This window comes from Leptothoe sp. ISB3NOV94-8A (assembly GCF_043421595.1).
GTDB lineage: Bacteria > Cyanobacteriota > Cyanobacteriia > Phormidesmidales > Phormidesmidaceae > Leptothoe > Leptothoe turfae.
In genome coordinates this window covers 1-115,343 of record NZ_JAXSQW010000003.1, presented here as the reverse complement: position 1 = coordinate 115,343, position 115,343 = coordinate 1, and the positions used below count along the sequence as shown (strand labels likewise).

The following is a 115,343-nucleotide window of genomic DNA, read 5'->3' as shown; positions in this document are numbered from 1 at the left end:
GGCCCTGGGCGATGTTCTGCCAAAAGGCATTGAGGTCAGGGGCCTTGGGAAATTGCCCGGCCATGCCGATGATGGCGATGCCTGCCCTTGGCTGAGGGGTGACTACAGGGGGTTTGGGCGGTGGTTTGGGCAGGGGGTCAGGGGCCTGAGTCGTGACTGGTGTTTCGGCCTGCGGCAGCAATGGAGCCTGCGGCGTCTCAGGCGACGGGGCCTGGGTGATCCGGGCCATAAATTCCGCAAACTGGCGCAGGGTGGGGTGACTATAGATCTCGACCGCCGTTATTTTGACCCCATAGCGCTGGTTGATCTTGCGCACCCAGGTAACACCGCTAATGGAATCCAGCCCCATATCCACAAATGGTGTTTCAGGGTTCACTCGCTCGGGCTTGATCAACAGTTCCTCAGCCAGGGTGATCTGCAAAGTTTTGAGAATGGCATTCACGACGTCTGAATCTGCTGCCGTAGCCACCGGCGTAATTATTACCGGCAGCGGTGCTTCGGCTGGCGGCGCTGGTTCTCCACCGTCCTGGTCAACGGTCCTGGCCAGGACCAGATCGGCAAATTTGTTCAGCGTAAAGTGGTTATACACCTCGGCTGCCAGCAGGCTAAGACCGTAATGTTGATTGACCCGGCGGACCCAGGTCACCCCGGTGATGGAATCCAGACCCAGATCGACAAATGCCCCATGGCTATCCACCCGTTCCAACTTGAGTTGCAATTCATCGGCGAGGGTACGGCGCAGAAACTCGAGGACCTGGTCACGGCGATGGTGGGTAGATGCCGCTGATGACACCGCTGTTTTCTCTGCGCTGGGTGCCACCGCCATGCCCGAGTTGTAGTATTTGCGAATCCGCTCCTGCACTTCTTGATTGCCGACAAAGGTTTTGTCGTGCATGGCCAATTCCTGGGCATAGTTCGGCTCCAGCAGGGTGCGCAGCAGACGGGACCGTTCGGCCTTACGCCTGACTAGCTCATGTCGGGATTGTCGCGCCAGTTCACCGGCCCGTTGTAGGGCCTGCCCAAGCACCTGAGCCCGTGGCAGGACGACATCCATGTTAATTCCCCGAGACCGCAGCTCGTGGCCCTTATATTCCCTAGCTGTGAACAGAATCTCCCGACCTAAATCCCAGCCAAACCGGTCCGGAAAAATCAACGTGGCCCCCGCTCCTGGCGTGAATCCGTACTGCATGTAGGGGCTGAAATAAAGGCTCTCTTCACTGAAGATGGCCTGATCGCAAAACATGCCCAGCGCCCACCCAGGACCGATGCCATGGCCCTGCATGGCCGCGATTACCGGAATCTCGCACTCCAGGGGAAGACTAAAAATTTTGTCGTCGGTGAACCGGGCGGTCCCCCCCTGGATCGATAACAGGGTTTCTTGGGTGCCACCGCAGGCAAAGTAGCTGTCGTATCCGGTTAACACCAGCACCTTGTAACGCGGATTGTCGCGTACCAGGGCAAAGACTTCATTGATACCGGCGATAAAGGCTTTGGAAAACGTATTGCGGCTGTTGCGATCGCACAAAGTCACCAACAGGACGCCCCCTCCATAGGCCTCGGCACGGACAACGTCAGATTGCAACAACAATGGTGCCGATCTGCCCAGATCCTCCAGCAGAATTGAATTTGCCCCAGCAATTCCGCCAACGGCTGCCTGGGGCACCGCCGCCCGAGAGATTAACATTTGAGCCAGATGCCGTCTCAATTGCACCAAAGATTCCTTAGGTGCCTGGGCCAGTTCCGATGCCAGGCTGGCGGCATGGGCGTTGACGCGATCTGCCGAAACCACTGGCAACAGCAGGCCCATCGCTTTCAATTGGATGCCCGTGAACGAGCGCTGGTCGCTCCAGAGCCCATCCCCTTTGGGGCCAAATCGCTCCTGCAAGAAAGCCTGCTCTCGCTGAGACAGTCGCCACTCCCCAGGGGGTTGAAACTGAAATTCAGCCCCCTCTGCGCACACCATAAAATCGCACAGGCTCACCAATAGACAACCGGCTCCGCGACAACGACCTTTAACAGCGGCAATGATTGGCAGCTCGAACTCCGTAAGCAGCTGGAATAAATCTGGTCCCCTCCGGTCCTTCGGCCCAGCGAACCCCGAGTCTGCCGACAGAATTACGACCCTGGCATCGGTCTGGGAAGCAACCATTTCGAGACTTTGGGCCAAACTGGCCCACGATGGCGTCGCATCACCCACCACGATGCGATAGACGCCATCGCCGTCCTGGTGCCATGGGAAGAACCCACGGGAATGGACCTCAGCAGATGAGGAGAGCTGCGCCTCTCGCGGTTGTGCAAAGCTCTCCAACGGCGTCAGTCGATGCTGACCCATGGTGGTCGCAGCGGGTTGAAAACGAGATGCGGTCGGTAGCTCCAGCGAAATCCCATGGGATGGCACCTGGCCATGGTTTAAAGAAGACTTTTCAGAGGTCTGTTCTTGCCCCTGGTGAGACGTTTCAGGTAACCAGTAACGATCCTTTTCAAACGGATACCCCGGCAGCCCATGGAGCCGCCGCCGCCGCCCTGCTACATGTAAAGCACTCCAGTCTATAACGGACCCACCCACCCAGGCTGCAGCAATTTCATCAAATTGTTGTCTGCCAAACCATTCCCGAATCGTTGTCTCACCTGGTGTTTGGTCTGAATGTTGTCCCCCTTGCATCACCCCAACAAAACAGCCCGGAGTCGCCGGATTGCGCAAAAAGTCTGCTATGCGCTGCCGTAATTCCCCATGATCGTCAGCCACAATGGCCAGTCGATGGGCCATCGATTCCCGGCCAGTTTGTAGGGTAAAGGCCAAATCTTGAAACTGATCGGGGTTGAGAGTCTGGCCATCAGATAAATAATCTCGCCAGGACTCCATCAAAGTTTGCAACCGTTCAGCACTTTTTGCCGAGAACACAAAGAGCGCCGCCGCCTCAACCGTCGTCGGTTGAGGCGGCACTGACAGTTCTGCCACCGGACCCTCCACAACCATATGCACATTGGTCCCGCTGAACCCAAACGAACTCAGCACACCGATACGACGACCTTGGGCATTGGGTTCCCAGTCCCGTAATTGGGTATTTACAAAGAAGGGGCTTTGGTCGAAAGCAATGTGCTGGTTCGGCTTCGAAAAGTTGATACTGGGTGGAATCTGACCATGGTGAATGGACAGCAGCAGCTTAATTAACCCGCAGACACCAGAGGCATGGACACAGTGACCGATGTTGCTTTTCACTGAACCAATGGCACAGCACTGTTGTTGATCGGTGAACTGCCGAAAGGCATCGGTTAATGCTTTGATCTCCACCGGATCCCCCAGTTTGGTACCAGTGCCGTGGGCTTCCACATAGCCAATGTCCGCAGGGTCAATCCCTAGCTTCCGATACACCGTTTGGATCAATTGGGTCTGAGACAAACTGCTGGGGGCTGTAATGCCGTTGGTGCGACCGTCCTGGTTCATGCCCGAACCCTTAACCACACCATAGACATGGTCGCCATCCCGAATGGCATCCGCCAGCCGTTTCAACACCACCACCCCAGCCGACTCGCCAGGGACAAAACCATCGGCCCCATCATCAAAAACCTTACATTTCCCATCCACGGAAAGCATCCCGGCCTTGCTGCACAGAATGTGAAAGTCAGGCATCACATGGATAGAAACACCGCCTGCCAACGCTAGCGACACGTCGCCTTTACGCAAACTGTCACAGGCTAAGTGAACAGCGGTGAGCGATGAGGATGACGCCGTGTCCACGGTCAAAGCCGGCCCCTTGAGATTCATAAAATAGGCGATTCGCGCCGCCAGAATAGAGGCGTCATTGCCCATAAAAGCAGACGCATCCAGAGGTAATCCTGCCTTTCTCAGGTAGGCCTGATAATCACCCGCATCGGCACCGACAAAGACGCCCCAATTGCTGCTGCCCTCAAGACTCCGAACCGCATATCCGGCATCCTCTAGAGCATGCCAGCTTTCCTCTAGAAACACCCGCTGCTGGGGGTCCATTTGCCGCGCTTCGCGGCCCGAAATGCCAAAAAATGTGGCATCGAAGCAGTCAATCTCTTCTAGAAAACCGCCGTACCTGCCGTAGGTCTTATCAGACTTGGTCGGATCTGGATCGTAGTAGTCATTAATATCCCAGCGAGTGGTGGGAACCTCGGTGATACAAGTTTCACCGTTACGCAGCATCTGCCAGAAAGCACGAACGTCTCGCCCCCCCGGGAAGCGTCCGGCCATGCCAATGACGGCAATTGACTGGGTGTCCTGTTTGTCCGCTGAACTCTCTCTTTGGTGACCTCCAGAATCCATCGATGCCCCCGATGGGGAAACAGTTAGGGGCTTAGTGGGCTCAGCCTTGGCTGACTCAGCCGCTCGCAAACGTTCAACCACCTCGGGGTAATCGTGATAAATGTAGGCGCTCAAATCCCTGACACAGACATAGTCGAACAGCGTCGTAGGAGGCAGCACAATCTCAAAGGTTTGATTGAGCGTCACCACCAACTTGATGTTGGCCATGGAGTCAACACCGTATTCGGAAAATGGCTTGACGCGGTCAATGGCGACGGCTGGTGAGTCTAAACAACTCCTCACGCTCGCTGTCACCATGTCCTCAATGCGCTGCAAAGCTGCATCGGTATCGCCGCCGCCGGGTTTAATGTTGGGGATAATGGGGTTGGGAGTAACGGGCAAACTCTCATCAGGTTCAAGGAAGCCGCCATGCTCCGCCAGACGCTGCATAAAGGCCGCAGGTGATGCCCCCGTGGCAGGCATCACCGCCGTGACGGATGCCTCCATATCGTCCGGGACCTGCTCGGGCGGGACAAACTGCAAACGAGACAATTCGGAGGCAGAAAACGAGAAGACTTCAACATTGTTCTCTGAGCGCCGCAGGGGATTGCCCAGTTCTTGCAAAAACTGTTCAGCAGGGTGATTCTTGGGCGTTCGGATAAAGGCCACTTCCACAGTCCCAAGGTCCCGTTTTTCTGCCTCCCTACCCAGGGCTGCCATCATGGCATATTCCACGCCCCTGCCTAGCACACGACAGCTCAATAGAAAGGCATCGATTTTAAGACAATCTGCGATCGCACGAAAAACCATCAGGCCACACAGGCCATAGTCACCAAACCGATCCGCAACCTTAACGGCCAAACTCCCCACCGTGCTTTCTTCACTCAGCTGGCGGAGTTCTGTGGCGGAGTAGTGACGCTTGGCAAAATTGAACTGATTGGTTCTCTGGGTCAACTGTGCCATGCGGGCCAAGTCGTCAGGGCACGGCTCCGTTATGCGAATGTCCAGTTCAAGACTCTCAATGAATTCCGCGAAACTGGACACCTGCCGACGAAAGTCTTCGCGCCTTGCCTGTTGTTTGTAAAGTTCTGTCCTATGGCCGTCTTCTATGGTTTTGCGGGCATGATCAAAGGCCCAGACGTGATTAAGAAATGAAGGAATGTCCTTTTCAGCAGCGGGGCATTGCAGCGTCAACACCTGGGGACAATGGGCTCGCACCTCAGCACATTCGATCGGACTGTCATCGAGAAAAACAAAGCTCTCCAGCCCCAGACCCAGGGACTCGGACAGACTCTTCAGGTTGTCGGATTTGGGTTGCCAGTTGATGCGACAGGCAACAAAATCATCCCATTTCAGGCGCATATCGTCCCGTGTTTCAAAAACACGGCGGACATCCGCCAAATCATTCTTACTGACCAGGCACAGCAGCATACCCTGCTGCTTTTGGGCCAACATAAACGTTTGTAATATTTGAAAATCGTTGTTAACAACAATATCTGAGGCACCCGTTTCACCGACGATTCCCGACCAGAGAGTGTTGTCACAATCGAGGGCAATTACCTTGTACGGTTCGCGCTGTCTACAATGAAGACGACGGACTATGTTCGAGGCCAGTCCAGTGAAGAACCGAGGGGTGTAGGGAATGTGCCCCATAGCATCGCGCACAGGATCGTGGTAATCTCCCCAGTCATAAACCGACGCCTGGTCAGTCATCGATATCACATCAATCCCATCCTCGTGGGACAATGTCTCCCGTAGCCAGGCCTCCGTTGTTTGCAGAAACTCGTTGGATAGCGTTGCTAAGGCCTTGACTGACGGCGGACATACCACCACCAGATGGGGCAACGACCGGCTGGCAGCAGCTCGCTTGAGCAGAGACACCCAATCTTCGAGATTTCTCTGGATGCCTATTTCTAGCGCCGATCGTCTGGCGAACATAGCTGACCGGGTACGTTTTCCATAGATATTACAGAGCAGGGACCCTTTCAACAGATCTTCTTCGACAGTTGAAATCTCGAAACCTTTTTCACGCAAGAGAGCCGTAACCCGCTGTGACAATTTCCAGTTCTCTTGGTCGTGAACCTCAACTACAATCTGCCGGATCTTTGGCCAATCATCAGGTGCAATGCTGCTGAGAATATCCCATTCACATTTTTCAGCATCGATCTTCAGCAGGCCAATTTCCTCGATCTGATATTCTGTGATCAGACTCGACAGCGATCTCAACTGACATTGATACGTCTCTTTCTGAAGCCTGGCATCGACCATACCGTCGAGGTGCTCTCCCAGGGTCTCCATGTCCGTCGCCTCGAACCGTTGGGAATACTCATTGATAATTGCCTGACGCAGAGCATGGCCATCTTCTTGATCGTCGGCGTGAAATCCTGAAAACACCGATGATTTTGGATAAAACACAAACGGCGCTTCTCGATCGTCATCCGCAACGCCAACAGGCAGAGCTGTGGCCCCAGGTGCATGCAGGAATAAATTTTGTTCGAGAATTTGGAAACAGATAGGCGAAGGTTCACAGGCAAAAATACGAGCACCCTTACAATGTTGGGCAACAAACATCGAAAACATACCGATGTTGGCACCAATATCGAAAACCACATCACCTTCCTCCAGAACAATCCCGTTCTTCAGATAGGTTTGTTCAACAAAGATCTCGTGGTATAGATACCGAGTTTCGTATGGATTCAGATTGGCAATCGTCATCCCATTGGGGAGTTGATAGCATTCATCACCAGTTGGCAATGAATTGTTATCTCCAGCATCGGGAGAGACACCAGCCTCTGAAACACTGGCTTGAAAGTCTTCAAGTCGAATTACTAGAAAATTGGCACCGGAACGATTTTGGGAGAGCAAACTGCGGGGATTCAGAAACTCTTGATAAATCTGGTTGTACGGAGCGAACTCCACCCGTGTATCCCAGTCTAATTGTCGACTCAGATCCATCAGCGGCGCTTCGAGCGGTTCTGCCGTGAAGGTGGATGCTACAGCCCAAAGGCGAGATGCGATCGCCATCTCACCATTTTGCTCATTATCACTTTGATGGTGGCTGCCCCCTGCCTTACCAGTTTTCTGAGGGGAAAATGCCCGGATACAAAGATCTTGCATTTCACCTAAAAGTTTGCCACCCTCACTCACTAACTGGACGTCAAAGGAAAAATGACTGTCGTTATGGCCTTCTGTTTTAAGCGTTGCCAGACAAAAACACTGGTTGCCAGGAGCCTCGTGAACCAATATTTCTCCGAGGGAAAATGGGACACACACCGCTACAGTGGGATGTATCTGACGCACCAAAAGCAGGACGCACTGAATCGCCGCATCCAGAAGACCGGGAAAACAATCAGGGTGACCCACTACAGCTGTGGGACGCACCAGATGACCCACAGCAGCACATTCACTAAAATAAAAGGATTCAATGCAGCGAAACGGTTCTCCATAGGCAATGCCATTGTCTTCAAATGTTTGGTAAACGGCGCTTGCGTCCAACTGGTTGGGGAGTTCACCCACTAAAGCCTCCACGTCAATCGTCTCAGACGTCTGGATTTCAATCGACTCCCTAACACCTAGAGAACCTGAGGCATGGGTGATTAATTGTTGCTCTCCACCAGACAAGATGCGATAGTCAAACCCCTGCGGAGTCCTATCAAGCTCAAGTTCAACGGCAAGCTCACGTTGATAGACACTCAAAGGAGCAAGCCAAAACGCATTACTAACCTTCCATGGAAACATCCCTAATTGACCGGGATCTAAAACATGGGACATCGACTCAAAGATCATATCGAAATAACCCACCGCCGGTAAAATTGGACGGGTTAACACGACATGATTCATCAGCAAAGGATGGTCGGATTTTAGAACAGCTATTTTTTTATCCCGCATAAATACTCCGGGGATTTTCCTAGGTTCTCACCAGCAAATAACACCTATATAGGCAATAGCGACTCGACAATCTCCTGGAACCAGCAATCTCTTGTCTAATATTTTCAACAGACTAAATTCAGTGTAGCAAGCTACAGTCCATGAAACAGATTTTATATAGAAATAAAATGAATTAACAGACAGCAACTCTTCAGGAAAACCGTTACATTAAACACAAGTTGGAACATATTAATTCATGATGTAATGAAGGAGAGTTTGCAAGGTATCTCCCGGTCCAATTTCTTTAAACGTTGGGTTGGGTTGCCTGAGTAAATATTGCATTGATTCAACCCAACGAACAGGCGAAGTGACTTGTTTGGCCAGGAGTTCAGCAATTCCTCCGTTCGGGTAGGGTGATGCTTCCACATTGGAGATCACCGGTATGTTAGGTCGGTTGAATTGAAAGCTTTTCAGGAATGCTTCAAACTGCCTGCGGGCTGATTCCATAAAGCGTGAATGGAAGGCACCGCTAACTGGCAGGGGCAAGAACAACTTGGCCCCTGCCTCCTCAAATGAAGATTGGATATCATTAATAACCGACATAGACCCTGAAATGACGGTTTGTTTTGGTGAATTCAGATTAGCGATGCTCACGTCAGGGCTGCCATAGAGCAGCATCACATCGCGTATCTGGTCTCTGGTTAAGCCAATAATTGCGGCCATTCCACCTCCCGTGGCCTGGGCCATCAGTTCGCCTCGTTTTTGGACCAGCCTGAGGCCTGAAACAAAGTCAAAAGCCCCGGAAGCAAAGAGCGCATTGTACTCTCCAAGACTGTGGCCAGCCACAAAATCAGGAACTCGCCCAGTCTCTTGTTTAATGCTCAGGTAGGTCATCGCATTGACCGTGTAAAGTGCAGGCTGGGTATATTCAGTTTGGTTGAGCTTGTTGTCAGGATTATCAAGACACAGGGTTTTGATGGAATAACCGAGCGTTTCATCCGCAGCTCTTGTAATATCTGGAAATTTCTCAAACAGCCCGTCACCCATTCCTGGCACTTGAGTTCCCTGGCCAGGAAAAACATAAATCAAACTATTAGCGTTCATGTTCGTCGTCAAACTCCCTGATGATGCCGATAACACTTATCGACATGGACCACAAATATGTAACGAACCACAAATAATTACAGGAACAAGCTGGATTATAGCGTGATTATCCGAGCTCGCAATAATTATAGATGTTCTTTTTTTGCTTTGAACACTCCGGAGAAACCAGTGTATTCACGAATATCTTGAAATCAGTATATTTACGAATGTATTTCTTTTTAGTCTTTGAATGATCCGAAGAAATCCGTATATTTACGAGTTATCAGCAATCAACAATGTCAGTAGTTTCCCTTATAGGGCAGACTCCAATCGCTCCAGATTTACCTGGGCCTGTTGAAAGGGTGTCAGGATCGGGGAGATTTTAGAGTGGGAGTCGGGCGTCAGAAGGTACTTCAAAAACGTTGCCAAAGTGCCCGATGGCCCCAGATCCACAAAATGATAATCGCCATCGGCTTCAAGTCGCCGGATAGTCTTTTCAAAAAATACCGGGCGTCTCAGTATATTCCACAAGAAATCCTCAGGTAAGATATCCAGGATTTCTGTATAAGCAAGAGATACCAGTGGAATTGTCAGGGATTGAGGATATTTTCGATGACCTTGAGCCTTGTAGTACATTTCAATTGCATCCATGGCAGGCGAGTGAAACGCGACGGTAACCGGTAGGCGCTGGTGTGTGATTTCACTTGCCCGGAGGTGGGCCTGAACACGATCTATGGATTGCTTGAGTCCAGACAGGACAAAATGGTTGCGAAAATTATGAGCTGAGATCGCCATGTCCTGATAAACAGGGGAAGAATCTACGATATCTGGCGATGCCATAACGGCGAGCATGCCACCCGGTGGTGTACATCGTTTCAACAGGTCCGCCTGCTCGACAACTGATTCCAAGGCAGCCGCAAATGGCAAGACACCAAATACAGAGAGTGCCACCCATTCACCCAGGCTATAACCCAGCATCAGATCCGGTTTCATTCCTTGACTTAAGAGGGTTTGGGCCAAACTATATTGGATACATAGGAGCGCTGGATGCGTGTGGTGGAGATTATCGAACGGTGCAGATTTAGATACATTAGCCCTGGGGTAGATGATCTCCAAAATCGAAAACCCCAGGAGACGTTCACAGTGAGCATCACAAGCCTGCATCCTGTCTCGGAATACAGGATTTGCTTTGTAGAGATCACGCCCCATGTCGAAATATTGGGAGCCTTGCCCTGAAAACATCCAAATAACCTTACTCATGGTACATTAATACTCTCATAACTTTAGTTATCAAGGTTTATTGAAAAATTTGATCAGTCCTAACCTCAAATCCGAGACCTTTTGAGCCCCTTTCGGTTAGACCTTGTTCTTAGACCTTGTTCACAACTCTTACACCTTTCTCGAAGTTTATCGACTAACATTGATTGTAAATTAAGGTGAACTACGTCCAAGTTGAACCCCATAGGTTCTTCTCGGTTAAAACAACCGTTCTGGGCGTGGGCAAGGTTTATTTAGCGTTTTCACACACTTCTACCTATGGCGCTCAGAACAAAGTCAGAAATATTCGATGTAGTTACAGGTAACTTGCGGGAAATTCTTCCAGAGTTAGACTCTGTGGAAATTGATCCACAACAAAGTATGAAAGACCTGGGGGCAAATTCCATTGACCGGGCTGATGTCGTCGTCCAATCGATGGAGACGTTGGAAGTCAAATTTCCTTTGAACGAACTCGCAGGGGTAAAGAGTATCCAAGGATTAGTGGATTTTCTGCACAGCAGGATGCATACAGAGTAGATTCAGGTGTTAAGAGACGTTGTCGTCACAGGTATCGGCATCATTACATCCATCGGTGGTGACAGGGATGCCTTTACTCGGGCCTTGCAAGCAGGTGTCTGCGGAATCACCGCAGATGTCGGCGACGGATTGGGCGTCGCCGGGCGGATATCTCCATGGGATTTTAAAGAGAGACTCGCGGCTCTCAAGTTGCCACCATCACTTTACTCCCGTGCCCGAAGAGCCGGGCATCGAGTTCCGCTTGCTGCCCAACTGTCACTCCTAACCGCCCTTGAAGCGAGCATTCATGCCTTTGGTCCAGCTGAAGATATGCCCCTGGAGTCAGCCAATCTCATCGTTGCGGGAAACAATATTTCGCCAGGATACCAATACCAGATATGTGAGAAATTCTCGCAAACGTTGGACTTTATGCCTGCGAGTTACGCCCTGCACTTCCTGGATACAGATCATGTGGGCATTTTGAGCGAGGTCTTGGGAATTAAGGGGGAGGGCTGCACTGTGGGAGGGGCCTCAGCCAGTGGCAACATGGGAGTTCTACAGGCCTGGCGGCAGATCAGATACGGTATTGCCAATATCTGTTTGGTCGTCGGGGCCATGACGGACCTTTCTCCCATGGAACTGCAAGCCTTCCGTAATGCAGGAGCCTTGGGAGGCAATCGATTTAAAACTAACCCCGAGCAAGCATGTCGCCCATTTGATCGAGATCGCGAGGGGTTTATCTACGGTCAGGGTAGTGCTTGTTTAATACTTGAATCCGCTGATTGCGCCAAAACCCGTGGGGCAGAGATCCTAGGCCACATAGCCGGTGCAGCGACCTGTCTAGATGCCCATCGCCTCAGTCATCCCAGCGTTGAAGGAGAAGCTCGAGCCATGGGATTGGCCCTTGAGCAAGCTAACACATCACCTGAAGCAGTGGACTACGTTAATACCCATGGGACAAGTTCTCTGATTGGGGATGAGACCGAGGCAAAAGCTCTGAAAGATGTGTTCGGAAAGCATATAAACAGTGTCGGAATTAATGCTACAAAGGGATTGATCGGCCATTGCCTTCATGCAGCGGGAGTTGTAGAAGCGGCGGCGACACTGGTGCAAATGAATCAACAGTTTCTGCACCCAAACTTAAACCTGAGGCATCCCATTGCTTCTGCTTACGGGTTTGTAGGAACAACAACCCAGGCAGCCGATATCGAAGTGGGCATAAGCAACTCCTTTGGATTTGGGGGAATCAACACATCGCTTGTGATTCGACGTAGCCGCTAACGACCCTGCCCATTGATCCGTGGGCAGGCATGAGTTGAACAGCAACTTGCAAGAGTCTGTGGTAACATTCAACTCACGCAAATGGGCCTTCATTGTCTTTGTCTTTTTTCCCAAGGAGAATCCAATGGCAACCATAAATGCGTCAGGTTATAACAACGGGACCTATAGCTTTGAACAGCAGATATTTTGTCTATCATGGGCCACTGTTCTCAGCTTTGGCTTCAGAGGTGGTGCCTCTGAGATTGCGAGTCAGACAAAAGCATTGCTGATCAACGTATTACAAGACGAAGAGATCCAAAAATTGATCGGGGTTTGGAACCTGGTCTGGGGGCCAGGAATTTTCAGCGCTCCGATTGTGTCAGACAAAGCGGACAACACTATGTTTATTGTTGCTCCAGAAACAGATCCTACTCAAGCAGTTGTTGCGATCGCTGGCACGAGTGGCTTAGTAGACTGGGTGTTTGAAAACTTTAACGTTAAAGAAACTGTGCCATGGCCCTATGGCCATTCATCGACGAATCCACAAATTTCCAAGGGCATCAACTTTGGGTTGGACAAGCTGACCGACATGGAAAGTGTTGACTCAACAACCAGCTCTTCTATCACGGCCCAGCAGTATTTGGCTAGTCAATCATTTACAAAGGTCATGGTGACCGGACACAGCCTTGGCGGAGCTTTGTCCCCCTGCTATGCCCTCTATTTGGATGAAACCCGTTCCCAATGGGACAGCATCGGCTCTGCAATCATCAGCTGTTTGCCCACGGCTGGCCAAACCCCAGGGGATATTAACTTTTCCCAATACTACGACAGTAAGCTGCTAGCGACGACCACTAAAATATGGAACTTGTTAGACATCGTGCCCCATGCCTTCAATACGGAGAGGTTAGGCGAAATTCCTGACCTGTACGAACCGGATCTTTCTTCTACTGATGGCATAAAATCGCTAGTTTGCCAGCTTCAACAAGTTACAGAGAGCCTAAACTATCTAAATGTCGCTCCTGATGCGGAAGGATTTCCATCACAGGTCGTTGACCTTGCTGACTTTACAGATAAATACAAACCCATTGTTGAAGCCATTGAGGAAACCATCGAAACACTTAAGCAGGCAGGGACTGCTTTCGGGGATAATGAAGCCAATGGCAACGTTGAGGGGTTTATCCAGTTTATTATTCAGGCCCTAATCCAGCATACAGCCGTCTACACTAATAAATTTGATGTTGGAGATTTCCTCGACATCATGCTTCAATATCAAAAGAAAAAAATATCCCCTCAACGTTTGACTCTTTTATCCAAACCTGTAGAGGGTGACACCCGTTTAAGCAAGATTTTTAGTCAGCTATCAACTTAACGTGGAAAATTTAGTGGTTAATCCACAAGCCGATTCTTTTAGATCTTGGTCAACGGCCTCAGCCCAAAATTAACCAGTTGAAGGAGAACCCAATGGCAACCACAGATGCGTCGGCTTACAACAACGGAACCTATAGTTTTGAGCAACAGATATTTTCCCTATCGTGGTCCACTATTCTCAGCTTTAACTTCAAAGGTGAAGCCTCTGAAATTGCCAGCCAGACAAAAGAGTCGCTGGTAAATGTATTAGAGGACAAAGAGATCCAAAAGTTGATCGGTGTTTGGAACCTGGTCTGGGGACCAGGAATTTATGCCGATTCGTTTGTGGGGGAAGAAAAATCACTCAACATGATGTTTATTGCCATTCCAGAAGGTGATCCTGAGCAGGCGGTGGTTGCGATCGCTGGCACCAATGGTAGTTCCTTGATGGACTGGATCATTGAAGACTTCAACGTCAAGGAAACCGTGCCATGGCCCTATGGTCCTTCGCAAACAGAGGCACAAATTTCCAAAGGCACCTACTTTGGGTTAGACAAACTAGTTAACCTTGAAAGTGTTGACCCAACAAGCAACACTTCAATCACGGCCCAACAATATTTATCTACCAGACCATTCAAAAATATTATGGTGACTGGACATAGCCTTGGCGGAGCCTTGTCACCCTGTTATTCTCTTTATTTAGATGAAACCCGTTCCCAATGGGATCTATCGGAATCTACAATCATCAGCTGTTTGCCCACGGCTGGCCCCACCCCTGGTGATCGTAACTTCTCCAAATATTACGACAATAGACTACTGGAAACGACCAATCGGCAATGGAATCTGATGGACATTGTTCCCCATGCTTTCAATACAGAGCTGTTAGCCCAAGTCCCCGACCTGTATGAACCAGATCTCTCTGCCAGTGTGGGCATCAAGCTGTTAGTTCGTTGGATTCAACGAGATACCAAGAGCCTGGACTATCTCAATGTCGCTCCTCAGGCAGCAGGTTTTTCATCCCAGTATTACAGCTTGTCTGACTTTATAAGTAATGATAAATATAAAGCCATCGTGGAAGACATTGAGGAGGCCATTCAAACATTTGAGGAAGAACTAAAACCATTTGAGACCCCTAGCTTTGGTATCGGTAGTATCCTTGAGTTTCTCATTCAGGCCTTAATCCAGCATACGATCGGGTACATCGCCTATTTTGACATTGGCGCCTTTTCCCAACTCCTGACTCCAGCATCTAAACAGTCCTCAGCTTTGGTATCTAAACCTGAAGATGGGAGTGGCCGCTTGCGGAAGTCGCTTGAGTTATTAACGAAAAAACCAATTCTTCTCGATCTCGTTCAGCCCACCAGGCGCAAACTTGACGAATTGCAAGCAGGAGAAGGCCCACTTTGGGATGCGCTCCTGGCGAAAGTTGACCAAATGAATCAAGACAAGCCCAACCAGGGCGCTCAGCCCGTAATCTTTTTGGTTGAAGATCAGACGAGTACCCCCTCTAGTGATCATTGTTGGTCTGGTGGTAGCTCAGGGCGTTGATCGGTGGGTAGTCCAACTGATTTCTATGAAAAGTCCTCAAGATAATGGGATCACGGCCCAGCAATATTTAGCCAGCAGCTCATCCAAAAATAGCAAGGAGAACTCAATGGCAACCACAGATGCGTCAGCTTACAACAATGGAACCTATAGTTTCGAGCAACAGATATTTTCTCTATCGTGGTCCACTATTCTCAGCTTTGGCTTCAAAGGTGAAGCCTCTGAAATTGCTAGCCAGACAAAAGAGTTGCTGGTAAATGTATTAGAGGACAAAGAGATTCAAAAGTTGATCGGTATTTGGAACTTGGTCTGGGGACCGGGGGTGTATGCTGGTTCGCTTTTATCTGCTATTGTGCCAGACAAATCGCTCAACTCTATGTTTATTGTTGTTCCAGAAAGCGATCCTGAGCAGGCGGTGGTTGCGATCGCTGGCACCAATGGTAGTTCCTTGATGGACTGGATCTTTGAAGACTTTAACGTCAAGGAAACCGTGCCATGGCCCTATGGTCCTTCGCAAACAGAGGCACAAATTTCCAAAGGCACCTACTTTGGGTTAGACAAACTAGTTAACCTTGAAAGTGTTGACCCAACAAGCAACACTTCAATCACGGCCCAACAATATTTATCTACCAGACCATTCAAAAATATTATGGTGACTGGACATAGCCTTGGCGGAGCCTTGTCACCCTGTTATTCTCTTTATTTAGATGAAACCCGTTCCCAATGGGATCTATCGGAATCTACAATCATCAGCTGTTTGCCCACGGCTGGCCCCACCCCTGGTGATCGTAACTTCTCCAAATATTACGACAATAGACTACTGGAAACGACCAATCGGCAATGGAATCTGATGGACATTGTTCCCCATGCTTTCAATACAGAGCTGTTAGCCCAAGTCCCCGACCTGTATGAACCGGATCTCTCTGCCAGTGTGGACATCAAGCTGTTGGTTCGCCAGATTCAACGAGATACCAAGAGCCTGAATTATCTCAATGTCGCTCCCCATGCAGAGGACTTTCCATCCCAGTATTATCAGCCGGATGTCTTGATAAAGCATACTAAATCCAAAGTCGCTGAAGACATTTGGGAGTTCATCCAAATGTTGAATGCATCTGAGAAGACACTAGAACAAGACGGGGTTCCTACTTTAGATATTGGTAGTACCCTTAAATTTCTCATTCAGGCCTTAATCCAACATACGATCGGGTACATCGCCCATTTTAATATTGACGATTTCTCCAAACGACTGACGCCAGCATCCAAGCAATCCTCAGTGCTTGTATCTAAACCTGAAGATGGAAGTGGCCGTTTGAGGAAGTTGCTTGAGTTGTTAACGAAAAGACCAATTCTTCTCGATCTCGTTCAGCCCACCAGGCAGAAACTTGACGAATTGCAAGCAGGAGAAGGTCCACTTTGGGATGCGATCCTGACGAAAGTGGACCAGATAAATCAAGACAAGCCCAACCAGGGCGCTCAGCCCGTAATCTTTTTGGTTGAAGATCAGACGAAGCCCCCCTCTAGTGATCATTGTTGGTCTGGTGGTAGCTCAGGGCGTTAATCGGTGGCCCAACTGAGGTGATACCTGCAAGCGTTAGCCTTCCATACCTGCCTTTATACGGCTAGTGATAGTTTGAGAAATGAGTTTCTTTTCTCCCGCATGATCCAAGCATGGGCTCCGTGCCAGATCAAATGCCCACCTAAACGAATATTCGGAAGGTAAGCTTCAGAGATGCATCTGTATGCCCATTCTGCATGGGCGAATGGAACTATGGGATCTGCTCGATCGTGCAAAATTAAGGTGGGACAAGCAATGGTATCTAGTGCAACACTCTCATCGCCAACCATCATGGCTAAGTCATTCAGATAACCAGCTGGCTTGGCAGCACAATCGACTCCCATGGCTGACATTGCCGTTATAATTGTTAGGACATCAGGATCTTGCTGAATGTCGTAAAATCGGGTTCCACTTAAACTTTCGATGCATGACATTGGGTTTAATTGTACGTGTTGCCAATATTGTCTGTTATGCCAGCTCAACAGTGGTTCGAAGATGCTGTGTCGAAACAGGCATAGCAACTGACCAAGGCCGTTGGGTAACCACATGCCGTTGTCCCATCGATGGGATTGGGCACATTGTAGAACCAGGGCAGCAGTGTAGTCTGGATAACGACAGGCGAACTGTGCCGCAGGCATACCACCACCAGATGTGCCGATAACCGCGACGCGATCGACGTTGAGATGATCCAACAGATGGGCCGCTAAGTCAGCGCAAAAAGTAGCTGAACCGCGACGCCCCAATGTTGTCCCATAGTAGCCCGGTCGATTTGGAGTAATTAAACGATAGCCAGCATCCAGCAATGATTGTTCAAATAGAGCCACAACACCGTTGCCACATCCGGTACCGTGGAAGTAAAGGATCGGGGGGCCGGTGCCAATGTCACAATATTCAATGGTGCCGATTGCTGATTCAAATTGTTGTTGAGGAATCATGGTCATTACTCTTGCCAAATAACGCTTGAGGTCAGCGACAAATCCGCCTATATGGGAAAAAACAAATGACAACTACCGATACTTCAGGGTACAACAACGGAACCTATAGTTTCGAACAGCAGATATTTTGTATCTCGTGGTCAACTATCCTTAGCTTCAACTATACAGGAGAGGCAGCTGCGATAGCTAAACAAACAAAAGCCATGTTGACCAAGGTATTACAGGACGAAGAGATCCAAACGTTAATCGGGGTTTGGCATTTGGTCTGGGGACCGGGTGTGTCTGTCGGTTCGTGGGCTGGGCCAGGCAGAGCGGTCAATACGATGTTCATTATTGTGCCACAAACAGATCCCAGCCAGGCAGTTATTGCGATCGCAGGAACCAATGGTAAATCCTTAATGAACTGGGTTCTCCAAGACTTTAACGTCAGAGAAACCGTACCATGGCCCTATGGCAAAAAATCCAATGTGGCGTCTATTGCATGTTACCTTGGTCCTCATTGGTGTGGGCCCCAGAGGGAACCACGCATTTCTAAAGGAATCTCCCTGGGGTTAAAAAATCTGGTCTCCATTAAAAGTCCTCAAGATCATGGGACCACGGCCCAGCAATATCTAGCTAGCAGGCCATTCAAAAATATCATGGTCACCGGACATAGTTTAGGGGGTGCCTTGTCACCCTGCTACTCCCTCTATTTAGAGGATACTCGCTCCGAATGGGACACAGACGGCTCTACATCGATTAGCTGTTTACCGACAGCCGGCCAAACTCAAGGTGACACTAACTTCTCCAAATATTATGACAGCAAGCTGTTGGCTACAACCAATAGACAATGGAACTCGATGGATATGGTTCCCCATGCTTTCAACAGCGAAATGCTCGACAAAATTCCCAAACTATACAAACAGTGCGATTTGCAATCTACTCCGCTTGTAGATCTACTCGTTTTCTTACTTAAACAATCCACAAGGAAGAATAACTATCTAAACGTCGCTCCCAACACAAAAGGGTTTGAATCAACCTGTTACGATTATGATATTAATAATATGAGAAGTCAGTACCCAGCCACCTCTGACGAAATTGACCAAGTCGTCAATGAACTAAAGAAGGATCTAGACCTATCGGAGACCAATAAAAATCATACTAATACCATTAATTTTCTCACTGAAGCCTTAATACAGCACTCAATCGGTTATATCGAATATTTTGATATCGGAGATTTTGCCCAACGCATGGATGCAATCTCCCAGCGAACTGTGACTGTTATGTCCAGACCCACAGAGGCGGGTGTTCGCATCCAAACAGTCCTCGCGTCATTAAACACAACCCCCATCCTGATGATGGAGCTTGGTCAACGGTCTAAGGACAAAATCGACGATTTAAAGGAAGGTGAAGGTCCGCTTTTAGACGAGATCCTAGAAAGAGTTCATCAGTGGAACGATGGCACACCGATGGAGAACTCTCAGCCCCTAATTTTCCTGATTGAAGAAGGATGGTAGTCCACAAAATATTGCACCACCCCCGACAGAGCCGGGGGAGATAATGCCTACTTTTGTGTTGATTTTAGTTGAAACGTCAAAACCTGAAAATACTCAGAAGCCTTTCTAAAAAGGACTTCGAATCCGACGATGGTTCTGGCACCTGTCCTGTCCGAAGCATTTGTAATCCACGGTCTGTATATTGGATCGTACTTTCAAAGCCAAAAGATTCACAATAGCCCACACCGTCAGGCAAATTTGGATCAGAACTATAATACGTGACCGGTAGCTCACTAAACATCGACCAATCATTGATATTGATTGCACCATCCCCCGCCCAGGCACTCGCGAATCCATCCAGCAACGGCTGCGAATTATCCCCCAGGATCAAGTACTTCCAAGTTGTGGGCATAATGGCACTGGGTCGATCCGGGCCAGGCTGACTGGCCACGGTCGGATTGACGTGAAAATCCCCCAACATGATGGACGACCCTTGGGGTGTACTCGCTGTGGGAAACGATGTCACCTTCCATTTTCCATCATCGATTGTTGCATAGACACCAAACGGTGGAACAAGGTTGATAGAAAAATTGTTGATATTCACACCCGCAAAGATGGCGGCATCTTTGTTGTCAAAATTAAACCACTGCCAGGCCCAGCCAACAAAGGGTCTCGGATCTTCAAGGTAAGGGATAGGATTAACGGCACCGTCCGCATTTTCAAGGCTAGTTGGCATGGCTTGATGCACTATGGTTCCGGTTCCAGCAGTAATCTGATAGCGCTTGCCTTCCACCATTAACGAACCCGAAATCTTCAATTGCGGCCAGTTGACCTGGAAGCCCGTCGGGCCAGCGGGTCCCTGCAAGAAAAATGCGGTCTCCGGTTGAAGTTCTTCAAGACAATCTACCATGAGGTCAAACGTTAAATTCTCTCCATCGTTGACCTGGGCCTGCAAAGGTAGAACATTCTCAGTGCCACTAAAAGAATCAGGGCCAACAGAAAAAATAAATGGCTCACCTGTCTTGCTGTACTCCAGTTTTCCACCGACAATCGGCCATTCTAAAAGACGACTACGACGGACTTTTTTTCCCTCCAGACTCTTCTCACATTCGAAGACCAGGTCTTCCCCAGCTCTAGAACTCTGTTCTGGGCCACCCTTTACTGAACTTTTCGCATAGGTACTTGCCAAAAACGGCATTTTCTTTTTCTTTTTCGGCGGAGCTAACACTGCAGTGGCCATCACCGACCCCACCAACGTATCCCCATCAGACCAACCCGCACTCTTTTGTGCGCTCAGACCGACCATGCGATTCTTTTGCATCCACATCGCTATGCCGATCTTTTGAGGGCGACCGTCGGGATCTGTCGTATCCAGATTGGCCGCTAAAATATAAAACTCCATGCCTCCAATGTCTGGGTGAATATGATGATCTGCCGGAAATTCCATCTGGTAACCAGATGGAATAGCTTGCATGTCGAAACATGACCCTCGCTGAAGGAAGGACGTAATGACGGATGCGATATCTGCCGGATAACTTGTCTTATCAAGATTCTCTGCTGCCTGCCTCATGACAGAAAAATGGGGAATCTTTAGCGGCATATCCGTGCACGGATTGGTGATGGTCGCGACCTGGTTACTAACCGAATCTAAGTAACTAGGGATTACCTCGTGCGGACGTTTCTTATTTAGACTCATAATAGGACTTTTCCTATGAAATTGATGAGTGCATGAGATTGAATAGGATAGGGCAGAACAGTTAATCCAAGTTTCGCTATACCAATACGATTGATTGCTATGTGGAAAAAGTTTTTTAGCTTAGATAAGTAAGAGAAAACGTGGTTAAACAGTTTAAATCTGCTCTACTTAAGCTTACCTTACTTAACTACTGAGCGCAAAGTTAATGTTGCATTTTTGTCGTTTTTTTAAGCTACCAATGAAGGTATTTTAGAGTTTTTCCCTGCCCTATTTTATCAGCCCATAATTTAGACAACAGTAGAGCAGGCATACTCTTAGATAAAACAACCCCTTGTTGTTTTTGGAAAGCCATCCGAACGATCCATTCGCTATCGCAATGTCAGTCTCGGGAGGTGAGTAATGACTCTGGGAACAGAGACGACATTGAAAAACGAGAAATTGACGACGACGCATTTATTGTTTAACCCCCATCTGGAGAGAGTCTAATATCCAACAGTTTTATCACTAGCCATCGTGAACTCACGCTTTATGAAATTTCCTTTGACAGTGCTTCAATCTGTGCAGGATTTTTCACCGGAAGAACGAGCTTTATTGACTGATCAAATCCTTAAATCACCTCGAATGAGTAGATATGGAATTTCAGGATCTGGTGAGAAGTATGTGACCTGAACGCATTGTCAGTCAAACTCGTCTTGGCAATTACCTACCTGATACTCCACAGGAACCTCGCGAATTTTTCTTAGTTAAAAATCGTGGTTTTCGTCAAGTGATATTTTGTAATCGACTATGCTAATGTCCAACGTTCAGATGCCGATGTAATAATTTTAGACGTCGCGATCGCACTCCCTAACTACGCCATAATATAATCAGCCAGCCACCCCAAAAATTATGATTGCCGTACCCCCGCCCCAAAAAATGACCACCGCCGCCTACCTGGACTGGGAACCCCAGCAGGAACTGCGCTACGAATTTGTCAACGGCAGCGTCTATGCAATGGCCGGGGGCTCCTTACCCCACAACGACATCGCCATCAACCTGCTTACCAAACTACGACCCTACACTCGCGAACAAGGTTGCCGCATCAACATGGCCGATGCAAAAGTCAACATCACCCCACAGATTTATCGCTATCCAGATTTAGCCATCAGCTGCGACGAACGCGACAAAACCGCATTGGATGCCCTGCGGTACCCAAAACTTGTTATCGAGGTCCTGTCGCCCGGCACAGAAACCTTAGATCGCAGCGAAAAGTTCAGAGAATATCGCAGTTTGCCCAGTTTAGAAGAATATGTCCTGATCAGCTCCACCCAGATTGAGGTGGAAATTTATCGGCGAGGAGAAGGGCGACTATGGCTATATACCACATACCAGGCTGAGGATATCATCACCCTAGAGAGTGTTGGGTTTGAGTGTCCAATTGAGTTACTGTATGAGCAGGTAATTTTGGAAACTAACGCAGGGGAGGAAGAAGAAAGGGGGTAAGGGAGAAAATTGGTATCTTTTTAGCAAAGGAAACACAGCAATACATCCTTACCCCCGTAAACAGTCCACCAAGACAATAGTCAAATACCCAAACACAACTGCAACCGCCGTATCTTCTGCCGCACCTCCGGCAACGGTTCCGGTTCAGCCTCCACCGCCGAACAATACCTCGCATAGGCACACTGCCCACACTGCTCCCCACATCTAGGCTGCCAATCTTCCTCATCCAACAACCGCAACGCCAGATCACCAATCACCGCTTCCACCTGACGCCGATGCTCATCGGTCACCCCATAGGTCACTCGCTCCCCCGTCCGCAAAAACAACAAACTCAGCCGCCGCAACAACTTGCCATAACGCTGCTCTAACGCCAAACTATACAAACCCAACTGCAAATCCACCGTATCAGCCTCAGGTACCCTCGGGTTCTTCGCCGACTTATAATCAATCAGCTCCAACCCATCGTCTAAACTATCCAATCGGTCATAACGCCCCGTCAGCTTAAACTCCAAACCATTCACTTGGGTCAACCCCTGAATTCTGCCCTCCGTTGCCAAGGGACGCTGCATCACCCCCAACGGCACAATCTCAGTCTCAAAATACCGCCACAGAATCTGCCACCCCGCTTCCACCTGGGCCGCCGTCAACGCACTAATCTGATGCTCCCAGCAATACCGTAGCCACCCCTCTGACGGTAACGGCTCCTGATAATGCCAATCCTGGTATAGCTGCGCCAGGGCACCATGCAAGGCCTTACCCAAAACCGCCGCGCCAAACATCGACGGCTGTTTCAAACCGTACTCATAGCGAAAATAATAGGCCCTGGGACACTGGGCATAGGACTTGAGTTTGGTTGCCGAGAGAAGATATGCCATAGCCAGCATTTTACTACTGACAGCCAACTACAGCACAGGGCTTTATCAAGTTGTCATCAGGGAATGGAAAGGTTTCTAGAGACTCCTGTCCATGGGTCATACCGATCATCACTACCATAACAACAAGACTGTTGAACTTTTCAATCTACAAAGTCTTTCTGTAGAGTTGATAGCGTCTCTGTATAAGGCACTGGCCATGGGGACAATTGCTTCTGGTGGAGTTCGCGTCCTCAACTATGACACTATCAGTAGTCTGGCCACTTCAGAGATGGCCAGACTACAGGTTAATAAACCTTAACCTATGAATTTCCCAGTCAGAAATGGTGGAATCTCAAACACTTAATTACGTGTTTTAAGTGGCAACAGGATGAGTGTCTCGAAAAACGACAAGCACTGACAAAGCAGGCATATTTTTAATCGATGAGATCGCACCAGATCTTGAAATCAGTGGTAATGTTAAAAAATCATTGGCTTTCAACTAGAATATCTCGGTCTTTGGGACTTTTTGATTGCAGCATTTTTGTAGCTTTACCTTGTATACTACATGGCCGTTGCATCAAGGTTTTGCAGCGTTAGCTATAGTTACCGGTCTCAGATTTCAGCTCAAACCTGAACAGGTTTCCCATGGCCAGATATTCGTAAATAAGAATTAATACCCTAAATCACGACAGTCATCGAGGAACTGCCGTTATGTATCCCTCTAGATCGAAGATATCCCTGGATGTTAAGTTCCCATGGCTTATTATCTTGGTCGGCATTCTATTTACCCTCAGTCTGCAAAAATATACCCAAGGGGGTGTATTTTTTAGTGGTGATGGTGGCCTTAAAGCCTTGCTGTCTCAACAACTGGCTGCAGGAAATTGGCATTTTGATTTACGCTTATCGGCCCCAGGCTGGGTTGTTGAATTATGGAAACAAGGGCTGTATCCCTTCACGCCTCCCTATGTCTATGAACGATTTGATAATTATTTCATTACCTTTCCTTTTCCCTTTCCAGCACTGACATCTATTTTTTACAGTGTTCTAGGCTACTGGGGGCTGTATGTTGTTCCTTTACTAGCCCTATGGCTAATCTGGCTAAGGTTCTTTCAGATTGGACAACAACTAAAGTGGAGAGCAGATGTGGTTGCGATCTCACTCAGTATCCTCATTTTTGCCTCTCCCTTAACCTTGTATGGAGCCATGTACTGGGAGCATACCCTAGCCGTAAGTTTAGCCTTTTGGGGAATCACCATACTGCTAGGGCCAAAGGGTGCTACAACCTCCAATATTCAGGTATTTTTATCCGGTAGCCTGATCGGTCTTTCCATTTGGTTTCGCTCTGAATTTATATGTTTGGCCGCCATTGTAGTGGGACTTACACTTTGGCAATGGGTGAGTCCAAAAATGTTGTCTTGGCTACCAATACTCCAGGGTAAAGGCCGCTTGTTTATAAGTGGCCTTTTGTTGAGTATGTTGGTCTTTTTTGGGCTTAATCAAACGATTTATGGCCATTTTCTAGGTATTCATGCCCTTCAGGTGGTCGAAGAATCTTCCATTCGTCAGCAACTGTCCCAAGCCATGGCTAATTATCAACAGTTGCTCAATGCGTTAATCAAATACTTCCCATTTACCCTATGGGTACTGACGATTGCCGTTTTAACCAGATTTAGCAAGCCTCGATACTTTCGTTATCAGATCATCACAATATGGTTAATTCTTCTACTATTTACTCTGGTTGTTCCTCTGATTATTCCGCCTGGGGCTGGTGGCAAACAGTGGGGCGCTCGTTTCTACCTAATCCTGGTGCCACTACTTACCCTGATTGGCGGCACCTATCTCAATCAAGTGCTCACTTGCTTGAGGGGCTGGCGATATTATTTAACAATTAGTAGCCTAACTATCGTATTTTTAGCAGGTGCTTATCTCAACGTTTACAACGGTACCGTCGCCAACTATGGAGATCGCGCCACGGCCTCTGTTTCTCTCAGTCGCAACTATGGGCCGATCGCACCGGCGATTACTGCTATTACTGAGCATTCCAGCCCTTACATTGCTATGTCCCATCAGTTTGTCGCTCAGCAACTTTGGGTAGCAACCCCTGAAAAAACTTTTTTTCTGACTGAATCAACATCCGACGTTCGACAGTTGGCAGATGGTCTGTATGAACAGGGATATAGCCAATTTTTATATATCTGCTACCCCCATCGCCCTTGTCCTACCCCTGAAGAACCCGCTGAAAATTTAGTAATTCTCTCAAAGAAAATGTCGTTACAGCTTAAATTCTCTTCGTTAGGGACATTTGGAAAGTACCCTGTGTACGATGTCATGATCTCAAAACTTTGAGAAAGCCACCAGGCTTTATGGGGGTTTCCCATCTTTTTGAGGTTGCTGGATAAATGCTGAAAGCTATGTCCTCATTGAATTTAAGATCCTAAATATTTTAGAGTTATGCTCTTTTTGTAGCGTACTACTCACTCACTACAATGGTTTACTTCAGTGGATACACTTAGACAATAAAGAACTTTATATTAGAAAAAACTGTATGTTTTTTCTGTGAAGAGCTTTCAGGCCTCTGGTCTCTTTCCCTAAGGTTCGTGCGATTATGACACCAGTATTTTCTCGCAGCAACCAACGGTATAAGGTCTTACATTCTTGCCTTCAGTCACTCAGGCTCTAGGTGCAGAACATTCAGGTTGCCCCTAATCTGCATAGTCGATTCTAAACTTCGCACCGCTATCTTTTTGTTGATAGCTTTTCCAGCTTTTTAAGTGCGATCTCCCTAAGTATCATTTGTGATCAAATTCTTATTTGGAGCTCTGCTACATTGCCATGTTTCAGCTCTCTGTATCCCCAAAGCTCACGACCCTGATTGATCTGTTACGCTATCGAGCTGATAGGCAACCTGATCAGCTGGCCTATCAGTTTCTTGAAGATGGTAAGACTGAAGCCGCTTGCTACACCTATCAACAACTTGATCAACAGGCTCGGGCAATTGCCGCCTGTCTCCAACAGGCTAAAGGAGAGCGAGCATTGTTGCTCTATCCCCAGGGAGTTGAGGTCGTTGCCGCTTTCTGTGGCTGTCTATATGCTGGGGTGATTGCTATTCCGGTTCCTCCTCCAGACGCTGGGCGTATGAAGCGAGCACTGCCTCGTCTACTGGAGATTGTGAAGGATGCTGATGCTAGTTTAGTGTTGAGTACTCAACGCATCATCGATCTTCTGAAGAATAATAAGGATGTAGTATCTCCTCAGTTTGAACAGATGACCTGGTTCAACACCGAGCAGGTAGATTTACATTTGGCGGAGCAATGGCAAGATCCCCAGGTAGATCAACAGGCGTTGGCTTATCTACAGTACACCTCAGGTTCGACATCGGTGCCTAAAGGGGTCATGCTGAGCCACAAAAACTTAATGCACCATTCTGCCTATTTGCAACGGGCCTGTGGGTATACGCCCGAGGGGGCAACAGTTACCTGGATGCCCTATTTCCATGACTATGGCTTGGTGGAAGGATTAATCCAACCCCTGTATACTGGGGTGCCTTGCTATGTGATGTCACCCCTGGCGTTTGTAAAGCGACCTCAGCGTTGGCTGGAAGCCATTTCTAAATATCGAGCTACCCACAGCCAGGCCCCTAACTTTGCCTATGACCAGTGTGTCCGTCGGGTGAAGCCCGCCAAGCGAGAGGGGTTAGATCTGAGCTGTTGGAAAGCAGCAGGTAATGCGGCAGAACCCATTAACCCTCGCATCATGGGTGAGTTTTTGGATGCCTATGCCCCCCATGGTTTTCGATGGACAACATTTGCCCCAGCCTACGGTTTAGCAGAGGCTACTCTCCTGGTCTCTAGTAAACGGGTGGGGACAGAGCCGGTGATTTTGTCGCTGAATGCCACTGCTTTGGAGCAGGGGGTTGTCGCTCCTGTCCAGGAAGATGCTCTACTGAGAGATATTGTGAGTTGCGGTCAATTAGTCTGCGAGACTGAGGTTGTCATTGCTAACCCAGATACGTTAACTCGATGTGCTCATGACGAGGTGGGAGAGATCTGGGTGGCTGATTCGGGTGTTGCTGGCGGCTATTGGCAACGGATTGATGCCACCGCAGAAACATTTGGAGCAAGACTCAAGGATACACCTCAGGTTGGCCCCTACCTGCGCACAGGAGATTTAGGCTTTATGCGGGCCGGGGAGCTTTATATCACCGGACGTATTAAGGATCTGATTATTATTCGCGGTGCCAACCATTATCCTCAAGATATTGAGTGGACGGTGCAGCAGCTACATCCGGCTCTTCGTCCGAACTATGGCGCAGCCTTTTCCATCATTGATGAAGGAGAAGAAAAGCTGGTAGTGGTGCAAGAAGTGGAGCGCCAGCATCAGTTAACCATGACAGCGGACGACATTTTGACAGATATTCGGCAGGCTATTGCCGAAGCCCATGAATTACAGGTGAGTGCGATCGCACTCGTCAAATCCGGCAATGTTCTGAAGACGTCCAGTGGCAAAATCCAACGGCGGGCCTGCCGCGATCACTTTTTAGTCGGTACCCTAGAGGTCATTGCCGACTGGAGTGAGCATCCTCAGCTGACGGCCAGGATGAGGAGCTTTAAAAATGATGCTGACGCCCTGGAAAACCAGGTACAGATGGCATCTTCTTGATGGTTGTGGGTGCTACAGAATCAAGTTGTTCTATTTTATGACGATCAGGCCTTATTGCCTAGATTAAGTTCTCAATCCTAGCGACAGTTCTATGAAATCTCTTAAGCAATACTGGGTGGCGGAAGCCCTGGAGCGCTCCCTAGGCAACCCCTTTATTCCAGAGAACCCTCTCTCTTTTCAGCACATGGCCACCCTTGATGAACAAGAGGTCTTCCCTGAGGCTGAAATTAAGGGGCTCTATGACTGGGGATTACAACACTATTACATTCCCACTGACTGCGGTGGCAAATTTACCTCTTTTGAGGAATTTGTTGCATTTGTGCGGGTGCTCTCTCGTCGCGATCTGAATACTGCGATCGCATTTACCACCATGTTTTGGTCTTTCCTCACCTGGATGGCAGGTACGGAAACACAAAAACAACAGCTGGCTCGGTTTATGCAAGATGATTACGGCACCATGTGCCTGGCCTATTCTGAACGGGAGCACGGCAGTGATCTAGTCGGTGGCAGTTTAGTGGGAGAAAAAGTGCCTGGCGGCTATCGCCTCACGGGTGAGAAATGGCCCATTAACCGGGCAACTCGATCGGAAATCACCTTTGTGCTGGCCCGCACTGACAAAGCCGGAGGTAATCGAGGGCTGTCCCTGTTTATGCTAGACAAACGGGCACTTGATCCCACCAGTTTTGGCAACAACCCTAAAATCAAAACCCACGGTATTCGTGGAGCCGACATGAGCGGTATTTATTTTGAAGACTGTTTTGTCCCTGATGAAATGCTTTTAGGAAAAGAGGGGCAAGGATTAGAGCTAGCCCTAAAAGGATTTCAGATTACTCGGGCCTTGTGTGCAGCATTTTCCCAGGGTTCCGCTGATACTTGTCTGCGCACCACCCTCAATTTTGCCCTGAATCGTCAGCTCTACGGCAAGACCGTCTGGGATATGCCTCACCCCCGCCGTGTGTTGGTTAATGGATTCCTTGATATCCTGGCCTGTGACTGTGTCAATATTGCGGCGGCGCGAGGATTTCACGTTGCTCCCCGGCAGTTTAGCGTCTGGTCGGCGGTGGACAAGTATTTTGTGCCCGTCACCCTAGAAAAAATGCAACAGGATATTTCAGTTGTCCTGGGTGCAAGGTTCTATATGCGCGATGAGCACGACTATGGTGTTTTCCAAAAAATGTTGCGCGATAGTTCCATAATCAGTGTGTTTGATGGCAGCTCAGTCGTTAATCTCCATGCCTTGATCCTACAGCGACGGCAGCTAGCCAAAGCTCGCAGTCGGCGTAAACCCAAGGATTTAGTCGCTCTCCAAGCACGTTTACGCAACAGCTTTAATCTAACGACAGAGCTCCCTACCTTCGATCCCAGCCAGCTCGATCTGATCGCTCGGGGCACCGATGATGTGCCCCAGGGATTAGAATCCGCCCTGGCTACCCTGGAGGCCCTCGGCAACCCCCTAGATATAGATAAAAATGTCCTGGACTGTCTCAAGCAGCAGTACCAACAATTTCTGCAAGTCTTGGATGAACAGGATGAAGCCATTGTTGATGGTGCTTTTGAACATGGTCACGATCAGTCCTTTGAAGCCTTTGAAGAGGCCAAGCGATACTGTTATATTCATGCTGCAACGACTTGCCTGCACATGTGGCTGCACAATCGCAGCCAGCTGGGAGATTTCTTTGCTCAAGGGAAATGGCTGGTGCTGTGCGCAGATCGATTGTTAGCCCAGCTCACCCCTGAGCAGCCAGCCATACCGTTGGCTTACTACGAAACCGTAGCGGAGGAACTGTTACGGCTCCATGGGGCTGACAAAATGTTGTCAATTGTGCCATTCCAATTGGCACCTAGGACAAGTTCTGTTAACGCTTCTGCTCCGATCAAATCCCCTGCTCCCATTTTGCAGGTTTAGATCTGAAAGGGTTTCTCATGTTCAAACTAGTTAAAGCTGTTGCCGTTTAGTTTACTCTCGTTAAGACCGTTGACCTTACATTAACTGAAACCTATGACATCTTCTACTACTCAAAACCCAACGGTTATCTCTCCGATTGAAGCTATTCAGACCTGGCTGGTTCAACAGCTAGCTGATGTGCTTTCCTTAGAGCCAACGACGGTAGACGTCACCCAACCTCTGACTCGCTATGGATTAGATTCCATCGATGCTGTGACCCTAGTTGCCGATTTAGAGGACTGGCTTGACCTGGAGCTACCGTCTACATTGTTTTGGGATTATCCCACCATTGCCAAAGCCTCTACCTACTTAGTCAATGAATTTGAGGTCTCGATAGATCCCAAGGATCTGTAGGGCAAATGCTACTAAGGAGACACCGTTTTGAATTTCTCTGAGTTTTCCTTTTGGTGGATTTTGCTGCTGTTCTGTGTCCCGTTTTTTACGGTGCGCTTGATTGGACAGGTTTTTAACCTTTGGCGTGGCGTTTTTGACACGGTGGGGATTGCGGCTCTATCGCTACTGCTGTTTTTCAATGCCAGTGCCACCAGCTTTGTTGTCTTTCTGATCCAAATCCTGTTTAACTATTGGATGGTACGGTGGATGATCACCCGCCCACCCCAACAGGAACGACTCATTGCCACGTTGCTGATTATTTTTGACATAGGTGTACTGGTCTATTTTAAGTATTTAACCTTTTTTGTTGAGGATATTTTAGGATTGGCGGTTGTGGTGCCGGGAAATTGGCGATCGCAATTTCCACTGCCGGTCTTTGAAGGAATTCCACCTGGGGTTTCATTTTACACCTTTCAGATGGTGGCGTTTGTGGTGGATTCCCTCAAGGCCCGCCGTAAAAAGCCGATTGAGTTCATGGACTATGTGAACTTTGTTGCCTTTTTCCCTCAAATTGTGGCGGGTCCGATTGAGCGACGGTCGGCCCTATTACCGCAAATTTCTAGTTTTAGATTTAAGTTCACAGCCGATAACTGGGACTGGGGGCTGCGGTGGTTGTCCCTGGGCTTGTTTATGAAATTTGTCCTCGCCGATAACATTGCACCCTACATTGATCTGCAAGAGGCGGGGAATGCTTGGCTGGTTTGGTTTTATGCCTTTTTGTTCACGCTGCGAATTTATTTTGATTTTGCCGGCTACAGCTTTATGGCCGTGGGCATTGCCCGGGTGTTGGGGGTGCGTCTAACTGTAAATTTTCTAGCCCCCTATACCTCTCAGAGCATCAACGAGTTTTGGCGACGCTGGCATGTTTCCCTAAGTACCTGGTTTCGTGACTATGTGTTTTTACCGCTCATGGGGTCTCGAAAAGCCTGGGCTCCTGCTTTTCTGTTTGCGACGTTCACCCTCTCGGGATTCTGGCACGGGGCATCTTGGAACTTTATTCTCTGGGGCGCTTATCACGGTGCTCTCCTCTTGCTCCTGCGCTATGCTGGTCGACCCTTTCAGAGAGTTGTTAACAAGTATGTCAAACGACCTCAAATTATGTCGTGGGCATTAACCTTTGGCTCAGTGGTGCTGGGCTGTTTGTTCTTTATGGAGTTGAATACGGCTCGGCTCGTCACTAAGTTGACCACATTGATCACACCCTGGGCGTATTCGTTAGCGAATCTCGGCAGCGCATTTAGTCAGTTCAGCCTGAATGAAGCCATGGCGCTGGGGCTGATTTTGTTGTTAGCTGCAGGTTTTTTACTGGTAGAGCATATTGCAGTTTGGCAAGAACGGTCTTTAGAATATGAGCTTTTTTTGGTGCCCTGGGTTTCTAAAGCCTTATTAGTGCTAACGATTCTCTTTGCTGCCAATATTCCATCTGAATTTATTTATTTTGAGTTTTAGAGCCTAGCGGCTATACAGGGGGGGATCAGTCAGATGCAAGAGTCACTCAAGTTGTTACGCTGGGCTGCGATCGCAAGTTTAGCTTGGGGTGCTGGCAGCCTGTATAACGTTTACGGCGGTGGTGAAACCAGCTGGCTGCGGTCTATGTATCAGCGCAAAATCGCCCTGGCGCAAACTCTTGAATCTCCTAAGTTGATTGTCACCGGGGGGTCAGGAGCCCACTACACGATCAATGCTGAGGTGCTGGAGGCAGATCTGGGGCTACCGGTGATCAATATGGGCATTGATGGTCCAGTGGGGTTGAACCTGATCTTGCCCAGTGTTTTACCCCAGGTAGAACCGGGTGACACTGTTCTGTTAATCCCGGAATATCTGTTGTTAAACCATGAAAATGGTCTAGGTGAACGCTCTGGAGCCTTTGCCCTGGCAACGGGGCAGCCGTTAACCGGCAATATTCCACCAAAACAGTTGGCACAAAATGTGCTGATGTTGGGGGTGCCTTCACTGCGGGCAGTGGTGAAGTCTTCTATAGATTTGGCCACCTTGGGGCGAGTGACGGGTTACTACGATGATCCCCTCACCGACCAAGGAGATCCAACCATCACCAAGGCGCGCACTGGGGAATGGTGGCAGATGAAAATCAAACAGCCTGCCACACCCTATGCCCTTGACCGTATTGCTGAGTTTCGTCAGGAGGTGGAGGCCAAAGGCGCTACGTTGTTGTTGGCACTACCCTGGGTCTACGCCGATGCCAGCGATTTAGAAACACAGAAAAATGTTGAGGCCACGGTAGATACATTATCAAACATTGCTCCTGTGGTGTATGACTCTGAAACATTGAACATTCAGTCCGATCCTAATCTGTTTGCCGATACCCATTATCACCTGATGCCTGAGGCGCGGAGGTTGCGATCGCAAACCCTAGCCCAACAACTTCAACCGCTACTAGCTAACCAATAGGTCTGGCTAATAAAGCCAACAAAATTGAACCTATGAATCCACCTCAAAACTTGCTTACTCCTTAAACAGTCTCTTTATCCTCCTTGCCCCTGTAGTTCCATGGCCGACACTGTTCCCCGCCTCGGATTTCTAGAAAAGCGCTATGGCCTAGATTTAAGGTCTTTGGCATTGTTACGCATTGGTCTGGCTTTAGTCATCCTGGCGGATCTGTTGACTCGTCTGGGTGATTTAGTCGCCCACTATACCGATGCGGGAGTGTTACCCAGGCAGGCAGCCGCCGAAATCTTACCCGATGGGTACTGGTCGCTTCACCTGATCAGTGGTCAAGCCTGGGTACAGGCCCTAATATTTCTGGTGGCGGTGATCTTGGCCCTGGCTCTGTTGGTGGGGTACAAAACGCGTTTAGCGACCATTGCCTCCTGGGCACTGATTGTCTCTCTCCATAATCGCAATCCAGCCCTGATCTTCGCGGCTGATGATGTTCTGCGGGCGATCATGTTTTGGGCGATGTTTCTCCCACTGGGGGCCAAGTATTCCATTGACAGTGCTCTCAATACCGCTGCCCAAAGCCTACCAAAACGTTTCTTTGGGGCTGCTAGCGTCGCTCTTATGGTTCAGCAGTGTTACATATATATGTTCTCCGCCTTCTTCAAAACAACCAGTTCCACCTGGTGGCCTGAAGGCAGTGCAGTCTATTATGCCTTAAGCTTTGACCAATATGTCACCCCCCTAGGAGCATGGCTCTTAAATCTGGGTGCTTTGCTCCCCATATTGACCTTTTTTACCCTGGTGTTGGAGTGGATCGGTCCGCTGTTTATATTTGTGCCTATCCGTACCGCTCTGTTTCGCAATATCGCCATCGTCACCTTTATTTTGCTGCACCTGGGCTTTGGTCTTACCCTTAACCTTGGCATTTTTCCAGCTCTGAGTATTGTTACCTGGCTTGTGTTTATTCCCACCTCTACCTGGGAACGGTGGGACAAGCGCTGTTATGGTCGGGAGCACCATGGCCTGGTGATTCACTATGACGCCGACTGTGGCTTCTGTAAAAAAGTCGTGCACCTGATCCGCACGTTTTTACTCTTGCCAGATACTCCTCTCCGTACTACGCAGAGCGATCCTGATATCTTTGCGGCCATGGAGCGCCATAATTCTTGGGTAGTCGTTGATTGGCAAGGCAAGTATCACTATAAGTTTGAAGCGATCGCCTATGTGTGTAGCGTATCGCCTGTCTTCTGGTTTTTAGCCCCGGTGCTGCGTTGGTCACCCATGATGAAAGTGGGTACTCGGTTTTATGATGCGATCGCCAACAACCGCCGTAGGGCTGGTTTAGTCACACGTCCCTTCAAATTTAAGGCTTTTTCTGTCAGTGCTTCGTGGTTTGGCAACAGCCTGACGGCAATCCTGTTAATCCTTACCTCTATCTGGAACTTCCGCAGCATTACCCATCACCATGCCTTTGTTGATAATCCCCATCCAACAATTCGTGCTCTCAGGCGTGTGACCAATAGCCGTACCGCCAATCGGCTGCACATTCCAATGCAAGCGACGCGACTAGATCAGTCCTGGAGTATCTTTTCACCCGGTCCTCCCCGTGATGATGGCTGGTATTCTGTAGTAGGCACTTTGGCAGATGGTCATACCGTGAACTTACTGCAGCCCCATCAGCCTATATCTGCAGATAAACCCACCCTGGCTCAACGACAGGCAATCTACAAAAATCTGCAGTGGCGTACCTATTTTATTAATCTCAACCGTGCCCTAGGCCAACAACTCTATCCCTACTATGGAAAGTATGTTTGCCGCAGCTGGAACCATAAAAACTCAAACAATCAGCGCCTCAAACACTTTGAAGTATCTTTTACAAAGGAAAGAACTGTTTCTCGGGGTGAAATACAAACTACCGAAGAGAGCCAACCCTGGAGCCAGTCTTGTATCCCTAATTGAGTTCACAACGATACTGATATTCACCCTCAATGAGTCCGAACTGTTGTTTGTATAAAATGGCAGCACTTTAAAGATAGGATTGCCCGCCTCTGTCCAATATCTGAATAGGCCAAAAACGCTACAGGTTATTGTCTGACATGAAGTTACTCACCAAGCTTATTTTAATTACATTTTTATGGCTTGCTGTCATAAATCCCGGCACATACATTGGCCTAGATACTACGTTAAGGCTGCAAATGACCCATTCCTGGTGGAAAGGACAGGAAGAAGTGCTTGTGTCTTCCGAAACGCAGCCTAAACGACGGGGAGACATCCGATTTGGTGTTCAAGGCAGAGATAACAAACGGTATATTGCCTATGATGTTGGGCAGTCTCTGCTGATGTTGCCTGGTGACTGGGTCGGGACACAGTTAGGACGTTTATTCCCCTCCATTGGAGAAACTGTGTTTCGAAATTTAGCCGTTCAATTTTTAGTGTTTATACCTTTGAATGTAGCAGCTATCATCGCTTGCTTTTGGCTACTCAGATTATTTCAGTTTAAGCAGCATGTAGCAGCTTTGTCGAGCATTGGCTGGTTACTAAGTTCGACGGTGCTCCACTATGCTCAAATTCCCCAGCAAAATAATCAGATCCTGTTGTTTGTGACCATTGGATATGCATCTGCCCTAGCGGGTGTACGTTTTAATAAACTCTCCTATGTATTTTTAAGTGGCTTATCCTTGGGGCTCGCCATACTCATTCGCACAACCAGCATTTTCCACGCTTTGACGGTCTTTTTGTTTTTAAGTGGCTGCGTTCTCTATCAAAAGCGATACCTATCCAACCTTTTTAGATTTTCAGCGGTTTGGATCTTAGGGCTGGTTCCATTTACTCTGCTAGGCCGCTTTGTTGATTATCTGAGATATGGCAGTGTATGGGCAACGTCAAACAGTGAAATCTTAAAGCAGCTTGGAACAGATCCCATGTGGACTGGCTTACCGCAACTTCCTGCAAATTATCCCTTTGTCAATCCACCTTGGATCGGCATTCTGGATACATTGTTCTCGCCAGCGAGAAGTATTTTTATATACGATCCACTATTTTTACCCTGTCTGATACTGACCATTGTCATCTGGAAAAAGATTTCTCCCTATGTCCAGCTGTACCTATTAACTGGGCTGCTAAATCTAGCGTTACATATATTGCTGACCAGTAAACTGGTGTGGACGGGGGGTACAGCCTGGGGTGCCAGATTTCATGTTACCTCTGTTCATTTGTTGTTAATACCCCTGTTGGCTCTGCTTGTACAACTGCTTTTATCATCCAGGCAATTGAAAAGATACTTCATTCAGGGTGTACTTGTAATTGCTATTATGACCCAGTTTGCTTCTGTGCTCATGCAACCCAACTTGGAAATATATCAAAAAAAAGTTGGTTTTCCTGGAACGCGCTTTGATTTCCGGTTGATGCAGCGAGTTGCAAATATTGCTTGTCTTGTAGATGATTCCATCTACAAGGGATGTATTGGGCAAAATCCTGAAAAGAGGCAATATGTAGACAATTTAGATCATATCTTTATGTCGCCTTTTGTTTTAAGCCACCAAGCGGCAGATGATAATAACGTTGCCTTAAGCAAGCTATCGTCCATCGTTTTTGTACTTTGGCTACTAGCCCTCGCGACAGCTATTGGCCTCACATTTTGTTCTGGATGGCTCTATGAGATTTAAGCTGATATTGGGATATATTTTTATACTTTTAGCAGTTGCGATTGGATTATCAACACGGCTGTTTGCAGTATTTCAGTATGTGACATTTGATATTGGTCCTGATCCCGATCAAATCAGAGATGCATTTGCAGTCATAAAAATGTGGCAAGGCTCTTTTCCCACGCTCGGGCCGCAAAGTAGTATCGGTAGACATCATATTTTACCTCTGTACTATTATCTTTTCTTTCCTTTTACTCTTTTAGGACCCGATCCAGTATTTCAAGCACTACCCAATGCACTATTTTCTTTTTTGTCGATCCCTCTTTTTATTTGCTTGCTATATCAGCTTTTAGAAAACACCAAAAATTCAACTAGAGTTTTTCTGAGTGGTTTAGGAGGATTGTGGTATAGCCTTCTTTTTGGAGATATTTTTATCAACAATTTTCAATGGAATCCCAGCTCAATACCATTTTTTATTATGGTTCTAACCTTGCTTTATAATCTACAGATGCAAGGGAAATTTTCTTTTTTTGTTCAAGCATTGTTATGGATTTTCTCCGGAGTTATTGTAGCTATTTTAGTTAGCTTGCACTCTTCAACACTATTTATAATGCCAGTTGTTGTTGCTATCACCTCTTCAGTATTTATATATAAAGTGATTAGGAGAAAACGCAACCTTTTACTGATATCTTTGCCTATTATAAGCATCCTGTCAGCTGGAATTATATTATTACCTTATTGGATCGGCGAAATTGGGCGCAACTTTCAAAATACAAAAGCAATTTTAAAGACAGTACTTGATCCTAATCACAACTCAGGCGACCATTTTGGAGTTGATTTATACACTAAAATTAGCAATTTTTTTCTTAGTTATCTCACGCTCAATCAACAAGCTTATTTTTGGAATTCCTCATTATTTTGCTTTGTGGTATCCATACTATTTCTATCTCTAGTCGGTTGGTGGGGAATTGTTAAATTTAAAGGGAATCAACATATCTGGTTGATGTGGTGTACTGTATGGATAATTTACTTACTGGCCGCTTCAAATATCAATTCCATGGGAGCGCCCCTTCATCACAGATTGCCTATCCTTTTTGCTCCGATTGTGCTGACGCTCACCTCACTGGCATATCTGGATTGTTCACCAAGTAAGAAGAAACTTTTTTCAATTTCTGTCGGCGTGCTGATTACAGGCTCAATGTTCGTTAATTCACTCCACGATTATCAATTTATACTCAGCAAATATGGCCCAAACCGATTGATGAGTACAAGTGATATAACTCAAATACTAGCCCAGCTACCTTCTGGTTCGGTTATTTGTGATCCTAGAATAAAACGTAAAAGAGAGATTAATAATCAGTACAACTATATTGATACATATATTGCCCATAAAGGAATAACGGCTTTAGCTGATTGTCAAACAGATAGCTTTGTTATCCATCCTAAGAGAGTCATGTTCATAGAGAATAATTTTCTCAATAGAGGTACGTATCAAGAAACTTATTTTGTAGAATCTATGCCCAAATCGCCGATCAACCTATTTCCCATATTCAAGGTTGTTGAAAATGAAGCCATGGAAAAACCACACAAGCTTTTTTTAGAAACGGATACAGCGTATGTCTATCGTTTAGATTAGAATTTTCTAAAACTCTTGCTGACCCTGGAGATATTGCCCTAGTATTCTGTGGCGTAAGTCTGCCCACTATCCAATGTGGATGAGTCGATGGGTGGATGGGTGATGGGGTAACGGGGGAATTATTTAAGCGCGGGAGCCTTAAGGCGGCTAGCTCACCTGATGTCGAAATTGATTGGTGCTAATGGTAACTAAAACCGCTGCAAATACCAATAGAGCGATCGCATGGGGCCAGATCACCTCCAAACCTACACCCCGCAACAATACAGCCCGTAAAATTGCTACATAGTGACGCAGGGGATTCAGCAATGACAAATAACGGAAAACCGCAGGCATGCTTTCGATGGGTGCGATCGCACCCGACAGTTGGATCAACGGCATATTGATAAAAAACGAGGTCAATATTACCTGCTGTTGATTGCGACAGAGTGTGGCCAGCATCATACCAATGCCAATCCCGACAAAGACATACAACCCCGACATCACTAAAAAGAGCAACAAGCTGCCCCGCAACGGCACGTTAAAAATGATATTGGCAACACTTAGCGCCAACAGTGCATCCCCCAACAACAGCACAAATAACGGCACCACTTTTGCCAGCAAAATCTCCCCGGCTGACGCTGGAGTCATCAAGAGCTGCTCCAGGGTGCCCGTATCTTTTTCCCGAATCAGGGCAGACGAGGAGACGATGGATCCAATTAACGTCAGGACGACGCCCATCATGGCAGGTACAAAAAACCAGCTACTGATGAGTCCAGGATTGTACAGGAAGGTAATCTGTGGTTCAACAACACTGGGGATTTCAATATCATTCAATTGACGATTATATTGCTGGACAATCTGGGTAAAGTAGCCACTGGCAATTCCCGCCGTATTGGCGTCCACACCATCCACCATCACCTGAATCTCAGCCGATTTATCCTGGGACAAATTGCGATTAAAGTCAGGCGGAAAGACTACCCCCAAGGTGATGTCTCCCCGTCGCACCTGTTTCCCCAGGCTCTGTTGACTGGCACTATAGCGATCAACAACAAACACATCATTCTCGGTCAAGGCGGCCACCAGTTCACGGCTGGCCCCAACATTAACCTGATCCACAATTCCTAATTTCAAATATTGCACATCTGGGTTTAAGATCAAGCCATAGAGCAACAGTTGCACCGTCGGTGGAAAAACTAACATAAACAGTAGCTTCTTATCTCGCAAGATCTGCTGAACCTCCTTTATGGCTAAGGCCCAGAAGCGACTGTTAAGTAAACGCTGGAACAACTTAAACATCAATCAGTCCGGTAACTGCATCCGACGCAGACCACGCCAGGCGGCTGCAAAAAATAACAATGCCAGCAGCGCAATGGCCACCAGGGCAACCCAAACGCCTCCCCACCCGGTCCCCCTGACAAAGGCATCGCGAGTCACATCAATGTAATAGCGAGCTGGCACAATGTTAGAAATGAGTGAAATGGGAAACGGAATATTACTCAACGGATAGATAAAGCCCGAAAACAAAAAAGAGGCTAGAAAACCAGTAAATGCCACCCCCTGCACCGCCGCAATGCGATTACTAGAGCGGACGCCGATCAAAAGACCATAAAGAACACTGACCGTCGCAAATAAGCAGGTCCCTAGCATCAATGGTAGAGGATTACCGGCCAACCCAATCCTAAACAGAAGCGAGCCCAAACCCATGATGCAAAGGGCCTCACCCATGGCCACAATGAAGTAGGCTAGCCCTTTACCCAGCAGCAGTTCAGTTGCACTTAAGTTAGAGGCATAAACCTGCACAATCGTGCCTTGTTCCTTCTCACGCACCATGGCGAGAGTTGCCAGCAAGGCCGGAAAGATGGCCAAGATAACGGCATAAAGCCCCGGCACGATGAAGAGAGATTCCTTGCGACCCGGATTGAACCAGAGGCGAATGCGGGCAACCACCTTAACTGTTCTAGATTGAAGTCCTTGATCCTGCACAAAGAAGTTAGTCGTTGCCCGTATGCTGTTGCGAATCACGCGGGCATTGTTCACATCGGTACCGTCCACCAGCACCTGGATAGGGCTGGATTTCTGGTCTTTGATGCGACGGGAAAAATCTGGTGGAATAATCACTGCCGCTTTAGCGCGTCCTTGATCAATGATCTCAATGGGCTCTCCCGACCCTGGGACAGGCTGAAACTGATTGGTGGCAAAGAGTCGTTCTACATAGCTACGACTGAGGGGAGTCATGTTAAAGTCCTGGATCGCCAGGGGAATATTTTTTGTCTCCAGTCGGATGGCATAGCCAAAAATAAGTAGCATCCCCAACGGCAAGATAAAAGCCAGGGCAAACGTCAAGCGATCGCGACGAAATTGAGCCAATTCTTTGATGCACTGAGACCAGATGCGCTTCATGGCTGTCCCCCCTGGGCTCGCTGGATAATGCCAATAAAGGCATCTTCCAGGGAGAATGGCACAGCCTGGATAGATTGAATGTCGAATTCTGCTGTGCTCAGTAATGAGCGGAGACGAGGCACGTCTATATCCGGCTGATCCAGAACAATGTGGAGACGATCGCCAAATAGGGATACTCGCCAATCCTCAAAATACTGTTTGAGTAAGTCGGAGACAACCTGAGGCTGGGGAATCTGCACTTCAAATAGCTGTCCCGGCTGGCTGGCCTTAATTTGACTCGGGGACCCATGGGCAACAATCTCCCCAGCTGCCATAAATGCCATGCGATTGCAATGTTCAGCTTCTTCTAGATAGTGGGTGGTTACCAGCACGGCTGTGCCCTGATGGGTTAAGTCTTCAATTAATCGCCAGAACTGACGACGAGCCAAGGGATCCACACCGGATGTGGGCTCGTCTAAAAACAAAATTTCAGGTTCGTGCATCACTGATGCCCCAAAGGCCACCCGCTGTTTCCACCCACCTGGCAGTTGCCCCGTCATCAGGTCTGCTTTGCCCGTCAATCCACAAATGTCTAAAACCCAATTGATTTTGGCAGAGCGCTGACGACGGGGGACACCATAAACCCCACAGTAAAATTCCAAATTCTGTTGAATAGATAAGTCATCATAAAGGGTAAACTTCTGGCTCATGTAGCCCATCCGCTGACGTAGAGCACTGCTACGCAAATTGCGGGTTTGGCCGGCTAGTGTGACTTCACCTTGGGTAATGCCCAACAACCCACACAGCATCTTAATGGTGGTGGTTTTGCCAGCACCATTAGCCCCCAACAATCCATAAATTTCACCATAGCGGATGTCCAGGTTGACCGCTTTAACCGCCTGAAAATTGCCAAATGTCTTACTGAGGTCACGGGCACCAATGGCAATATCATCGCTGCTGTGGGCTGGCAATGGCCGCAGCCGAGGCAATGGCACAAAAGCAGGGTCCGACCCCTGTTGGCGCAGCTGGTTGACAAAGACATTTTCCAAAGTAGGCGCTGCTGGACGAATCGTGTTGATTGTGAGCTGATGTTGCCCCAGGAGAGCACGAATCTGGGTTTCACCAGTCTCTGCATCGTCAACCAGTACATCCAGGCGATCACCAAAGGTTTGTACATCCACAATCGGAGTAGACGGTTGAGCAAGTAACCCCTGTTCAGCGGTTTTGAGGTCGCTAGCGCGCACCTCTAAGCGTTGGAGTCCCAGATTATCCCGCAGTTGAGCCGGTGTTCCCATTTGCTGAATCTGGCCATCATACATCAGGGCAACACGATGACAGCGCTCAGCCTCATCCATGTAGGGTGTGGCCACCACAATGGTGACGCCCTGGTGGGAGAGGGTGGCCAGCACATCCCAAAACTCACGCCTGGAGACAGGATCCACACCCGTTGTCGGCTCATCTAGAAGTAATATTTGGGGTTGAGCAATCAGGGCACAGCACAGGGCCAACTTCTGTTTCATGCCACCAGACAGTTGACCAGCCAAACGATCTGAGAACGGCTCCAGATTCATCAGCCTGAGATATTGGTTGCGCCGCTGTTCAAAACGCTGGGGGGGCACTTCATGGAGACCAGCTACATATCGCAGATTCTCATCCAGGCTGAGATCCAGATAGAGCGAAAAGTGTTGGGTGAGATAGCCCGTTTGCAAGCGAGCATCCCGAGGCGCACGCTCCAGAATGATCACATTGCCCGAGGTTGCCTCCATAACACCCGCCAAGATTTGGAACAGGGTGGTCTTGCCAGCACCATCAGGACCAATGAGGCCAAAGATTTCGCCCCGCCGCACCGTAAACGTCACCTCGTTTACAGCGGTTAGTTTGCCGTAACGCTTATAGAGTTCATCTACCTGGATAGCAGGGGTTTCGAGTGCGGTCTCTGGCTGCTCAATCTGACGAGTTGTTGAATGCATGATTTGATTTGTTCACCCATGATTAAGACAAAATCGGCATCATCATTCGAAATAAATTTCACCATCGGCAGGCATGCCAGGCTTTGCAAATCCATCAGGATTATCAATGCTGAGTCTGACACCAAACACCTGTTGCACCCGGTCTTCTCGGAAGTAGATATTTTCAGGCGTAAAGGAAGCCTGGGTATCAATGGCAATAACTCGGGCACTGAGGGGATTCTCGGGTGCTGAATCTAGAAAGACGCTGGCCGCTTGTCCTACTCGTACTTTGCCAATCTCTCCTTCAGGAATAAAACCACGCAGATAAACAGTGTCTAGATCAATTAAAGAAAGCAGCGTACTGCCGGTCGTCACCACTTCTCCCGGTTCAGCGCTGCGAGCGGTAACAACTCCAGCGAGGGGACTAGCAATGGTGAGATAGCCCATGCGAGCTTCAATTTCTCGCTGAACGGCTTCAGCCCTGGTCACATTATCCTGTGCAGCAACCGCCTGGGATTGTACCTGAATCAACTGTTTTTGCAAAACGTCTAACTCAGCCGTGCGAAGATCTGGATTGAGCCGGGTGGTTTGGGCCTGGGTCAATCCCCCTGCTGCGGCATCAACCTGTCTCTGAGCGGCGACAATGGCGGCTTCACGTACACCCAACCGGGCTTGGGTAGTTTCAAACGTCGTTTGGGCCTGGTCCGCACGCTCCTGGGTCGCGGCACCGACTTGGGCAAGCTTGATGTAGCGATCGCGTTCCACCCTGGCCAGATCCAAGTCTGATGTAGCCGCAATCAGCTGTGCCTCTGCTTCTGCTCGCTGCGCCTGAGCCGTAGCAAGATTAGCCTCGGCCTGGCTAACCTGACCAACTGTATCCCCCTGGGATTGTTCCAGACTCACCTGGGCTCGCCGAATTTGGCTTTGCAGCACCTCAATCTGCAATCGCGCCTGTCGTTCTCGCTGTTGGGCAGAGGCCAGCTGTGCTTTAGCCTCGTCTAATTGAGCCTGCACTTCTTCATCATCAAGCCGAACAATCACTTGACCATCATTGACCTGGTCGCCTTCTCTGACAGCTACAAACTCCACTCGTCCTGATACTTTTGCACCCACGTCTGTCTCGTAGCCCTCAATGCGGCCACTCAACTGCAGCGTATCTGTGGGGGAACGTGATAAGAAGTAGGTCACGGAGAAACCCGCACCCACCACCAAAAGACCTAACGGAAGCAAGACACGCAGCCTGTTTTTATGTTTACTTTTCGATACGTCAGAGGTAGTGGAATGGGGCTTAAACCGAGCAACTAATTGGTTGAGATTCAGCCGTGAACCTGGCAAATGCATGAACAGATCTCCTCATTAAAGGGGCGAGAGGATTTGACTTTTACAGCAGTTAAAACCTGCTCTATCTTGAACTTAGAAAATGGATATGAGGAAGTTATGAGTACCCCACTAAGCATCGCTAAGCAATTTTCATGCCAGCGTTCTAGGGGGTTTCTCCATGATTTCCTCAAAGTTGATTTGTAATCTACGGGTATAGATCGGTTTTGAATATGTCTGAGCAAGCAAGACCGGAAATTAGACACCGCTAATGTACTAGTTCTCGGGGGAGTAACACAACGAAATGAATGGTAATAGCAGACGTAAAAACTGGAAACATTTTATTCTATTTTCCCTTCTCGGTATTTTTGTTGCGATCGCACTGGCTAATACATCATGTGCTAGACAGCCCACAATGACTACATGGGAATACGATCAGCTAATTCAGGCGATTGAACAGGATAAGATTGAGAGAATTGACATTTATTCACATCCCCATTACTTCCAAGCTACTGTAGAGACCCTAGAAGGTGAACGTATCGCGGTTAGATTACCAGATGATCCAAAGTTGTCAGATGGGCCACAGTTACAAGAGATCTTGATTCAAAAAAAGATTGATGCTTCCATGCAACCTTATCGTAATGAACGCTTAGCCTTGATCAGAACAGTTGCTATTCTGATGAGCCCTGTTGTTGTTGCTCTATTTTGGCTATGGGTATTGATTGACTGTGCTACTCAAGAAGCAAGTGAGGGCAACACTAAAATTGTTTGGACTATTATTATCCTATTCTTGAATTTTGTTGGTGCACTGATCTATGTCTTTGTGAGACGACCACAGCGTCGCCGGGAGCTAGCACAGTAAAGTCTAAGAGAAAACTTTCGGGATGGTGTAGTCATGAACCAAAGACCTCCCAAGGAGTCGACATTAAAATTCAATGCCAGTAGATAGGGAGCAAGGTAAGAAAAAACAGAAAAAACAACCGGTTTAAACAGCCAGCCCCCTATATCTACTCTGAGAGTGAATTGCCTCAGATAGTTTCTAAAAAGAAATTATCAGTTTCCTGAGCCTTCTTCTAGTGTTGAGAAGCAAAGGTACCTTTGCTTAGCCAACATTTCGGCATTAGAGCTTCAAAGCTAAATTAGGCATCTGAACCACCAGTATGATATGAAACTCCACGATACTTCAGGTCAAAAACTGGTGAAGACAGTGCTTTAACCAATTTGTGGAAGTGGAACGTAACACCTCGATATTTACCGACTTCTTCACTGTCGGCAATTGCGACATCAGGAGCCTTATAGTCATAGCTAACGCCGCGATACTTTAGTTTCATAATGTCCCCCTGAAATTGTTAGAAAGTGGGATACCCTCATCCCACTTTGATGTTAGATAAAGAATTTGAGAATCTTATGAAGCCTGTGCTATACCCCCATAGTCTTCAGGTTTGGGTTGGTGGATAACCAGCTTAGGAACCACAATTAATTAGGCTCCACTATTGGATGTACAGACGTTGCATGCAACGTCTCTCCAGCATTAATTTTTGGATCTTATAAAATCCTTATCCCTTAAGCAGAATTGCTGCATCTGCCTCTATGACAGCTCGCTGTCTTCTAAGGACATTTCTGGTAAAGAAGCTACCAGTTATCCAGGCCCCCAACCCCCCAATACTGGGGACATGGAAAGCACTTACAGCGTTAGAAACTCCCAGCAATCTTTCACAATCTAATCCGGGCTGGTAACTGTCCTGTCTTCGCCAGGTAATCATGCAGCTCATGGGGCTTGAGATGACACAGATCTCGAGCCAATTCATTCATTTTCAATGGCTTGGGTAATAGAGGCGTGCAAACTTCTCTCATCAGCCCTAGAATTTGGGGTGCCGCAATGATAATAAGTTGTCGAACGTGTTTAGACTCAACCAGATCTAGTACGGTTTTAGCAATAGATTTAGCAAATCGCCGTTCAAATTCAAGTTTATGACTCTGGCGATGGTCATCATATCTGTGGGACTGACCGCTCGCACCACGGTTACGTCCTGACTGAATATTTGACCATAGAGCCTTGCCGGGTAGTTCTCCCTCGAAACTCACCATACTTTTATGTTCAACTAGCGTTAGAACGTCCGGATCATACATAGGTAAGGTTGCTGGTTCTGAAGTGAAGAAACGAGCAACGGCTCCATTGATAGTAGCAACAAGCAATTTACCCATAGACTGTCTCAGTAATTTTGTAGAGTTCTATGTCACTAAACTGACGTGGTTACACCTGAGGAACCAGGCGCTATCATAACTAATATAATTTTATCGTTGAACAGTTGTATAGTTTACTCCTGAGATACATCTTGTAATCTCTTTGCTTATGAAAGCTCCATTTCAGTCTATATATCAATGGCGGATCCAGTTTCTAGCAACAATATTAACCGTCGTTTTAATCCTATTAGTGCCTGTTAAAACAGTCGCGAGTGATGTTGTCGATGTGTACTTCTTCCACAGTACAACCTGTCCCCATTGTCTGCGTCAGAAACCACTGATGGAGGATATTGATACCTACAATCCAGATGTGAAGGTACATCTGATTGAAGTGAGCGAAGAACCTCAAACGTGGCAAGATTTTAGGGAACGATATAACATCCGGTCTGGAGCCGTGCCTCGCACATTTGTTGGCGAAATGAGTTTTGTTGGCTATAGCGAGAGTGATGGCTCACTAGAATATGTACCAGCCTATGAGGGATATATCGGCTACCATAACCAGATTTTAGATGCGATCGCAACTGCTGTCGGCCACACGTTGCAGTTAGGCACCGCCACAAACACATTACAATTAGACACCGCCACAAACCCCTGGCAGTTTCCCTGGTTAGTCCTGGGGTTACCGGGCATATATCTAATCAGTTTCCCATTATTAAGAAGTCGTCTTCAATCCCCCCAGGCTCGACGCTATTGGTGGGGTGGCTTAGGGGCCATCTGCCTACTCAGTCTGTTTCTGCTAATAAGCCTCACACCAGATACAATCATCAAGACCTTTGCTCAACAATTACCCTTTCCACTATTTGTCTCAACCATTGCCCTGGCTGATGGATTTAACCCTTGTGCCTTTACCGTCTTAATCATTTTGTTGTCGTTGCTCACCCACACTAAACGACGAAGAGATATGCTTCTGATTGGGGGCACGTTTATTATTACATCAGCAGCAATGTATTTCCTGTTCATCATGGTGATGATTGGCATGGGGGCATTGTTACTAGAGCACTATGGTCAATGGTTCTTACTCGTGTTAGGAATTGGAGTTGCGATCGCCGGATTAATCAACATCAAAGACTACTTTTGGTTTAAGCAAGGTGTTTCCCTCTCTCTATCAGCCGACGAACAGCGCACCATTACCCAAAAGGCCAGCCGCATTGTTCGTGCCCTAAACGAGCCCCAGAAAAATCGACTCAAGTTCCTCGCAGCGCTGGGCAGTACAGTCATTCTGGCCATTTTTGTGAATACCGTTGAACTGGGTTGTACAGCCATCTTACCTGTGGTCTACATGACAACCTTGGTAAACTATTGCAATATTCAAAGTGTAGACGGTACTTTCCTATGCCAAACCACATGGACTTTCCTGTATGCCGTCCTCTATATAGTGCCTTTGGGGCTCATCCTGGCAAATTTCATCTATTCCTTTGAGTCCACTCGATTGAGTGAAAGCCAGGGCCGCCGTCTTAAATTAGTGGGCGGATTGTTTATGTTATTCTTTGGGCTAGTGATGATTTTTCAGCCAGAATTATTGTTATTAACTTAAACTTGGCGTCGAAATAACGTGTCTCCAAAACGACTCTAATTGAGCATACGCAATTCCTTTAAGAAGCTTGTGAAGACAGGAATCAAACCTTAGATTAAGTGATCATTTGCTCCAACGCCTGTTGCAACTCTTGGGTCAGGTCCATCACCGCCTGTCTTCCAGCCCTGCGGTTGGTTTGATACATAGGCCAGCGCTCTGTCACCGAAATCGGCTCACCGATGGTGAGTGTGGCCCGACGAGCAGCTAACCGGGGCCGACAGGGGTGTCTATCACCTCGCAGACGGGCCAGCATATCAAACATCAGGAAGGTGGTCTCTGCACAGCGTTCAAAGGACGGTTTTTCCTTCAGGTAGGTCTCGGTAACCGCCACAAAAGTTTCCACCAGGCGCATATGGAGCATTCGCAAACTGGCTTCTTGAGCTACCCAGTCTGCTAAACCTCGATCTAAAGGCGATAGGGTGCTGCGATCCGGCAAATCATCTCGATAAATATAGGTCCAACCCGCTTCCTCTAAACGGCGACAGCGTTCCGCCAGATTGCCATGGGCCGAAATGCCAAAGTATTGCTCACCCACCTGCAGAGCAGCCTGCAGCAGTGCTTGCAGTCGTGTTAAGCAAGCAGATTGGGCATCAGCATCAAACTGAAAAGAGAGCTGTTTTTGGTGATAAAAACGACTGTAAAACGTTGCCATCTTGCTCAGCAGATGATCTCCAAGGCGCATGATGCGTTGATAAATAATCTTCTCAGATACTGCGCTATGACTGACATCGGCAGGTAATCCGCTATCCCTTTCTAATCGAGCTAACAATCGTCCCAAACGTGACCAAGCAGGTTTCACATACCGATACTGGATATTGATAGGGATGATATAAACCGATTCACTGCGACCTGCTTTGGCCAAATCTTCAGCACACCAGAATGCTAATTGAGCAGTTCCCATCTCCAAAGGACCCACTCGTTCACTGTGACCATTGGTGGCCCCCTCCGGAGCCACCGTCATGGGCCAAAGGCCCTGACTCAACATCTGTCGTGCTTGTCGTAGCCCTGACCAGTCGGGTTGTCGTCCGCGGCGAATGGGAATCCCACCCAGATGAGAGAGCGCCCAACCGAGCCAGGTTCCTGCCCAAAGTGGCATTCCCCGTTCATAGAGAAAATGGGTATGGAGCGGCGTTCGTAACTGAATACGCTGTTGCCGAGCAGCCTGAGGAACGGCCCTGGATAGTAGATACAAGCCACAGAGAGGATCATCCACTTCTACATGACGAAAGGCCATTAGAAAGCGTAGGTTCCCTTGTTGAAACTGTTGGTAGAACTCCGCTAGCACTCTACCGTTGGTCACCTGAATCTGGGTGATACCTGCCGGTAACCAGGGTGACAGACGCACACGCAACAGTATGGGCAAAATTCTATGAACTACCTTCAGCAACCAGGCGCTGTAGGCAGGGGCAATAAATCCTAATGGGGGCTGAACACCATCAATACTTTGGGGCATCTGAACGCAGTCTTCATCAAAGGAAAACGAATATCGAACTCACCGCAACACTCCTAACCAGGACCATAACACCTATCCAGCATCAAGTATCCAGAAATATAGCAAATGCGGCTATGTGAGGTGCAAGACAAGCTACAAACTCTGTAAATCCAAAGAATGGTTCGGGAGGATGAAACCTTGGACAACTTAATAAGCGATAAATGACGGGCTAGTCGATAAGTGTTTGACCCGTCATTTTTTTATCACTCACCAAAATACCTGAGGGCGTTTGGGTTCACTAAATCTAAATTCTCCATAAAATCCTCATATTAGTTATTTAACCTAAAGTAAGCCTTAGAGATCAGCTAATCCTAGATAGATCTAATTCCTATGATTTGACCACCAGATGAGATTCTTACCCTCTCCATTAGAAGAGGTCGGTGGTCTAGGGAGATTATGTTTTTAGATCGCTAAACCCTTTGTGCCAGAAGCAAAACGGCAAAGTCGAACAAGGCAGTATCTTTGTCTTTTCTTACACAATTATTAATCTATACTCTTGAAGATAACCATGAAAAAAATTCAGTTAAGTCAAACAGGGATTGACGTCAGTTGTTTATGCCTAGGAACACTGCGGTTTGGGACCCTTAACACGTATGAACAATCAGCCCAGCTGCTGGATATTTATTTGGAAGCTGGAGGCATATTCATTGACACAGGCAACAGCTACAATCAATGGAGTGCCAACGGCAAGGGTGGCGAAAGCGAAGTTGTAGTTGGCCGGTGGCTTCGGGAACGGGGCAACCGAGATGATCTCTTCATTGCCAGTAAAGTTGGTTTTGGTTATGGGGAAGTGCCTGATGGTCTAGCTGCATCAACTATTATTTCTGAATGCGACAACAGTCTGAAGCGGTTAGGTATTGATCATTTAGATCTCTACTATGCCCACAAGGATGATCCAAGCACGCCCCTAGAGGAGACGCTAGAGGCGTTTCACTCATTGGTAAAAGCCGGTAAGGTCAGGTTTGTCGGGGCGAGTAATTATTATGCTTGGCGTTTAGCAGATGCAGATGCGATCGCAACAGCTCAAGGGTGGAACGGGTTTACCTGTATCGAACAGCGATTTACCTACCTACGCCCAACTCCTGGCGCAGATTTTGGTGATCAGCGCCTCATCAACCAAAACTTAATGAGCTATGGTGACGCCCGGGGAAAAACCATGCTGCCCTACACACCACTCCTACGGGGAGCCTATGTCCGAGCTGATCGCCCCATCTCAGCTGTTTATGCTGGACCAGATACAGAAGCCCGGATAGCTGCATTACGGGAAGTCGCCCAAGAACTTAACGCTACCGCCAATCAAGTTGTGTTGGCCTGGATGATGCATCGCCAACCGCCCCTGTTACCTGTTTTTTCAGGTAACAGGGGCGACCACCTGAAAGAAAACCTGGGGGCGTTAGACCTGACCTTGTCCACTAAGCAGATGGCAAAGCTCAACAACGCGGGTCACTGTGTGAATGAAGAACCTAACTAGGGTTGGAGCATTTACTTTCATAAGATTCTCATAATGTGTTTTTAGCATTATTGCGGTTTCAACTCAAATATATATCTGTTATCCACACTAAAGGAAAAGATAAGGACTGTATCCCACCCTGGCTCGAAAGATTATTGCAAACGCACCTTTCAACACGGTAGAAGATGTTCTCAATATGCCAGGACTCAGCGAGCGCGAAATCGATATTCTGAAAGACAATCTAGAGAATTTTGTAGTGACTCCGTCTGAACCGGCACTAATCGAAGGTGGGGATCGAATTAATCCTGGTATTTATAAGTGAACCATCAACAGCAGCAATCTTTTTTATAACCAGAAGAGTAATGTAACCAACAATATCGGTAACGATTCATTGCTTGAAGCGCTCACCATGGGCACCTATATTTCAAACTTAGTTCTAGCTAAATAGTTTTATTAGACAGCTAGAATATACTAATGAGTCGAAAGTATTGTCCGTTTAGTTTTTCCTGTGAAGCGATTACTCAAACACCGGGGCTATTGGCGGCTCAGTGTCCTAATTTAGTGACTTGTTCAGAACTGGCTAAAGCTGACGAAAACGTTGGAACAGTTAATCTTCAAGTGGGTGATGAAGCACAGGCACAGCATTCTGTACCGATGTCGGCTAACTCGGCGGCCACACTAATGTTACGACAGCGGGGCAACCCTCAAGACCTGGATTCGCTGGGGATTTCGTCACTGATGGAGACACTCCAAGAAGCCATGGCTGAGTTGGAAACCCAATTCGCTCAGTTAGAACCGGACAGCAAACAGTATATTGCTCCTGAGGGAACGGAAGTGCATGCCTATGCGGTTAAGCGGCCTTACGGTACCTATTGGTACAACAAACTGGCGGCCCATAGGGAAATGTTTCATCCCCAGGCACAGCAACGATTGGTGCGGCACATTCATTTGGGTAAAACGGGCGAGCCACGCCATCGGGAAGCACGGGCGGGAATTGAGCGGCGCAATCAGTTGGTCAAAACTCGGACACAGCTGATGCAGGCGGCCAAGGCATTGGAAGAAGCGCTCTCGATCCTACAAAATCCACGTTCCTAAAACTCTGTTCAGCCGCAGGATTACTAGGAAAACCTTTGATACTCTTGTACCAGTATGAGAGTTACCCATGGCTAAATCCGATCCACAACCCACATTTATTGAGTTCCAAGATGGCAGGCCCCAAAAGCCTGTAGTGCCCCAGGCAACTCGTGAGCCTGATTGGGTAGATCGGTTTCTTGAGAATCGGGAGTTAAGACCCAGTACAAAGAAAACCTACACTCGTCAGCTGCGGCAATTTCAGCGGTGGTTAGCTGGAAAGGGATGGCCAGATGTCACCGAGCAGGAGTTAACTCGCTATAAGACTCATCTAAAAACGACACCTAAGGCCAATTCATTCAGCCTAATATTCCCCCCATAACCAGAGTTTCTCTGCCAATAGCAGAAACTCCTTAAGCTAATGGTGATTGAAACGGTAAGCTATAGATAGCTCTCACAGCCAAGCACTAAAAATAATCAAACGTACGACGCAAGATAAGTTCATTATCTGCTGTAATCGTTCGAGTACCATTCTCCATCATTGAGATCAACCCCTGACTAATTCCAGTTAGCATCGCCAACTTACGCTGACTCCATCCCTTTTCCACCCTAAGACTCTTAACCTCCTCCGGAGTCAACTTCGGTACCGCAGGTTCTATCTCAACAGGTTCTTCTGCCGCCTCCCCAGATGGAAGATTTGCCGTATCCCAGCTCTCAGGAGGAGCAACCAACAACTGCGCCTTTAGCAGCTGATCAAAAAATCCCCTAGGCCGACGAGACGTATCCCGCCCAAACCCCGACGGTTGAATCTCAACCGGATACGTCTCAGCATCAAACGTAATCTGCCAACCCCGATCATGTAACGCCAGCAAATCCTCATCCCACGTATTCGTCAGCTTCTTCCGCAGCTGATTATCCGACTGCGCATTGTGCACCCGTTCCACCCCATAGGCCACCTCCAACAAAGTCCGCACTGGCAACGGATGCTGTGGACTAAACTGCGCCTTAAACAACAGCCATACCATCAATCGAGCCGCCCCCGCCCGGTGCTGCCAAATGCTCATCACACTTTCCAACAGTGATTTCGGCAACACACCTGGGTTAACCGGCAGCTCCTGTTCCTGAGCTGTCTCCTCATTCAAAAAGTACTTAGCCCACAGCCCCGCCTTCACCACAAAGGACATCCCAGTCAGCTCTTTATTACCAAAATTATCCTGCTGATAATGATGGCGAGTACCCAGGAGGTGCCACAGGCGGCCTTCCTCAACTGTAAACCCCTTTCGCTTGCCGTAGCGCGGCCAGGAAATAAGCGTCGTAATCTTACAAGGCTGTTTAACAATCTCCTCAATCAGCGCTAGCTTCTCACGACGATTCTTATCGGTACGTCGCTGCAAACCAAGATAAGCCTCAATTTGGCGATCATCAATCACCAACTCCTCTTCCCAGGGCCGCTCCATCTGAGACGCATGGGCCGCCAGGATCAGGTGTATACACGCCGCCCGAATATCAAACGTATCAATAACCGCCAGAGCAGCTGCCCCCGCTAGCGCAGCAGGGTGTTCTTCCTCTGTATTGTCCGCAATCCAGAAACAAATTGCCCCCTTGCCATCATTAACCTCACGGCTATAAATCAGCTTGCCATCGGGATCAGTTGTCCAAGGCAACTGCTGACGCTGGGTGAGAATATTGCTCGCTTCCCAGATTGGCAATGAGGAAGTTACTTTAGTCAGCGATCCCTGATCAAACAGATCTGGATTTGTTTTAGGACGCTCACCTGGGGCCACTTTGGTAGTAGGCAGTTTCTGCTGCGTCGCGACAGAACGACTTGCCCGCGTCTCAGCATCTAGTTTTTTGTTAGATTTTGAGGCCATTAGATTCCCTGACTTCAACATTGTCCACGTCCAGTACCGTCATTTTGACCTAGAAGCACCTGCAGACTTGGACGTGGTTTAGAGAGCACTGGACAGGCAAGAAGAAAACATGCCAAGCTTCACACCACGCGGTGAATTATAGCGCCATATTCACACATATGAGGACAACTTACAGAAAGCGTGAATATTCTCATAGTCGTGATTACATTTGGCCTCAAAACTTCCATTTGATTACAAAAGTCTCTAGACCCTGTCACCTAAATTGAGACAACAATAGTCAACACACCATATGGCAACAGCTTTAGGTGATTACAAATATTTCTAGAACCCAAGCTCGATTACAAGTAAATCTAGAACCTAGCCCCGAAACACAGATCACACAACCCCTTGAAGTGATTACATTTGGAGCTGATAACGGCTGTGATTACAGGTTTTCTCTAGAGCCTGAGCCCAAAGTTGATTACAACAAAGCCTAGAGCCTAGACCTGATTACAAAAACCTCTAGAACCTGGACCTGATTACACGTTTCGCTAGAGCACAACCCTAGAAAATCAGTTAGAAGCCTCATTGAAGTGATTACATTTAGAGCTGATAATGGCTGTGATTACAGGATTACTCTAGAGCCCGAGCCCAAAGTTGATTACAACAAAGCCTAGAGCCTAGACCTGATTACAAAAACCTCTAGAACTTGGGCCTGATTACAGGATTACTCTAGAGCCCAGCACCTAAAGTACGGTGTTGATGGGGAGTTTAAAGGTGTTGCTTGGGGTCCCTCCAAGTTCCCTTTCCGGAAGTAATCAAGCTATCTCAATAGGCATACTGGGGTTTCCCCATGGCAGGGTCGGAACAAGGTTTACGGGTCCTAGGTTCGATCATTACTATGATTACACATCTCCTCTAAAGCCCGAGCCCAAAACTGATTACATCTGAGTCTAGGGCTTCAACCCAATTACAACAATCTCTAGAACCTGGTACCTGTAATCACGCTAGAACATTCCAAGAAGGTGGCATCTAGAAGCAAAACCCTAATCTTGATTACATTCTTATTCTAGAGCCCAATCCCAAAGTGATTACAAAATTACAAACATAGGATTCTGATTACATCAATACTCTAGAGCCCGGCCCCTACAGTGATTACATCCATGGTGTCCAAAGGGATTGATTACACGATTTATCTAGGGCCTGGTACCCATAATGATTACAAATTAGTTCTAGAACATAGACCGGAAAATTCTAGGTCCCTTACCCTAAACTATCTAGACCCCATACCCAAAATTTTGATTGTTGTTATGTGATATTTCCCAACAACAAAAGAGTTTGATGTTTTTGGCCCTCTCAGAAGCCAAGCCATGATTACAAATTTTCTGTTATCAGAACAATCCAGGCAAGATTTTGTAATCAGACAGTCTGCTATAAGCATTGAAGTCAACATGAGTAGTTCATTTGTATAAGGCACACAATTAAAATTCAGCACTTTCTAGTGCTTTAGACCACTGTGAAACAGAATATTGCTATTGCTGATTTAGAGTATGAAACGATCTGTCAGACATGCTATCAACCAGCATCTTTCAGATGAAATCATACCGAGGATCAGCAATGCCAGGATTATCCAGTTCTGTTCTTTTGGATTCCTACCCTTAGCCTCTAAATAAAGCAGGATTCCTGCTTACAGCTAGGGTTGTTTTGTGTTGCCAAAATACAGGTCTACTCGTAGACAGCGGGAATCACTCGTCTGAGTGCAGCAACATCCCGATGCTGTTAACGGAACTGTGGACCTAAGCGTGACATTGGCTCTGCCAAATCCATTTGAATACGTGCAAGAACGAAACAATCGATTTCTTGCACTATTTTCCCATCGTCACGATTACATCTACGCGAACCATCCATCCCCAGGCAAACGCCCCCAATGGCAAACGGAAAGTCGGCATCCATTATCAGACCGACTGATTGAACAGGGCACTTATTTATATGGTGTGCGATTTGGGAAAGAAACCCAGTACGCCATGGTCGATATTGATATCGGTAGCGCGTACCACCCCAGGCGAGATCCCATTGCCTTTCAAAAACTGACTGAAGCACTGGAACCCTTAGGTCTTGTGTCAGCCATCACCTGCACCTCATCCGATAGTCAGGGTCTGCACCTATATTTTCCATTTTCAGAATCACTGACAGCTTGGGAAGTGGGCAGTGGCATCACATTGCTTCTGGAAAGTCAGGGCTTTAAGGTCACCCCCGGTCAGCTTGAAGTCTTTCCCAATGCTCGGTTATACACCATCGAAAGTACTCCGAACTTATTTAACGCCCACCGGCTACCGCTACAGCGTGGGTCGTATTTACTCAATGATGATCTAGACCCGATCTGGACCGACCAGACTACCTTTGTCGAACAGTGGAAACAATGCCAGGGACGCAACAATCTAAATAATGCGATACTACAGCGGATCATTCGACAGAAGAAACGGCGCAGTTATCGTCTCTCGAATAAGGCTGATAAGTTTCTAAACGACCTCAATGCTGAAATCGAGCAAGGTTGGACCGACCATGGCCAAACAAATCGATTACTGGGTCGAATCACCATGCGCACCTATGTATTTCACCATGTGATGTACGGTGGTGAACCGCTAATCGGTGACAGTCTAATCAAAGAAGTTCTAACTATAGCCAAAGCATTGCCGGGCTATGAGTTGTGGTGTCGTCATCAGCATGAAATCGAAGACCGCGTTTCAGAATGGGTCAGCTGCATCGAGAAAAGTCACTACTTCCACTATGGAGAACAGTTTGGAAAATATAAATCTAAAAAGGAAAAGAAGGAAAAGTCTGAATCTGAAAATACTGAACCCAGTTGGAATCAACAGCAGAGTCAAAAAACCAAGGACAAGATTCAAGCAGCACTCAAAGAACTCTCAGACAAAAACGAACTTCCAGAACAGGCCACTGCTAGATTCAATGCCCTTAGAAAATTTGGCATCGGAGGTGGGTCTCTATATCGCTACAAAGAACTGTGGCATCCACTCTGGAAAACACAGGAGAACTGCCCAAACACACCCCAAATCAACAATGAATCTGGACAGTTTGGCCAAGCTAACGCGCCAAACTGTCACAGCTCCACAAGCTTATTACAAGGGATAGATGGTAATGATAATGAAACCAATGGTTCTAGCGATCTGAAATCTGTTGCATCTCAGCCAGAGGGTGGTAATCCCCACCAAGAAGAGATTCAGCGTATCCGGGAAATGTTGTCGAAGGCTCAGGTCGCTGTCGATTTACAGGCAGCTCAGGAGGTTGTAGAGGCTGAAGAAGTAATGGCTCAGGAGTCTAGGGCAGCTCACCTGCAGCAGATGGCTTACTGGCTAACGTTGGATGACCCGATTTTGATGGCGGAGGCGTTGGCATGGTTACGGCAACAGCCGCCTGAGCTATGTGCTGAGCTGGTGGATATGGAGCTGTCAGAGGCGAAGCAGCAGTCATTAGAAACGATTGTGGAGATAGTGGAGCAGCTGCAGAAGTTGGATTGGGGACCGGGAAGGATTCAGGAGGAGTTGCGAAGCTTCTTCGAAGCGGCTATAGCCCCATCAGGCATGGCTTCGCTAGCGCCAACGCAATTCACCACATCCTCGCTGGCCCATCTCACGGCTGAACAAAGACAACAGTGGTTATCTTATTTGCGAGCCTTCTCTGGAGAGACCTCGTCGACGCATCCTGACACAGGATAACTCTCTAGCCACCCTTGGCCCTATGGGCTGAGTTAACGGAAGCAGTGAAAAGTAGCCCAACTGATGTGAGGGTGCGATCGCAAATGTAGTGCCCCCCAAGACCATAGCCGATTAGAAATAGGCTGATGGCAAGCCCAAGATGCCAAAAGAGGTAGCTATTTTCAAGAGATTTATAGAAAGGGTTTTGAAGCATATCTTTCGCATATTTGAAATAGAGTACCCCTATTTGTTTGCGATCCTTTTTAGGGAAAATCCACAACCAATGGGACCACCAAAACCCTGCATATGGTACAGAGTCCGTCTGTGGATGGATACAGTGCTACCAGTGGAATCGCACCTAAATGGGCTATGTCAAAAAAAGAAACAACAGGCCAATCAAGTTGGGCTTTTTGCACAGTGAGCCATCTAAGGCCATTGGCCATTTGCATAGTAGCCTTCGTAGGTAACGTCTTTAATCTGTTGTTCAACATGGTTGATTTACTGACTGGCTATATTTGGTCTTCTGTTGACTTCAGGAGAGACATCATAGTGAAAGCTTGGACTTGACTCATCAAACCTATTAGACAAGATATAAAGTCTGATAAGTCATATCTCCAATATTTCGAATCTTGAAAGAAATTTGATGCCTTTTGAGTCGTCTAATATGGCGAGCTAATTCATAGCGATTCAAAATATCAATGGGTAAATGCTTGGTCCCTTGAATGGTCTCTAGACACTGATCACTGCAACAGAAACAGGGAAAAGTATTGAATAAATCCCATTCTGTTGAAGGATAAAAGCGGGTAATAGGTTCACCAACTTGCATAAGTTTTATACAAATAACGTCGCCTGATGAGTTCCGCTGGACTCATAATGCTTCTGCCTCATTTAACCTTATTAGGTATACTGCAATAACTAATCCCAGAGCTAGACAACAATATTTAATATAACGATGATCCCTGGTAGAAAAAATCCCGAAAAGTTCAGGTTGATTCAGGTAAAAGTTCAGGTTTACCCAGGTATTGAAGTAATAGAGCCGTCGCAAAATAAACGATGTGTGCCATAGCTAGATATCGACAGTAAAATGCTAACTATGGCATATATTCTCTCGGCTACGGGTATGTGCGAGATCCATCGTAGACGGTTGACCAGTTGGGCAAAGCGTAGGGCATCGCAGCAAGAATTGCAGCTAGTTCTGAACTGGTTACTTATGGAAAGTGGACTATCCCCCCGGAGAACAGCGAATTTTCTGGATGAGGAATTGAGGATTGGGCAACAACACAATAACAAAGACTCTTATGGTGATAAGGCATATATTTTACATCGTTTTCATAGCAATCCTATCGTTGTCATGCAAAAGGCTTTGGCCATCAATCCGGTGCAGCGCAACACCGAGACCATCGACACCGATTTATTCCCAAACTGTGCACCATTCTCGCAACGCTTCTTTATATGACTGAGTTTTACACGGCATTAGCACAGCCAGATATCACCAAAGCTGAAGCTTTTCGTCAGGCACAGCTAGCCCTGATGCAAGACCCACAGCTAGCCTCCTCTCACTTCTGGACTCTCTTTGTTCTGGCGGGTAACTGATTATAAATCTGATAAATTCAGTTGGTGATTTTGCTGAAATTTGTCTCGTGCCCCTGAACTGAATAGCATGAGTCTATTTGCTAACTGCATTCTTTGAAAAGTTGTTGTTATACACTCAAAAAGCGCTTGACAACTTTTGTCGAAGTGTAGTATCATCACATATATCTCTTGAGATTTTGAAATAGCGTTATTACTTCAGAAGCCTAAGGAAGTTGTTGAAACGACTGTAGAAAATTCTTGAAATGCTTTCTGGGCCGTGGTTTTTCTTTTGAGGTTTATTTGATGTAAGACTGCTTGAATGTCTTTAAACAGTCTTATGTGAGAGAAAAGAAAACCTCAACAATCTGATTCTCTCTCAGTTTTCTTTTGAATCCACTGGATAAAGCTCCAGGCTGGCTTTACCTCCATGATCTAGGCTTCACCTTGAAAGTGGTGTCTTCAAGTATGTTTCATTAATGCAAAAAGGAGGGTGTAACAATGAGTAGTACAGAAACAATTAACATCAAAAACCTGAAGGCCTTTCTAAGAAAAAATAAGAAAATTGATTTTCGAACCGCCGATTTACTCCACGCTTCGACTCTCGATACCTATAAGTGGACTGGTTTAGAGGACAATAAGGAAGGTCTAATCAGGCAGCTTAAGGCCTATCAGCGTTTATTAAGAGTTGTTCCCAATGGTCAAGAAGACCTCGCTATAAAGTTGCTACAAAGCGGATTTCAATCTGCTTTGCAAATTGCCAATACGCCCAGAAAAATGTTCATACAAGATAATCTTAAAACCTTTGGTAATGACAGAGTCCTGGCCCAAAGTGTGTATAAGCGTGCGGTGGCGGTGCGTAAAGTTGTTGCATTGCAATATACGGACCGTGCCCAACAGACAGGGGCCCACAGCCGTGTAGCTGGTCTTGCTCGCTAAGTCTAATCTTGCTCGCTAAACAAAGCTATCCCTGAAGGCTGGCCAATCATCGACCAGTCTCCGTTTTGATCTTAAGAATATTCCCCCCACATTCATTTCTGGAACAGAATTCCTATGAGTATGATCTCCAACATTCCTAACTACGCAGATCTCTTTGGTAACATCGACTTTAAGGCAGGTGACGAGTCTCGTTCTGTTTATTCTCCTGCAGCCTATTTGGTCGACCTGCTGCAAATGCTGGACGATGAGTTTGTGACCGACGAAGCTGATGAGGATGCCGTCGATTTTCACTCACGCCGGAGTGATATCCAAGGAATTGATCTGGATGCCGAAAACACTACAACGCTGATTCCCTATCTCGATATTGTCAACGAAGTGCTAGAGGGTCGGGTTGACAGTACCGACTACGAAATACGAGAAGCCTTAGAAGCAGCAGTCTTCGGTGTCTTGGAGGGGGCAAGCTATCCTTTCAACATGCCGTTTTCCCTAAATAGTGAAAAGGTCAAGAACCATCTAAATCACCTAGGCATCACGGCCCATGAGTTGCGTCGTCTCTTTGCGACTACAGCAGACTACACCACCGTGGCGCGGGAATACCTGGGGCTGTCTACAGCAGAGTGGACAGCTCTGTTAGAACCTGATGAGGTAGCTGCCTCATCTGTCATGGCCTATGGTTATATAGCGAACTATGACATCGAACTATATGATTCCCTGGCGGATGTTGACGCTCTGCCGGAGGGTGGGACAAGCCTGGTAATTGCGGCAAAAATTGGTGCTTTATACTACATTCGTATCTTTGACAGTACTGGAAGCATTATCTTCGATCAAAGTAGTGATGACTTTTCAGACTCAACTGAACTGCTGTCTCTATTAGCGGAGATATTCGAGGATATCTCATCAATTGATGCCGATAAAACGGCTGAATTGCTAAGCGAAATTAGATCCAGTCAAGCAAGCGTCCTCAGCAACCATTTAATCAGTCTGCTATCCACCGTCACCAGCTTTATGGAGACAACGGATCTAGAATCCCAGGAGATGTTGGAGCTGCTGTACCAAAATCTTTATGTTGACCCGTCCGATCATTCCGCTGTTGAAGCTGGTCGTGGGAGTTTTTATATTAATACCGGTACCAGCAATGGCACAGGCTATGTCACTTTGAGCGATGACGAGACTACACTGAAGTGGTCCGATGGCGGTGCTGTGCCGATCGAGTGGTTTGACCGCACCAGCCGTTTTGTGCGGCTAGCGCAGAAAACAGGTCTGAGCTTTACCGACTTAGACCATATTTTGCGCCACTGTTGCCAGGTTGATAGTGTACCTACGCTGAGTGCCGATACTCTAGTATATATCGCCCAGGTGGTCTATATTCACAAGACTCTGGAGCAGCCTCTTGATACAGTTGTTGCCATTCTAAGTGAGATCTCATATGTGGGTAGAACCAATGAGGATCTGCCTCAGGATCAGTTCAACCGAATTTTTAACTTGCCCTGTGTGTCTATCGATGAAAAATATTTTTATATTACGGATCAGACTGGGGAGCTTCCGGCTCAGTATAACGACACTACTTACCATACCTATACTCAAATCGACTATGCAGAAGATTTATTTAGCGATGACAATGATACCTATCGTCAGCGTCTGCGCCATGCTTTAGGGTTTACTGAAACCGATCTGATCAATATTACTGAACGTCTGGCATTTGAAGAGGTCGCTGACAGCAGCCTTTGGGAGAACACTGGCGATGCATACCAGTGGAATTTGTTAAATGTGCTTTACCGTATTTCGGCCTTATCCAATGCGCTGGATGTACATTTCCTGGAGTTGTTTATTCTCTTTGACCTGCTGGAGCAAGATCCCTTTATCGGTCGACTAGATTCCCAAACTCACTTTGTCTATCAGGTGCCTAGTACTCAAAAGTGTTTTGAAATCTTGATGGCCCCTATCAACAGCGATATCCACAGCATCAGCGATCAGCTGTGGCTGTTTGAGTCTCTGATGGCCTTGACCAAATGGATGAAGGAGTTTGGCTACTCACCAGAAATGCTGTGGGCAATTGTCAACGGTGCCCCCATGACCGACAAGGCAGAAGAGACTCAGAATGCCCAGGATCTTGCCCTTTACAATACGCTTTTACAAAGCTTTCAAGCCAAAGAAATGCAGCCGGATACCCTGGCAGATGCGCTAGGCGATCAGCGGGCTTCTCACTTTGCCTTTAATTTGATGCAGCAGCGCCAGGAGGGGATGAGTGGGGATATGCCGGGCGATATGGAGAAGTCTTCCTATCGCTGTAAGTCAGGTGCCCATAAGAAGCAGAACAGATATAAAAACCATAGCAAGAAGCTGGGGATGCACCATATGCCGAGCATGGCTCACGGCACGCTCTCTATGCTGTCTGCCTATCCAGAGTCGGGGATGCATCCTAAGGCTGCCAAGGGCTATCATCGGCATCTGCTAATGGCCTATGAGCCCCGCAAGATTCAGGCATTGACTGAAGAGTTTATTCAGCAGCTGGCGGTCATTCAAGACTATGAATTTGTGGACTTACAGTTTGGGGGCAAGCTTCACGAGAAAATTGTTAAGAACCTGATTAACCATCAGGTGATTGATGGCAGTGGCAAACTCTTGACCCAAGATTGGATCGATGGTCAGCTGCCCACTGTGGAAAACTTTCAGCTAGAGTTCGATTTTAGTGAAATTCGTCAGGATGTCTTTGAGATTATCCACGGAGTGTACCAGGAGGAAATGGCGGGCCAACTGGACGAGAATGACGAGATTCAAGTGCAGGTGTTTAAGTCAGACTTTGAGGGCTTGGGTCTTTCTGTCGCTGAGACACGGGAACTGTACGACAATCTGATTTATAACGACTACATAGATGAGCAGGGCTTTGTCACAGATGTGGCGATGTTTAGTCATGCTGACGGCGTTGATGAGTTGTTTCTCGATGCAGATTTGGCAGAATTGACCGATCAGGTGCATCATCTGCTCCAGCAGCAGCTAGATAAATTTGCAGCCAGTAAGATCCAAATTAATGCTCAGATGTTTGCTGAGCTGGATCTAGATCCAAACGCCCTTAAGGATTTAATCCGCAACCTGCAGATGAATCGCTACATTGACAAGCACATGTTTGTTGTCGACAAGATGCGCATTGTTGATGAAGGACCGAGGATGACGGGGCTGGCGCTACAGTTTTATCCCCATCGCGAGGCCATTTCTAAGGTATTGCATAATGCCATTGTTGCTGATCAGGCCACCTGGCTACAGCTAGATCAGAACGAATTAGCCAAACTAGCAGCCAAGACAGTATCCCGCTGGGTGCATGAGGATCTGCAAGAGGATGGGTACTTAAACGGTAATCAGCTGCAATCGGGTGCAGGTGCCTTCTTTAAGCAGGAGGACAATCGCGAAAGCTTTGGTTTGCGTAACTATTTTGATGATAGTCAGAATGCGATCGCATTTGACCACCTAGCCAGCATCGTCACCTATGCCGACCAGTATCGCCTCCAGGATGAAAAGCTCACAGCCCTGGAATTTAATGCCGACGAAATCGAAGCCTTAAAGCACAACCTAACCGACATTGACGTCCTGGATGAGCAAGATCTTCTGCAGGCCGATCGGATTCCCTTTTTTCTGGTGCCGGAAAATGCCGCCGCCTTCCATCTTCCGGGCTTTGAAGACTACAACCTGGAAGTGTTCTTCCAAATCCACGACATTGCCAAAGCCATCAATGGCACAGTCAAGGCTGTTGACCAAGCGATAAAAGCCCACACCGACGAGCAGCAAAGCGCCATTATCGAACAGCTGCAGGGAGTGCTAGGCATTAACCCAGATGCGGTCAAAGCCCTATCCCAGGCCGTGTTTAAGACTGAAAACAACTTGCATTTTGCTTGGTTAAAGCCCCTGCTAGAGGACGCCAATGCCCTGGGCCAGCTAGATGAACTCCCCAACGATATGCACTACGCCCAGGCGGTAAAACGCATTCGTCAGTTTGCCTTGTTAATCAAACAGCAGCAGCTGGATATCCATGAGATCAACTTGGCCCTTGAAGATCAGGAGCTGGTGGCTAAATTCCCAGAAGACTTGATCTTACCTGATGATCCTGACAGCGGCAGTCCCATTACCAGCGTCGATGCCCTCTTAGAGACAGACGAATTTATCTATCTCTTCAAAGATGATTACTACTGGATTTATCTGGCCAAAGACTACACTCTAATCGACAAAAAAGAGATAGATCTAGATAGCGAGGACGACCAGGACCTGGTTGATCTACAAAAAGACGATGAAGCCCTGCAGAAAAGACTTAAAGAAGACCCCATTCGCCAGCTATTTGACGAAGAAGAGGAGCTGAATCAAGTGGATGCGGCCTTTATTGATCGCCATGGTACCTGGGTAATTATCAGTGATGCATCCCACTATGTGAGATATGCCGATGGCGATAGTTGGGACAAGCGAGATAACAACTTTGGTCAGGTAGACAACGACTTTGACAACTTGGAGATGATCGACTCGGCCTATGTGGATTCTGAGGGGAGGCTATTCCTATTTGCCAACGATAAATATGTGCGGTACTCAGATATCGGCTCCACCCTAACCAGTAGCCTCACCGTCGATCAAGGTTATCCCAAGTCCATTGCTGAGGACTGGAACAGCGAGAATCTGGCGATTCAACTGCCCGCTGAGTATGGGGAGGACTTAGGCCCCATGTTTGACGGGGGAGATCAGTACAGCTACGCCTTTTTAGGCAACACCTATGTCTCGTCAGAGGATGGCCAGGTGCGCCCTGCTGCTGAAAAGTGGGGACATCGGGAATATAACTTTGGCCACCCCAGCCAACTGAATGCGGCCCTGGCCTGCCAGGGGAATTACTACCTATTCTTGGACAACAAAATTGCCAAGTATGTGGGCAGCATCGAGCTGGCCAACCTCCAACCTGAAGACAGCTATCCCAAGGGGATCCATCAGGAATTTAGCGGCCTGCCCGATGAATTTACCGCTGGCATTGATGCCGCTCTCTATGGCTGGGATGGAACCATCTACCTGTTCCGGGATGATGAATATGTCAGCATCGACCCTAGCACCAATACTGTCAATGAAGTGACCGACACTACCGGGGAAGTCACCCTGGCCCAGGTAACCCGTGAGCAATGGGGTAAAGTGGCCAACGATATTGCCGATAGCGGCACGGTGGATGCCGCCTTTGTGGGACTGGATGGATACACCTATTTGTTCTCTGGTGAACAATATGTGCGCTATTCCGGCCATGACTATACCCAGGTGGATGATGGCTTTCCTCGGGATATTGCCGAAGATTGGGAAGGGCTTACCACCGTCACCGCTGCTTTTGTGCTGGGGAACAAGACCTATCTATTTGGTACTAAGACCACCGAGACTACCGAGACCACTGAGGTCACCGAGGCTGAGATCGGCACAACCACAACCACTGAAACTGTTGACGGCGTCACCACCACTACCACAATTACGATTAGTGCAGATGGCACAACAACGACAACCACAACCACAGAAAATGTATATGTACGCTACTCTACCCTGCATAAGGAGGAAGACGACTACCTAGAGGTGGATGAAGAAGACCCCAATGCCCGTGTGATTGAAACGGTGCTGGCTAATCGCCCCGATGTGGATGAGATCGAGGTGTTCCCTGCCCTTGTGAACGATGACTTTTGGAGTTTGCCAGAGAGCGTCACCAATGGGGCGACAGATTTCCAAATTGATGCAGTGATGAATGGCCCTGAGGGGAAGGTTTACCTGTTCTACCTAAGTGCCGAGGATGGTCTCTACTACTACATTGAGCATAATTACTCCAATCGCTGGTGGTCAGAACCCAAAGTCCTCTCAGATCAGTGGGATCGCAATGTCAATGGGCTGGCTGATGAGCGAGTAGTCGCAGCCTTAATGGGGACAGATGGCAAAACCTACCTGTTCTATGGTTCTAAATTCCTGCGGTTTTCTGATGCTGAGCTACGCAACATCGACTATGGCTATCCCCGCTTGACCCATAAGGTTTGGGGTAAGGTGCGCAACAATATTGAAAGAACCGGTAAGGTAAATGCCGCCTTGATTGTAGAGTCTCGCTGGGAGGAGCAGGATAAGAACGGTCAGCTGGTGGATATGACGGCTAATCACACCTATCTGTTCTCTGGAGATCAGTTTTTCCGGTATGTGAACAGTGACTACAGCACCGTTGAGCAGGGCTATCCCCGCTCTATCCATCGCCTCAAAGACGAACCCCGTTTCCGAGGCTTACAGGTCGCCTTCCCTGAGGGCATTGATGCCGCCTTTGCCGATCAGCGTCAGGTCTACCTGTTTAAGGGAGACAGCTTCCATGTCGTGATTGGCGATGAAGACAACTACAAACAGTATGACAACGACGCCTTTGCCGATGTGCAAGCGGCACTTCAGGAAAGAGGAGAGAACTACATACTCAGCGGCGACACCTGGTATCAAACCAGCCACCTGGAAGCCCGTACACTCACCCAAACAGAAGCCACTCCCCGCACGGTACAGCGGGTGGAATCACTGCTGGAATCCGATGCTCAAGCCATGACCGATGTGAGTGCAATACTCCACGGCAGCGATGGCAAAAGCTATGTGTTTGCTGGTGACAAATACTACGATGTTGAGCTGGAGCAAAGCTTTACCATTGCCGACGTCTGGGGGCGTTCCCGCAATCCCATCTACGACCAGGAAACCATTGATGCCGCCTTTGTGGGTCGCGATGGGGTGACCTATGTGTTCTCTGGGGAGTGGTTTGTGCAGTATGACGCCGATACCTCAGACTATACCGCCAGCACCGTCACCTATCCGCCCCGCCGCATTAGCGACAAATGGCGGGGGCTCAACAATGTTGCCCTGGCCTATGTGTGGAAAGAAGACACCTATCTGTTTGAGCGTCCTGATATCGATGGCAACTTCCGCTATCTGCACTACACCAAGGATAGCTATGACCAGCCGGTGCCCCTATACGAGGGGGATTTCAGCCTGTGGGACATGCCGGAAGAGTATCAAGAGGAAGGATTTGATGCCATTGATGCCATCTTTGTCCACGAAGAGAATCTAATCTTTATTAGCGATCAGAAGTTCTTGAGCTTCAACCTGAATACTGAGATCTGGGGGTTTCCCCAGCCCCTGGAGCTACTCTACCCGGATGTTCCGTTTAATAAAACGGACTTTCAAACCTTAAAATCTGGGTTTGTGGGTAACGATAGCACCGTCTATCTCTTTAGCCAGGAACGCTATGCCGCCTTTGACGACAATGACGATGACTGGACGGTTGTGACAGACATCAAGGATGCCTGGGGACGACAGAAAAATATTTTCGACAACGATAATCGGAAGAGCCACTGGCTGGATGCCGCCTGGGTGAATCCTAGCGATCGCACCACCTATCTGTTTGCTGGGGACTCCTATGTGCGCTACAGCGGCGACGACTATCGCTATGCAGACGAGGGCTATCCCAAAAAGATTGCCACCTATTTGCGTGACGAACCCGCCTTTGCCTTTATGACCAAAGAGTTCCAGCAGCATTTAGATCAGCTAGAGGCAGACTACGACGGCGAAACCCCATTCTTTGACGGCTTGATGGACAATGGCCGCTGTCTCTACTTCTTTACCAACAACACCGTCTTTACCGGCAGCCCCAACAAATATGTGGCCTACGATATTGATGGCCTGGGCCATATCGATAACAACTTTACCCTGGGGGGCTATATCGATGCCGCCTTTGTGGCCGCTGTCGATGACATCGAAAAGCAGATGACCTATCTGTTCTCTGGTGAACAATATATTCGCTATACAGTGGAACAGACAGGAGATACCCTCTACCGGGGCGACTGTTATCGCTATGTGGATGAGGGCTATCCCAAGATTATTGGCGAAAGTTTGGCCGAGGAGCTAGGGTTAGACAGCCTACCGGAAGACTATCGCAACGGCATTGATGCAGCGTTTTACCTGGCCACCGATGCCAGCGAGCTGGGGCTAGTGCTGTTTAACGAGCGCAATTATCACCACGTTACCGACCTGCAGACCGATAGTGCCGCCGGTACCGAAGGGGACGTCAACGAGATTTGGGGTCATCTGGACAATACCTTTACCAGCACGGCTGGTACCCAGACCGTTGATGGGGCCTATGTGGATGGTGAAGGCAAATTGCTCGTCTTTAAGGACCAGCAGTTTGTGTGCTACAGCGATACGGCGGACCTGTTTGCCCTCAACCCCTACGATGAGCCCCGCTACGTGGATATGGAGTATCCCCGTGATATTAATGAAACCTGGCCTCAGCTAGATGACACTATCCTCACCGACAGCGGTGTGAGCACTGTCTTTAAGTTTGAAGATGAGATCTACTTCCATACAGGAGAAAAGTTTGTCACCCATAACCTGGACCTGAGCGATCATGACGCTGAAAAGCCAGTGCAGGTGCTGGCCTATCGCTGGGGAGAATGGTCTGATTATCTCCTGAGTGATATCCATGCCATCACTCGGTTTAAAGACCTGGGCCAGCGTTTTACTGGCGGTAATCTCACTCTGACGGAACTGATCAGCGGGGCCAAGGGCAAGGTGAAAGAGCCCTATATGCACTTTGCCGCCATCTTTAACTTTGAAAAAGAAGACGTACGCTGGGTCAAACAGCGCAATGCCTTCCTGGCGGACCCGGTGAATGTGATGGAAGAGGACTTCCACCTGGAGCTGGTGCTGCGTCTCTACGATATTCTGGCCACTACCCAACGGATGCGGGCAGATGTATCAGAGCTATATAACAATGTTTGGCGGCCCCTCTACGACCCTGACTATTGGTCCAATGGTCAGCCTGATGTGAGTACGGCGGCGACGGGTGCTTACGATGTGCTGGTGTCGGTGGACTGCGATAACAACTATGCAACCCTGGTTAAACAGATTACCAATGAGGTCAATACCCTCAAGCGGGATGCCCTGGTGCCCTATGTGATTGCCAATGATGATGAGATCACCACCACCCGACAGCTGTACCAAAAGCTGCTGATCGATATCCAAATGGATAGCTGTGCGGAGACCTCGCGCATTAAGGAAGCCACGGCGGCGGTTCAGCTGTATCTGCATCGTTACTTTATGAATCTAGAAGAGGTCACTCTGGAGGGTGATGACACCAGCGATCAAGAGGCCCTGAAGGCCAATCTGAAGGAACGGTGGGAATGGCTTCAAAATTATCGGGTGTGGGAAGCGAATCGCAAAGTCTTTCTCTATCCAGAAAACTACATTCGTCCTGAGCTGCGGGATGCGGATGTAAAGTCTGCTGCCTTTAAGGCCCTGGAGTCGAGTTTGACCCAAGGGAAACTTACGGATGAGTTAATCGAAGAGGCCTATGTCACCTATCTGGACTCTTTTACAGAAGTCTCTGAGTTGACCATTGCCGGGGGCTATGTTTACGACGATACCAGTTCTGATACCAACAACAAGGTGTTGGTGCTCTTTGGCCATACCCGCACCGACCCAATGCGCTATTTCTATCGCTTTGCCACCTTTGTTGGTGGAGAGAGCTCCGCCATTATCTGGGACCCTTGGGAAGAGTTAAATATTTCCATTGAGGTGGCCCATGTCAGGCCGGTATACGCCTTTAATCGGGTGTTTGTATTCTGGACCGTGATGGATGAAAGTGCAGCCGATCCCTCCTCTGCCGTTGTCACCACCAGTGGCAGTGATAGCGACCAAACGGTTTCTAGTCAGGGTAATAGCCAAAAGGAAATCAAGGTTTACTATTCCTTCTACAACCTCAACAAACGCTGGAGCCAGCCCCAACTGCTGGACACCAATTTTATCTCTAGTGAGACTGTGACCATCAACAGTGAGCCTTATACATTGACGGATCTGAAGACCAATCTGTATATCTCCGATGTGGACTTGGTTGTTGAAAATTCCAGCAAACTAAGCGATGACGACTACGAGAATATCTACATCAATGTGAGCTTCTACGTCAGTGATACCTACGGGAACTCAAGCCCTAAAGGCCCGTACATTCGAGCCTATAACCTGACTCCAGAGCTGTACTCCCAGGAAGCTGACACCCAGAACATCGAGAATCAGGGGCAGGATCTGTTCAATGATTTATTCCCGGAAGAAGGGGGCATTGATGCCGATGATATGGTAATGCTGAGCTCCAACAACAACTCCATGGATGGACCCTGGTTTGCTTATAACCATAAGGGTTGTGGTTTCTTGGTCAAACCGAATGCAGACTCGCTAGATAGCGAAACTACGCTAGAGGCGTTGAGCGCATATAACATTCTCTCAGTCATCCCAGATGACACGAGTATCACAGCAGCAGTCCAGATGTTTGACGGTGGAGCAGTCTACTATTTCCTTGACGATGGCACCTATATCACCGTGTCTGCCGACAGTGAAACTGAAAGCGGCTTCGCAGCGTCTGCCCAATTGACCATTAGCGATCGCTGGGGGCGGGCCTATGATGGGTTGGATCAGGATGCAGAATCAGCATCAGGATTCTCAACTACCGAAAAAATAGCTCTAGGCTTCATCATTGAGACTACTTTATCGTCCCTTGACCTGGAAAAAATTATCAGCGAGGACGATTGGACGGACTTTGAGGCAGCACTTAGTCATTGGGAATATGAGGCACACATAGACGATGCTAAAGCTTGGGTTCTGGATAGCCTTATAAGCACCTTGACTACTGTGGACGCTGCTTATGTAGCAGATGGCCATCTCTACCTGATTAGTGAGACTGAATACTACCGCTATACGTTGCCAGATCAGAGCAATGAACCTATTCCAGAGTTGGCAGATAATGGTTCTCCCGTTACGTATGGCGTAGCAGTGTCGAATACTGAGCTTGAAGATCTGAGTCACGAAAAAACTACTCTTACAAGTGTCATTGAGACCCTCAAGGATACAAAAACAAGTAACCTTGAGACATTGTTAAACACCTATGAAGTCATTACCAAACCTGAGGCAGACGGGTTTAATGATAGGGCTGCAGCTTCATATTCCAATCTTGCAGATAAATACAAGGTTAATTATGTTGTCGATCGACAGGCAAACAACGACGGAACAATCACCTATGCAGGCTATTCCGACACGCTTCAGGAGTATATCAATACCCTGGAAAATACAGTGGAGCCAACCCTAGATAATGTTACCAGTCTAGAGGATCTAGAGGATATAAGTGACCATCTAAGCGAAGTAGTTGATGCTCTTGGGTATCTAACGCAGACTCTAGCCTTTAATATCAGTTCTCTCGAAATCTTAAATGATCCAGTAGCCACAACCGATGCAGGAGCTAAATGGGTGTCTTTGGTATCGGATTTCAACAATTCAGCTGAAAATTTGCAGGGGATTGTTGACAAGATTAAGACAATAACCAGCAGCAGCGAAACTCTGAGTAAGGGTATCGACGCTGCCCTGGTTCTCGACATTGACAGCAGTGACAGCAGTGACAGTAGTTACTATGTCTATCTCTTCTCAGGTACAGAGTACTACCGTCTTAGCAAAGATACCCCTGAGCCGGACTCGGGGCTATTAGAGCTACCGTTGAGGATTTTAGGGGGTTGGGGCAATCTACCGGCTGAAATCCGTTCCTTTTCCGCCGATGGTGAGGATGGTCTGGAGGCTGCTCTAGATGTCGCCTTTAAGTATGTGGATGACAGCGAGCAAAAGACCCTATACTTGATTCAAGGAGATAATGGGCTTGAGTACGATTTGAGTGAATACCGGCCCTACGAAATCAACAGTGTGATGTACGAGGTGCTCCGTCTAACCTCCAGTACGGCGGAGCAATTGAATCAAATTCTATTTGCTGGAGAGATTGAGGACTTTCTAAAGATGTCAACCCAGGAGATTAACGAATCTCCCACTATCAGCGAAGCATCATCAAGTCCTAGCAATATTCAGATAGATAGTACTCGATTCAATACAGAGCCAGTCAACAGCCATCTTGACTTTAACAGTGCCAACGGTCTCTATTACTGGGAAATCTTTTTCCATGTGCCTTTCCTGATTGCTCAGACCTTAAATACGGATCAACAGTTTGAATATGCCAAAGAGTGGTATGAATATATCTTCGACCCCACGGCAATATCTGACTATTGGAAATTTCTCCCGTTCCTGGCGGTCGATCCGGATGCGTTGCTGACTACCCTCACCAACGATTTAGACGCCTTTGAGGCTCTTACCAGTACGGATACAGTGGCAACTGCTCGAACGGCTCTAAGCAATCTAGATAGCATGTTAGCTGGCTACCAGAAGGTGTTTCTCGGTCAAGAAGATCTAGATACATACGAGGATGCCTCTGGGACAGATCTGTCTACTATTGCAACCTGGGAATATGTCACTGATCTCGAGTCAGCCATCAACAATCTCGCAACCACTGCTGACGAGTTGTTGGCCACTTGGCAAAGTGAAATGCTAGAAGTAGTGGCAATCATTAAAATTCTTGATTCTCGTCTTGAGCTGATGCGCAATTACAGTGCTCAGTTAGCAGAATACTTAGACGATCCCTTTGATCCCCATGCCATTGCAGCCCTGCGTCCCATTGCCTATCGCAAAGCGATCGTTATGCGCTATATCGACAACTTGCTGGACTGGGGTGATATGCTCTTCCGACAGTACACCCGCGAGAGCATTAACGAAGCGCGGATGCTGTACATTTTGGCCTATGACATCTTGGGTGAAAAATCCAAGAATATGGGCCGTGTGGTGCTGGAGTCCACCAAGAGCTACAGCGACTTCTACACCGATCAAGACGGCAATTCGGTAGATCCCAATGAAGCTTATGATTTCCTGATTGATCTAGAAAACACAGTCACCGATGGAGTGGTCGATTATGAACAAAGCCTGAGCTTTGCTGCTACCCAGTTTGATACCATCACTAATCCCTATTTCTACCTACCAGAAAACGAGCTGTTCACCGAGTACTGGACCCGAGTAGAAGATCGCCTGGGTAAAATTCGGGCTTGTCTAAACATTGACGGTGTGGCCCAGCCCTTGCCACTGTTCCAGCCCCCCATCGATCCCATGGCCCTGGTCAATGCAGTGGCTGGCGGTGGGGGCATGGCGGCAGCGGCAGCTATGGCGGCTGGTGCGGCGACGGTGCCCGACTATCGCTTTAGTTCCCTGATGGCCAAGGCGCGGGAACTGGTGACCAAGCTCAATGGCTTTAGCGACGCTCTACTCTCCGCGCTGGAGAAGAAAGATGCTGAAGAGCTAAGCCTTTTACAGAACAAACAAGAATCCATACTGCTTGACCTCACCACACTGTTAAAGGAAGAGGCCATTCAGGAAGCCGAGCAATCTTTGCTGAATTTGCAGGAAACTAAACTGGGGGCCGAGCAACAGGAAACCCACTATGCCGATCTGATTGATGAGGGCTATCTACCCGAAGAACTGACACAGCTGTCCATGATGGGGATTGCGGCCACATTGCATGGGGTGACGGCATTGAGTAAATACATGTCTGGTCTTTCCTACATCGTGCCGCAGTTTACGGCGGGTCCCTTCAGCTTTGGTGTCACCACTGGGGGTGAAGATATTGGGTCCATGTTGGCCCAATTCGGTGAGGCCATTCAATCTGGAGCTGAGGCCCTGAGTATGGGGGGCGAGGTCGCTGGTGTGGCGGCCCAGTTCAAACGCTCAGCGCAGGATTGGGCTCTGCAAAAAATGATGGCAACCAGTGAAATCCAACAGCTGGAGTATCAGATTCAATCGCAAAAACATCAGCTTGCGATCGCAAAGCAAGAAAAAATCATCCACGAAAAGGACATCAAAAACCACCACGCCATTGCCGATTTCATGAAGAACAAATTCTCCACGGCGCAGCTCTACAGTTGGATGAGTGGCAAAATCTCGGGCCTATACTTCCAAACCTATAAGCTGGCCCACGATTACGCCAAACAAGCAGAACAAGCCTTCATTTTTGAAAAAGGCGTTGCCGCCAGCCAGGTCAACTACATCAACGGCATGTATTGGGATAGCCAGCGCAAGGGACTGCTGTCGGGTAACAGCCTGGGTCATGACCTGGATCGTCTAGAAAAGGCCTATCGAGAAACCGATAGCCGTCGTCTGGAAATCACCAAGAGTATCTCGCTATTGGAACTCGACCCCATGGCGCTATTAAATCTCAAGACTAAAGGGTTCTGCCAGTTCCGACTATCAGAAGAGTTATTTGACTATGATTTTCCCGGACATTACAACCGCCAGATCAAAACCGTCTCCCTGGCCTTTGATGTGGGCGAAGGGCAGCAGGTAAATGCCACCCTGAGCCAGCTCAGCAGCAAACTGGTCATGGCAGCGGACATCAAAGCAGTGAAACACCTGATTGATCCCTCCAATGAAGCCACCCCCAATGTCCGCGTCAACTGGCGCGCCAACCAGCAAGTGGCCCTCTCCCATGTGGATCAATACACCGAAAACAACGGCATGTTTGAGCTGAACTTTGGCGATGAGCGCTATCTGCCCTTTGAAGGCACTGGAGCCGTCTCCAACTGGCGCTTAGAACTCAATGGCATGAAAGGGTCCTACAACCCGGCAGACTTGTTGGATGTCACCGTCAAACTACGCTACACCGCCAAGCAAGGCGGCAGTCGCTTTGCCAACGAGGTCAAAGGCGTACTGAAGCCGTACCATGCCACCAGCTTCTTTGACCTGGCCTACAACTTCCCCGATCAGTGGGCGGCCTTGACCAGTGGCGATGTGGATGAAGCCGAGATTACCTTTACCCGCGACATGTTCCCCAATATGAGCAGCAGCAAGATTATTGGCCTGTTTATGCACTATGAATACGCCGACGACCAAGGTGGAGCGATCTTTACCATCAACGATGATCTACAGGTGCCCAACAACACCTACCTGCAACCGAACACCATCAACGTGGGCCAAAACGGTAGCAGCTGGACCTTTATGCTTAAGGGCGATGGCAGCACCTTAAAGAATGCCGAGATGGTCCTGGTTTATAAAGCGAAGGTTTAGCGAGCATCGGTTCCCCTTCGTAAGGGGAACCAACGGAGGGGTCTTCGGTCGTTAGCGCAAGTTATCCAGACCCCTCCCTGACGGTTCCCCTTGGCAAGGGGAACCCTGGCTAGACCATATTGAAACCATTGTTATTTAAGGGTTTTAGCCATTCTCTCTGACTTGTGTATATACCGTAGCCCTCCCAGGAGGGGATCTGGAACAAATAAATCTCTCTAATCACCATGAGGTGAGATTATGCCTAGCCAACGTACGAAAAAAATAAAACGTAAAAAGAAGCAAGATGCGCTTAAACGAAGCCAAAGCACGAAGCTCCTCAAGGGTCGTGCCAGCCGTCGTCGTTTAACCCAAGGAGGCAACAGTGATGGTTCAGGGGGAGTCTCTCGACGGTCCCGCAGTCAGAGTGCTCCCACATTGGGTCGGGTGGAAGCGCGACGGGCACGAGCGAATGCCGTAGTCTCACGAAGTTCAACACTTACGGTGGCAAAGCCGCCGGGTTTACGGCGACAAAAGGCCAGCCAGGATAACACTCAGACTCAATCGGCCAAAACACCGAAGCCCAAAATCGATCTGGGCAAAGGACGGATGATCTATCCGGTCACCGAGGGGGGAAAAACAAAGTACCTGCCAGCTCGGAGTCAAGCCAGTGAGTCTGAAATCGAGGCGGGCAATTTTGTAGACGATGAGGCGGTCCGCAGCGAGCCGGTGAATACCATTGCTGATGCATCAAACTTTGAGCAACCCACCGTCACCGATGCCAAGACAGAGCGCACATTATTTGCCACAACAACAAACAGTCCAGGTAAAGAGAAAATAGAATATCTCCCCCGCCAGAGTGAGGCATCGCCCCTGGAGTTAAGTGCTGGGAAATATATTCCAGAAAAATCTTCCAACGTCGGCGACGAATTAGATCAGCCTCCCAAGATTGACGAAGATAACAACAATCGTAAACTGTTTGCCACCCAGGCACCAGACGGCAGTATTCAATACTATCCAAAAAAGAATCAGGCTACAGCCAAGGAACTGGCAGAAGGTCGATATTTAGACGGATTTGCTGCCAAGGATCCGGTTAACAAGCTAAAAGATCCAGCGGACCTGAACGGCAAGCCAGCTACTACCACTGAAGCCAGAACAGGGCGGACGTTATTTGCGACTGCCGCATTGAGCAATACAGGCGAAGAGACCAAGACAGAATATCTGCCCCGACAAAGTGACGCCACCATAGAAGAACTCAATGCTGGCAAGTATATTCCAGAGAAAGCCTCAATCGCAGGGGAGGTGCTGGACAAACCCTCCCAATCTGACCCGGATAATCCAGATCGCACGTTGTTTCCCACCGCGGGGCCAGATGGTAAAACTCAATATTTACCTCGTAAGAATCAGGCCACGACCCAAGAACTGGCAGAAGGCCGATATTTGGATGGATTTGCCGCAAAAGCTCCCGTCAATCGGCTGCTGGAGCCATTTGAGCTGGAAGGAGACCGTCCTACGGTAACAGAGTTTCGTACGGGACGGACTGTATATGCTACAGCCGTACTAGACAGCGATGGTAACAAAATAAAAACAGAATATCTACCTCGACAAAGTGAGGCTACAATGGAGGAGCTTAATGCTGGGAAGTATATTCCAGAGAAAGCCTCAATCGCGGGGGAAGAGTTATTTCAACCACCCCGAAAAGACCCAGATAATCCGGAACGCAAACTGTTTGCGGCGAAAGCTGCCGACGGCAGTGTTCAATACTTTCCAAAACAAAATCAGGCTACCGCCCAAGAGCTAGCTGAGGGGAGATATCTGGAAGGTTTTGCGGCCAAAGATCCGGTAAATACCATCGAAGACGCCTCGCAGTATAAGCGACCAACGGTTACCGAGTTTCCTTCGGGACGGATGGTGTTTGCTACCACACTTACCAACGGGTTCGGGAAACAGAAAACGGAATATCTGCCCCTACAAAGAGAGGCCACAGAACAGGAACTGCTGAGGGGGAAATATATCCCGGAGAAAGATTCGATAGCGGAGGAGGTGCAGGACCGATTGCCTCGATATGACTTTGGTCAGCGGAGGGATCTGTTTGCGGTGACAGCGGAAGATGGTAGTACACAGTACTGGCCGAAGCAGAGTCAAGCCACGGCCAAGGAGCGTTCGGAAGGGCGATATGTGGAGGATGGGAAGATCAGTCAAACTGTTCCCCTGGGTCCGGTGAATGCGATGCGTAATGATGCGCCAAGGTTTGATGTTAAACACAACCGTAAAGTTTTTGCGATGCTTACAAAAGCAGGAGAGACAGATTATGTACCGAGGGAAAGTGAGGCGACGGATGAGGAGCGCGCGCAGGGGTTTTATATCCCGGATGATGTGGTGGATAAGCATGAAAGCCAGCGTCGCCGTACGGCCCTGAAGGATGATTTGGCGGATCGGGCGTTACGTCGTGCACAGCGGAGTCAACGCAGACGGGTAGTACAACTGCGACCTTATAGACACGATACGAATGATAATGGAAAGAAAGGTGGGGATGGTATATTCCAAAGACCAGACGGAGGAGCAAAACGCATTCCAACCGCAGGATCATTGCCAGAATCAGCCCAACGCCAAAACTATCCAGCCTAGGCCCTCTAAACGAAACCCCACAAACTGTCCAAATTATATCAGCGATAAATCCTTGGCATGGGGCAAAACAACCATACAACTGAAACCGAACACAATGAAGTGGGTATAGCTGAGGCCGAACACAACGAGGACCCACGACAGAAACCACACCACGACGAGATAGAATCATTAACATGGGACAACCGGTTTCGACACCGATGAAACACCCGTTGTGTCCGACCGGCATACCAACAAATATCGACAAAAAACAAGAGGCACACCAATGTCATCCAACCAAAGACAAAAAAAGAAACTCCGCAAAACAAACCCAAAGGAATGGCTCAAAGAGAGGGGCAAGATGCAATATGCCGTGCAAACAGCCAACAAGAACAGATTATCAAGGATAAGAGACCAGCAAGTAGAAGATGTCGGGACCATCCTGGATCTACAGGAGATGAACGCGAAGATGCAACTGGATTTAAATCAAAAATACCAGGATTTAGAAACCGCGCGGGCAGAAAAGGCTGCGACATTACCCGACGACATCGACCAACTAAACCAAAAAACATCATATGAGACATGGGAAAAGAAAGCACGACCGCTAGAGGTAAAGATACAAGAGTTGAAACAACAAGCCAATGACTTAACCAACATGTACAATACAGTCTTAAGGAGGATGGCCGAGACCAGACAGCAATGGATCGAAGCCATGGACGCCGAGCACGACAAAAGGCGCAACGTGGATTCAAAATTAACAGAATACGAGACAGAACGAGACGCCGGCTATATCGTGATGCGCGGGACCCACCTCCCAAAGATGGCCAAGACCAAAGCACACGAGTTAGGGATGGAACAACAAAAGCGCCAAAAATGGCTTTTAACCGGGAATCGTTATCAAGCGCATATTAAGAACGATGTGGATATCAAAAAATTAAAAGAGACGGTCATAAACACACTGACAAGTCGTTTCCTTATGGCCCCAGACGCGATAACATTACAGCCACCCGACGAGAACGCAGAGATAAAATACGAAGGCGATGTTTATGCTTTCGAGATCCAACCAAGTGACACCCTTTATACTTACATAAAAGAAGATGATAAAACTAATGCAAGCGGGAACACGAAGACCCAAACCGTTGCGTTTAGTCTAGACGAAAACAATAATATCCGGGTCTTCCACATCGGCGTAGGAGGGTGAAGACTGCAATCAAACTCACGTTCAGGAGAACTCGAAAGCCCCCAGGAGATACAACTATACGGGGCGGCAAACCCGAGGATAATATTCATGGTAGCACGATAGGCTCCGTAAAGCCAGGTAGGGTGCGTTAGGCCTCGCCGTAACGCACCGCATCACCCATTAAAACCCCAACCGGCCATGATGATAACAATCCATCTAACCCACCCCTAACCCACCGCCACCAACGATTCACATATGTCTCAATGCAGAGAGGAATAAAAAGTAAAAAGTAAGGAGTAACAAGTAACAAGTTTAGGCAAAAGTAGCAAGTAAGAAGTTTGAGTAGATAGCGTTTTCTGTTTATAAACTTGTTACTCGCTACTTGTTACTTTTTACTTCCCCCTCGCCCCTCCCTCCCCCGCCGCAAAAACCGCATCTGTCGTCAACGCTAACTCAGGAAATATGCCAGAAACCAACCGCTCCCCAGCCAAAAATCGTCGTATCGTATACTCTTCCGCTTCAAGCTGACAAATCGTGATCGTTGGCTGTTTCGGCTTCCCAATATGCCGCACCGCACCCAAAGCCCGAAAATCCACGATCCAATATTCAGCAATCCCCATCGCCTCATATTCCACAAACTTATGACCATAATCATCACGCCAGTTCGTACTAACCACCTCAACCACCAACGGAGCCGTTTCCCCCCGCTGAATCACCGACGCCGTTGGCCAACGTGGCTCCTGCTGCAATAAATCACGATTCAGAATAACCACATCTGGCACATATCCTGAACCTTCCGAGCGAGGTTTAACCAAGCAAGTACGAGGAATCGAATAAGGCAGCTGATGCCGCCGAATTTCAAAACTTAACTCTGCACTGATAAAGCCAGCCACATCCTCATGAGGTCCGGTCGGTAACATCTCAACAGCACACCCCTCAATCAACTCAAACCGGCGTCCATCCTCCGGATACCACGCCAGGAAGTCCTCAAAGCTCATCGGATTTGGTATCCGCGCCTGAACCATAACCGTTTCACTGTCTATCTACGGTTTTAAGTCTATCTTAAGCCTGTAGGAGGGAGTAAAAAGTAAAGAGTAAAAAGCTGGGTGGGCTGGGTTATGAGGGCAGTGAAAAGTAATAAGTGAAAAGTAACGAGTAAAAAGTTTAGGTAGGTAGAGTTTTCCGTTGATAAACTCGCCACTCGACACTTGTTACTTGCTACTCGTTACTTGTTACTTTTCACTCGACACTCGACACTCGCTACTTGTTACTTGCTACTCGTTACTTGTTACTCGTTACTCTTTTCTTTCAACGTTTTTATACTCGACACAAGAATCCCAATAATGCTATTCAATTCCGAAAGCATTGGCGAGAATTGTTGTTCAGCAACAACTCCAGACGTAATCAATAATTTGATCCAATAACGACACTCCGACGCCTCCTTGAGAGCAATCGAATACTTCGAAATAAAATCCTTACGCGACTGAGCAAATTCTGCCTCAGCACAATTCGCCCCAATACTCGTCCCAGCCCTCAAAAACTGCTTAGACAAAACCCTCCCAGCATCATCAAACGATCGTCTACTCAACTCCCCATAAGCCCTAACCACCCTAACCGCAAATAACTCAGACCTTTCCTGAATACTAATCCGATCACCCATAAACACCCCCCAAACCCAAACCCACTAGCCGTTACCCGTTACTCGTTACTCGTTACTCGTTACTCGTTACTTGCCACTTATTACTCCCACCCCACCCCCTCCCCCACCATGCCCTCCTCCTCCATCTACCACCAAACCCTCAAAACCCTCTACCACCAACCCATCACCCCTCAACAACGACACCAACACATCACCCACCTACGCCAAAAACTCTTCCCCAACACCAAAAACAACCTTTTCCCCACCCTCCCCACCACCACCATCCTCCTCCTAATCAAAGCCTGCAAGCACCTACAAGACTGGCCCCTAATCATCCACTGCTGCCAAGAATACCAAACCCGCCTCGACCGAGCCATCAGCAACAAACCCTCTCGCAACAGCCTCAACAACCTACACCTACTCAGCCAAGCCTACCAACACCTCGGCCTGTACCACCTAGCCCAACAAACCCTACAGAGAGCCATTAACCAGACCGACCAGCCACCTCCACACCTCCTCGACACCTACCAACAACTCCAAAAACAAACCAAAACCCTACCCAACGGCATCGACATCCTACAAACCGATCCACTTATCCTCACCCCCCTCCAAAGCCACCACCAAGACACCTTTCTCTGGCAATACGCCGACCCCACCATTGCCGAGCTATGTAACCTGCCCGACTTTAACAATGACGAAGACGAAGACTGGCAACAATGGCTCCACACCAACCAAACAGCTACCAAACACCTGTTCGCCGTCAACCACCGACACTGGGGCCTGATCGGCTCCGTCGGCCTCGAACACTTCAAACACATCGGCTTTTTCCACTACTGGCTCGGCAAAAACTTTCAAGGCCACGGCTACGGCCCCCAGTCCGTCACCACCCTGCTCAACTGGGCACGCCGTCACCTAGGCCTACGCTGCTGCTACGCCACCACCTATCGCCACAACATCCCCTCCCGCAAAGCCCTCACCAAAATTGGCTTTCAACCCGTACCCCTAAAAGTAGTCCTCCCCGATAACCCAGCCTATGAAGAAGATATATTTTATCGAGGCAACCAGAAAAGCCATCAGACGTTACTTTCCGAAATAAATCGACTTTTTATAGCACGCGATTTTGAAGGACAGGTGGTGTCGGTGGGGAGGAGAGGGGTTGGACTAGCGGCGTGAGAGGGAAAGTAAAAAGTAGCAAGTAGAGAGTAACAAGTGTGTATGCAGAAAACCCAGTCCAGCTAACTTATTACTTTTCACTTATTACTTCTCACTTTTCTCACAACGCCAACCCATCCAACTTTTTACTCTTTACTTTTTACTCTTTACTCTTTACTTCCCACTCCCATGGCCCACTGCATCGGCAAAAAACGAAAACGACACTCCAAACACCGAACCCATAACGGCTACGTCGCCCCCAGCAGCAACGACCACCGAGGCTACTGTATCGAAAAATCTCAGCCATTTTCCCAGTCTCTACTATGGAGCCTACAGCGCGACTACTTCACCCAGCGTGGTATAAACGCATGGTCCCAGGGCGAAGTGCCCCACTACATCACCAGTAACCCCACCATCGCCACTGCCTACGCAGAAGTCGTCTTTGCCCATTGGCAAGATCAGAGCCAGCACATTAACAGTACCCAACCCTTCTATCTATGTGAACTGGGTGCAGGTTCCGGGCGCTTTGCTTTTCAGTTTCTCACCCACCTCACCCAGCTCTCTCAGCAACACCAAGTTCCCCTTACCCACTTTCGCTATATCCTCACCGACTTTGCCCAGGCCAACCTTGATGCCTGGGAGCGTCATCCTCAGTTTCAACCCTTCTTCCAACAGGGCATCCTCGATACCGCTCGCTTTGATATCAACAACGACAACCACCTTACCCTGCACCATAGCGGAAAAACCATCAGACCCAGCACCCTTGAACGCCCCCTGGTGGTGATCGCCAACTATCTTTTTGACAGCATCCCCCAGGACCTTTACTACATCAATAACGGTGAGATCAAAACCTGCCTTGTCTCCCTATTTTGCCAACAAAATCCCCAAACCCTTGCCAAGGCAAAACTGCTGGAGCATATCGAACTCCACTACGACTACCAACCCACCGATCTCAGCCGGTTAGACTCCACTCTGCAGACCCTACTGCGGCACTATAAAAATCGCCTCACCGACACTCACCTGCTGGTGCCCAACATTGGCTTTCTCTGTCTCAAACGACTGCAGGCACTATCCCAACAAGGACTGCTCCTACTCTCCGCTGACAAAGGCAAACTCGACCTCAGCCACCTCCAGGGCAATCGCCCCCCCAGGCTAGTCACCCACCACGGCTGTTTCTCCCTTAGCGTCAACTACGGCCTATTCCAAACCCTTTGCCAACAGCAGGGAGGCATTGCCCTGATGCCGACATCCCACCACAGCCTCTGCGTCATCGCCCTGATCATGGGCCAGCATCCAGAGCGCTACCACCACACCCAGTGGGCCTATGAGCACTACATCCAAACCTTTGGCCCCGACGACTTTTTCCGCATTACCAAACACGTACGCAACACTCTGGACCAAACAACAGTGGCCGACATTCTGGCTTACCTACGCCTCAGCCAGTACGACAGCCATCAATTTAACCGCTACCTCCCCCGGCTGCAGCAGCTTATCCCCGATATTACCCCCCAGGAACAAACCGCCCTCCTAACCACCATCGACCAAGTCTGGCAGCGCTACTTCCCCATCGGCGAAACCAACGACTTTGCCTTTAACCTAGCCAGTTTCTGCTATCAACTCCAAGACTACCAGCGAGCCCTAACCTACTTCGAACAATCACTACAACTCCACGGCCCACAAATTAATACCCTGCTCAACACAGCCCTATGCAGCCAGCACCTAAACCACACCCACCGCGCAAACACCCTCCTCAAACAAATACTCAACCAAGACCCCAACCACAAACAAGCCAACAAACTACTAGCCAACATAAATAGTTAGAAACCATCCCCTAACTTGTTACTCGTCACTCGTTACTTGTTACTCGTTACTTGTTACTCGCCACTTTTTACTTGTTACTTGTTACTCGCCACTTTTTACTTTTTACTTTCTACTTGTTACTCATCACTCGTTAATTCCCCCCCTCCCCCACCATGACCACCACCACCTTTTCCACTCGCACCGCCTGGGAAGCCGAAATAAAAGACAACCCATTAACCATTGAAACCTTTGATGCCGAGCGTCCTCGCCCGTTAATTTATAACGATACCAATACCGTCGGTGTTCTAGAAATAGAGACCATACGACCGACGGGCGCGACGGGCAGTATGGTGATCATCGACGCCACCAACTCCCATGCATTTAACACCACCAACGCCTTTTACTTGGGTCTTGATGGTAACCCCCAGGCATCCCTGACTATTCACTTCCCTAAACCTGTTTTAGCCTGGGGGGCAAACTACTCAGCTCCCAAGTCCGTAGGTGACTCAGCCCAGGCCACCTTTAACGAGGATACCTATGACTTTCCGGCCACAAATTCTGAGGGCTTTATTGGGTTTGTTAGTGATACGCCTATTTCCTCTGTTGTGATCCAGAATCCTGGCAGCAGCTTTGCCACCCTGGTGCTGGATGATTTCTCATTTATTACCGGCCCCCGCATTACCAGCCCCATCGACGGTGCGATTGTCACCGCAGGAGAGTCTGTAGTCTTTTCCGCCATTCCCGCCGAGGTTACTGACCCCATTTGGACCTCCAGCATCGATGGTATGCTAGGTAGCGGTACCAGCCTTTCGTCAGATTTGCTCTCGACCGGTATCCATCAGATCACCATTACCGATGGCTCCTCTGAGTCAACCTTCCTGCTGGCCGTGCTGAGCGTATCCCAAACGGGGCAGGGGGAAACCGGTCCCCAGGGTCCCCAGGGTGAGAAAGGTGAAACCGGGGCTCAGGGCATGCAGGGTGAGAAAGGTGAAACGGGAGCCCAGGGGGCCCAAGGTGAACAAGGTGAGAAAGGTGAAACGGGAGCCCAGGGGCCCCAAGGTGAACAAGGTGAGAAAGGCGAAACCGGAGCTCAGGGGGCCCAAGGTGAGCAGGGCGAACAAGGTGAAACCGGAGCCCAGGGTCTCCAGGGTAAGCAGGGCGAGAAAGGTGAAACCGGGGCTCAGGGGGCTCAGGGTCTCCAGGGTGAGAAAGGTGAAACCGGGGCTCAGGGGCCAGCCGGTGTTATTGATGCTGAAACCCTGGCCAGCTTACAAAGTGCGATCGCAATCCTGACTCAACGGACTGAATGCCAGCGTATATTTCATGTCCTAGAATTTGCCGGTGCAATACAGCTAATGCCAGATGAGGAATCAGAGCAGGATTATATTGAACTTAATCAGGCCACGGCGGAAAGACTGAAGATTGATGTTGACGACGCCATCAGCTGTATTGCAGACATCACCAATCTTTCAGTCCAGCTAAGCGAAACAGAAATACCCCTTGATCTTGAAGTCACCCTGGTCAGGACAGATAAACAACGGGTACTCACCGTAATAGAGAATAACACCCAGATATCTGAAGATGAGATTGATGATTGCGAAATTACGATTGCTGCCAATCTTCCTGAGAATAGCCCTTGGTTGGATAAGGTGAACAGTATGGAAGTTAATCTAAATGATGGTCAAATTGTAAGAACTGAAAATGCTCCCCCCTATAGCCTATTTGGCAAGAAAAACAGTAAGTCCATTGGTGGAGAAGAATTCCTAAATGAGGGGAGCAATACAATTACGTTTACCCTATTTTCTGAAGAGAATCTAGGAGGAACCGAGCTAGGAACAGTCACTCGAACGTTTACTGTTACCGATGATTAAAATTTGCCAAACTCCAGTGCATACTCTAATTGCTCAAGAATTAACCGTACTACAATCTCTTTAGACTAAAAAGAGCTTTGTAAGCAAGTATTCATTGCTTCAGCCATAACCTTTGGAATTTATAAAATTCTTATCTCTTAACCACAATGTTAGTATGATAGGGCCTACTGGACATAGGTCAAATTTCGGTGTGACGTTGCACCGAGGCGAGATTATGCAGATATCAAACTAATGAAACTACTGTCCATAGACTGTGAAGCGTTTTATGATGCTGATTTTTTAGGCAGAACCAAAGCGAAGTCACTTTTTGACGAGATTATCTCTAGCTTTGATGTTACCAACAAGACTGTCAAAATGGCCGATGGGAGCGAGCAAATCACTGAACTAGGCACTTACCTATTTGCTGACGCGGAACTAACTTCATTCGAAGCTTTTCCAAAAGTATGGGGTAAAAGGTCAGCTTGGCCTCAGACCCTGGCCAATGTGCGAGACTGCATTGAGCGGAAGACAGGTGTTCGATTTCAGGTAGCGCGATGTGTGTATTACCAAAATGGTAGCAAAAGTATGGGCTTTCATAGAGACTTGCCAGCCTATGGAGATACATCTGCGATCGCATCCCTCAGCCTTGGAGCCGAACGGGAATTTATCTTCCGCAAGCCTACCAACCCTAACGAAAGTTTTGCTATTCCCCTTGCCTCGGGCAGTCTGCTCTTTATGGGCAAAGGCTGCCAGGAAAATTATGAGCATGCGTTGATTGCAGATCCCCAATGCAATCAACCTCGTTTAAATCTCACTTTTAGGAAATATGGTTGGGGATAGAGTTTCAAGGATGATAATAGCCTTCACTCAGACCAATCCCATTCACATAGCTGGTGACCCCAGACGGTTGAGTCGTCAAGAGTACCCCCCATAGCAGCAGGACAAACCACTCGAAACTAGCTTCGCGGCTAAAGACTGGACGGAATGTTAAAACTATTTGCTCTATGCGCTCATATAACTCCATAATAAAACCGGCTGATTGGTATGATTTCAGCCAGTTTCGGACATTCCTTGCCAGTTGGCTACAGGGATGTTCTTTTTCTAGAAATTCTCATCTGGTGGAGATTAACTTCGCACTGTCCAGTTCTGTAAATGGAAGTATTATTCTCCCAAAATGCTAGATGCAATTCCAAAATAGTGAATTGTATTCAGCCATTCTGACAGTGCAATTATGACGAATTTAATAAACTCTGCCGTTTCTCTCAGTGATCGTATTCAATTACCCCCTGTCTTTCGATCTTTTTCTCTATTTCCCATGGTGTTTACATCCCTCAATTTATTCGGCCAAGTGGGGAAAAGTCTCAGTTTTGCTTTGTTATTACAAACTCAATTCAACAAGGTACAAATATCAGTAAAGTAGAGTAATGAAATTTAAATTTAAGCTTTGTTGTCAGCTAGAATACGATAGCTTGATAGTTACCTAGGTAAATTTGCGTAGCACGCAGGAGTTCAAAAGATCAATACTACGAGGAATAAGCTCCGATGTTCAAAACGCTGACATTATCTGATTTTTCATCCACAGTTGGTAGTTCGTTTCAAGTCTGTCCTGAGCCTGATACTTCTTTGCAATTAGAGTTGTTGGAAGCTGTTGAACTAAGTTCGTCTTCAAGCGCTCGTTCTGAATCATTTTCCCTTCTGTTTAAGGGGCCGAGTGATGTTGTGTTACCTCAAAAACTTTATTCCATGAACCATTCAGATCTAGGTGATCTGAGTATCTTTCTAGTACCTGTGGCCGGTGCATCAGATGGAATACGTTACGAAGCGATCTTTAACTGATTTCGATCCTTTCTTATGGGGGCGCACAGTCTTGTGCGCCTACGTCCTTGCCAGGCCAAGCCTATTCCACACAAACAACATCGATAACCTATGGTTTATGTCTCAGCAGACCCATTGCTAAAAGGAGAGGCGATTGCTCGTTACGAGCTTACACTGCGACCCATCACCGATGCCGATCAACCTTTTCTCAGGCAGGTTTATAACAGCACTCGCGAGGAAGAATTGGCTGTTGTTCCTTGGCAAGAGGAACAAAAACAGGCATTTTTAGAGTTTCAGTTCAACGCCCAACATACGTTTTATCAGAACAATTTTAAGCAGGCTCATTATTGGGTTATTGAGCAATCAAGTGCACCGATAGGCCGACTATATTTAGATCGACGCGCTGATGAAATTTGCATTATCGACATTGCTTTGTTGCCCGCCTATCGCGATTGTGGCATCGGCACAGCTTTGTTGAACACAATCTTGGCGGAAGCACAGGCTAGAAATCAGCCTGTCAGGATTCATGTGGAGCCCAACAACCGTGCTCTAAACCTTTATCACCGCCTTGGATTCAGGCAAATAGGAGATGCAGGTGTTTATAACCTGATGGAATGGACACCTTAAGGTTGATTCCTTTTCTCTTAGGGCCTAATGCCCACATGTCAACAACATGTCAATTTAAACCAGGAGATCACGTTATGAGTGAACCTTTTTTAGGGGAAATTAAGATGTTTGGCTTTAACTTTCCCCCAAGGGGGTGGGCCAAGTGCGATGGGGAGACCTTAGCGATTAATCAAAATCAATCACTGTACTCCCTATTAGGCACGACGTACGGTGGCGATGGTCGGACCTCTTTTGCCCTACCAGGTTTACGGGGACGGGTGCCCATCGGCTTTGGCAGTGGTTATCCCCAGGGGCAACGGAGCGGTGAAGAAGGTTCCACCCTGACAACATCTGACATGCCATCCCACACCCACACGGTTCAGGCAACGAGCGCTGATGCTTCGGGCACTACCCCAATCGATCAGGTCTTAGCCCACACTGCCAACGTAAACATTTATGCAGATGCCGCAAATCTGGTTTCTCTAAATTCAAATACGGTTGGTTCTGCCGGTGGTGGGCAGGCTATCGATAATATGCAGCCCTTCCTTGCGGTCGAATTTTGTATTGCTCTGACGGGTACATTCCCTCCACGTAATTAAGGAGATTAATTCATGGTAACACCCTATATCGGCGAGATTCGCATGTTTGGGGGCAATTTTGCCCCTGTTGGTTGGGCCCTATGTGATGGTTCACTATTGTCGACTCAGCAAAATGACGCCTTGTTCTCACTGCTCGGTACCATCTATGGTGGCGATGGCCGTACTACGTTTGGGCTACCCGATCTCCGGGGGCGAGTGCCTATGCATTATGGCGAGGGACCAGGGCTCACCAATCGTCCTATTGGAACAAAATCAGGCGTAGAAACAGTCACCCTTACGGCTAGTAACATCCCCAACCATACCCATGTCTGGCAGGCTTCCAGCAATTCTGCTACCGACACTGTGCCAACTGGTAAAGTTCTTGCCACGGCTCCTGATGCCCATCCTATCTATGCCGAAGATGCTTCAGGCACTAGTAGTATGTCATCGTCAGTGATTGCTAGCAGTGGAGGGAGTGCTTCCTCAGTGAACAACCTCATGTCCTTCCAGGTCATTAACTTTATTATTGCCCTTACGGGTATCTATCCAACCCAAACGTAATTAGGAGATCCACTACCATGGCAGAACCATTTATTGGCGAGATCAGACTTTTTGGCGGTACCTACGCCATTCGGGGTTGGGCATTTTGTAATGGGTCAACCGTGAGTATTAGTCAAAACCAGGCCCTCTTTGCCGTACTTGGCACCACCTTTGGTGGGGATGGCCGTAACACCCTTGGTCTACCCAACCTCCAGGGCAGAGCTCCCGTTGGCATGGGTCAAGGACCAGGCCTTAATCGTTACAACATTGGGCAACATGGAGGCTCTGCCACAGTGACTCTCACGGAGAGCAACATGCCTTCTCATACCCATCAGGCAGCAGCAGTAGAAGTACCAACCGCTTTTGGTGGATCAACAACTGCATCCAACAATATTTTGGCCCAGCCAGATATCAACATCTATGGCAGTGCCACTAGCCCTGTTGACATGGCAAGTAGCAGCCTAAGTTCAGTCGGTTCTGGCTCGTCGAGTACGGTTGATAATGAACAACCCTACTTAAGCCTCAATTTTCTCATTGCCCTTACTGGTATCTTTCCAAGCCGGGGCTAAAGCTTTCTTTGGAAAAATACACGCAATGACAGCAGGTTAGCGCCTCAGAACGCTAACCTGTTTTTTGGCTGAAAGCAAACGGTAGGCTATTTGCCATATCCATTGAGGTGCAACGTCATGCGCCCTTTGAGGTGAGGCACGTGAGCACGACGACGTGAATCTTAGTAAGAAACCGTCGCTGGTTTAGACCAGCGACGGTTTCTTGTTAGCTGCCCAGAGATTATCTAACCCATGCTGATCAGGTCAGATAATACAGCTGATTTAGAGCGGCCTAAAAAGATACACCAAAGTTGACGTTATTGCCAAATTGCCCCACCGAATCACCATTATTTAATCCGGAAATATCGGCCAGGGCTTGGGCAACATTTACGACGGCATTTGCACCACTGTCAATGAAGAAGATGTCTGCTTCAAACGGGAGATTACCAGTGCCGGTGGTGCCATTGTCACTCTGCATGTTGTTGCCAGTCACACTGATATTTAACGTGGCATTGTCCTCCGCATTCAACGCCAAACTAGCATTGTTGGCAATACTCGGTGCTATTGCTGACGGCACACTATTGTTAGTCACCGTGGCATTAATGGTACCGTTATTCTCTGAGTCAATCAGAATATGGAAGTTACCGGTACCATCAACGGTGTTGTTGTCGACTAAGACATCGAGAACACCTGCAAAGTTTATGACCTCAATGCCTGAACCGGCCCCTAGCGTGCCAGTATCGGCATCAATGTCGTTGTTACTGATCGTCGCCGTCACACCATCGCCACTATTTTCAAGCCGCAGCACATCGGCACCACTTGAGGTGCCACGATCAATCGTATTGCCGGTGATATTAACAATGGCATTGTTAGCATTGTTGTCAATCAAGAACCGGGTCAGGTTTGTTCCTGTTGGATTGACTGGAGTCAGGGTGTTATTCAGGATGTTGAGTGTGGCACCAGCCGTGTTGTTTGTAATCGCAAGATTACTTCCGTTGTTACTAAAGACCACATCCTCAAGGGTCAGGCTACCGACATTGGAGCCAGTAATATCGCCGTCAACGTCAATCCCCTGCACCGTATTACTCGACGCCAGGCCAATATCACCGGTGATTGTCGGTCGATTGGCGTTAGACCCAGAGATCAGAGTGGTGCCACCAACCACTAAATCGGTTGTTTGCCCCAATAGGGACTGACCATTCTCCAGAGTAATGCCGCTACCATAGGAGCCATCCAGGACGTAGATGGTATCGCCAGCACCATCAAGGCCGTCGCTGCTACCGCCAGTGTTAATGGGAACTAGGCTATTGAACGGGTTCCCTGACGTGCCATCGCCGCCAGCTGCTGCATCATCGTCAACATACCAGATGCGATCGCTACTCACATTAATCGTCGCCGTTGCCGTGCTGCTACCGCCATTGCCATCTAAGACAGTAAACGTGAAGGTATCGGCAACGCTGGCATCGCCTGCCTCAGGAGTATAGAAGAAACTACCATCGGCATTAATGGTAACGCTTCCACCCTCCGTAGTAGTCTTCGTCTCCTCAAGAACAGACAATGTATCACCATTGGCATCTGTCGCACCGGTGAGCAGGCTAGTTGCACTGGTTACAGAGGCCACCTCATTACCAGGAATATCTGCACCAGCAACCTCTAGCACCGTATTACCAAAGGTGGAATAGGACTGATTCTGGGCAACAGGATCCACATTTTCAACCACATCGGTAACCGTGATAGCAATGTCTTGAACATCGGTTAAACCACCTGAGTCAGTTGCGGCGACCTGAATGTCGTAGACGTTATTGCCACCAGCATCTCCAGGATTCTCAAAATCAGGTGCTGCATTGAACGTGACTACACCAGTATCAGCATCAATGGAGAACAGGGCTTGATCGGCACCACCTGTGAGGCTATAGGTCAAGCCTGAGCCTTCAGAGTCATTATCATCGGTCGCATTGACATCAATTGCACTCGTCTGTTCCTCCTCAACGCTTGCAGTCGCCGAACTCGTGATGGTGGGTGCTGCATTCTCAGCTACATCCGTCACACTAATGACCAGGTCTTGCGTATCGGTCAAACCAGAAGAATCTGTAACCGTAACCTGAAGCTCATAGTCATTGTTGCCATTGGCATCAACAGGCGCTTCAAAGTCCGGCGCATTGTTAAAGGTAACAACACCACTGTTAGCATCAATCGAGAACAAGGATTGGTCTGCTCCACCACTCAGGCTATAGGTCAAGCCAGATCCTTCGGAATCATTATCATCCGATGTCTCCACATCTATCGCACCGGTCTGATTCTCGGGAACACTAGCCGTGGCTGAACTCGTAATTGTCGGTGCTGCATTCTCAGCTACATCCGTCACACTAATGACCAGGTCTTGCGTATCGGTCAAACCAGAGGAATCTGTAACCGTAACCTGAAGCTCATAGTCATTGTTGCCATTGGCATCAACAGGTGCTTCAAAGTCCGGCGCATTGGTAAAGGTCACCACACCACTGTTGGCATCAATCGAGAATAAGGATTGGTCTGCTCCACCTGTGAGACTATAGGCCAAGCCTGAACCCTCGGAATCATTATCATCCGATGTCTCCACATCAATCGCACTGGTCTGATTCTCCGCCACACTCGCTGTCGCAGAACTGGTAATGGTTGGTGCACTATTAGAGCCGCCGTCATCAAAGATAAAGTCATCCTCAGTTAACTTATTAGGACGAATTCCTACAAGTTTTGCCAATCTCTCACCATCATTCGGGTCGCCTGGTTTATCAATGCGAATCTCTGAACTGAATCTACCGTGTTTGCGGATATCCAAATCCTCAAAGGTGAGACCGCCCTCTAGCTGAATTTTATCTTGTCCATCCTTAAAGTCTGTTAGTACGTCAAATCCATTGCCAGGAGCTAACAAAACAATATCTGAGCCTTTACCAAGATGGATAACGTCGTTACCTAATCCACCATCCAGAAGATCGTTACCTGAACCACCAAGCAGTAAGTCATTACCCTCACCGCCGCTGAGATTGTCATTGCCACCATCCCCCCAAAGTGAATCCGCACCCTCACCGCCAAAGAGCCAGTCGTGGCCTTTACCACCTAGCAATACATCATTACCAACACCGCCCTCTAATTTATCGGTTCCTCTACCACCGGAAAGCCAGTCATTACCAATTCCACCTTCCAGTAAATCGGCCCCGGCCATCCCTTTGAGGCGATCATTACCACCCAGACCAAACAGTTGATCGTTTAAGTTGGTACCATTCAAGACGTTATTGCCACCATCTCCGGTGAGGACAACGCCATTGACTTCTGGGTTAAAAACTCCGTCAGACATTTACTTAGTCTCCTAAAGCAGTTAAAAAATAAGTGAGTAATCTTTTCTGATGCAGTCCCGTGGCTAGATCATTGCAACGTTGTTTGAACCTATCTTACTTACGTCAATGACCTCACTATCGCGAAAACTTCTAGCAGAAAACATCCTGAAATGTTCAGGTTTGTTCAGATAAAAGTTCAGATTTATTCAGGTGTTATAAAAATGTGTGATTTGTGCCAATCTATTGGGTTGACACAAATCACACTTAGCAATTGATTAGTAGGTAGCCATCAAAGGTAACCGTCCAAAAAGAAACTAGACGCAATTTGAGTCAGACCATTACAAGAACATAATACAGTCTTTCCTCAGTGAAAAAGACTGGCTATTCCTTGACAGCCAGTCTTTTATAAGAGAGTCTCTACCTAAGTACGCTTTTTACCCTAAGTCTCCCCTCAGATTTGGCATCTGACGAATGGCATTTCCCTATTCCATATCCAAATAATAATTTACTCGACAAAGGCTCTAAGAGAGATACATGCTCAGCATACAAATCTGCATCACTCAAGTTACTTCACTAATAGACAACTTAAAATAGTTACTAACCATCAAGTTGACAAGAGATTGAGCACTACAATCAATAGCATTGACAGCATTTGACCTTCAAATCAGGCATCTATCAAAGTATCTTAAACATCCTTATTGCACGCCTTAAAACTATTCACTAGCATTCTTTAAAAAATCATCTAATGTCTGTAGAATAGTCTCAAGCTGATGTCGTTGATCTTGATTGAGCTGTTGCTCAACCCTATTTATCTGTTGAGCGACAACTTTTAGTTGATGACCAAGAGAGGCTGAAGCTTGTTTAATCGGTTCAGATACTTCTGCTCTTAATGCTTTCACCCTCTGCTGCACCCACCGAAATGATGTAGACTCTCGGTTTAAGATCTCCTCCAGCAATGCCTGACGCACTGTTGTATCCTTAAGCTTATGCATCTCTAAAGCAATTGACCACGAGATTTGTCCTTTCAGGTGAGCTTGAATCAGTTCATTCGGTAGGAAAAGACTACGCAAGTTTCGGGTTCGAAACGTTTGTAGTTCAATATCAAAGGACCGCAGCACTGCTTCAATATTTTGCAATTCTTGGCTTGGTGCAACGTCACACCGGGAACGTTTATCCGGATGCCCTTCTGTTCGTATAATTTTAGAGGCTTGAGCTTGACTGAGTCCATAACGCATCTCGATCAATCGCAAGATGGCCATAGTTTCCTCTAATTTGCTGAGATCAACTCGTTTAATGTTCTCAATCAGCGAAAACTGTAACGCCTCTTCATCACTAAACTGATTTACCAAACAGAGAACTTTTTTAATCCCTGCTTTTTTAGCAGCTCGCCAACGACGTTCCCCTGCAATCAGCTCATATCGCTCAGTATCTAACGGTCTAACATTAAGTATCCCCTTAAAGCCATTCTCTCTAAAATTCTTGGCCAGGCTATCGATTTCCGACTCATCAAAATACTGACGCGGTTGCAATGTTCCAGATTGAATATTCGCAACAGCTATCCACTGCTCCATAGACACATTATCTAATCGTCTTTCATTTAAGCATTGTTTGTCACCCTCAATTTCCCTCTGACTTTCAACAATAGGGAATATGAGACTATCACTCTGTCCATCGGGTAGCTGAACAGTAGAACTCGTAGATAAAGTATTTAGATCGTCTTTAAGCATTTTTCGGTTTCCTGGCTGGCCATCGTTAGGTTTTCATTGATTTCAAGAACAACGCCATGGTGAAAGATGTGCACTCTACTCACCAAAATTGCTAAAGTAAAATACAAACTCTGATAACTCACATCCCCAATATGCCGAATAGTGAGAGCAGAAAAAATACCGATAAGTTGAGGTTTATTCAGGTAAAAGTTCAGGTAAAAGTTCAGGTTTATTAAGTAATTAGAGGGATGAGTGACTGCAATCATGACGCCAGATTGCTCAGATCACCGTTTTCTCCGGACAGCTGTGCAGTTCATCACTGGTCCTAGCCGTTTCTAAACTTGACTCCATTATGGCCGGGTCAAGCCAACTGCCATAGTAAAGCTTCAATGGGTCCTGGAGAGGAATTAGTTATGTTCTTTCTTACCCGATCGGATTGACGCATCTCCTTGTATTTCAGGTGCTTTTACCTCTGATGTATGTAAGAGAATGAGTTTTTATGAAGGGTTCCTTATATACCTTATACATTTCGATACAATATCATCGAGTTTCGAATTCCTCAGGGTGTCCATAGGCAAAATCACATTGAACCAATTCTCACAATGATGGGCAAGTCACGCACTATAAAGGGTAACTTCAGTAAACTCCTTGGTTGGAAAATATTGAGCACAGTGCTCACCTTACAAAAGGTCATGATTGACTTTAGAGGTGCATCTGAAAACCAGAATAGCAACATGTCAAGATCCCAGAAATCACCCCATATCAAGGATCAGCAACACTCAGAAAAATTGAAACAGTTGTTAATTCTTAGCTTTTGTAGTCTCTTACCAACAAGGCCAGCATTAGCTCAACTGATTCCTGATGCCACTACAAATACCCAGATTCAGCCCAACGTTAATGTGAGAGGCTTGCCATCGGATTTAATCGAGGGGGGCACGATCCGTAGCGATAATCTTTTCCATAGCTTTCAAGAATTTAACATTGCCCCTGGTCAGGCAGTTTACTTTGCCAATCCACTGGATATCAGTAACATTTTCTCACGAATCACTGGACAAAACACCTCTAGTATTGACGGCACGTTAGGGGTTCTGGGCAGTGCCAATCTCTTTTTACTGAATCCTAACGGCATTATCTTTGGACCCAGTGCCAGTCTAGATATTCCTGGCTCCTTTACAGCTAGTACGGCAGAGGCATTTACCTTTGGTGATGATGTCGAATTTAGTGCGACCAATCCTCAAGCGCCGCCTTTGCTCACATTAAGTGTTACCCCAGGAGTTCAGCTGGGTCAGGGGGATATTACCAATGCCGGTAGTCTGGCAGTACCAACCGGACAAACGCTCACGTTGCAAGGACGCAACATTACCCACACAGGTGATCTCATGGTTCCTGGTGGCACGGTAGGGCTATTTGGTGAAACAGTAGGGGTACTGGATAGCGCGCTGATTGATGTCTCGGAGAGCAACGGAGGGGGCACCGTTTTAATTGGTGGGCTCTTACAAGGTGCGAATCCAGAACTCAATGCTCAACGCACATTTATTGGTCCTAACACTCGCATTATTGCCAATGCCCTGCAATCTGGTAACGGTGGTACGGTTGCCATCTGGTCCGATCAGGTGACGGGTTTTTATGGCGATATTACGGCTCGTGGCGCTAATAACCCAGTACAGTTCTCTAATGGCGGGTTTGTAGAAGTGTCCAGTGGCGGCCATTTAATCTTTCGTGGCGCTGTCGATACAACCGCACCCTTTGGTCAAACGGGCATTTTGTTGCTAGACCCCACTACGATTACCATTGCCAACGGTACAGCCGATAGTGCAGCAGACGGAACAGATAGCTTTGCAGGGAATGCCTCTGGGTTGGCAGGGCAGGTCTTAAGTGCTCCCCTAAGCGCGATTAATGATGTCAGTCCCAGCACGATTTTTGAATCTGAGCTGGAAGGTCTGTCTGGGGATACCGATGTTATTTTGCAAGCAACCGATGGCATTACGGTTGAAGATTTAGCGGATGACCAACTGCGTTTTTCCAATGGAACAGGTCGCATCGCCTTTATTGCCGATGCTAATGGAGATGGCATTGGGGATGTGGTGATGCTGGATTTACAAGATACTTTAGCGACCAATGGTAGAGATTTGACTATCTCTGGAGCCAACTTTTTGCTCGGCAACATCGACACATCCACCTTATCTGAAGAGATAACGGTGGATGTTGATGCCGGAGGCCCAATTCCAGCCACAGGTACATCGGGGTCTGCCCAGTTTAGCTTTACTGTTCCTGACGGAGTCGGCACTGTAGATGATCTGGATGTTCGATTTTCTGCTGCCCACACCTTTGATGCAGATTTAACGGTAACGCTAACAAGTCCTGATGATGACTCACTGATCCTCTTTGATAGAGTGGGGGGTAACGGTGATAATTTTCAAGATACGCTTTTCGATGATGATGCACCCGGTTCCATTAATGATGGAACGGCACCCTTTATTGGCACCCTTAGGCCCAACGAAGACTTAGATCTGTTTGCCGGAAACGTAGCCGACGGGGTTTGGATTTTAGATATTGTTGATAATGTTGGCGGAGACTCTGGCGAGCTGTTTCAAGCTGGAGATGTGGCCCCTTGGGGGGAAGCGGCTGGCACACAATTGTTGTTTGCTATTTTGACTGAAGGTAACGGTGGTGCGTTAGAGCTTAGATCGACGGGAGATATTTTAGCCAATGATATTACAACTTCTGGAGTGGGTGCCGAGGGCCAAGGCGGCTCAGTGGTGATTGATGCCGGTGGAACATTGTCATTGACCAATATTCATACATCTGCCAATGGTGGCGGTGGAGATATTGCGATCGCAAGTCAAGGCAATATCTCCATCAATGATTTCAACACCGTTGCCCAGACATTTGGCGGGATAGGCGATGTAGTTGGTGGAGATAGTGGAAATATTACGATTGCGGGTCAGGGGAACGTTGCCATTGGAAATGGTAATACCTCTATGCAGACATTTGGGGGTACTGACAATGTGTTTGGTGGAGATAGTGGAAATATTGAGATTTCAGCTCAGGGTAGCATCCTTACAGGCGACTTAACCACAGGAGCTACCACGTTTTCTAGTAATGCTGACAATGTTGTTGAGGGCAGGGGAGGAAATATTACTCTGTCAACCGCCCTGGGTAATATTTCTGCGAACCGATTAGACACATACGCCCAGGGCATGTCTGGCAACACCTTAACCGGTGCAGATAGTGGAGATATCATCCTGTCATCTACATCTGGAGATATTCAAGTCTCATCCCTGGGCACCTTTTCCAATGACTTTGCTTCTGGGGATATCATTGATATTGGCGAGCGTGGCGACATTACCATTACAACAACCTCTGGGAATGTTGATATCTCAAATATTGTTTCAAGACTCCTCGCCACTGGAAATAATATAACAGGTGGAGGCGGGGGCGATCTTTCAGTGTCAACTATCTCTGGCGATGTGACCCTTGGCAGTATGACTGCAATATCACAGGTATATGGCGATAACGTTACAGGTGGCTTTGGCGGTAACATTACCATTGCCTCAGATTCCGGTAACCTTGATATTGGCCCCCTATCATCAGATTCCCGGGTCAGGAGTAGTTCCTCTAACAGTGCTGGAGGAACGGGAGGGGACGTTAGGCTCTCAACGGGGACGGGAACTATCTCTAGCGATGATATCATCACCTCCAGTAATGGAGCAGGGGGGCAAGGCGGAGCCGTTGTTATTGAAGGTGAGCTGTTGTCATTAGCCAATATTGATACCTCTGCCAGTGGCGACGGGGGAGATATTGAGATCGCAAGCCAAAGCGGCGTTACAACAGGTGATTTAATTACTGAGGCTCGAACATTAGGTGGATCGGCCAATGTTGTTGGGGGAGATGGGGGAGATATTACGATCGCAAGTCAAGGAAATCTCTTAACAGGTGATTTAACCACCTCTGTAATAACATTTTCTAGTGGTGACAATATCGTCGCAGGATCGGGAGGCAATATTGCCTTGTCCACCACCTCAGGTGATATTTTGACAGGCACATTAACCACGGATACCAATTCCACAGGGGGTAACCTGACAGCGGGAGAGGGGGGAGATATCACCCTATCCACCACCTCTGGCAACATCCAAATCCCATCCATATTAACCATTTCCCGCGCTATTGCTGATGATGATATCGTCACTGGAAACGGTGGTGATATTGCCATTACAACCACTTCTGGGAATATCGATATCTCAAATGCTAATGCAAGAACAATAGCTGGGGGAGATAATGCAACGGGTGGCAGCGGGGGTGATTTTTTTGTTTCCACTCTCTCCGGTGATGTAACCCTTGGGAGCATTACGTCAACGTCAAATATATCAGGAGAGACTGTTTCAGGTGGCTCTGGAGGCAACCTGAATGTTTTCACAAACTCCGGCAATATTGATGTAGGTGGCGTATCTTTAAATTCCACAACCAGTAATAGTAGTTCTTCGAGTGCTGTAGTTTCTGGAGGGACAGGGGGAGACATTCTGCTCTCAACCGTGACTGGCAATATCTCTAGCAGGTCTTTGCAAGCCACGACAATCATAAGTGGAAATACGGAGAATTTGATTGCCGGTACTGGAGGGCAGGTTGAAATTGCTAGCGAGGCAGGTACTATCAATCTCCAAACTATTAATACGTCTACATCACAAAGCTCATCAACGGGGACATTAATGGGAGGTCGCGGTGGTGATATTTCAATTACAAATAGAACTGGAGATATCCTTGTCACATCCGGCTTAGAAACCAGTTCAAATACGTCTTCTTCTGCTCAAACAGCCCCAACAATTGTGGGGGGAGATGGGGGAAATATCTCAATTACTAACGATGTTGGCGACATTACAACTCAGGTTCTGCGGACGTTTGCCAGTACATCTTCTTCAACCGGAAGTACCCAGGGAGGCGATGGAGGAAGTATTACGCTATCGTCCAACTCTGGAGATATTACCGTTACTGATTCTATAAGTACGTTCGCATCTCTCAATGCTGCCGACAGTGATGATGCAGTTGGAGGCGATGGAGGCGATCTGTCTATATTCTCCAACAGTGGTGAGATCGATCTGAATGTTCCGATATCCACCTTCTCGTTCTCAGAAGCAGGAGCATCAGGTAATGGGGGAGATATCTCTCTGATTACAGAACAAGGTAATATTTTAGGCACCAATGTGCTAACTGGTGAGGCGCTCTCCCTACGTTCATTTTCCATTTCTGAAAATGCGGCAGGGAGCGGTAGTGGGGGCCAGGTCATCCTGTCGGCTCAGGATTTGATTTCAGGTTTAGATATTTTGACGGTTTCTTCCCAAGGTCAGGCAGGAAACTTGTTAGTGAATGGCACTGGTGATCTGCTGTTAGATAATGTTGATCTCATCACCAGTGCCACAGTCTCCGTGAATATTGGTTCTGGTCCACCGCTGATTATTGAAATTGATGGGATTGGAGAATCGGGAGATGTCGATATTATTGGCAATGGCGATCTAACCTTGGGTAATAGCAGCATTATCAGTAGTGCCCAGGGCATCCGCGATGCAGGGGATGTACGCATTACCAGTCCAGGATTGATCACGATTCAAGACGAGACTCAGATTTCTAGCAATACGGTGAGTTCAGGTGCCGCTGGGGATATTTCGATTAATTCAGATACAGAGATTTTGGTTACAGGGGACAACACATTTTTGTCAGCAGTGACCGATGCCCAGGGCAGTGCGGGGAATATTTTGCTCAATGCACCCCAATTAACTCTGGCAGACAATGCTCGGATTACGGCCACAGCAACCGCCACAGCGACGGGTATTGAGGGCAGCGGCAGTATCACCCTAAATGCCTCTAGCATGGATTTGGCAGGTGAAGTGGGAGTTTTTGCTGAAACAGAAGGGCAGACACCGGCTGGTACATTGACTCTACAGCCGTTTGATACAAACTTTGGACAGGGGGCTGCTGTGTTAGATCCTGAGTTAAGTATTCTTCTAGCACCTGGTGCCAACATTTCTGCCTCGACATCTGGACAGGGACAGGGGGGAAGTTTACAGGTATTTGCGCCAGAAGCGATTACCATTGCCGGTCCCGGAAGATTGGCCGTTGAATCTAGGGGCGTAGGGGATGCTGGAGATATTGAGATTGAAACACAGCAGCTGACGCTGACCGATGATGTAGAGATCTCTGCCTCCACCTTTGGTACATTGCCTCTTCCCAATACGGGGACGTCTGGCTTTAGTAGTCCGGGGGATGCGGGAGATATCAGGGTGAATGTCGATACGGCCAACATTACGAACGGGGCAACCATTCAGACAAATACTGAAGGAATTGGCAATGCGGGCTCGATTGACGTCAATGTCAGCGATACTTTGAGACTGAATGGGGGTGCGATCGCAGCCAACACCACGACAACATCCACCGGTCGCGGTGGCAACATTAATGTAACGGCTAACACCGCCCGATTGAGTAATGGCAGCATTACCGTTAATAGCCAGGGCGCAGGGCAAGGAGGCGATATCTCCGTTGATGCCGATTTGCTCTCTCTGCGAAATCAATCGGACATTAGTGCCACCACCGCCAGTACCGACGGCGGCAACATCAGCATTCAAGCAGAAGATGCCCTGATCCTGGCCGATCGCAGTGAAATTAATGCCACAGCTGGTACAGCGGCTGCCGGGGGAGATGGCGGAAATATCGACATCAACGCCCAATTTATTGTTGCGCTGCGGGAAGGTCAAAACCGGATTACGGCTGAAGCGTTTCAGGGTAACGGCGGTAATATCAACATTGTTACCATTGCCTTGCTAGGTACAGAGGTGCTCGATATTTCCGCCTCTTCCCAGTTTGGCTTAGATGGTGAAGTCTCCATTAATTCCCCCAATCTTGATCCAGCTAGAGGCTTAACCCAGCTGCCCACTAATCTGACCGACGCCAGTAATCAAATTGCCAATGCCTGCGCTATTGATCAACAGGGTCAAGCCCAATTTGTTGTCACTGGCCGTGGCGGTTTACCCACAACACCCGCCAGTCTGGCCACCAGCTTTTATCTACTATCTGACCTAGGCGTTCGTCAGATACCCGTCATTTCACAAACACCCCAGCCCAAAGAAGTGAAGTTTGGGAACCCCCATGAAAATGTTGTCGAGCCCGCCAATAGTGTGAATCATCTGCTGCAACAAGCCGCCCGTGCCTACCATCAGGCGGACTATGTACAGGCGATTCATCAATGGCAACAGGCGGCAATCCAAGTCAGCTCAGGCAATGATCCTTCAACCTATGCAGCGATCCTCAGCAATCTTTCCCTGGCCTATGCTCAGCTAGGGGATTGGCAGCGGGCAAATGCCGCCATCGTGGCCAGCCAGCAGCTCCTAACCCCTGATGTGGTTACCCCCCAACTGCTGGCTCAGGTTTTGAATGCCCGTGCCAGCCTTAACCTGGGTCAGGGAAATACACAAATGGCCATCACCGACTGGCAACAGGCCGCCGCTATCTATGACCATATTGGCGATCGTTCAGGATACCAGCAGGCTCAGCTGAATCAGGTTCAAGTACTGCAATCAAGAGGGTTGTACCGTCAGGCTCAAGCTCAGCTACAAGACATTTGGGCATCGTTAGAGAACGAGCCCCCATCATCTGAAAAAGCAATCCTACTGTTGACATGGGGCAATAGCCTACGCATCAGTGGCGAACTATCCCAGGCAAAATCCACCCTGGAAACTGCGCTGGCCATCGCCCAACAACTCAATCAGCCAGGGTTAACGAGTCGGATCTTACTTAATCTGGGACATGCTACCCAGGCTGATCAAGCCCTTGCCTATTATCAACAGGCATTTGCGATCGCACCCACTGCACTCAGTCGTTTTCAAGCCAGTATTAGCCAGCTTCGATTGCAGGCCAATCAAGACCCCGCAGCTGCCCAGCATCTTTGGGCCAATCTCAAACCCACACTCCAGCAATCTCAGCTGCCCACTAGCCATGAGGCCATGTATGCCCAATTAAACCTGGTTCACACCGTCTTGAACTCTAGCCTTGAGCCGGTACCGGCTCATCTCTTGTCTCTGCTCGATCAGATTGCTCAACAGTCTCAGATCCTGCAAGATCCAATTGCGGAAGCTTACACCCTGGGTTATCAGGGAGAGATTTACCGTCAACAACAACAGTGGCAACAAGCCGAAGCTTTGACACAAAAAGCATTCCGTCAGGCCCAAACCCTACAACTCCCAGAAGTGATATATCCTGTTGCTCTGCAGCTAGGTCGGTTGCACAAAACTCAAGGTAAACGTGCCCAAGCCATCGATGCCTATGGGGCCGCCATTGATGCACTAGAAATTTTACGCAAAGACCTGATCGCCACCAGCGATGATGTTCAATTCACGTTTCGAGATGATGTAGAACCGATTTATCGGGAATTTGTCAAACTCTTATTGTCAGACAACACCAGCCATTCTCCCCAAGAAAACGATCTAAGGAAGGCCAGAGAACTGATTGAGGCACTACAGGTCGCTGAAATTAATGACTATTTCCAAGACGCCTGTGTGCAGGGATCGTCTACCTTTGCTGACGAAATTGACCCAGCGGCGGCCGTTATTTATCCAATTCTGTTGGAGGAGCGCCTTGACGTTATTATTAGCGTTGGCGGTAATCTAACGCATTACAGTCAGCCCGTTTCTTCTCACGAAGTAGAAACAACCATTCAACAACTGCTCGGATCGTTGACATCGCCTATTCGAGCGAGACGCACCAGCACTACTCAACAGCTACAGCAAGTCTACGATTGGATAATCCGTCCAGCAGAAGCCGATTTAGAACAACAAAATATTGAAAACCTTGTATTTGTGGCAGATGGCGTTTTACGCACATTACCACTGACAACTCTCCATGATGGAGAACACTATCTGATTGAAAAGTATAATGTTGTTCTTTCTCCAGGCTTAAGTCTATTAGACCCACAGCCTTTGCCACAGCAGGGCCTAAACATGTTGGTGGGTGGACTCAGTGAGGCTCGCTCTGGCTTCCCCGCTCTACCCTTTGTCCCAGAAGAGGTCCAGGACGTCACGGCGCAAATTCCAAATAATCAAGTCTTACTCAATCAGACCCTAACTCAGCCTAATTTGCTGAACAGCCTCAAAACAGCCCCAGCCAATGTGGTGCATTTGGCTACCCATGGAGAATTTGGGGCAACAGCTGAAGACACATTTATCTTGACTTGGGAAGGAAAACTCACCATGGAGGAAATGAGCCATGTGCTACGGGCACGAAATAGTAGTGACCTATCCCCGGTAGAGCTATTGGTCTTTAGTGCTTGTAAAACAGCATCCGGCGATAGTCGAGCTGTCTTAGGGATTGCTGGTACAGCCATTCGTTCTGGGGTACGCAGTACCTTAGCCGGACTATGGGCCATTAATGATCAAGCCGCCGCTGCCTTTATGGGTGAGTTTTACCAGGCGTTGGCACAGCCAGGAGTGACTAAGGCAGAAGCCTTTAGACAGGCACAGTTAACCTTGATGCAAGATCCAGAGTTAGCCTCTCCCTACTTCTGGAGTCCGTTTGTCCTGGTAGGGAACTGGCTATAGGCTGCTGTGTCTAAGGACGATGCAGATACATTAACCCAAATAGACCCATACCCAAGACAGCGGCTGTGCCCATAGGTTCAGGCACAGATTGAGTTGCAGGCTCAGAAACCGTAGGCATTACAGATTGAGTAACAGCGGGCAGCACAGGGGGCGTAACAGGAGGTGTAACCACAGGAGTGGGAATCACATCGGCTGCTGGGCTGTTAAACCCTCTGATCGCAATAACAACATCATTAAAATCACGATCATTGCGACGACCTATGCGATCTTCAAATCCCAAGAGTAAAAATTCACCTGATTTATAGCTAGCGATATGGGCTTCACCATCAGGATTTTTACTAGCATCCATACCAAACAGGTTGCCATCAGCCTGTAAGAAGAAATCGACAACGGTACCGTTAGGCATTGCCCCCAAACTCTTTCCCTGGCCAAGCGATAAGGGGCCATCGGCCTCAGGGATTAAGCTATAGGGGGAGGCAATATCATTCCAAATAGTATTTAAATGATGGCCAGCATCTGTTGAATAGAACAGCTGGCTCCTAATAGCAGCTCCTTCATTAATAAAGAAGACTTCAATGTTATCTACCCCAGTCTCCCAGGTAACATCGTCCAGACTGACAGGGTTAAGGGCGGCATCACTAATGGCACTTCCCTCTTGATTGGTGGCCAGTCGATTAAATAATGACCATTGAGCATAGCTGAGCCCATAGCGATGGCCTAGCTGTTGCTCATAGGCCACTTTAGAAAGACTGGCAGCCTCTGCACCTGGGGTAAATACTGTGGCTGCCATCAGCGCAGCACAACATGATGTGAAGACCTGTGTAAACTTTATACTCATTAATTTTTTCCCGCAGCGACGATAGTGGATTGTGCGATATATCCACTATCGCCAATGGCAACAACAGAAAAAATCCCGGTTTATTCAGGTTTATTCAGGAAAAAAGCAGATTTATTCAGGTGTTGGGAAAGAAAAAGCGAGTATGGAACTATCCACACTCGCTTTAATCGCCCATAGAAAACTCAACTCGATGCCAGGTTGATCTTTTGCAGATAGTTAAAGACAACTAGAACCATGACAACACCAGTATCTATAGCGAAACTAGCTATAGCAAAACTTGTCTTGGTCAATCGGTTAAACAAACTGCGCCTGGGCAACAGATATGTTGGCATCTTGAACAAAACCAATCAAATCTGGTTGGTCATCGAGTCCTACATAGCTGATTTGCGTGCCTGCCCCCAGACCGTTAAAGTCCTCGACAAAGGTAAAGTCGTAGCTCTGGTTGGACACAGAAGACAGATCCTGAAGTTGAATCTGATCTGGACCACGTCCAAAATCAGTGATCACAGCCAGATCAGCATCACCCATACCCTGATAGAAAACATGTTTGTCGTTCCCCAGTACGAAGGTATCTCTACCATTACCGCCCGTTAAAATATCAAATTCACCTTTTCCTGGATTGCGTGAAGGTTGATCAACGCCCGAGAGCCTATCTGGAGCGTTGCCTCCATTGAGAATATCGTCTCCAGATGTTCCGGTCAGGATATCTTTCCCATTGCCCCCGTTTTGGGTCTTGCCAACTCGTACTTTGACCGTTCCAGTGTCCAGAAGTTCACCGTCACTGACTGTGTAATCGAACGTAGCAACACCGCTAAATCTTTTATTAGTCGAAGTGTAAATAATATTGCCGTCATCATTCAGAGTCACTGTGCCAACTGTCTTGCCATTCCTACTGACGGCATTTGCTGTCACTCCAGTGATCAACAGGGCATCACCGTTAGCATCGGTATCATTCGCCAAGAGAGTTGATGCCAGGATAGTCTTAGGATTGTTGAGGCTTTGATTAGCCGTTGCAATATCGTCAACAGCGACGGGAGATTCATTACTAGGACCACTAATGGCAATGTTCAGATTGACAGTGGCCGTATCGATTGCACCGGTCCCATCAGCAATTGTATAGGTAAAGCTATCCTCTACAACCCCATTTCCCAAGGAGCTATCAGGAGTATAGATAAAGCTACCATCACTATTGAGGGTTAAATTACCAAAGTCTAGCTGTATTGGGTTTCCGATCAGCGTATCATTGTCATTGGCAGCAATGATTGTAAGGGACGTGCCCTCAAAGTCAAAATCGGAACCCTGGCCATTATCCGATAGCACATTACCCGCAAACGAGTCAGTACTGGTTAAGGCAAAGACATCATCGACGGCAATGGGGATAAGATTAGTCGCAATTGACTCAATTTGGGTATCGAGATTGGTGCCAGTATTTTCAGTAATCACATCATCAAAAGTTTTGGTCCCAACAACAGCAGCCTCCAGGTCATTGGCGACTTGATTTTGGGTAACTTGCTGGGCCTGAAAGATGTTGACTACTGCATCCTGAGGAGAGTTATTGGTTGCCGTAGTTAAGATTGCTCCCGTACTGGCCGCAATCACCTCACTGATGGCAGTACTATTGTTGCTAACAGTGTCTAAATCGAGCGAAAGATCCTGATTTTTAAGGTTGGTGACCGTTGCCTCAAGGATAGTCTTCACCGTATCAACATCACCCAAGTCAACAGCATTTCCGGCTTCTGCCTCAGGTTGGATCACCTCAAGGGCTGTCATGGCAGTCGTGAGCTGCAGCGTCATGGGTGACTTATCTGGTAACGCCCCTGACAGGGTCTCCCCAGTCTGGACAATCAGGGTTTGCAAAGACACCAAATCAGCTAATACCTCAGCTCCCACGGCATCACCATTGGCCGCAGCCGAGAGCGGGTTAAAGTTGGTTAGATCGAGAGAATCGGGCAGGTCAAACGCCGTCTTGATCAGAGCTTGTGATTCTGCCGAAAGCAGCCCCACATTACTAAAACCGTCTCCTAGGGTGAGGTTGCGAAAGTCGAACCCTGAGTCATTAACACTGAGGTTAAAGTCTGCAATTGCATCTGGAGTGCCCCCTACGGTGGGATCATCAACAAAAACATTAATGTTGAATTCAGACTGGACATCAAAATCCAGGTTAGTGCCAGCGGCTAGAAATAATTCAGTACCCTCGATTTCAAAATTAGCGGCATCAGCCCCTGTGAGCCCAAGCGTGTTGGTGCCTAAATCATCATCGGTAACATTAATATCGGCAACCTTAATGCGAGTGGTCGTATCTGTGTCTTCCCGTAAAGCAGCAGTACGATTGGTCAAAGTTACTGCACTGGGAGCTTGATTAATGCTACCAATGACTAAATCATTGTTAGCACTCAGAGATCCTGCCTCTCCTGGAGTAGGTAACGTCAAATCAGGAATATCGGGAGACTCAATGATGCCGATAGATCCTTCACTGAGATCAAAAGCTGTTGTTGAGAAATAGTCTAAGTCAGAGCTGACATCTCCAGCCTGAACAGTATAGGTGAATTGTAATGTGTTGGATCCATTTCTGCCGCTGAAGTTAGCAAATCGATCGGTAGTGCCAGTCTCCAATAAAAGTCGTGGGTTTCCATTTACAAATAAGTTAGGGTTGTCAAACTCAACATTAATGGTAATGATATCGCCCACTGTATAGGCTTGATTGGAGTTAGGTGAGCTGACATTGATGATTTGAGCCATCTTTGAAATTTTCCCTGAAAGAACAACTTGGGTAGAATGCCTAAACCACATCCAGGTTGAAACCTGCAGTTTCTTTTAGATCAAAACGACCACTTTAGGCCTGAAAAATATTTGATACAACATCATAAACAATCATCAGAATTGATGATTGTTGCAGAATTTATCTGCTAACTGTTATTGCATTATCTTTGGCCTGTTTCGTTATTAAAAAAACTACCAATGAGTGTAATAAAGGGCATAGAAGGGACTAGTAAGTCTTGTCCCCGTTTGGACATCTTCAATATCGCTAAAATCTTTAACAGAAACCATCCTGAAACATTCAGATTTATTCAGGTAATTGTTCAGGTTTATTCAGGTGCTGAAAGAAACAGTATTGTAACTGTCCTAAAAGAACTCAAACACAACTTATAGCCCAACCCTAGACTAGGGAAACATACATAGAACTGAGTTTATTGTTTTTAGTCAGATACCATCGTCGATATCCTTACTCTTTAAGAACTACCGATATTTTTACCTGAACAATCCTGAATGCTGCAGGATTGTTCAGGTAAATATTCAGATTTATTCAGGTTTTGGAAGAATCGGTGATTGTAATCATGGCAAGAGATTGATGCAGAGCACAATTTTTGCTCAGTGTGAGTTTAGGCCTTATTACCGAGTCTGCATTACTCATCTCGGTGCAACGATGCACCGAACTCGTTTATTTCATATTTTCTCCAACCGTGAAGCACCTGACTGTAATACTTCTTTAAAGTCCTAAGATTTATCTGAGATAATCAGATAGATGGATAATCGACCTAAAACTCCTACAGTTTTGAAACAATGTTTGGACTAAAGCCCTTACTACATAAATTACTCTTGAGTCAAGATTGCGCTAATGTACCGGTCATTACTCTACAGCTGCTATTGCTGGTTATCTGTATCTTACTCCCCCAAAAGCCAGGGTTAGCTCAAATTGTGCCCGATAGTACCTTGCCAAATCCTTCGACTGTTCCAACTGGAGCTGATTCAGGCACTTTACCTAATGTCTTAATCGAGGGAGGGACGCAGAGCAACACCACATTGTTTCATAGCTTTGATCAATTCAACGTTAACCTCAATCAGGAAGTGCGATTTGCTAATCCAGCTGATGTTGAAAATATTTTTTCCCGAGTGACTGGAGGACGGCTATCTAATATTAATGGCTTGTTAGGGGTTAATGGCGTAGCCAATCTATTTTTCTTAAACCCAAATGGTGTAGTGTTTGGCCCTGACGCCGAATTAAATCTAAATGGCTCCCTGGTGGTGTCTACTGCTGATCAGTTTCTCTTCCCAGGTGGTAATAGCTTTAGTGCCGTTAATCCACAGGCTCCCCCAATACTAACCCTGAGTACCCCCATCGGACTACAGTTTGGAGCTAATCCGCAAGCCATTACGGTAGATGGAGCATCGCTCAGGACGCGGACAGGGCATCCATTGGCCTTAGTCGGTGGAGATGTTACTGCCATTAATGGGGCAGACTTTAGAGTGCAGGGAGGACGAGTGGTGTTGGGGGGACTATCTGGCCCAGGTACGTTAACCCTAAACCTTGATGCAGTGGAGTCTGAGGATGTTGTTAGCCTTCAAACTGGTGTGAATCGGGCAAATGTCACCTTGGATGATGCCAGAATTTCCAACCAGTTTGAAGGGAATGGAGACATTCTCATTACCGCCCAAAACATCACTCTGACAGCGAGTGTCTTAGAAACTGGTATCAGAGATAATTCAGGTACACCTGAAAGTCAAACTGGTGAGATTATCTTAGATGCGACTGGAGATATTCAAATTATTCAGAATTCTAAAATTGTTAATGAGTTTAGGAATAACTCTTTAGGTAATGGTGGGGATATTACCATCAGAGCAAATAATCTTAATGTGAGCGATCGCAGCGATATTTCTACACAGACTCCTCGCAGTGGCAGAGCAGGCGATATTTTAATTGATGTCGAGAATCGTATTCTGGTGCAGGGGGGAGAAGAACTCGACGATCGACGTCGCGGGAATAGCGCTGGCAATCCAAAGCCTGATAGAAGCAGACCTGAAAGGTCGCAGCGAGCACCCAGAACGTTGATTGATTCAGGCTCTCGAGCTAACGAGTCAGGTGCGCCAGGTAATATTACTCTCCTGGCTCAGGAGATAATTTTAGAGGGCGAGGCGCGGGTTTCAATTAATCATGATGGTCCGGTTCGAGGCGGGGATATCACCTTTGAGAGTGACTCTTTTCAACTGCTATCAAGTGCCTCGGTTAATAGCGTCGCCAATGGTACAGCCCGAGCAGGTGATGTGAATATCCGAGCTAGCAGCATTCTGCTTGAAGATCAGGCTCGCCTTCGAGGTCTGGGTGATGGTACACCTGGAATTGATTCTACTGTGGGTAACGGTGGCCGGAATGCAATAGGCGGGACAGTAAACATTACCACAGATAATTTAACCGTTATCGGGGTAAGGATTGGTGCTACGGTTCTGGGTGAGGGCCAGGGTGGAGCGGTGGTGATTAACGCTAGCGATACCGTCACTCTGACTACAACCGAAGCCTCTGGCAGAACCTCAATTGCCAGCGCAGTGCGGGAGAGCAGTCCGTCAGGAACAGGTGGTGATATTTTAGTTAATGCTCGACGTCTGATTGTTGAAAACGGCTCTGCTATTGACGCTGGTGTGGCAGAACCTGAGGCTGATATCAATGGACCTCGCATTAGTGGCACCATTACCTTGAATATTGAAGAAGATATTGTTTTGCAAGGAACACTGCCGGACGGTCAGCCCAGTCGCATTCTCACCCAGCTCAGCCAGAATGCGACTGGAGCAGGGGCGGACATTGTGATTGACACGGCTGAACTGAGCCTGGCAGACGGTGGTCAAATTTCAGCGGCCACCTTGGGGAATGGTCCGGGAGGTAATGTCATAATCCGGGCTAGTGAGAGAATTACATTAGCGGGCTCAAATGCTCAAATCGAACTATCTGCAGAAGAAGAGTCTAACTTTGTTGCTAATGATAAGGGTTTACCTAGTGGTATCTTTGCTAACTCACCAGGAATGGGCGATGCAGGGGATATTGAGATTGAAACTCCTGAACTGGTGTTGCGCGATCGCGCCCAGATTTCTGTTAGCAGCGAAACTTCAGGGGAGTCCGGAAACATTGGGGTGACGGCCAACAATATTGTGTTAGATAGTGGCTTTTTGAGTGCGGATGCGATCGCAGGTGAAGCAGCCAACATTACCCTGAATGTTGAAGACACACTCCGATTACGTAACGGCAGCCAGATTTCCACCAATGCCAGAGAGGATGCTAATGGGGGCAATATATCCATTTCGAACCCGAATGCAGTTTTGCTCCGGGATGAGTCCCGCATCTCTGCCGAAAATCCAGGAGGTACGGGTAATGGCGGGAATATTAGCATCCAAACCGACTTTTTTGTAGCGGCTCCCGAAGGTCTGAATCAAATCATTGCCAATGCCGATCGGGGTGATGGTGGGAATATCAACATCATTGCCAATTCTCTCTTAGGAACAGAATTTCGAGAGTTTTCTGCGTCTTCACGATTTGGTGTAGACGGTGACGTTGAGATTGACTCGCCCAATCTTGATCCAGCTAGGGGTACCACCGAACTGCCGGCAAACCTGGCCGATGCCAGCAACCAAATTGCCAACGCCTGCTCCATCGATCGACAAGGACAAGCTCAATTTGTAGCAACCGGGCGCGGCGGTTTGCCCATCACACCGACCAGTCAGCCCACAGGCATTTCCCCATTACCCGACCTCGGCAGACTGACTACTGACCAAACACCACAAACCAATGCAACTCTCCAAGAAGCCCAGGCATGGTCTGTCGCTTCGAATGGTGACATTCGCCTAACAACAGGTTCTTCCTCTGAGACTAGTTTTCTCAATGCACTTTTGCAGGAAGCTGCCCAAGCCTACTATCAAACTGACTACACAGAAGCCGCCACCCTATGGAGTCAAACTGCAACTATCCTTACCCAAGGGGATGACGCATTAACCTATGCATCTACCCTCAGTAATCTAGCGCTTGTCTACCATCAACTAGGCGACTGGCAGCAGGCAGATGCTGCTATGAGCGCCAGCCAACAACTGTTAACTTCCGACAACGCCACCCCCCAGATCATTGCCCAAATTCTCAATACTCGTGCCAATCTACACCTCAGCAAAGGTAATGCCCAGGCGGCCATTACCGATTGGCAACAGGCGGCAGATAGCTATCGTAACGCTGAGGATATTGTCGGTTATCTCCAAGCACGGCTAAATCAGGCGCAGGCATTACAGTCTCTCGGCCTATATCGTCAGGCCCAACCACTGCTGGCTACAATTACTAATAGCCTCGCGGAGCAGCCCCCCTCCCTCCTCAAAGCTACTGCTTTACTCACCCTCGGAAACGGTTTACGCAATAGTGGTGACACTATCCAAGCAACGCAAACATTGGAAGCAGCCCTGGCCATTGCCCAAAACCTGAAACAACCTGCTCTTGTTAGCCAAATTTTACTGAATCTAGGCCACACGAATCCAACCAGCCCTGACCAAGCCGTTGCCTATTACCAAAAAGCCTTGGAGATAGCTCCCACGGCCCTCGATCAGCTACAGGCCAGTGTAAGTCAGTTTCAACTACTGGTAACGCAAGAACCCAAAGCAGCGCAGCAACTTTGGGCTGATCTAGAACCGACGCTCCAACTGTCAAATCTCCCTGCCAGCAGAGAGAGTATTTACGCTCAGCTATATCTCATCCATACTTTATTGCAACACAGTCTATCTTCCGGTGCCTCTGAGAGTTTAACCACGTTACTCAATCGTACAAATCAGCAAGCGTTATCGTTACAAGATACTGTTGCTCAGACCTACCTGCTCGGCTATCAGGGAGACTTCTATGGGAAAAAACAACAGTGGGATAAAGCTGAAGCATTCACTCAAAAAGCATTTCGCCAGGCCCAAACACTCCAAGCCCCCGAAGTGATATATCCTGTGGCTTTACAACTAGGGCGTCTGCAAAAAGCCCAAGGAAAACGTGCCCAAGCCATTACTGCTTACAATGCTGCCATTGAGGCTCTGGAAATTCTACGGAAAGATCTGATCGCTAGTAGCGATGATGTCCAGTTCACGTTCCGGGATGATATTGAGCCCATTTATCGCGAGTTTGTCAAACTTCTACTCCAGACAAATGGCAGTCACTCTCCTATGAAAGACGAGTTGAGACACGCTAGGCAACTCATCGAGAACTTGCAGGTCGCTGAAGTCAATGACTATTTCCAGGATGCCTGTATCCAAGGGTCTCCTGTATTGGCGGATGAAGTGGATCCAACCGCCGCCATCATCTACCCCATTCTCCTCAATGACCAGCTTGATGTCATCATCAGCGTGGGTGATGATATTCAACATTACAGTCAATCCGTTGCTTCTGCAGAGATTGAAAAAACGGTTCGACAATTACTTAGCTCGTTCACATCGCCCATTCGGGCAGGACGACCTCACACCACTGACCAGCTTAAACAGGTTTATGATTGGATCCTGGGTCCCGCAGAGGACTATCTCGCTCAGCAAAACATTGAAAGCCTGGTCTTTGTCGCTGATGGTGTCTTGCGCACATTACCCCTGACCACATTGCATGACGGTGAGCAATATCTGATCGAGAAATACAATGTCGTTCTCTCACCTGGGCTGAGTCTCTTAGAGCCACGTCCTCTACAGCGACAAGGGTTAGCAATGCTGGCTGGGGGTCTAAGTGAAGCTCGCTCTGGTTTTTCTGCCTTACCTTTTGTGCCTGATGAACTGCAACAGGTCACCACACAAATTCCTAACAACCAGGTGCTGTTCAACCAAGCACTGACTAAGACCAATCTTCTTAACAGCCTCAAAACAGCCCCAGCAGGTGTGGTGCACCTTGCCACCCATGGCGAGTTTGGATCAACCGTCGAGGATACGTTTATTCTCACCTGGGATGAAAAGCTTACCATGGAGGAAATGAGTCGAGTTTTGCAAGCTCGAAACCGCAGCGACCTCTCCCCAGTAGAGTTATTGGTGTTTAGTGCTTGTAAAACCGCAGCGGGTGATAGTCGAGCGGTGCTAGGCATTGCAGGTACGGCGATCCGTTCTGGGGTGCGCAGCACTTTAGCTGGACTATGGGCCATTAATGACCAGGCCGCAGCCACCTTTATGGCTGAGTTTTATAAGGCCCTGGCTCAACCGGAGACTACTAAAGCCGAAGCATTTCGTCAGGCGCAGCTAGCCCTTATGCAAGACCCGCAGTTAGCCTCTCCCTATTTCTGGAGTCCTTTTGTTCTGGTAGGTAACTGGTTATGATAGTTCCTTTGGCTGCTTGAGTTACTTACTGATCGTTGAAGACTTGAGGTAGATTCAATCCTTAGTAGTTGTAAGTTGTTGAGAAGTTCATCGGTCAGAATATCAACGATGATATCACCACCACATTCAAGAAATCCCCGAATTGCGTCTGGAAGCCGTGCGATCGCACGCTAGCGTACATCCTCGATCATAGGAAAACGCTTAAGCCGTTCAGAGTTTTGCACAGATGCCACTGTGTTTGGCATGGTTGAAGGTATTGACTGCATTAGGCTACCTCCAATTTTTGGGGGGCAGATTTCCCAAATTTTAGGCAACATTTTGCCATTATTTCTAGGGCTCAATAGCTGTTTTAGGGAGGTTGCTAAATCCAAGATGAGCAGGATAATGTCATGAAATAAAGCCCCCGTCAGCCTACCTATGCTAACGCTTTCTAAGTTAATCGATGAGGACACGAGAGCCTGAATGGTTTCTGTTAAACTGAAGAAGAGCTAAGGCGTTACTACGAATAGGTGACAGCTTCCCTAGCATTAGGCCTGATTACAGTTCGAGGTTATCTCCGCTGGGCTAACCGACATGGCAGTGTAATGGTTTTGAATAACTTTGTTTGTATGTTCGGGACTGGAGAAAAAATAGGGTATGCAAATCTCCGGACGGGGATAAACCCGTGCCACTACCAGAAATAGATAATCATTGAGAGATGCCTCACTGTGGCGGGTTTGTTACCCTTTTCCTCTATTCAAACAAGGTACACTCATCCAAATCTCTTCTGTCTCATAAAATTCTCCCCGCTGTTCCAACTGAAACCCTCCGAGCAGTGCCGCGATCCAAACTTCTACCAACGGCATCCGTAACTGCTGCTGTAGTTCTATTAACCGTTGAGGGGCCAACTTGCGTTTAGCTGAAATGGCAGCAATCCAAGCTGATACGTCCTCGGAATGAGCAACCGACAACGCCTGTTTCTTAGTTTCCTCAAAGGTCAGCTCATCCACCAGCGCCAGGATCGCTTTTTTATCCACGTCAACCACTAAAGACCCACCATCAGAAATATCGTCTGGCTGTTGTGCAGAATAATTATCTGACCGCCGCACTAACTCAGAAAAGTCTATCTCCTGAGTCTGCCGCGTTAATCCTCGCAGCCAGTCCCCATCCATCACAGGTCCATCACTATTATTTGCATCCTGCCAGTCCTCCCAAAGAACTTCGGACTTTGCCTCACATATCTCCGCCAACTGCGCCAATACGTCCCCACCCATCCGCAACTGCTCTCGCCAGGGCAACTCTGCCATCACTCTCTCAAACTGCTGCCACAGCTCTAAAATATTCGCCTCCTCTGGCATATCCACCGCCTCCTCAAAGGCATCCCCGAGGTCCAGCTCTAGCTGACGCACATCAATCATCCACTACCCCACCAGAGTCAAAACTTTCTTTCAAGGGACAATCCTTAAGGGGACACTCGATGGGCTCCAATCGAATCTCATTGGAAAAGTGAGTTATCCCAAAACGTTCTTTCAGATAGGGCATTACCTTCTGTTCCATGTAGCGTTCTAGCTGACGCTTACGGTATCCGGCGCAGTGGATGGGCTCTACTTCTAAAACTTTTTGACCGTTTTGGATAACGGTAGCTGCGATCGCATGGACCGGCGCATCCTTCCGCTTTTCCCGCCAAATATACAAATTTGCATAGGGCAACGAACTCGCCACCACCTCTAACGAAATTCGCTCCACCCCATCATCTGCCCTGGCTGCAGCCACCTGCTGGCGATACTCCACCCGCCGCTTTTCATTCAAACCTTGCCGATTCCGATAGTGAGACCGTCGCCGATGACATCGCTTTTCCACCCAGCAACCATCACCAGACGCCCCATGGAGCTGCCTGGCCATGGCCACACTCAACTGAGCACAAGCCACACATTTTGGGTTAATCCGTCGTGCCATCTGCCACCCAACACCAAGAAATCGACAAAACGCTCTAGTTTCAAGCTTCATGATAGCTCAAATTCAGCAGATTATTTTTAGTGTAAGTTTTTGCGTAATCTATAAAAAGGGGGTTAGTTTGGGTAAAATTTCTATCACAGGGAGATACCCACGCTAGATGGGGTGTTTCGTCCTGCGGGTTGTTTCAAATAGGGGGAGTTGGCAATGGCTCGTGACATTCCTGAGCCCACTTTTATTGAGTTTGGCCAGATTGCTCAGGCACCGGTGCGGGTGACCGAGGATTTGGGCTGGCAGCGGGTGGTGGAGTTTTTGC

General features: G+C 47.9%; 65 protein-coding genes (1 of these 65 running past the window's edge). 41 read left to right on the top strand and 24 right to left on the bottom strand.

The annotated features are described in order from the left end of the window. From SPB21_RS32895 to SPB21_RS32885, 3 genes are all read right to left on the bottom strand, one after another. Window positions 1-8,158: the 5' portion of an SDR family NAD(P)-dependent oxidoreductase gene (locus SPB21_RS32895; RefSeq protein WP_499869258.1), read on the bottom strand. 7,004 nt of this gene lie to the left of the window's left edge; the window shows 8,158 of its 15,162 coding nt (coding positions 1-8,158); the start codon lies at window positions 8,156-8,158; its stop codon lies off the left edge, out of view. Window positions 8,159-8,386: 228 nt separating this feature from the next. Beyond that, a complete protein-coding gene (gene fabD, locus SPB21_RS32890) occupies window positions 8,387-9,241 on the bottom strand; it encodes an ACP S-malonyltransferase (protein WP_163666397.1) in 855 nt (284 codons plus the stop codon). A gap of 291 nt (window positions 9,242-9,532) precedes the next feature. Further along, window positions 9,533-10,480 (bottom strand): acyltransferase domain-containing protein, encoded by a 948-nt coding sequence (locus SPB21_RS32885; RefSeq protein ID WP_163666395.1) that lies wholly within the window; start codon window positions 10,478-10,480, stop codon window positions 9,533-9,535. Between the two features lie 276 nt (window positions 10,481-10,756). Between SPB21_RS32885 and SPB21_RS32880 the strand changes: the two genes are divergently transcribed. From SPB21_RS32880 to SPB21_RS32860, 5 genes are all read left to right on the top strand, one after another. Next, the gene (locus SPB21_RS32880) at window positions 10,757-11,014 is read left to right on the top strand and encodes an acyl carrier protein (RefSeq protein ID WP_006512953.1); all 258 of its coding nucleotides are present in this window, start codon (window positions 10,757-10,759) and stop codon (window positions 11,012-11,014) included. Window positions 11,015-11,020: 6 nt separating this feature from the next. Beyond that, a complete protein-coding gene (locus SPB21_RS32875; protein WP_499869256.1) occupies window positions 11,021-12,274 on the top strand; it encodes a beta-ketoacyl synthase N-terminal-like domain-containing protein in 1,254 nt (417 codons plus the stop codon). 124 nt (window positions 12,275-12,398) lie between these two features. Beyond that, entirely contained in the window at window positions 12,399-13,622 is a 1,224-nt protein-coding gene (locus SPB21_RS32870; protein ID WP_499869255.1) for a lipase family protein, read from the top strand. Window positions 13,623-13,714: 92 nt separating this feature from the next. Then, complete coding sequence (locus SPB21_RS32865; RefSeq protein WP_499869254.1) at window positions 13,715-15,148, top strand: lipase family protein; 1,434 nt, start codon at window positions 13,715-13,717, stop codon at window positions 15,146-15,148. Window positions 15,149-15,173: 25 nt separating this feature from the next. Beyond that, window positions 15,174-16,703, top strand: a complete 1,530-nt coding sequence (locus SPB21_RS32860; RefSeq protein ID WP_499869252.1) for a lipase family protein — start codon at window positions 15,174-15,176, stop codon at window positions 16,701-16,703. 53 nt (window positions 16,704-16,756) lie between these two features. Here SPB21_RS32860 and SPB21_RS32855 read toward each other — a convergent pair whose 3' ends face one another. After that, window positions 16,757-17,641 (bottom strand): alpha/beta fold hydrolase, encoded by an 885-nt coding sequence (locus tag SPB21_RS32855; protein ID WP_163666387.1) that lies wholly within the window; start codon window positions 17,639-17,641, stop codon window positions 16,757-16,759. A gap of 59 nt (window positions 17,642-17,700) precedes the next feature. Between SPB21_RS32855 and SPB21_RS32850 the strand changes: the two genes are divergently transcribed. Beyond that, window positions 17,701-19,131 (top strand): lipase family protein, encoded by a 1,431-nt coding sequence (locus tag SPB21_RS32850; RefSeq protein WP_163702730.1) that lies wholly within the window; start codon window positions 17,701-17,703, stop codon window positions 19,129-19,131. A 76-nt stretch (window positions 19,132-19,207) separates the two neighbouring features. Here SPB21_RS32850 and SPB21_RS32845 read toward each other — a convergent pair whose 3' ends face one another. Next, complete coding sequence (locus tag SPB21_RS32845; protein ID WP_499869250.1) at window positions 19,208-20,806, bottom strand: hypothetical protein; 1,599 nt, start codon at window positions 20,804-20,806, stop codon at window positions 19,208-19,210. An 888-nt stretch (window positions 20,807-21,694) separates the two neighbouring features. Here SPB21_RS32845 and SPB21_RS32840 point away from each other — a divergent pair. After that, window positions 21,695-22,288: a Uma2 family endonuclease gene (locus tag SPB21_RS32840; RefSeq protein ID WP_163703186.1), complete on the top strand. Its 594-nt coding sequence runs from the start codon at window positions 21,695-21,697 to the stop codon at window positions 22,286-22,288. An 80-nt stretch (window positions 22,289-22,368) separates the two neighbouring features. On the opposite strand, the gene SPB21_RS32835 is transcribed toward SPB21_RS32840, so the two are convergent. Beyond that, entirely contained in the window at window positions 22,369-23,172 is an 804-nt protein-coding gene (locus tag SPB21_RS32835) for a RecB family exonuclease (protein ID WP_250566039.1), read from the bottom strand. Window positions 23,173-23,254: 82 nt separating this feature from the next. Here SPB21_RS32835 and SPB21_RS32830 point away from each other — a divergent pair, with 82 nt between their 5' ends. The 10 genes from SPB21_RS32830 (at window position 23,255) to SPB21_RS32785 (ending at window position 37,816) form a co-directional block, all read left to right on the top strand. Continuing rightward, window positions 23,255-23,461 carry a hypothetical protein gene (locus SPB21_RS32830; RefSeq protein WP_499869248.1) on the top strand — a complete coding sequence of 69 codons (207 nt, stop codon included), beginning with the start codon at window positions 23,255-23,257 and terminating at the stop codon, window positions 23,459-23,461. Between the two features lie 392 nt (window positions 23,462-23,853). Then, window positions 23,854-25,488: an LA_3751/LA_3752 family putative glycosyltransferase gene (locus tag SPB21_RS32825; RefSeq protein ID WP_499869247.1), complete on the top strand. Its 1,635-nt coding sequence runs from the start codon at window positions 23,854-23,856 to the stop codon at window positions 25,486-25,488. 486 nt (window positions 25,489-25,974) lie between these two features. Then, window positions 25,975-27,801 (top strand): fatty acyl-AMP ligase, encoded by a 1,827-nt coding sequence (locus SPB21_RS32820; protein ID WP_499869246.1) that lies wholly within the window; start codon window positions 25,975-25,977, stop codon window positions 27,799-27,801. A 91-nt stretch (window positions 27,802-27,892) separates the two neighbouring features. Then, complete coding sequence (locus tag SPB21_RS32815; RefSeq protein ID WP_499869245.1) at window positions 27,893-29,707, top strand: acyl-CoA dehydrogenase family protein; 1,815 nt, start codon at window positions 27,893-27,895, stop codon at window positions 29,705-29,707. A 93-nt stretch (window positions 29,708-29,800) separates the two neighbouring features. Beyond that, complete coding sequence (locus tag SPB21_RS32810) at window positions 29,801-30,100, top strand: acyl carrier protein (protein WP_163671256.1); 300 nt, start codon at window positions 29,801-29,803, stop codon at window positions 30,098-30,100. A 27-nt stretch (window positions 30,101-30,127) separates the two neighbouring features. Beyond that, window positions 30,128-31,588 carry an MBOAT family O-acyltransferase gene (locus tag SPB21_RS32805; protein ID WP_499869243.1) on the top strand — a complete coding sequence of 487 codons (1,461 nt, stop codon included), beginning with the start codon at window positions 30,128-30,130 and terminating at the stop codon, window positions 31,586-31,588. A 33-nt stretch (window positions 31,589-31,621) separates the two neighbouring features. Then, window positions 31,622-32,548 (top strand): hypothetical protein, encoded by a 927-nt coding sequence (locus tag SPB21_RS32800; RefSeq protein ID WP_499869241.1) that lies wholly within the window; start codon window positions 31,622-31,624, stop codon window positions 32,546-32,548. Between the two features lie 99 nt (window positions 32,549-32,647). After that, a complete protein-coding gene (locus SPB21_RS32795) occupies window positions 32,648-34,495 on the top strand; it encodes a DCC1-like thiol-disulfide oxidoreductase family protein (RefSeq protein ID WP_499869239.1) in 1,848 nt (615 codons plus the stop codon). Between the two features lie 236 nt (window positions 34,496-34,731). Then, complete coding sequence (locus SPB21_RS32790) at window positions 34,732-36,201, top strand: glycosyltransferase family protein (protein WP_499869238.1); 1,470 nt, start codon at window positions 34,732-34,734, stop codon at window positions 36,199-36,201. Further along, the gene (locus SPB21_RS32785) at window positions 36,191-37,816 is read left to right on the top strand and encodes a putative glycosyltransferase family protein (RefSeq protein ID WP_499869236.1); all 1,626 of its coding nucleotides are present in this window, start codon (window positions 36,191-36,193) and stop codon (window positions 37,814-37,816) included. The genes SPB21_RS32790 and SPB21_RS32785 overlap by 11 nt, the downstream gene beginning before the upstream one ends. Window positions 37,817-37,963: 147 nt before the next feature. Here the strand turns inward: SPB21_RS32785 and SPB21_RS32780 are convergent, their stop codons facing one another. The 4 genes from SPB21_RS32780 to SPB21_RS32765 are packed head-to-tail and all read right to left on the bottom strand — an operon-like array spanning window position 37,964 to window position 43,464. Further along, window positions 37,964-39,091, bottom strand: a complete 1,128-nt coding sequence (locus tag SPB21_RS32780) for an ABC transporter permease (RefSeq protein WP_499057788.1) — start codon at window positions 39,089-39,091, stop codon at window positions 37,964-37,966. 3 nt (window positions 39,092-39,094) lie between these two features. Further along, a complete protein-coding gene (locus tag SPB21_RS32775) occupies window positions 39,095-40,195 on the bottom strand; it encodes an ABC transporter permease (protein WP_163703195.1) in 1,101 nt (366 codons plus the stop codon). Further along, window positions 40,192-42,144 carry an ATP-binding cassette domain-containing protein gene (locus tag SPB21_RS32770; protein WP_499869234.1) on the bottom strand — a complete coding sequence of 651 codons (1,953 nt, stop codon included), beginning with the start codon at window positions 42,142-42,144 and terminating at the stop codon, window positions 40,192-40,194. Before SPB21_RS32770 ends, SPB21_RS32775 begins: the two co-directional genes overlap by 4 nt. A gap of 42 nt (window positions 42,145-42,186) precedes the next feature. Beyond that, the gene (locus SPB21_RS32765; protein ID WP_499869233.1) at window positions 42,187-43,464 is read right to left on the bottom strand and encodes an HlyD family secretion protein; all 1,278 of its coding nucleotides are present in this window, start codon (window positions 43,462-43,464) and stop codon (window positions 42,187-42,189) included. Window positions 43,465-43,855: 391 nt separating this feature from the next. Between SPB21_RS32765 and SPB21_RS32760 the strand changes: the two genes are divergently transcribed. Further along, window positions 43,856-44,302, top strand: a complete 447-nt coding sequence (locus tag SPB21_RS32760; RefSeq protein ID WP_499869232.1) for a PLD nuclease N-terminal domain-containing protein — start codon at window positions 43,856-43,858, stop codon at window positions 44,300-44,302. Window positions 44,303-44,579: 277 nt separating this feature from the next. On the opposite strand, the gene SPB21_RS32755 is transcribed toward SPB21_RS32760, so the two are convergent. Then, on the bottom strand, window positions 44,580-44,771 hold the full coding sequence (locus SPB21_RS32755; RefSeq protein ID WP_499869230.1) for a DUF4278 domain-containing protein: 192 nt from the start codon (window positions 44,769-44,771) through the stop codon (window positions 44,580-44,582). A 382-nt stretch (window positions 44,772-45,153) separates the two neighbouring features. Continuing rightward, the gene (locus tag SPB21_RS32750) at window positions 45,154-45,645 is read right to left on the bottom strand and encodes a host attachment protein (protein ID WP_163671265.1); all 492 of its coding nucleotides are present in this window, start codon (window positions 45,643-45,645) and stop codon (window positions 45,154-45,156) included. A 148-nt stretch (window positions 45,646-45,793) separates the two neighbouring features. On the opposite strand from SPB21_RS32750, the gene SPB21_RS32745 reads away from it, so the two are divergent. Further along, window positions 45,794-47,218: a glutaredoxin family protein gene (locus SPB21_RS32745; protein WP_499869228.1), complete on the top strand. Its 1,425-nt coding sequence runs from the start codon at window positions 45,794-45,796 to the stop codon at window positions 47,216-47,218. Between the two features lie 94 nt (window positions 47,219-47,312). On the opposite strand, the gene SPB21_RS32740 is transcribed toward SPB21_RS32745, so the two are convergent. After that, window positions 47,313-48,710, bottom strand: a complete 1,398-nt coding sequence (locus tag SPB21_RS32740) for a lysophospholipid acyltransferase family protein (RefSeq protein WP_499869226.1) — start codon at window positions 48,708-48,710, stop codon at window positions 47,313-47,315. A gap of 547 nt (window positions 48,711-49,257) precedes the next feature. Between SPB21_RS32740 and SPB21_RS32735 the strand changes: the two genes are divergently transcribed. From SPB21_RS32735 to SPB21_RS32720, 4 genes are all read left to right on the top strand, one after another. Further along, a complete protein-coding gene (locus SPB21_RS32735) occupies window positions 49,258-50,220 on the top strand; it encodes an aldo/keto reductase (RefSeq protein WP_499869225.1) in 963 nt (320 codons plus the stop codon). A 106-nt stretch (window positions 50,221-50,326) separates the two neighbouring features. Next, a complete protein-coding gene (psbU, locus tag SPB21_RS32730) occupies window positions 50,327-50,521 on the top strand; it encodes a photosystem II complex extrinsic protein PsbU (protein WP_163671891.1) in 195 nt (64 codons plus the stop codon). A gap of 152 nt (window positions 50,522-50,673) precedes the next feature. After that, complete coding sequence (locus SPB21_RS32725) at window positions 50,674-51,294, top strand: hypothetical protein (RefSeq protein ID WP_499869223.1); 621 nt, start codon at window positions 50,674-50,676, stop codon at window positions 51,292-51,294. 67 nt (window positions 51,295-51,361) lie between these two features. After that, window positions 51,362-51,652: a phage integrase N-terminal SAM-like domain-containing protein gene (locus tag SPB21_RS32720; protein WP_499869221.1), complete on the top strand. Its 291-nt coding sequence runs from the start codon at window positions 51,362-51,364 to the stop codon at window positions 51,650-51,652. 85 nt (window positions 51,653-51,737) lie between these two features. Here the strand turns inward: SPB21_RS32720 and SPB21_RS32715 are convergent, their stop codons facing one another. Next, window positions 51,738-53,141, bottom strand: a complete 1,404-nt coding sequence (locus tag SPB21_RS32715; RefSeq protein ID WP_499869220.1) for a helix-turn-helix domain-containing protein — start codon at window positions 53,139-53,141, stop codon at window positions 51,738-51,740. A gap of 1,736 nt (window positions 53,142-54,877) precedes the next feature. Between SPB21_RS32715 and SPB21_RS32710 the strand changes: the two genes are divergently transcribed. Further along, window positions 54,878-56,854 (top strand): hypothetical protein, encoded by a 1,977-nt coding sequence (locus tag SPB21_RS32710; protein WP_499869219.1) that lies wholly within the window; start codon window positions 54,878-54,880, stop codon window positions 56,852-56,854. Between the two features lie 4 nt (window positions 56,855-56,858). Here SPB21_RS32710 and SPB21_RS32705 read toward each other — a convergent pair whose 3' ends face one another. Next, entirely contained in the window at window positions 56,859-57,047 is a 189-nt protein-coding gene (locus tag SPB21_RS32705; RefSeq protein ID WP_499869217.1) for a hypothetical protein, read from the bottom strand. A gap of 879 nt (window positions 57,048-57,926) precedes the next feature. On the opposite strand from SPB21_RS32705, the gene SPB21_RS32700 reads away from it, so the two are divergent. From SPB21_RS32700 to SPB21_RS32675, 6 genes are all read left to right on the top strand, one after another. Next, the gene (locus SPB21_RS32700; protein ID WP_499869215.1) at window positions 57,927-58,289 is read left to right on the top strand and encodes a hypothetical protein; all 363 of its coding nucleotides are present in this window, start codon (window positions 57,927-57,929) and stop codon (window positions 58,287-58,289) included. Further along, window positions 58,286-58,426, top strand: a complete 141-nt coding sequence (locus SPB21_RS32695; protein WP_499869213.1) for a CHAT domain-containing protein — start codon at window positions 58,286-58,288, stop codon at window positions 58,424-58,426. Before SPB21_RS32700 ends, SPB21_RS32695 begins: the two co-directional genes overlap by 4 nt. A gap of 477 nt (window positions 58,427-58,903) precedes the next feature. Continuing rightward, the gene (locus tag SPB21_RS32690; protein ID WP_163666417.1) at window positions 58,904-59,341 is read left to right on the top strand and encodes a hypothetical protein; all 438 of its coding nucleotides are present in this window, start codon (window positions 58,904-58,906) and stop codon (window positions 59,339-59,341) included. Window positions 59,342-59,455: 114 nt separating this feature from the next. Further along, on the top strand, window positions 59,456-74,311 hold the full coding sequence (locus SPB21_RS32685; RefSeq protein ID WP_499869211.1) for a Tc toxin subunit A-related protein: 14,856 nt from the start codon (window positions 59,456-59,458) through the stop codon (window positions 74,309-74,311). 237 nt (window positions 74,312-74,548) lie between these two features. Next, the gene (locus SPB21_RS32680; RefSeq protein ID WP_499869209.1) at window positions 74,549-76,915 is read left to right on the top strand and encodes a hypothetical protein; all 2,367 of its coding nucleotides are present in this window, start codon (window positions 74,549-74,551) and stop codon (window positions 76,913-76,915) included. 262 nt (window positions 76,916-77,177) lie between these two features. After that, on the top strand, window positions 77,178-78,092 hold the full coding sequence (locus SPB21_RS32675; RefSeq protein WP_499869207.1) for a hypothetical protein: 915 nt from the start codon (window positions 77,178-77,180) through the stop codon (window positions 78,090-78,092). A gap of 371 nt (window positions 78,093-78,463) precedes the next feature. Here the strand turns inward: SPB21_RS32675 and SPB21_RS32670 are convergent, their stop codons facing one another. After that, a complete protein-coding gene (locus SPB21_RS32670; protein WP_499869205.1) occupies window positions 78,464-79,096 on the bottom strand; it encodes a Uma2 family endonuclease in 633 nt (210 codons plus the stop codon). A gap of 263 nt (window positions 79,097-79,359) precedes the next feature. Beyond that, the gene (locus SPB21_RS32665) at window positions 79,360-79,731 is read right to left on the bottom strand and encodes a four helix bundle protein (protein WP_499869203.1); all 372 of its coding nucleotides are present in this window, start codon (window positions 79,729-79,731) and stop codon (window positions 79,360-79,362) included. Window positions 79,732-79,839: 108 nt separating this feature from the next. Between SPB21_RS32665 and SPB21_RS32660 the strand changes: the two genes are divergently transcribed. The 4 genes from SPB21_RS32660 (at window position 79,840) to SPB21_RS32645 (ending at window position 85,352) form a co-directional block, all read left to right on the top strand. Next, a complete protein-coding gene (locus tag SPB21_RS32660) occupies window positions 79,840-80,883 on the top strand; it encodes a GNAT family N-acetyltransferase (RefSeq protein ID WP_499869201.1) in 1,044 nt (347 codons plus the stop codon). A 168-nt stretch (window positions 80,884-81,051) separates the two neighbouring features. Then, the gene (locus tag SPB21_RS32655; RefSeq protein ID WP_499869200.1) at window positions 81,052-82,683 is read left to right on the top strand and encodes a tetratricopeptide repeat protein; all 1,632 of its coding nucleotides are present in this window, start codon (window positions 81,052-81,054) and stop codon (window positions 82,681-82,683) included. Window positions 82,684-82,835: 152 nt separating this feature from the next. Next, a complete protein-coding gene (locus SPB21_RS32650) occupies window positions 82,836-84,533 on the top strand; it encodes a hypothetical protein (protein ID WP_499869199.1) in 1,698 nt (565 codons plus the stop codon). Between the two features lie 231 nt (window positions 84,534-84,764). Beyond that, window positions 84,765-85,352, top strand: a complete 588-nt coding sequence (locus tag SPB21_RS32645; protein ID WP_499057846.1) for an alpha-ketoglutarate-dependent dioxygenase AlkB — start codon at window positions 84,765-84,767, stop codon at window positions 85,350-85,352. Between the two features lie 4 nt (window positions 85,353-85,356). On the opposite strand, the gene SPB21_RS32640 is transcribed toward SPB21_RS32645, so the two are convergent. Continuing rightward, a complete protein-coding gene (locus SPB21_RS32640; protein WP_163661781.1) occupies window positions 85,357-85,536 on the bottom strand; it encodes a hypothetical protein in 180 nt (59 codons plus the stop codon). A 518-nt stretch (window positions 85,537-86,054) separates the two neighbouring features. On the opposite strand from SPB21_RS32640, the gene SPB21_RS32635 reads away from it, so the two are divergent. From SPB21_RS32635 to SPB21_RS32615, 5 genes are all read left to right on the top strand, one after another. After that, window positions 86,055-86,348 carry a DUF6916 family protein gene (locus SPB21_RS32635; protein ID WP_163666437.1) on the top strand — a complete coding sequence of 98 codons (294 nt, stop codon included), beginning with the start codon at window positions 86,055-86,057 and terminating at the stop codon, window positions 86,346-86,348. 90 nt (window positions 86,349-86,438) lie between these two features. After that, on the top strand, window positions 86,439-86,954 hold the full coding sequence (locus SPB21_RS32630; RefSeq protein WP_499057849.1) for a GNAT family N-acetyltransferase: 516 nt from the start codon (window positions 86,439-86,441) through the stop codon (window positions 86,952-86,954). A gap of 74 nt (window positions 86,955-87,028) precedes the next feature. Beyond that, window positions 87,029-87,532, top strand: coding sequence for a phage tail protein (locus tag SPB21_RS32625; protein ID WP_163666441.1), 504 nt, complete (start codon window positions 87,029-87,031; stop codon window positions 87,530-87,532). A 12-nt stretch (window positions 87,533-87,544) separates the two neighbouring features. After that, entirely contained in the window at window positions 87,545-88,072 is a 528-nt protein-coding gene (locus SPB21_RS32620; protein ID WP_163666443.1) for a phage tail protein, read from the top strand. 17 nt (window positions 88,073-88,089) lie between these two features. Next, a complete protein-coding gene (locus tag SPB21_RS32615; protein ID WP_499869196.1) occupies window positions 88,090-88,620 on the top strand; it encodes a phage tail protein in 531 nt (176 codons plus the stop codon). A 271-nt stretch (window positions 88,621-88,891) separates the two neighbouring features. Here the strand turns inward: SPB21_RS32615 and SPB21_RS32610 are convergent, their stop codons facing one another. Together SPB21_RS32610 and SPB21_RS32605 are read right to left on the bottom strand one after the other, a co-directional pair. After that, window positions 88,892-91,930 (bottom strand): cadherin-like domain-containing protein, encoded by a 3,039-nt coding sequence (locus tag SPB21_RS32610; RefSeq protein ID WP_499869195.1) that lies wholly within the window; start codon window positions 91,928-91,930, stop codon window positions 88,892-88,894. 693 nt (window positions 91,931-92,623) lie between these two features. Next, on the bottom strand, window positions 92,624-93,637 hold the full coding sequence (locus SPB21_RS32605; RefSeq protein WP_499869193.1) for a ParB/RepB/Spo0J family partition protein: 1,014 nt from the start codon (window positions 93,635-93,637) through the stop codon (window positions 92,624-92,626). A gap of 671 nt (window positions 93,638-94,308) precedes the next feature. Between SPB21_RS32605 and SPB21_RS32600 the strand changes: the two genes are divergently transcribed. Then, window positions 94,309-103,194: a CHAT domain-containing protein gene (locus tag SPB21_RS32600; protein ID WP_499869191.1), complete on the top strand. Its 8,886-nt coding sequence runs from the start codon at window positions 94,309-94,311 to the stop codon at window positions 103,192-103,194. Window positions 103,195-103,204: 10 nt separating this feature from the next. Here the strand turns inward: SPB21_RS32600 and SPB21_RS32595 are convergent, their stop codons facing one another. Then, window positions 103,205-103,984 carry a DUF4114 domain-containing protein gene (locus tag SPB21_RS32595; protein WP_163698968.1) on the bottom strand — a complete coding sequence of 260 codons (780 nt, stop codon included), beginning with the start codon at window positions 103,982-103,984 and terminating at the stop codon, window positions 103,205-103,207. 342 nt (window positions 103,985-104,326) lie between these two features. After that, window positions 104,327-106,771 carry a cadherin-like domain-containing protein gene (locus SPB21_RS32590; protein ID WP_499869189.1) on the bottom strand — a complete coding sequence of 815 codons (2,445 nt, stop codon included), beginning with the start codon at window positions 106,769-106,771 and terminating at the stop codon, window positions 104,327-104,329. A gap of 822 nt (window positions 106,772-107,593) precedes the next feature. On the opposite strand from SPB21_RS32590, the gene SPB21_RS32585 reads away from it, so the two are divergent. Further along, entirely contained in the window at window positions 107,594-113,095 is a 5,502-nt protein-coding gene (locus SPB21_RS32585; protein ID WP_499869187.1) for a CHAT domain-containing protein, read from the top strand. A 719-nt stretch (window positions 113,096-113,814) separates the two neighbouring features. Here SPB21_RS32585 and SPB21_RS32580 read toward each other — a convergent pair. After that, window positions 113,815-114,492, bottom strand: a complete 678-nt coding sequence (locus SPB21_RS32580) for a hypothetical protein (RefSeq protein ID WP_163659712.1) — start codon at window positions 114,490-114,492, stop codon at window positions 113,815-113,817. Further along, the gene (locus tag SPB21_RS32575) at window positions 114,485-115,081 is read right to left on the bottom strand and encodes a hypothetical protein (RefSeq protein ID WP_499869185.1); all 597 of its coding nucleotides are present in this window, start codon (window positions 115,079-115,081) and stop codon (window positions 114,485-114,487) included. Before SPB21_RS32575 ends, SPB21_RS32580 begins: the two co-directional genes overlap by 8 nt. Window positions 115,082-115,343: the final 262 nt, after the last annotated feature.

Excerpts from the sequence above, each read along its gene's own strand:
- fabD (WP_163666397.1), bottom strand. The coding sequence starts at position 9,241 with ATGAACGCTAATAGTTTGATTTATGTTTTTCCTGGCCAGGGAACTCAA.
- SPB21_RS32885 (WP_163666395.1), bottom strand. The coding sequence starts at position 10,480 with ATGAGTAAGGTTATTTGGATGTTTTCAGGGCAAGGCTCCCAATATTTC.
- SPB21_RS32880 (WP_006512953.1), top strand. The coding sequence starts at position 10,757 with ATGGCGCTCAGAACAAAGTCAGAAATATTCGATGTAGTTACAGGTAAC.
- SPB21_RS32870 (WP_499869255.1), top strand. The coding sequence starts at position 12,399 with ATGGCAACCATAAATGCGTCAGGTTATAACAACGGGACCTATAGCTTT.
- SPB21_RS32865 (WP_499869254.1), top strand. The coding sequence starts at position 13,715 with ATGGCAACCACAGATGCGTCGGCTTACAACAACGGAACCTATAGTTTT.
- SPB21_RS32860 (WP_499869252.1), top strand. The coding sequence starts at position 15,174 with ATGAAAAGTCCTCAAGATAATGGGATCACGGCCCAGCAATATTTAGCC.
- SPB21_RS32855 (WP_163666387.1), bottom strand. The coding sequence starts at position 17,641 with ATGACCATGATTCCTCAACAACAATTTGAATCAGCAATCGGCACCATT.
- SPB21_RS32850 (WP_163702730.1), top strand. The coding sequence starts at position 17,701 with ATGACAACTACCGATACTTCAGGGTACAACAACGGAACCTATAGTTTC.
- SPB21_RS32845 (WP_499869250.1), bottom strand. The coding sequence starts at position 20,806 with ATGAGTCTAAATAAGAAACGTCCGCACGAGGTAATCCCTAGTTACTTA.
- SPB21_RS32840 (WP_163703186.1), top strand. The coding sequence starts at position 21,695 with ATGATTGCCGTACCCCCGCCCCAAAAAATGACCACCGCCGCCTACCTG.
- SPB21_RS32835 (WP_250566039.1), bottom strand. The coding sequence starts at position 23,172 with ATGCTGGCTATGGCATATCTTCTCTCGGCAACCAAACTCAAGTCCTAT.
- SPB21_RS32830 (WP_499869248.1), top strand. The coding sequence starts at position 23,255 with ATGGGTCATACCGATCATCACTACCATAACAACAAGACTGTTGAACTT.
- SPB21_RS32825 (WP_499869247.1), top strand. The coding sequence starts at position 23,854 with ATGTATCCCTCTAGATCGAAGATATCCCTGGATGTTAAGTTCCCATGG.
- SPB21_RS32820 (WP_499869246.1), top strand. The coding sequence starts at position 25,975 with ATGTTTCAGCTCTCTGTATCCCCAAAGCTCACGACCCTGATTGATCTG.
- SPB21_RS32815 (WP_499869245.1), top strand. The coding sequence starts at position 27,893 with ATGAAATCTCTTAAGCAATACTGGGTGGCGGAAGCCCTGGAGCGCTCC.
- SPB21_RS32810 (WP_163671256.1), top strand. The coding sequence starts at position 29,801 with ATGACATCTTCTACTACTCAAAACCCAACGGTTATCTCTCCGATTGAA.
- SPB21_RS32800 (WP_499869241.1), top strand. The coding sequence starts at position 31,622 with ATGCAAGAGTCACTCAAGTTGTTACGCTGGGCTGCGATCGCAAGTTTA.
- SPB21_RS32795 (WP_499869239.1), top strand. The coding sequence starts at position 32,648 with ATGGCCGACACTGTTCCCCGCCTCGGATTTCTAGAAAAGCGCTATGGC.
- SPB21_RS32790 (WP_499869238.1), top strand. The coding sequence starts at position 34,732 with ATGACCCATTCCTGGTGGAAAGGACAGGAAGAAGTGCTTGTGTCTTCC.
- SPB21_RS32785 (WP_499869236.1), top strand. The coding sequence starts at position 36,191 with ATGAGATTTAAGCTGATATTGGGATATATTTTTATACTTTTAGCAGTT.
- SPB21_RS32780 (WP_499057788.1), bottom strand. The coding sequence starts at position 39,091 with ATGTTTAAGTTGTTCCAGCGTTTACTTAACAGTCGCTTCTGGGCCTTA.
- SPB21_RS32775 (WP_163703195.1), bottom strand. The coding sequence starts at position 40,195 with ATGAAGCGCATCTGGTCTCAGTGCATCAAAGAATTGGCTCAATTTCGT.
- SPB21_RS32770 (WP_499869234.1), bottom strand. The coding sequence starts at position 42,144 with ATGCATTCAACAACTCGTCAGATTGAGCAGCCAGAGACCGCACTCGAA.
- SPB21_RS32765 (WP_499869233.1), bottom strand. The coding sequence starts at position 43,464 with ATGCATTTGCCAGGTTCACGGCTGAATCTCAACCAATTAGTTGCTCGG.
- SPB21_RS32760 (WP_499869232.1), top strand. The coding sequence starts at position 43,856 with ATGACTACATGGGAATACGATCAGCTAATTCAGGCGATTGAACAGGAT.
- SPB21_RS32755 (WP_499869230.1), bottom strand. The coding sequence starts at position 44,771 with ATGAAACTAAAGTATCGCGGCGTTAGCTATGACTATAAGGCTCCTGAT.
- SPB21_RS32750 (WP_163671265.1), bottom strand. The coding sequence starts at position 45,645 with ATGGGTAAATTGCTTGTTGCTACTATCAATGGAGCCGTTGCTCGTTTC.
- SPB21_RS32745 (WP_499869228.1), top strand. The coding sequence starts at position 45,794 with ATGAAAGCTCCATTTCAGTCTATATATCAATGGCGGATCCAGTTTCTA.
- SPB21_RS32740 (WP_499869226.1), bottom strand. The coding sequence starts at position 48,710 with ATGCCCCAAAGTATTGATGGTGTTCAGCCCCCATTAGGATTTATTGCC.
- SPB21_RS32735 (WP_499869225.1), top strand. The coding sequence starts at position 49,258 with ATGAAAAAAATTCAGTTAAGTCAAACAGGGATTGACGTCAGTTGTTTA.
- SPB21_RS32725 (WP_499869223.1), top strand. The coding sequence starts at position 50,674 with ATGAGTCGAAAGTATTGTCCGTTTAGTTTTTCCTGTGAAGCGATTACT.
- SPB21_RS32720 (WP_499869221.1), top strand. The coding sequence starts at position 51,362 with ATGGCTAAATCCGATCCACAACCCACATTTATTGAGTTCCAAGATGGC.
- SPB21_RS32715 (WP_499869220.1), bottom strand. The coding sequence starts at position 53,141 with ATGGCCTCAAAATCTAACAAAAAACTAGATGCTGAGACGCGGGCAAGT.
- SPB21_RS32705 (WP_499869217.1), bottom strand. The coding sequence starts at position 57,047 with ATGCTTCAAAACCCTTTCTATAAATCTCTTGAAAATAGCTACCTCTTT.
- SPB21_RS32700 (WP_499869215.1), top strand. The coding sequence starts at position 57,927 with ATGGCATATATTCTCTCGGCTACGGGTATGTGCGAGATCCATCGTAGA.
- SPB21_RS32695 (WP_499869213.1), top strand. The coding sequence starts at position 58,286 with ATGACTGAGTTTTACACGGCATTAGCACAGCCAGATATCACCAAAGCT.
- SPB21_RS32690 (WP_163666417.1), top strand. The coding sequence starts at position 58,904 with ATGAGTAGTACAGAAACAATTAACATCAAAAACCTGAAGGCCTTTCTA.
- SPB21_RS32685 (WP_499869211.1), top strand. The coding sequence starts at position 59,456 with ATGAGTATGATCTCCAACATTCCTAACTACGCAGATCTCTTTGGTAAC.
- SPB21_RS32680 (WP_499869209.1), top strand. The coding sequence starts at position 74,549 with ATGCCTAGCCAACGTACGAAAAAAATAAAACGTAAAAAGAAGCAAGAT.
- SPB21_RS32675 (WP_499869207.1), top strand. The coding sequence starts at position 77,178 with ATGTCATCCAACCAAAGACAAAAAAAGAAACTCCGCAAAACAAACCCA.
- SPB21_RS32670 (WP_499869205.1), bottom strand. The coding sequence starts at position 79,096 with ATGGTTCAGGCGCGGATACCAAATCCGATGAGCTTTGAGGACTTCCTG.
- SPB21_RS32665 (WP_499869203.1), bottom strand. The coding sequence starts at position 79,731 with ATGGGTGATCGGATTAGTATTCAGGAAAGGTCTGAGTTATTTGCGGTT.
- SPB21_RS32660 (WP_499869201.1), top strand. The coding sequence starts at position 79,840 with ATGCCCTCCTCCTCCATCTACCACCAAACCCTCAAAACCCTCTACCAC.
- SPB21_RS32655 (WP_499869200.1), top strand. The coding sequence starts at position 81,052 with ATGGCCCACTGCATCGGCAAAAAACGAAAACGACACTCCAAACACCGA.
- SPB21_RS32650 (WP_499869199.1), top strand. The coding sequence starts at position 82,836 with ATGACCACCACCACCTTTTCCACTCGCACCGCCTGGGAAGCCGAAATA.
- SPB21_RS32645 (WP_499057846.1), top strand. The coding sequence starts at position 84,765 with ATGAAACTACTGTCCATAGACTGTGAAGCGTTTTATGATGCTGATTTT.
- SPB21_RS32640 (WP_163661781.1), bottom strand. The coding sequence starts at position 85,536 with ATGGAGTTATATGAGCGCATAGAGCAAATAGTTTTAACATTCCGTCCA.
- SPB21_RS32635 (WP_163666437.1), top strand. The coding sequence starts at position 86,055 with ATGTTCAAAACGCTGACATTATCTGATTTTTCATCCACAGTTGGTAGT.
- SPB21_RS32630 (WP_499057849.1), top strand. The coding sequence starts at position 86,439 with ATGGTTTATGTCTCAGCAGACCCATTGCTAAAAGGAGAGGCGATTGCT.
- SPB21_RS32625 (WP_163666441.1), top strand. The coding sequence starts at position 87,029 with ATGAGTGAACCTTTTTTAGGGGAAATTAAGATGTTTGGCTTTAACTTT.
- SPB21_RS32620 (WP_163666443.1), top strand. The coding sequence starts at position 87,545 with ATGGTAACACCCTATATCGGCGAGATTCGCATGTTTGGGGGCAATTTT.
- SPB21_RS32615 (WP_499869196.1), top strand. The coding sequence starts at position 88,090 with ATGGCAGAACCATTTATTGGCGAGATCAGACTTTTTGGCGGTACCTAC.
- SPB21_RS32610 (WP_499869195.1), bottom strand. The coding sequence starts at position 91,930 with ATGTCTGACGGAGTTTTTAACCCAGAAGTCAATGGCGTTGTCCTCACC.
- SPB21_RS32605 (WP_499869193.1), bottom strand. The coding sequence starts at position 93,637 with ATGCTTAAAGACGATCTAAATACTTTATCTACGAGTTCTACTGTTCAG.
- SPB21_RS32600 (WP_499869191.1), top strand. The coding sequence starts at position 94,309 with ATGATTGACTTTAGAGGTGCATCTGAAAACCAGAATAGCAACATGTCA.
- SPB21_RS32595 (WP_163698968.1), bottom strand. The coding sequence starts at position 103,984 with ATGGCAGCCACAGTATTTACCCCAGGTGCAGAGGCTGCCAGTCTTTCT.
- SPB21_RS32590 (WP_499869189.1), bottom strand. The coding sequence starts at position 106,771 with ATGGCTCAAATCATCAATGTCAGCTCACCTAACTCCAATCAAGCCTAT.
- SPB21_RS32585 (WP_499869187.1), top strand. The coding sequence starts at position 107,594 with ATGTTTGGACTAAAGCCCTTACTACATAAATTACTCTTGAGTCAAGAT.
- SPB21_RS32580 (WP_163659712.1), bottom strand. The coding sequence starts at position 114,492 with ATGATTGATGTGCGTCAGCTAGAGCTGGACCTCGGGGATGCCTTTGAG.
- SPB21_RS32575 (WP_499869185.1), bottom strand. The coding sequence starts at position 115,081 with ATGAAGCTTGAAACTAGAGCGTTTTGTCGATTTCTTGGTGTTGGGTGG.